Here is a 113897-nt window from a genome sequence, read left to right as displayed (position 1 = left end):
GGTGTGGACGACATCCACCCTGGTCAACGCGTTGTCATGGCATTCCTGCCACGCTGCGGCGTCTGCAAGAACTGCCTCACCGACGGCAAGCTCCCCTGCATCCCCGGCACGGAGGCGAACACGGCCGGCCGGCTGCTGACCGGGGGCGAGCGACTGCACCGCGACGGCGAGAAGGTGTTCCACCACCTCGGCGTCTCGGGATTCGCGACCCACGCCGTCGTCGACCGGCGGTCGATCGTGCCGGTGGGCAGCGATATCCCGCCTGCGGTCGCGGCCGTGCTGGGTTGTGCCGTGCTCACGGGCGGTGGTGCGGTGATCAACGCCGGCGCGCCGGCCGTCGGGGACGACGTCGCGGTGGTCGGGCTCGGCGGAGTGGGGATGGCAGCGCTCATCACTGCGATCTCGCTCGGCAGGGGCGGAGTGATCGGCGTCGATGCGCTTCCCGACAAGCTGCGACGGGCGACAGAGCTCGGGGCGACTGCCGTCTACACGCCGCAGGAGGCGCTCGATGCCGGAGTGAAAGTGCCCGTCGTCGTCGAGGCAGCGGGCCACCCGCGGGCGTTCGAGACCGCGGTCAAGCTCACCGGCGTCGGCGGCAAGACGGTCACCGTCGGGCTGCCCGCACCAGGCGCGGACTCGACGATCAGCCCGTTGGGCCTCACCGCGGAAGCCCGGACGATCCAGGGCAGCTACCTGGGATCGGCCGTGCCGTCACGCGACATCCCGACCTACGCGCAGCTGTGGAGGGACGGGAAGCTACCCGTCGACGCGCTCATCTCGTCCACCATCGCCCTGGACGACATCAACGCGGCGATGGACGCCCTCGCCGATGGAAGAGCGGTGCGGCAGGTCATCCTGTTCGACGGCACGTCGGCCTAGGGCCATATGTCATGGTTACTCCTTCGAGTTGTCCCGGGTACTCGCGGGACAACTCGAAGGAGAACCGCTGGGAAGGCCCCACTACATCGAATCTCCGCCCGCGAACCACCGCCACAGCATCGGCGCTGTGACCAGGACGAACGCTGCGAAGATGGTCTGGTTGACGGCGCCGTACAGCGGATTGCCGCCGATGGTCGCCCACACGGTCCAGTTCACCGCGATGTCCGTGACGATGACCACGGCGCCGAGGACGATCCCGGCGCGCCTGCGGAGCCCGACCAGCACCACGGTCAGCGGATCGACAAGTGTCAGGGACACCCAGAACAGGCGCAGGAGAGAAGGGAACCCGGCGTAGACGTCCATGCCGCCGAGCACCAGATCGATGACGTGTGAGCCGGTGCCGACGAGAAAGCCCGCCAGCCACACGATCCACACGACTCGGATCCGCGTCGTCGACTTTCCTTCGTCCACCCCATCAGGGTACGGGCTGGTACGGCCGCCGATCCTCGGCCGTACCGTGGAGGCAGATCACGATCCCGAGACGGAGGAACACGTGAGCACCTCGAACAGTTCCGGACGACCGGACGCCATCGGTATCACCCTGCACAGGGGCGATATCACCACCGATTCCGAGGCCGACGCCATCGTCAATGCGGCCAACCGCACGCTGCTGGGTGGCGGCGGAGTGGACGGCGCCATTCACCGCGCGGCCGGTCCCGGTCTGCTCGCCGAGTGCCGCACGCTGGGCGGCTGTGACACCGGTGATGCGAAGATCACCGGTGGCTACGACCTGCCGGTCGCCCACGTCATCCACACCGTCGGTCCTGTCTACCGGGACGGACGCCACGGCGAACCTGAACTGCTGGCGTCCTGCTACCGGCGCAGCATCCAGCTCGCCGCCGAGCACGGTTGCCGGAGGGTCGCCTTCCCGGCTGTCTCGGCCGGGGTCTACGGCTATCCGCTGGACGCTGCCGCACGCATCGCGCTCACCACGGTCACGCAAGCGCTGCGCGACCACCCGGAGGTCGTCGAGGCCCGTTTCTGGCTTTTCAACGACCCGGCCTACCGGGCTTTCGAGCAGGCGCTGTCGGCACTCGGCTGAGGCTCCCGGCCTGGGCACGTCGAGCATGGTCCCCCTGGCGGCACCCCTACTCGACGGCTCCCCCGGAGGGAAGCGTGACCGCGAACCGGCACCACCCGTCAGGCGCTTCGGTGACGCGGACGCCGCCGCCGTGGATCTCGCAGATGCGGTGACAGATCGCCAACCCCAGCCCCGCTCCGCCACCGGTTCGCGCGTCGTCCAACTGGACGAACCTGCCGAAGACGCGTTCCCGATCGTCCGGCGGGATCACCGGTCCGTCGTTGTCGACCAGGAGCAGACACTCGCTGTCCCTGCTGGTCACCCGTATCCGTATCGACGTGCGAGCAAAGCGGTCGGCATTCGAGACGAGGTTGCGCACCACCTGGCCGATCAGGGTCGGATCGGCATGCAGCCTGGCAGGTTCGATCACGAGCTGGATCGGGTGTGACGACACCAGCCGCAAGTCCCTCACCTCACCGTCGACGAGATCGTCCAGGTCGATCTCCTTGCTGACGACCGCCGCGTGGGGGTCGTCCAGCCTGGTGAAGGTGAGCAGCGACTGGATCAGCTCCGCGAGTCCGGCGGCCTGGGACGCCAGCTCGCGGATCGCCTGTCGGCTCCCGGCCGGCAATGCCTCGTCCGTCTCGGCCTCGACCTCGAGTCCGGTACGCAGCACGGCCACCGGTGTCCGCAGCTCGTGGCTCGCGTCCGACAGGAAGCGCCGTTGCTCCGTGTCGGCCTGTGACAACCGGGCCAACATGTCGTTCATGGTCGTGGCCAGCAACGCGATCTCGTCGGAGCCCGCGGGCACCGGCACTCTCTCGGCCAGGTCGCTGCCCGCACGTATCCGGTCGACCGTGGCTCGGATCGCCGCCACCGGACGAAGCGATCGCCGCACGACGAGCCACAGAACGACTGTCCCCAGCGCCCACGTCGCCACGCCGCCGACCAGTAGCAGGCGCTTGGCAAGGCTGAGCAGCCTGATGTCCTCACCCATGTCCGCCCGCACCGCGATCGTCCACTGGTTCCCGTCGAGTTCGGTCCCCCGCACCTGCCAGATCGTCTCGGTGAGATTCCAGTCGAGCATCCCGGTGCCGCCGGGAGAGACACGCTGCTCGTCCGGGGGAAGGGACTGCGGCACACCCGGAGGCCAGGCGCATTGCCCGTCGGAGGCCGAGCTCACCGTCCGACCGGTCGTGTCGCGGGCGCACACCTCGATGGATGTGGTCGACGCCCGCGCCGCCCCGTCGACCGCGGCGGCCATCCCGGAGCCGCCTGCCGTCGAGATGATGTTGGTGGTCACGTCGTCCACGAGTGTCTCGGTGGCCGACGCCAACCCGACGCGCAGGCCGAGGACCAGAGCGATGCCTGCCAGCAGAATGATCGCGGCCTGGACGCCGGCCCCCGCCAGCACGATGCGCCCCGAGGCGCTGGGCCGGATCGTGCCGGGTCTCATCGTTCGCCTTCCGGCTCGGTGCCCGCCGTCAGCTGATAGCCCGCGCCGCGGCGCGTGAACAAGGTGTGGACGCCGAACGGCTCGTCGAGCTTGCGACGCAGATAGTGGACGTAGACCTCGACGACGTTGTCGCTGCCCTCGTAGTTGGAGTCCCAGCAGTGGTCGAGCAACTCGGTCTTGGAGACGATCCGGCCCTCGTGCAGCATCAGGTATTCCAGCAGCGAGGTCTCCTTCGCGGTGAGTTCGATCGAGACGTCACCCCGCCGCGCGGTGTTCGTGCTCGTGTCGAGGAGCAGATCGCCGACCTGGAGCACGGGGGCACGGTGCGTCCGACCACGTCTCAGGAGAGCGTTGATCCTGGCGACGAGCACGACGAAGCCGAACGGCTTGGTCACGTAGTCGTCGGCTCCCAGGTCGAAGGCATCGATCTGGTCGAGGTCGCCGTCCTTGGCCGTGAGCATGAGCACCGGTGCGTCGCAGCCCGACGCCCGTACTCGTTTCAGCACGTCGTAGCCGTTCATGCTCGGCAACATGATGTCCAGGACGATGCAGTCGTAGGCCTCGTTCGTTGCCAGGTGGGCGCCGTCCACACCGTTCAGCGCCACGTCCACGGCGAAACCACTGGCCTGCAGCCCCTTCTTCAGGGACGCGGCGAGGTGGGGGTTGTCCTCAACGACCAACAGTCTCATCGGCCGCCCGATCGTCCGCGTCCACCACCGTGGCCTTCCTCGACTTGGACAGCGCGCCGATCGCCATCGGCAGTACGGACACGACGACGATGAGGGTCGCCATCACATCGAGATGCCTGGCCACGAACGGGATCGATCCCAGGGTCAGGCCCGCGAGGCTCATGATCACGACCCAGCCCACTCCCCCCAGCAGGTTCCAGATGGAGAAACGGCGGTGGTCCATGCCCGCTCCTCCCGCAGACACAGGGGTGAACGTGCGGACGATGGGCACGAATCGCGCCAGCACGATCGCCGCGACGCCGTGCCTGCGGAAGAACCGCTCGGAGCGCTCCAGGTATTCGGTCTTGAGTATCCGAGCCTCGGGTTTGAACAGACGCCGGCCGAGTCTCGCGCCGAGCAGATACCCGACCTGATCGCCCAGGAACGCGGCACCGATCGCAACCGCCAGCAAGGCCCACAGCGGAATGCCGAGTTGCCCGTGCATCAGCGCCGCCGTGAACAGCAGCGAATCGCCGGGAAGGAACGGGAACAGGCAGCCTGATTCGATGAACACCATCACGAAGACACCGATCAGCACGTAGGGGCCGAGTGCTGCGAGCAGAGCCGCTGGGTCAGTCAGGGGAACCGGTAGCATGCCACCCACGTTATGAGCCGGAACCTTGGACGAACCTTAACGGCGGTTCCCCCCCGGGACAGTGTGGCCCCGGCGCCGATGCCGGGGCCACACTGCCTCGTCCCGTGAACCGGTGTGACTACGACTCCAGGTAGATCATCTGGGTGCGCGTGTACTCCTCCACCCCGAGCGGCCCGTCCGCACCACCGACGCCCGACTTGCGCGTCCCCGCGTGGAAGCCCTGCATGGCCTCGAAGTTCTCGCGGTTGATGTAGGTCTCGCCGAAGTCGATCTCGCGCATGCCCTTGGTCGCGTTGGCGAGGCTGGTCGTGTACAGCGAACTGGTGAGGCCGTACTCGGAGTCGTTGGCCTTCTCGATGGCCTCGTCGAAATCGTCCACCACCACGATGGGCAGCACCGGGCCGAAGACCTCTTCCTGGATCACCGGCATGCTCTGCGTCACGTCGGTGAGCACCGTCGGCTGGAAGAAGTACCCCTTGCCGCGGTCGGCGGCGTGCCCGCCGGTGAGTACCGTGGCGCCCTGGGAGACCGACGCGTCCACCATGCCGCCGATACGCGTGACGGCGTCCGCGTTGATGAGCGCACCCATGTCGAGACCGGGCTCCGAGCTCGGGTCGCCGTACTTCGTCGCGGCGATGGCGTCCGTCATCCGGCTGATGAACTCGTCGGCGACTCCGCGCGTGACGTAGACGCGTTCGGCACAGTTGCACACCTGCCCCGTGTTGATGACCCGGGACGCCTTGATGGAGCGCACCGCGAGGTCGAGATCGGCGTCGTCGAGGACGATGGCCGGTGCCTTGCCACCCAGCTCAAGGCTCACCTTCGTGACGTTCTTGCTCGCCGCGGCCATGATCGCCGACCCGACAGGCACTGATCCGGTGAAGCTGACGATGTCGACGCGGGGATCGCCCGCCATCTTCTCGCCGATGGCGCCGGAGCCCGCGACCATGCTGAACACACCCTTGGGCAGCCCGACGCCGGACGCGATGCGGGCGAACTCCATCGCGTTGATCGGTGTGACGGACGCGGGCTTGATCACGCAGGTGTTGCCCGTCACCAACGCCGGGGCGAGTTTGCGGGCGATGAGAAAGAACGGGAAGTTCCAGGGCAGGATCCCGACGGCGACACCCAGCGGCTTCCGCAGCATGAAGATGGTCTCCTTCGGCCGTGCCGAGTTCAGCACCTTGCCTTCGACACGCAGCGCGAACCCTGCCATGTAGTCGAGGTAGTCGGCGGTGAACAGCACTTCCACGTTGGCGAGTTCCGGAGTCTTCGACTGCTCCTTGACCAGCACGTCGGTCAGCATCGCCTCGTTGGCGCGAATGCCCTCGGCGATCTTGGTCAGGTAGGACGCGCGCTCCGGCGCGGGCGTGAGAGCCCAGCTCTTCTTGGCTTCGAGGGCGGCCTGCAGCGCGTCGTCGACGTCGGTCTGTGTGGCACGGGGGGCGTAGGCCAGCACCTCACCGGTGGCCGGGTTCTCCACCGGGATCGTCTCGGCGGTGGCGCGGAACTCACCCGCGATGTAGTTCTGGTAGGTGGTCAGTTCGGGCATGTCCTTCTCCTTCATTGCAGATGGATCGATTCAATAACGGCTGAATCGATGTGCTGGCCTGGACGCCGCGTCCCCCCGATGCTGGATCGGCGGGACTGCCATATCGATCGTAGTGCGCGCACCACGCCGCAGGGGCGTCCGCGCGAAGGCATTCCTGTCACCGCAGGGATGCGGGCAGCGCCTGCTCCACGGCGTCAGCGAGCTGACGCTCCGCCTCCTGCGAACGGCGGCGTTGTTCGGCGATAGCGGTTACGGCCAGATCGTCAGAACGGCCCGCGAGGACGAGCTCCACGACGACGGAGTCCTGAACGATCCCGAGTACATCGGCAACATGGGCATAGCGTTCAGCCTTGCCATCCGCGGCATGCTTGGCCGACGCCACGGCCTCTGCCGCGTAGCGGGCCGCCTTTGCCCTGCGACGAAGCCGGTGCTCCCACTCTCTCCGGTCCTCCTCGTGAGCAGGGATTTCTCGCCAGACCAGCCCCACGCGCCGCTCGGCCCACCGGACGCGCCGCAATATCTGCCGACGTGAAGGGTCTCGACCGCCACGGCGCAGGGCACGCCGCCACGGCTTGAAAGTCAGTTCCTCCACAAGGTCATCGAGTTGGTCGACGCGGTCGGTGGCCAGCATGGCGTCGGCCTTTCCGGCCAGGCGTTCCCGCTCGGCGGCCAAGTCGTCCAGGAGTGGTTGCGCACCGGGATGACCGGACAGGAGTTCGGCCATGTGTTCGTGGACGACCTCCGCGTCCCTGGCACGCCCGAGCACGGCGTTGTACCAGTCGAGTTCGAGCAGAAGCCGCTCGGCGAGCCGGGGACGCAGCAGCGGCCTGAAGATGCGCACCGTGGCCTTCAACCGACGTCCGGCCGCACGCAGATCGTGGATCGATTCCGGCTCGCGGGCCCGGACAGCAGGAACGAGCCTACGCATGAGGTCGAACTGCTCGGCCCAGTAGCGCTGCACACTGCGCGCCGCCCGTGACATCTTTTCATGCTATTCCGGGCTTCGCGTTTCGGTGCCCGAGCCGACGAACCGGTGGCTTTTCGACCTGCCCGGGAAGCCGCGCGGGTCGTCCCTCGCTCGTCCTCGCCGCGGACAGGACCCTAGACGCGTGCGTCTTCGAGCCGTGCGTGCTCGGCGAGCGGCGCGGCCGAGCGATGCACCATGCCCGCCAGGCACCCGCGTTGTCCATCAACGGGCACGGTCGCAACAGATTCTCGTCGAACGGCTGGGTTCCCGTCGTCATGAGCTCAGGCGAATACCGGCGCGGAGCGATCCCTTCGACCGACCGCACCAATGAGCTCAGGTCGCACGCGCGTGTGGAGGCCGTGCGCGGCGGCGTCGAGCGGGTGCGCTCAGGGGCGCAGTCGCTCGCGAAGATCGGGCGGAAGCAGCCGTGCCAGGCAGATGAGATGGTCGGCGACGACCACGGTGATCGCCTGACCGGTCATGATGCCGAGAAGGACGAGCAGTTGTGAGGCGCCCGCCTGGATCGCGGTGCCACCGCCCAGCAGCACACCGATGAAGGCTCCCGGCAGGGTGACGAGCCCGACCGTCCTGGTCGAGTCGAGATTGGGGATCAGGGCATCGGCGGCCACAGGCTCGACGACCATCCAGATCGCCCGGCGCCGGGGCAGCCCGAGCGCAAGAACGGCGTCGTAGATTCCGATGTTGTCCCTCAGCGCGGCGAAGACCCTGCGTCCGGCCAACGTATGGGCCGTCATGGTGTTGCCGACGATGATGCTGCCGATGGGGATCAGCGAGTACCCGTTGAGAGGCGTGGTGCCGGTCAGGTAGACGATCGCGAGCACGGGCAGGACGCCACTGGCCATGGCGAGCGCCGTCCATGGCCACACGGCGCGGGTGCCCACGCGTCCGGCGGTCGTGAACACCCCGATGGTGAACATGGCCATGACGAACAGCACCGAACTCCACAGCTGCTGGATGGCGGCGATGATGATGGTGGAAACGACCGCCAGCTGCAGAGTGGCCCGCACGGCGGCGAGGACGACCTGCCGGCTCATCCGCAGGCGCCCCAGGTACGTCGCCAGCGCTGCTGCCCCGGTCAGGAGCACCAGGGCGACGGCGAGACGCCACGTGGGATCGATCTGCACGTCCCCACCTTCGCATGGGCGGTGGCGAGTGGGAAATCCGACTCGGCGGGAGCGGCCTAAACTGTCACCCATGGCCGCGCGAATCAACGAGGACGACATCGCGCTCGTCCGCGAGCGCGCCCGCATCGAGGACGTCGTCGGCAGCTATGTGCAGTTGCGCAACGCGGGTGGCGGATCCCTCAAGGGGCTGTGCCCGTTCCACGACGAGAAGACCCCCAGCTTCCAGGTGACGCCGGCACGCGGTTTCTACTACTGCTTCGGCTGCGGCGAGGGCGGGGACGTCATCACCTTCATCGAGAAGATGGAGAATCTCGGCTTCGCCGAGGCCGTCCAGGTGTTGGCGGACCGGGTCGGCGTCCAGTTGCGATTCATCTCGGATGGCCAACCCGCCCCGCAACCGGGGTTGAGGCAGCGGATCCTCGCGGCGAACGAGGCGGCATCAGAGTTCTTCCAGGCACAGATCACCACGTCCGAGGCGATCATCTTCCGGCAGTTCGTCGACGGCCGTGGCTTCGACAGGCAGGCCGCCGAGCACTTCGGCATGGGGTATGCGCCGAAGGACGGCAGGGCACTGCATCGGCGCCTCAACAAGGCGGGTTTCCACGACGACGAGCTCGTGAAGGCCGGGCTGATCAGGGAGAACGGCTGGGACTACTTCCAGGGACGCGTCGTCTGGCCGATCCGCGACTCCGCGCGGTCGGTGCTGGGCTTCGGCGCGCGGCGCGTCCACGAGGACGACCGGTTGCCCGCCAAGTACATCAACACCCCCGAGACCCCGGTGTACAAGAAGTCGCATGTGCTCTACGGGCTCGACCTGGCCCGGCAGCCGATCGGCAAGAAGTCACAGGCCGTCGTCGTCGAGGGTTATACCGATGTGATGGCCTGTCACCTGTCGGGCATCGACACCGCGGTCGCGTCGTGCGGCACGGCGTTCGGCATCGATCATGCGCGCACCCTGCAGCGGCTGATGGGCAACAACGACGCGTTCAACGGTGAGGTCGTCTTCACCTTCGACGGCGACCAGGCGGGGCAGAACGCCGCCCTAAAGGTTTTCTCTCTCGATCGGACGTTCGTCGCCCAGACCTACGTGGCCGTCGAGCCGAACGGGCTCGACCCCTGTGACCTCCGGCTGCAGTCGGGAGAGCCCGCGGTGCGGGAACTGGTCGGCCGGCGCGTCCCGTTGTACCGGTTCGTGATGAGCAACGTCGTCAAGCAGTACGACCTCGATCGGGCGGACGGCAGGCTGGCCGCGGTGCGGGCTGCGGCACCGTTGCTGGCAAGTGTCCGCGACGGCTCGCTGGTGCGCGGATACCTGCATGACCTGGCCCAGCTGGTGGGTATGGACGTCGAAGAGGTGCGGCAGGTGGTCGCCCAGCAGACTCGACACCCGGTGCCCTCGGCGCGAGAGGAGCGCCGTCGGCCCGCGCGTCCGGTGCCCGAGCAGGGGCCGGTGTTGGAGGGGCTGTCCCTGCCCTGGCCGGACGCCGGGGATCGGAACATCTCCGTAGAGCGGGACACGCTCAAGCTGATGCTGCAACACCCGACGCTGTTCGACACCGAATGGAACGGGGTGAGTCCCGACGACTTCTCGCATCCGGCCTACCGGGCGGCGTTCGAGGCGATCCTGGCCACGCCGTTCCAGCCCGATCGGTGGACCGAGTTGTTGCAGCAGCGGACTGCGGACGTGGTCGTCCGCCAGCTCCAGGTGGCGTTGCTCGTCGAGCCGATCGTGCGGGAGCCGGACGAGGCGTACGCCTCCGGATACACGGCCAGGCTTCAACTGCTCACCACCATCCGGAGACTCGCCGAGCTGAAGTCGCGGCTTCAGCGCATCAACCCGGTGGAGCATCCGTCGGCGCACAAGCAGGCGTTCAGCGAGTTCATCGCGCTCGAGTCCCGGCGGCGGACGCTCGAGCAGGCCAGTCTCGGCGTCGACTGAATCCGGCATCGGCAACCGGAGGCACCGACGAAGTCGGGCACGGCCGTCGTCCACAGCAGTCGGTGTTGTCCGTTTTCGGGCTGTGCACAGGTGCGATCAGGCCTCGTGCGGCCGAAAGGCTGTGCCCATGGGAATCGCCGAGGAACAGAGCCTGCTCACCGTCGAGGACGAGACGAGGCTCGCCAGGGTGATCGAGGCGGGAGTGCTCGCTGAGCACGCCATGGACGAGGGCCATCACCCGTCCGGGGCGATGCGCGCGGAACTCGGGCAATTGGTGGTCGAGGGAAGACGCGCCCACGACGAGTTCTTCACGGCGAACCTGCCGCTCGTCCGGGCGTTGGTGCATCGCTGGGCCGGGCGCACCAACCTGCCCTGGGACGATCTGTTCCAAGAGGGCTGTTTGGCGCTGGCAGAGGCCGTCATGCGGTGGGACAACGCTCGAGGCACACGCTTCTCCACCCTGGCGTGGGGGATGATCAATCGCGCGCTGGCCGCGTCGGCGCTCGTGCGCTGCGGCGAACTCGACTCGAGTCATCATCGCGCCCGGCTGTCCTTCGAGATCCGGCGTACCTGGGCGTCCATGGAAGCCGAGCTGGGAAGGATCGTCAGTGCCTCGGAGGTGGCCGGCCGAATGGGGCGTGGGATGTCTCTCGTGCACACGGTCGCGAGCGAGGCACGGACGATCCCTCTGACGCATGAGCTCGCGGAACAACTCGCCGAGTCGCATCCCGACCGTCCATCGGCTGAATCGTCACCACCCTGGTGGATGGACCGGCTACCACGAGACGAGCGCGTCGTCCTGTGTGGTCGCTTCGGGCTCGGTGAACCGGCCGTTTCGCGAGCCGCCCTGGCCGAGCGGCTGGGGATCAGTCGTTCGACGGTGACACGCATCGAGCGCAGGGGGTTGAATCACGCGCGGCACCTGCTGATTCCGGACTGATGCGGCTGACCGTGAGTCTGCGGAGGCCGGAGCGCTCGGGCCTGCGGCCGGGCCGGGTGGAACAATGGGGACATGGCTCACCGGAACCCCAACAGGCTCGACGCGGCAGAGACAACCGAGTTGCGGGAGGCGCTGGGCAGGCGCCCGGACGTACTCGTGGCGGCTCACGGCCCCGAGGCGACGGCAGCGGTTCTGCACGACGTGTTCGCCGTGAGGCGTCCCGGCGGCTGGAACCTGGTGGCGTGGGTCGACATTCGCACCGGAAGCTGGGACTACGAGTCCAGGCGATTGCGGTGGGAACTCGTCGACGGAACCAAGGACGATGTCGTGCTGACCGAGCCCGGTCAGATGCCCGTCACCTTCGCCGAACGGGTGCAGGCCTCGATCGCGGTGCAACGTCAGGTGCAACTGCCCGATGGCCTGGGTTCAGTGACGTTGGTGGGACGACGCCAGCCCGGCAGTAGCGACCCGATCTCGTGGCAGGCCCAGGGACTCGGGCGAACCGACTTGGGGAATCCCGCGATCGCCAAGCACGTCGTCGGGCTGATCGGCGAACTGCGACGTGAGTTTGACTAGCCATAATCCATCGATTGGGGTCTTCGCGTATGATCTGCTAACGTTGCTTCTCGCGTCGACAGACGTGAGCAATCCCTGGTAGCTCAATTGGCAGAGCATCTGACTGTTAATCAGAGGGTTACTGGTTCGAGTCCAGTCCGGGGAGCCTATTTGACTAGGTGAAACGTGGCAGGGCCCAAAGATCCCGGGCTGCAGACGGGCAATTTGGTTCGCTAGCGACCAGATGCCGGTATCGTCAACCAGCACCCATACCGCGCCCCGCACGGAAGACCCTCGATCTCGCGCGTGAGCACTTCTGTGGCATTTGGGCCGGGAATCTCGCGTCGTCTTTCCATGGCCCGTGCATCCCATACCCCCCGCTCAGGCCCCGTGACCGATCCCTCTCGGCAGGCGGTCCGGCGCCCACCCCAGCAGCACCTCGGCTCGGTCGAAGGCGAACCTGTCGGTCATCCCCGCCACATAGGTCACGGCCTGACGCACGAGGTCGTCGCCGGCCCGGAAGTCGTCCGGCAGTGCGTCGGGATGCTCGATGTAGTAGCCGACGAGGTCGCGCAGCACGTCGATCACGGCAAGCGACTGCGCCAGCGACTCAGGGCGGGTGTAGATCCGCTCATAGTTGAATCGCCGCAGCTCCGCCAGTGCCCCGGCGCTCTCCTCGTCCATGCCCACCCGGCCGGTCTGGCACACCGCGGCGCTGACGGCATGGATGAGGGCGCGGAGCTGGTCGCGCCTGGTCGTCCCGAGCCGCTCGCGGACGACGGCCGGGAGATCTCCGGTGTGGACGATGCCAGCGTGCACCGCGTCCTCGAGATCGTGGGCACAGTAGGCGATGCGATCGGCCCAGCTGACGAGTTCCCCCTCGACGGTCGACGGCGCCGGTCGCGACCACGAGTGGTTGCGGACGCCGTCCAGGGTCTCCCGGCACAGGTTGAGCTCGGCCAGGGCGACGTCGGCACCCCAGGGGCCGTGGTCGAAGCCCTCGGGCAGGAAAGCGTCGAACGCCTCCTCAGACGCATGTCCGCCCGGTCCGTGCCCGCAGTCGTGCCCCAGGGCGATAGCCTCGGCGAGCGACACGTTGGCGCCCACGGCCCTGGCCAGGGATGTCGCGACCTGCGCGACCTCGAGCGCGTGTGTCAGGCGGGTTCGCTGGTGGTCGGTCGGATAGACGACGACCTGAGTCTTGCCCGCCAGCCTCCGGAACGCCGCCGAATGGACGATGCGGTCGCGATCGCGCTCGAAGCAGGTCCGTTCGTCGTCCGGTTCCTCAGGGCGCATCCGGTCACCGGCGCCGACCGCGAGGGTAGCTCCGGGACGCAGGTACGCGGCCTCGCGAGCCTCCCGCTCCGCCCTGCCGATCGACGGGCCGGCTGCGACACCGGCATACGAATCACCATGGGCCGCCACGAATTCCCCGCCGTGCCCTCGCATCGTCGCAGCCCAGTTCACCGCACGGGGATTGGGTCGCAGGTCGTCCGCGCTCACGAATCCAGCCTGCCACACCGCTCGGTCCGTCCACCCCGACCGCGGCCCCGGTACAGTGGACGATCAAGGGAAGAAAGGGTTACGACTCGATGACCGCGGCATTCGAAGGCCTCGACAGGCGCGGACCCGTGCCGCTCTACGCCCAGCTCGACGACATCTTGCGCCGTCACATCGACAGCGGTGAGTGGGCCACCGGGATGATGGTTCCCTCCGAGAACGCGATCGCCCGCGACTACGGCATCAGCCGGATGACAGCACGCGGAGTGCTCAACGGCCTCGCGGACGAGGGCCTGCTCGTCCGCGTCCCCGGCAAAGGAACCTATGTCGCGGCACCCAAGATCGAGACCTCGTCGCCCGCCTTCCACGGCATCCGTGCCCAGTTGGAGGCGCAGGGATTCGAGACGACCACACAGCTGGTGCGGGCGCAGGTCGTCCCGGCGGGCCGGCGGGTCGCGCGTCACCTGGGCGTGGACGCAGGCACTCAGGTGACGCTGATCGAGCGCGTCCGCAGCGCGGACGGCAATCCGATCAGCCTGCACCGCTCGTGGGTGCCGGTCGCCCTGGCTCCCGACCTGATCGACAGGGACGTCGTCGGCGAGCAGTTGTGTACCATCCTCGCGCGCGATTACGGCCTGGAGGCCGCCCGTGTCAGCCAGCAGCTCGAGAGCGTGCAGGTGGACGACGCCGATGCCCCGCTTCTCGGTCTGCCCGCCGGGCGCCCCGCCCTGCAGCTGGAGGACACCAGTTCTGCGGAGCGGGGGCCCTACGAGTTCTCACGCATCACGTTCCGCGGCGACCGGATCCGGCTGGGGTTCACGTTCGACATCGCCAGCGGGAGCGTGAGCCACGACGTCACTACCCACATGTGACGTCCGCCCGCCGCGCAGCGGCCTCCGTCCGCCCGTGAGTAGGGCCAGGTCGGCGGCACGGACGTAGCGTCCCAGACGCACACCCGCCTGGTTGGCGATGACCGTCATGGGCGCGTCCGGCTCCCCGAGGTCGCTCACGACCACGGCCGCGCCCGACATGTCCTCGTCGATCGTGTAGCTGGAGACGGTGACGAGCGTCGGTATCCCGGCGGCCTGCGCCGCCTGCAGCCCCTGACGGCTGTCCTCGACAGCCACGGCCTCGCCGGGGCCGACCCCGAGCCCTTCCAGGGCCAGCAGGTAGATGTCGGGAGCCGGTTTCTTGGCGCTCACCTGGTCGCCGCAGAAGAGTTCGAACCCGCTCGCCGAGCCCGGGCCGAACACCATGTCGAGCACCGCCCGCACCGCCGCCGGCTGCGATGTGGACGCCACGGCCACCTGCCAGCCCAGTTCGCGGGCCTCTGCCACGAGACGACGGACCCCGGGTCGCGGTGGGACGCGGCCCGAGGCGATGAGCCGCCTGTAGTGCGTTGTCTTGCGCCGATGCCAGTCGGCCAGCAGTTCGCGCTGTGCCCCGGGATCGCTCGGCAGATGATGCCTCGCGACGAACTCGGGGGTCAGCAGTGTGGCCATGCGTTCCTTGCCGCCACCGATCCGCAGGAGCCTGCCGTACTCCTCCACACCCCAGACGACATCCAGCCCGAGCTCGGCGAACGTCGCGTTGAAAGCGGGCAGGTGTGCGTCGCGCTCGGTGTCGGCGAGCGTCCCGTCGCAGTCGAGGATCAGTGCGCTCATGCGTGGGCCAGGGTTTCCGCTCGCGCCAGCAGATCCATCGCCTGCCCTGCCGACCCGAACACCGGCGGCAACTGGGCGATGGACGCCGCGACGGCCTCGGTGACCGCGTCGAGATAGGCCGGCGGGTCCCAGTGGTCGTCCACCTCGGCCTGGCGAAGGTGGACGAGCCCGGCCTGCAGGTAGGCGCGTTTGCACTGGGTGGAGATGTTGATCTTCGACACCCCCGCGCGGACGAAGCGCCGGAACTCGTCGTCCGACAGCCCAGTGCCACCATGCAGGACGACGGGCCGCCCGCTCGCCCGGCGCACCTCGGCGGCGCGTCCGAACAACAGCACGGGCGCCGCGGTGTACAGGCCGTGAGCGGTCCCGAGCTGCGGGGCCAGTAGATCGGTCCCGGTCCGGGCGGCGATGTCGGCCAACTGGCTGACGCTGTAGGCGTGGACGGCCTCGTCCGAGCCCACCCCGTCCTCGACGCCCACGATGTTCTCGATCTCGGACTCGACCGCCACCCCGGCCGCATGTGCCTGGCGGACGACCTCCGAGGTCTCCGAGACCGCGGCCTCGAGTTCGCGGTCGGACGCGTCGAACAGCAGGGACGACCAGCCCGCCTCCACCACCTCGTCGATGACGCGGCGGTCGGGGCAGTGGTCGAGATGCAGGGCCACCGGCACCGGCGAGGACCCCGCGATCGCGTCGAACAGGTCGGTGACAAGGCGCACGCCCAGCGATCGAGCGGTCTTCGTGGAGATCTGCACGATCAGCGGGGACGAGCAACGCTCGGCCGCCAGGACCGCACCCCGCATGCTGAACTCGTCGAAGACGTTCACGGCCGGAACCGCGTAGCCGCGGCGCTCGGCATGTTCCACCATGGTCAGTGTCGAGATTCTCATCAGGCCTCCTAGACTTGTATATACAAGTCTAGGACAGAGAGGGTTCTTTGTCACGCCCGGTGAGAGAAAACAGCCCCGGATCAACCGCCGGAGACGTCCGACTCGGCCGCTGACAGGTCGAGCCCGAGGCCACAGCGGTCGTCCAGCCAGCCTTGCGGCATTGCCACCCTGCCGCGCGGACTTCCTTGACGACCGCGCGGTCGTCCGAGTTCCTCGACAGGGAAGGCCAGATCGGGACCGAGGTCCGCGAGCAGAGCGTCCAGCTCGGCCAAGCTCGACACCATGCCGAGCGCATGCCGCAAGTCCCCGCCCAACGGGAAGCCCTTGAAGTACCAGGCCATGTGCTTGCGCAGGTCCTTCATGCCGTGCCGCTCGCCCCAGACATCGGCCAACAACTCGGCGTGACGGCGAACCATCGCACAGATCTCCCCCAGCCGGGGCAGTGTCGTCACCTGCTCCCCCGCCATCGCGGCAGCGATGTCGCGGAACAGCCACGGTCGTCCGAGACAGCCCCGCCCGACCTCGACACCCGCGCACCCTGTCTGCTCGACCATCCGCACCGCGTCCGCGGCTTCCCAGATATCGCCGTTGCCGAGCACCGGGATGTCGACGGCCGACACCAGACGCGCGATCGCGTCCCAGTGCGCGTGCCCCGAGTACGCCTCCTCGACCGTGCGCGCGTGCAAGCAGATCGCGGCAGCGCCACAGTCCTCGGCCAGCCGCCCCATGTCGAGATAAGTGAGGTGGTCGGCGTCGATGCCCAGTCGGGTCTTCACGGTCACCGGCACACCCCACCGGTCGGCGGTGCGCACGGTGCTCGTGATGATCTCGCGAACGAGATCGAGCTTCCAGGGCAGCACGCCTCCCCCGCCCTTGCGCGTGACCTTCGGCACCGGGCATCCGAAGTTCAGGTCGATGTGATCGACACCGAACCCGTCGCACAGGATGTCGACCGCCACTTCGAGCGACACGGGGTCGACGCCATAGGTCTGGACGCTGCGTACGGTCTCGGCGGGTGGGAAGACGAGCATGTCGGCCGTCTTCGGATCGCCGACGACCAGCCCGCGCGCAGTGATCATCTCGCACACGTACAGCCCGGCACCCTGCTCACGACACAACTGCCGGTAGGCCGCGTTCGTGACCCCGGCCATCGGGGCCAGGACGACCGGCGTGTCGACGACCACCGCGTCCGGGTTCGACGGCGACCCGAGCCGCAAGGCAGGCCGCAGCCGGGTGGGCCTATCGGTGGTCGTCGTCATCTGCTCAAGCGTAGACGAACACGTGAAACACCCCTCCGGGTGCGCCGGGGTCGCGCACTCACAACGACGTGCGCGCCTCGATCAGCCGCTGGAATCCGGCGTCCAGCCCAGGGTCGGCGGTCGCCTGATCGGTGTGCGCGAGGTACCACTCCACGGTCTCACGGGCCCCGGCGTCCCACGACGTGGTGCAGACGAAGTCGGGGACGAGCGCCTTGATCCGCGAGTTGTCGAACATCAGGGAGTTCGCCTTGTCGCCCACCAGACCCGGGCCGAGGTCGGGGATCACATCGGCGATCATGTCGGATGCCACATGGACGATCCGCGGCTCCCGGCTGGCGATCGCACCCAGACTGTAGGCGGCCTCGTACAGCGAGCCGGCGATCTGGTCCCAGGTGTGCACCTCGTCGGTGGTGATGTGGAACGCCTCGCCGATCGCCTCGCGCCGGCCGAACAGGCCGACGAATCCCTTGGCGAAGTCGCGGGAGTGCGTGAGCGTCCACAGCGACGTGCCGTCCCCATGGATGACGATGGGCCGTCCCTCGATGATCCGTTGCATCGCGGTCCAGCCGCCCGGGAGCGGGCAACTCGTCCCGTCGTAGGTGTGGCTCGGGCGCACGATCGTCACCGGGAACCCTTCGTCGCGCCATGCGGCCTGCAGCACCGATTCCGCGGCGATCTTGTCGCGGGAGTACTGCCAGTAGGGATTGCCCAGGGACGACGCCTCGGTGATCGGCCACGTCGTGGGTGGCTTGTGGTAGGCGGACGCCGAGGAGATGTAGATGTACTGGCCGACGCGTCCACGGAAGAGCTCGATGTCGGCCGCCACCTCGTCCGCGTTGAACCCGAGGAACTCGCAGACCACGTCGAAGGTGCGCCCCTGGAGCGCCTCCTGGGCCGCGTCGAGGTCACGCACATCGGCGACGACGACCTCCACGCCGTCGGGAGGCGGAACCCGCAGATGGGTTCGCCCGCGGTTCAGCAGGGTCACCGCCCATCCCCGCTCGACCGCGAGGCGGACGCAGGCCGTGCTGATCCGCCCAGTACCTCCGATGAACAGGACACGTGGCTTCATGTCTCCATCCTGTCACCGAGCCCGGAACGACGAGTGGGCGGCTACTCCACCATGTTCTGGTTCCGCCGCTCCGGGAGAGCCAGCGCGCTGCCCGCCGCGATCACGAACGACACGGCGAACACCCCGAACACCAGCGGATTCCCGCCACCGGTCAGCAGCAGCGGGACGAGAAGTGGCGCGATGACGCCGGCCACTCGTCCGGCGGCGGCGGCTGCTCCCGTCCCGGCCCCGCGCATCGACGTCGGGTAGATCTCGGGGCCGATCGCGTACAGCGCACCCCAGGCGCCGAGGTTGAAGAAGCTGAGGGCGCATCCGGCGACGATGATGCCCGCCGGGGTGCTCTGCAGGCCGTAGAAGGCCGCAGCGATGCCGGACGCCAGCAGGAACACGGCGAGCGTGGCCCGTCGTCCCCACTTCTCGATCACCCAGCCCGCGACCAGGTACCCGGGCAACTGCGCGAAGGTGATGATCAAGGTGAACTCGAACGACCGGACGAGCGAGTGCCCGGAGCGGAACAGCAAGGTCGGCAGCCACGTGAAGGCTCCGTAGTAGCTGAGGTTGACGAAGAACCACACCGCCCACAGTGCGATCGTCCGCACGCGGAACTCGGGTGAGAACACCGACGCCGGCTTGTCGTCGGCCTCCACGCTCGCCGGGGTCTGCTCGACCGCGATGTCGAAGTCGACCTGCGGTTCGACACCGGAGCGGCGTTCGAACTCCCGCACCGACCGTTCCGCCTCCGCGAGCCGCTTCTTCGACTCCAGGAACCGGACCGACTCGGGCAGGCCGTGCCGCACCACCAGTGCATACAGCGTCGGGACGACGCCCACGAGCAGCGCCCACCGCCATCCGGGCCATCCAGCCGGGGAGTGCGGGACGAGGAAGTAGCCGAGCAGCGCCGCCATGATCCACCCGATCGCCCAGAAGCTCTCGAGCCACACGACCATGCGTCCCCGGATCCTCTGCGGCGCGAACTCGCTCACCAGGGTGGAGGCCACCGGCAACTCCGCGCCCAGGCCCAGCCCGACGACGAACCGCAGGACGATGAGCATCGCGACGCCGGTCGACAGCGCCGCCGCGCCGGTGGCCACTCCGTAGACGAGCAGGGTGAGCGCGAAGACGTTCCGGCGCCCCAGCCGGTCGGCGAGCAGCCCGCCGACCGACGCACCGATCATCATGCCGACGAAACCGATCGATCCGATCCAGCTCAGCTGGGTGTTGCCGAGGTTCCACTCGCTGGCCAGGGCCGTCATCACATAGCTGATGAGGCCGACGTCCATGGCGTCGAGCGCCCACCCGATCCCCGAGCCGACGAGCAGCTTGGTGTGCTCGCGGCCGAACGGCAGGCGGTTGAGGCGCTCGGCCCGGGTCGGCAGTGCGGCGCGAGTGGCAGGAGTCTGGGTCATGGCTTCTCCGTTTCGGCGAACGGGCCTCAGCAGCCGGCGAGCCGCTCGGCCAGGTATGCCCTCACACCGGTGATGGGCACCCGTTCCTGCGTCATAGTGTCGCGCTCCCGCACGGTCACGGCGTCGTCGTCCAGCGATTCGAAGTCGACCGTCACGCAGTACGGGGTACCGATCTCGTCCTGGCGGCGATACCGCTTGCCGATGGCCTGCGCGTCGTCGAAGTCGACGTTCCAGCATGTGCGCAGTTCCGCGGCCAGCGCCCGGGCCTTCGGCGACAACCGCTCGTTGCGGCTGAGTGGGAGCACCGCGACCTTCACCGGCGACAGCCTCGGGTCGAGCTTGAGCACGACGCGTGTGTCGACGCCGCCCTTGGTGTTGGGCGCCTCGTCCTCGGCGTACGCGTCGACCAGGAACGCCATGAGCGAGCGGGTGAGGCCTGCGGCGGGCTCGATGACGTACGGCGTGTAGTGAATGCCCCGCGCCTGGTCGAAGTACTCCAGCGCGACACCCGAATGCTCGGAATGCGTCGTGAGGTCGAAGTCGGTGCGGTTGGCGATTCCTTCGAGCTCACCCCAGTCGGACCCTGCGAAACCGAACTTGTACTCGATGTCGACCGTGCGCTTCGAGTAGTGCGAGAGCTTCTCCTTCGGATGCTCGTAGAAGCGCAGGTTCTCCTCGGTGATCCCGAGACCGGTGTACCAGGCCTTGCGGTGATCGATCCAGTACTGATGCCACTCCTCGTCCGTGCCGGGCTCGACGAAGAACTCCATCTCCATCTGCTCGAACTCACGGGTACGGAAGATGAAGTTGCCGGGGGTGATCTCGTTGCGGAAGCTCTTGCCCACCTGGCCGACGCCGAAGGGAGGCTTCTGGCGAGTGGCGTTCAGCACGTTGCGGAAGTTGATGAAGATGCCCTGGGCTGTCTCGGGACGCAGGTAGCGCAACCCTGATTCGTCCTCGATCGGGCCCACGTAGGTCTTGAGCATCATGTTGAAGTCGCGCGGCTCGGTGTAGCGTCCGCGCGTGCCACAGTTCGGACAGGGCACCTCGGCGAGCGGGACGTCGTCCGGGTTGTCGAGGCCCTTGCGGTGTGCGTACTCCTCCTGCAACTGGTCGGCCCGGAAGCGCTTGTGGCACGACAGGCACTCGACCAGCGGGTCGTTGAACACCGACACGTGCCCCGAGGCCACCCACACCTCGCGCGGCAGGATCACCGAGGAGTCGAGGCCGACGATGTCGTCACGGCCGGTGACCATGTAGCGCCACCACTGCCTCTTGATGTTCTCCTTGAGCTCGACGCCCAGCGGTCCGTAGTCCCACGACGCACGCGAGCCTCCGTAGATCTCGCCGCACGGGAAGACGAAACCCCGCCGCTTGCAGAGATTGATGACCTTGTCGAGTGTGCTCTCAGCCATGTGCTGCCCCATAGTTCGGGTCCCCACTGGGACGCGTGTCCCGGTACCTGGCTGGCATCGGGTGCGGACGACATCGCGGGTCACCCGGCGAACGTCCACCAGACAGGCTATCGTCTGGGCGCCCGATCGCGAACCACCGCCGATTTGGCTGACCACGAAGTGAGGTTGATAATGAATCTCATGTTGAACCAGTCAATCCGCCGGCTCAGCGCCGCCGCGCTCGCCGCCGGACTCCTGGCGGTCACCGCCTGCTCATCCGGCGACGCACAGGGATCGTCCGACGCCCGGACGTCCATCGTCGTATCGGCATACCCCTTCCAGTTCGTGGCCGAGCGCGTCGCGGGCGATCTCGCAGACGTCACCAATCTGTTGAATCCCGGCGCGGAGGCGCACGACCTGGAACTCACTCCCCAGCAGGTCGAGGCCGTCGCGACGGCCGACCTCGTCATCTACCAGGACGGCTACCAGACCGCTTTCGACGAGGCCGTCGACCAGGGCGAACCCGCGCACATCGTGGACTCGGCCACCTTCCTCGAACTGCGCACCGCCGACGAGGACGAGCATGCGGACGAGGGCGAGTCCACGGAGTCCGAGGAAGAACACGAGCACGGCGCCTACGACCCGCACGTGTGGCTGGACCCGGAGAACCTCGCCGAGATCGGACGCCATGTCGCCACCGAACTCGCGGGCATCGACCCTGACCACGCCTCGGAATACTCCGCCAACGCCGACACGCTGGCCTCCGACCTGTCGGCCCTGGACGACGAGTTCTCCACCGGGCTCGCGAACTGCCAGGTCGACACCTTCATCACCAACCACGCCGCCTTCGGCTACCTCGCCGCCCGCTACGGCCTGACGCAGGTGGGCATCAGCGGCCTGTCGCCCGAGGAAGAGCCGAGCCCGGCCCGCATAGCCGAAGTGCAGCAGGAGGCCACCGAACACAACGTGACAACGATCTTCTACGAGACCGCAGTCTCGCCGAAGGTGGCCGAGAGCATCGCCGGTGACCTCGGCCTGGCCACCGATGTGCTCGACCCGCTCGAGACCCTGAGCGACCAGTCCCGTGGAAGTGATTACATTGCCGTCATGGAATCCAACCTGGAATCGCTGAAGACGGCGAACACCTGCCAGTGACGACGGTCATCGAGGCGCGGGATGTCAGCACCTGGCTGGGTGACGTGCAGATCCTCCACAGTGTGGACCTGCACATCACGGCAGGAGAGGTGGTGGCGCTCCTCGGCGGCAACGGATCAGGGAAGACCACCCTGCTGCGCACCCTGCTGAACCTGGTGCCCCACCAGGAAGGCACCGTCGAACTGTTCGGCACCCCACTCGAGAAGTTCCGCGCCTGGACGCGGATCGGCTATGTGCCCCAGCGCGGGCGGCTGCAGGTGCAGAACGCGACCGTGGACGAGGTGGTGATGCTGGGACGCCTGTCCCGGCGCCGTCCGTTCACCCCACACGGCCGCGCCGACCGCGAGGCGGTCGCAGCCGCCCTTGCGCGCGTGAACCTCACCGGCTTCGGCTCGCGCGCCATGGCCCACCTGTCGGGCGGCCAGCAGCAGCGAGCACTCATCGCCCGCGCGCTCGCCGCGCACGCCGACCTGCTCGTCCTGGACGAGCCCTTCTCAGCCCTCGACGTGCGCACCCAGGCGAGCCTCGCCCGGCTGTTGGCCCACCTGAACGCGGAGGGCCTGACCATCCTGGTCGTCCTCCACGAACTGGGCCCGATGGAACCGCTGCTCGAGCGCAGCGTCGTGCTGCAGGCCGGCAGCGTCGTCCACGACGGCCCCCTGGCAGGCGCACCCTCGCCCGAGCACACCCACCACCACGAAGCCGCCCCGGGCAGGGCGCTGCTCGAACCCGAGTTGCACGCCCCCTCCGCGGAACAGGAGGACTGACATGGGCCCCTTCGCCCTCGATTTCATGGTGCGCGCGCTCATCGCCGGTCTGCTGACGGGTCTCATGGCCCCGGCGGTCGGCACCTACATCGTCCAGCGTCGCCTCAGCCTTCTCGGCGACGGTCTGGGGCACGTCGCTGTCGCAGGGGTGGGCCTCGCGCTCATCACCGGCCAGTCCCCCGTGCCGGTGGCGGTCGTCGTGTGCATCGTCGGCGCCGTCCTCATCGAGTTGCTCCGGCAGTCCGGGCGGGCGTCGGGCGATGTCGGGCTCGCCATCCTGTTCTACGGCGGGCTGGCGGCCGGCGTCCTCATGGCGGGCATCGCGGGCGCCGGTTCCGGCTCCCTCACCCAGTTCCTGTTCGGCTCGCTGACCTCGGTCAACTCCACCGACCTCGTGATCGTCGCCGTGGTGGCCGTCTTCGTCCTGATCGTCTCGATCGGATTGTCCCCGGAGCTTTTCGCGGTGTGCGCGGACGAGGACTTCGCCCGCACCCAGGGGTTGCCCACACGGCTGCTGAGCCTCCTCATCGTCGTCCAGGCAGCCGCGACGGTGGCCGTCTCGATGCGTACCGTCGGCCTGATGCTGGTGAGCGCCCTCATGGTGATCCCGGTCGCGACGGCGAACAATCTCGTCACGGGATTCCGCCGCACGATCTTCTTCTCCATGGTGATCGGCCTGGTGGTGGCCTTCCTCGGCGTCGTCGGGTCGTACTACCTCGACACCGCCTCGGGCGCGACGATCGTCGTCCTCGCGATCGTCGTGTTCGTCGTGTCCCTCCCCATAGGTCGCCTGATCGGGCGCCGGATGCGGCGCACGATCCTCCCCGACGACGAGAACGTGCCACAGCCCGCCGGCGAGCACTGACAACCTGCGGCGCGCCCGGCCTTCCCTTCGCGCAGCGGCGCCACTCGATTCCGGGACGCGTCGATCTCAGGACGCGCGCAACGAGCCCGCGATCCGCCCGTCCAGCACCGCGTCACCCGGTCTGACGGGAGCGCACTCGCCCCGATCGACGAAGGGCAGCGAGCGCAGGCTGCGCTCCATGTGCCAGGACGCGAAAGCCGCCACCAGGCCGCTCACCTCGGACTGCACCCGGCGTTCCACCCCCTGCGTCGCCGGCCAGTCACCGCTGAGCAGGGAGGACAGCAGTCGCCACGCCCCCGCGCTCGGAAGTACGGACCGCGCCGGGCGGCAGCTTCGGCAGACCATGCCACCGGCCTCGGGGGCGAACGCCTCGTGCGGCCCCTCGAGCCCGCATCGGGCGCAGTCGTGCACCGCCGGCGCATATCCCGCCACGGCGAGGGCCCGCAGCAGGTAGGAGTCGAGAACCATCGGGGCAGGACGCGGCCCGTCGCCCGTCCCCTCGCCGAGGGTGCGCAGCGCGCCGACGAGCAGCCGGTACTGCTGCAGGGCCGGCTCCCCCTCTTCGGCCACGAGCCGATCGGCGGTCTCCACCATCGCCTGGCCCGCGGTGAAGGCACCGTAGTCGACGCGAAGAGGCGCGTCGTAGGCGTGCAGGGTCTCGACCTGCGTGACGACATCGAGCGTGCGCCCCTGGGCGAACTGGACGTCCACATGGCTGAACGGCTCCAATCGCCCGCCGAAGCGTGACGACGGCCTGCGCACACCCCGGGCGACGGCGCGAACCTTGCCATGCGTCCGCGACAAGAGCGTGACGATGCGGTCGGCCTCGCCGAGCTTGTGCGTGCGCAGCACAACGGCTTCGTCACGATAGGTCGGCACCTGTCCATAGTGCCCCCGCTCGCCGCCGTCCGTCGGCAAGCGACACGCATCGGCCACAGGGACTAGGGTGTGTGGACATGCCACGCGCGATCGCCCGTCCGGCCAAGCATCCCCCGGTCCCGCATCCCAGCGGTGCCCGGCCTCCCGAGATCCCGGCCGAGGTTCTCCCCCGCCATGTGGCGATAGTCATGGACGGCAACGGCCGCTGGGCCAAGCAGCGCGGGCTGCCGCGGACCGAGGGACACCGAGTGGGCGAATCGGTGCTCTTCGAGGTGATCGAGGGCGCGATCGAACTCGGCGTCAAGTACGTGTCGGCGTACGCCTTCTCGACCGAGAACTGGAAACGCTCCCCCGACGAGGTGCGCTTCCTCCTGGGATTCAACCGCGACGTGCTCCATCGCCGCCGCGATCATCTGGACGCCCTGGGCGTCCGGGTGAGGTGGGCGGGGCGCAGGCCACGCCTGTGGTCCAGCGTCATCAAGGAGCTGGAGCTCGCCGAGCGGCAGACGGCCGACAACGACGTCCTCACCCTGCAACTGTGCGTCAACTACGGCGGACGCGCCGAGATCGTCGATGCCGTACGCGAGATCGCGCGCCAGGCGGCCGCCGGGCGGATCGATCCCGAGCACATCAGCGAGCGGACCTTCCGCAACTACCTGGACGAGCCGGAGGTGCCCGATGTCGACCTGTTCATCCGCACCTCGGGGGAACAACGCACCTCCAACTTCCTGATCTGGCAGGCGGCCTACGCGGAGCTCGTCTTCAGCGACAAGCTGTGGCCCGACTGGGATCGCCGTGATCTATGGGCGGCCGTCGAGCAGTACGCCGGACGCGACCGGCGCTTCGGCGGCGCGAAACCGAACGACGCATCGAACGCCGGCTGATCGGGCTGCCGTCCCCGACGTGTTCAGGGAGCATGATCCGACCATTTGACGATAACGATTTTCATTATGTAGGATCGTCCCATGCACGCACGCTGCCAGGTGCTCGGCACCTCGCCCGGATTCGGTAACTCGGTCTCCCACTCCCACCGGCGCACCAGGCGCCGCTGGGACCCCAATGTCCAGCGCAAGCGCTACTGGGTGCCGTCACTGGGCAGGAACGTCACGCTCACCGTCTCCGCCCGCGGCATCAAGACGATCGACAGGCTCGGCATCGACGAGGTCGTCCGGCGCATTCGTGCACGCGGGGAGAACCTCTGATGGCCTCGAAGCGCACCGAACTGCGCCCGTTGATCAAACTGCGGTCCACCGCCGACACCGGATACACGTATGTGACCCGCAAGAACCGTCGCAACGACCCCGAGCGCCTTGTGCTGCGCAAGTACGACCCCATCGCGCGGCGCCACGTCGAGTTCAGGGAGACGCGCTGACATGGCCAAGAAGAGCAAGATCGCCCGCGAGGCCCAGCGCCGCGTCGTCGTCGCCCGCTACGCCGAACGCCGCGCCGATCTCAAACGCCGCTCCGTCGATCCGAACCTCGCCCCCGAGGAGCGGGACGCCGCCATGGCCGCCCTGCACGCCCTCCCGCGCAACGCCAGTCCCGTCCGGCTGCGCAACCGCGACGCGATCGACGGCCGCCCGCGTGGCTACCTGCGCGCCTTCGGCCTTTCGCGCATCAAGGTGCGCGAATTGGCCCACGACGGCGTCCTGCCCGGCGTCACGAAATCGAGCTGGTGATCGCGCCGTGAAGAAGGGGATTCATCCCGACTACCACCCGGTCGTGTTCCGGGACCGCGCCGGAGGCCTGGAGTTCCTGACGCGCTCCACCGCGACCTCGTCCGTCACCGTCGAGTGGGAGGACGGCAACACCTACCCCGTCGTCGACGTGGACGTGTCGAGTGCCAGCCACCCGTTCTGGACCGGCACGTCCCGCGTGGTCGACACCGCCGGGCGTGTGGAGAAGTTCAACCGGCGCTACGGCCGGACCCGGCGAGAGGAAAACAGCTGATGGCCGTCCCCAAGCGCAGAATGTCGCGCAGCCGCACCCGCTCACGGCGGGCCCAATGGAAGGCGGCCCCGGTGGATCTGGTGCCGGTTCGCGTCCAGGGACGCGTCGTCCAGGTCCCCCGTAGGCTCGTCCGTGCGGTTCAGCGCGGGCTGATCGAACCGTAGGCCCTCAACGCAACCTGCCGTTCCTGGGGGCCCGGTCGCCTGAGCCCGGGGCGTCGTTCGGCCTTACAGCCCGCGCACTGCCCTCACCGGGGGACGATCTCCCCGGATGGACGCAACCATGTCGAGCGTCCGCCTGGTCGCCCGTACGTCATGGGTGCGGAACACCGTCGCACCTTGCCAAGCGGCGATCGCCGTCGCAGCCAGCGTTCCCTCCAGCCGCTCCTCCACCGGCAGGTCGAGGGTCTCACCGACGAAGTCCTTGCGGCTGATCGCCATGAGCACGGGGAAACCGAGTTCGACGATGCGGGACGTGACCGCCACCAGCCGCAAGGAGTTCTCCGTCGTTTTCCCGAAATCCAAGGTGGGGTCCACTAGCACCGCTGCGGGGTCGACACCGGCCTCCACCGCACGCCGCGCACCCTTCGCCAGGGTCGCGAGGACGTTGTCCACGACGGCATCGGGGTCAGGACCGTAGTCGACCCCGCTGGGATCGGTTCGCGGAGGCAGTCCGCCGGTGTGTGACACCACATAGCCCACACCGCACCGCGCGGCCACACCGACGAGCTCGCCGTCTGCTCCCGCCCACGTGTCGTTGACCAGGTCGATCAGTCCGTCGCAGGCGGACGCCACCTCAGCGCGCCACGTGTCGAGGCTGACCAGCAGCCCGGGATGCCGCTGCCGCAGCCGTTCGAGGAACGGCCGTACCCGCGCGACCTCCTCGTCGGCCTCCACCCAGTCGCCCTGATGGCCAGCCCTGACGCCCCCCACATCGACGATGTCGACCCCCTCGCCGACCATTGCGTCCGCGCGGGCCAGCGCGTCCTCCACGTCGACGTAACGGGCCGGTGGGTAGAACGAGTCGGGCGTCCGGTTGATGATGCCCATCACGGCTGGCTGGGCGGCACCGAAGTGCCGGCCCCGCAACACCAGAGCCGCTGGCTGGGGAGGGTTCACCCCTGCGAGTCTGCCACACGGCGACCGCTCATCGGTTCTCCTTCGAGTTGTCCCGCGTACTCACGGGACAACTCGAAGGAGGTCAGCCACATGCCGCCCCTGGCCGGCCCCTCAGGCCTTGGACCGGTTCACCGCGCTCACGAGGGCCTTCAACGAAGCCGTCGTGATGTCCGGGTCGATGCCCGCGCCCCAGAAGACCTGCGAGTCGCCGTTCTCGCCGATCTCGCACTCGACGTAGGCGGCGGCCTGCGCGTCCCCGCCCGACGTGAGAGCGTGTTCGGCGTAGTCGAGGACGCGTACGTGCGCGCCGAGAGCGGCCAGTGCGTCGACGAAGGCCGACACCGGTCCATTGCCCTCACCGGTCAGCTGGGTCTGCTTGCCGTTGTAGTCGACCTTCACGTTCAACCGGAACCCGTCGTCGCCGGACTCCGAGGTGAAGCCACGCCCCTGCAGCGGGCTCGTCCGCGACAGGTACTCGTCCGAGAAGATCTGCCACAGCTGGTCGCTGGTGACCTCGCCGCCCTCGGCGTCCGTATGCGCCTGAACGACGCGGCTGAACTCCATCTGCAGGCGCCTCGGCAGGGCGAGCTTGTGGTCGGTCTTCATCAGGTAGGCCATGCCGCCCTTGCCGGACTGGCTGTTGACACGGATGACGGCCTCGTAGGTGCGCCCGACGTCGTGCGGATCGATGGGCAGGTACGGTGCCTGCCATGCCACCTCGTGAACGGCTACATGTTCCCTGGCCGCCTTGGCCTCGAGGTCTTCCAGCCCCTTCTTGATCGCGTCCTGGTGCGACCCCGAGAACGCTGTGTAGACGAGGTCGCCGGAGTACGGCTGACGCGCGGGTACGAGCATCCCGGTGCAGTACTCGACGGTGCGCCGTACCTCGTCCAGGTCGCTGAAGTCGATCATCGGGTCGACGCCCTGCGAGTACAGGTTGAGGCCCAAGGTGACCAGGTCGACGTTGCCCGTGCGCTCGCCGTGCCCGAACAGGCATCCCTCCACCCGGTCGGCCCCCGCCATCAGCCCCAGCTCGGTGGCCGCGATGCCTGTGCCCCGATCGTTGTGGGTGTGCAGCGAGACGCAGAGGTGCTCACGGCGATCGACGTTGCGGCAGAAGTACTCGATCTGGTCGGCGTACGTGTTCGGTGTGCTCATCTCGACGGTCGCGGGCAGATTCACGATGAGTTCCCGCTCGGCGTCGGGCTGCCATACGTCGATGACGCCGTTGCAGACCTCGATGGCGAAATCGGTCGGCGTCTGGGTGAAGATCTCGGGCGAGTACTCGTAGCCGAACTCGACCTCGCCCAAGTACTTCTCGGCGGCGTCGACCACCCAGCGGGTACCCTGCTTGGCCAGCTCGCGGCACTCGTCCTCGCTGACGCGGAACACCACCCGACGAAACAGTTCCGCGGTGGCGTTGTACAGGTGGATGGTTCCCCTGCGGGCGCCGATCAGCGACTGCGCCGTCTTGTCGATCAGGTCGGGACGCGCCTGGGTCAGCACGGAGATCGTGACGTCGTCGGGGATCGCGTCGTCGGTGATCAGCGAGCGGACGAAGTCGTAGTCGGTCTGCGAGGCCGACGGGAAGCCGACCTCGATCTCCTTGTAGCCCATCTTCACCAACAGGTCGAACATCTTGCGCTTGCGGCCGGGGGTCATGGGGTCGATGAGTGCCTGGTTGCCGTCGCGCAGATCGGTGGACAGCCAGCGCGGCGCCCTGGTGATGCGCTTCGAGGGCCACGTGCGATCAGGCAGGTCGAGCGGGCGGAAGGGTACGTAGCGCTGGAACGGCATGGGGCTCGGCTGCTGCACGGGACGCGTCTGGGGCCGGGTGCGGGGCTTGGTGGACCGGACGTCGGCTTCGACGCCGTCGACAGTGGTGGTCATGATTGATGCTTCTCCTCGTCTGTGGGTGGTGGCTGCCAGCCGACACGACAAGACTCCGCAGCGAGGAGGACTGGCTAGAAGCGAGTCTCGCTGCGGCGACCAAGGAGGAGCGCCACTCCACAGGCACTCGGCGGTCGAAGCATGCGACCACCATAACCCCGCCCCCGGCCGGGAACCAAACCCCATACCACAGGCAAGCACGGCAACTGTGATCTACAGATCGGGTCCGGCTGCTAGAAAAGGACACACAACGTTCATCGACAGATTGGTCGCTTCATGCCACATCTCAATCGGTCCAACGCGCCGTTCGAGCGGCGCATCGGCGCGTCAGCCCCCGACGCCACGGGCATCGTCCACCTGGGCCTCGGTCAGTTCCATCGCGCCCATGCGGCCGTCAACACCGCCCTTGCCATGGCAGACAAGGGCGGCGACTGGGGCATCGTCGGAGTCGCCAACCGGTCGCGGCGCATCATCGACGCCATGCAGGCGCAGGACTACCTCTACTCGATCCTCCAGCTGAGCCCGGAAGGCACCGACGTCCAGCTCGTGGACGTGCACCGCAAGCTCCTCGTCGCCGCCGAACAACCCGGCGACGTGCTCGCCGAGATCGCCGACCCCGCGCACAAGATCATCACGCTGACGATCACCGAGAAGGGGTACAACAAGGACTCCGCCACCGGGAAGCTGTTGGTCGGCAATCCCGACATCGCTGCGAGCCTCGCCGGGCCCGACACCGCCAAGGCACCGCTGGCGCAGTTGGCCTGGGGCCTGGTCAAGCGCGCGCGGGAGTCGCAGGCACCGGTGACGGTGTTGTCGTGCGACAACATGCAGTCCGCGGGCACCACCACCCGCGAGATGGTGTTCGAGTTCCTGGAGGCCGCGGGTGTCGAGGCTCCGGTGCTCGACTACGTCACGAACCAGGTCAGCTTCCCGAACGCGATGGTCGACCGCATCGTCCCCGGCACGAACGAGGAGACGAAGGCCCAGGTCGAGAAGATCCTCGGTCTTCGGGACGAGGCCCCGGTGCCCGCCGAGCAGTTCACCATGTGGGTGCTGGAGGATCACTTCAAGGCCGGGCGTCCCGCCTGGGAGGCCGCGGGAGCCATCTTCTCGGAGGAGGTGGAGAAGTACGAGCTCGTGAAGCTGCGCCTGCTCAACGGGTCACACTCCCTCATCAGCTACCTGGGCGGTCTCAGCGACTCGCCGACCATCCCGTCGGCCCGCGACAAGGACTTCGTCGCCGAGAGCGTGCGTGCCGCGATCTACAACGAGTACCTGCCCAGCATCGATCTGCCGACCGGCTTCGACCCCGACGCCTACGTCGCCCAGCTCTTCCATCGCTGGCAGAACCATGCGCTCGGAGACAAGACCGCGCGCGTCGGGTCGGACGGCTCGGCCAAGCTCCTGCAGCGCATCGTCGAGCCGGCGATCCGCCTGCTCGACCTCGGCGAGATGCCGCACGAGATGGCGCTGACCGCCGCGTCGTGGATCGCGTGCGTGGCTCCGCCGGCCGGGTTCGACCCGGGGGCGATCGCCGCCGAGATGGAGGAGCCGCAGCGTGAGGCCCTCGCGAAGGCGACGGCCGGCGCCACCGGCGTGCGTGACCACGTCGAGCGGATCATGACCGGAGGGTTCTTCCCCGAATCCCTGGGTTCACGCACCGAGTTCAACGACCGCATCGCCGAACTGCTCGGCATCATCACCTCCGCCGGTGTCGAGGCTGCGGCCAACGACGCTCTGGGCAAGTAGCCGAGCGCCGGGCAAGGCGTGACAGCCACCCGTCATCGGGCCGGTTGGGGCCTCAGAACCCCAACCGGTTCAGGTGGCGGGGATCGCTCTGCCACTGCTTGAGCACCTTGACCTTGAGGTCGAGGTGCACCGGCGTCCCGAGGAGCGCCTCGATCTGGCGGCGGGCGTCGATGCCCACCTGTTTGATGCGTTCCCCCTTGTGGCCGATCATGATCCCCTTCTGGGAGTCGCGCTCGACCACCATGGACGCGAACACGTCGACCAGCGGGTGATCGGCCGGTCGCCCCTCCCGGGGACGCATCTCGTCGATCTCGACGGCCAGCGAGTGCGGCAGTTCGTCGTGCACACCCTCGAGCGCGGCCTCCCGGATGAGTTCGGCGACCAACGTCTCGGTCGGCTCGTCCGTGATCTCACCGTCGGGGTAGTAGGCCGGGCCGGGCTCGAGCAGAGAGACCAGCACGTCGGCGACCTCGTCCACCTGAGCGCCGGTCATCGCCGAGCAGGGGATGATGTGCTCCCATCGCACGCCCAGCTTCTCCTGGAGCGCGTCGATCTCCACCAGGTGCTTGGCGAGCCGGTCGGGCCCGACGAGATCGGACTTCGTGGCAAGCGCCACGAGCCGGGGGCGGCGTGCCAGCGCCGCCAGTTCGCCGACGAGGTACTCGTCACCGGGCCCCACATGCTGGTTGGCGGGAAAGACGACGGCGACGACGTCCACCTCGCTCCACGTCTGGTGGACGAGATCGTTGAGCCGTTCCTGGAGCAGGGACCGCGGCTTGCTGAGCCCGGGCGTGTCGATGACGACCAGCTGGGCGTCGGGACGCGAGATGATCCCGCGCACCGCGTGCCGCGTGGTCTGCGGCTTGCTGCTCGTGATCGCGACCTTGCTTCCCACCAGGGAATTCGTGAGCGTCGACTTGCCCGCGTTCGGCCGCCCGACGAAGCAGACGAATCCCGATCGGAAGGTGGGCTGGTCGGCCGACGGCTCGGTGGACACGTCATCACTCATCGTCGTCATCCTCGCTCTCGACGTCCTCGGGCTCGGGCGGCAACTGGCGCACCAGCACGGTGTCGATCTGGTGACGGCGTCCCGTGGCCTTCTCGGCGGTGATGTCGAGACCCCGCCATTCGATATGGGACCCCTTGATCGGCACCATGTTCAGCTCCTTGGCCAGCAGGCCACCGACGGTCTCCACGTCCTCGTCGTCCAGGTCGAGACCGAACAGGTCGCCCATGTCGTCCACCGGCATACGCGCCGAGACGCGCCACAGACCGGGCTCGGCCTCCTCCGCGAGGTCGGGTTCCGCGTCGTACTCGTCGGTGATCTCGCCGACGATCTCCTCCACGAGGTCCTCGATGGTGGCGATCCCCGCCGTGCCGCCGAACTCGTCGACGACGACCACGATGTGGTTGCGGGTCAGCTGCATCTCGCGCAGCAGGGCGTCGACGGGCTTGCTGTCGGGGGTGAAGGACGCTGAACGCATGATCCGGTCGACCGTCTCGCGCCTGTCGGCATCGGGATTGTCGTAGACACGCTTCATCAGGTCCTTCAGGTAGACGATGCCGACGACATCGTCCAGATCGTCCCCGATGACCGGGATGCGGCTGAAGCCCGAGCGCAAGGCCAACGAGAGCCCCTGACGCAGTGTCTTGGCGCGTTCGAGATAGACGACGTCGGTGCGGGGAACCATCACCTCACGCACCAGGGTGTCCCCCAGCTCGAAGACCGAGTTGATCATCTCGCGCTCGCCCTCGCTGGCCTCGGCGATCTTCTCGGCCTCGGGGCTGAACGGCCCGTCGGCATACCCCGGGCCGGGCGTGATGACGTTGCCGAACCAGATCAGCAACTGCGACGCCGGCCACAGGAGGGTCGCGAGGATCGACATGGGGCGAGCGGAGGAACGCGCCACCCGTTCGGCGTGCAGGCGTCCCAGCGTGCGCGGGGCGACTCCCCAGGCCACAAAGGACACGACCACCATGACGGCGATCGACCAGGTGAGCCGGGCACCGGTCGTGCCGACCAGCTGGACGACCACCAGAGTGACCAGGACCACCGAGGAGACCTCGGCCAGAACCTTCAGCAGCCGGGCGGCCGTGAACTCGGGCGCGGGATCGTCCACGATCTCCTTGAGCGCAGCGGCGCCGGGCAGGCTCTCGTCCACCATCCGTTCCGCGCGGGTCGGCGTGATCGCGTGCATCGCGGTCTCGATCACCGTCATGACCATGGCGAGCGCCGCCAGCACGAGCGCCACGGCCAGCATGATCCACTCCCGTGAGGTCATCTCGAGGCCTTCGCGCGGCGCCATTCGGTGATCAGCCGGTCGTTGAGCCCGAACATGACCGACTTCTCCGCGGGCTCCGCGTGGTCGTGCCCCAGCAGGTGGAGGAGCCCGTGCACCAGCAGGTACTCGATCTCGTCGGCCGGCTCCCGGCCGTTCTCGGGGGCCTGCGCCGAGGTGAACTGGGGGCAGATCACGATGTCGCCGAGCATGCCGCGGGGCGGGTCCTGGCCGGGCTCGGGGGCCCGGAGTTCGTCCATCGGGAAACTCATGACGTCGGTCGGCCCGTCGAGGTCCATGAAGCGCTTGTGGTAGGTGGCCATCACGTCCTCGTCGACCAGCAGGATCGACAGATCGGCCTCGGGGTGGATACGTAGCGCCGACAGTGCGAACCCGGCCAGCTGGACGAGCCCGAGCTCGTCGACCTCCACGCCTGATTCGTTGTTGATGTCGATCATCGGACGCCCTTCCGGGTCTCGGCAGTGGTTCCGGGTCTGAGCGGCGGCTCCATGTCGTTCACCTCCGCACCCTGGAGCGCTGTGGCCCCATGGCGTCGGCGAGCGTGGCGTCGTAGCGGTCATAGGCCGCCACGATGCGTCCCACCAGCTTGTGGCGGACGACATCGCGGTTGGTCAGCTGGCAGAAGGCGATGTCCTCCACACCGTCGAGGATCTCCTGCACCGCCCGCAGGCCACTGCGGACTCCCCCGGGCAGGTCGATCTGCGTGACGTCGCCGGTCACCACGATCCGCGATCCGAACCCGAGCCGGGTGAGGAACATCTTCATCTGCTCCATCGAGGTGTTCTGCGCCTCGTCCAGGACGATGAAGGCATCGTTCAGCGTGCGCCCGCGCATGTACGCCAGCGGCGCCACCTCGATCACCCCACCGGTCAGCAGCTTCGGGATCGAATCCGGATCGAGCATGTCGTGCAGGGCGTCGTACAGCGGACGCAGGTAGGGGTCGATCTTGTCGTTCAGCGTGCCCGGCAGGTATCCCAGCTTCTCACCGGCCTCTATCGCCGGCCTCGTGAGGATGATCCGGTTGACCTGCTTGGCTTGCAGGGCCTGGACGGCCTTGGCCATGGCCAGGTAGGTCTTGCCGGTGCCCGCCGGCCCGATGCCGAACGTGATGGTGTGGCGGTCGATGGCGTCCACATAGCGCTTCTGATTGAGCGTCTTGGGCCGGATCGTCTTACCTCGGGACGACAGGATGTCGTGCGTCAGCACCTCGGCGGGACTCGCCACCTCGGGGGACGCGGTCATCGTGACGATCCGCTCGATGGTCTCGGCGCTCAGCCCCTGGCCGGTGCGGACGATGGCCACCATCTCGGTGATGACGTCGGCCGCCAACTGGATGTCGCTCGTGGTGCCGGTGATCGTGAACTCGTTGCCCCGGACGAGAAGATCAGCGGCGAGATCGCGCTCCAGGATGCGCAGGAACTCGTCCCGCGGCCCGAGGATGCGCACCATGTCGATCGAGGGAGGGATGGTGAGCTGCCGCTTGCCCGTGAGATGAGCCACGGTGTTGCTCGGAGTGTCCGCGGTCGACGCCGACGTGGGACCCGTGGGTTCAATGGACGATGAGTGGCTGGTAGTCAGGGTGATCCTTTCGCTTATCTGCCACACAAGTGTAACTGCCCGTGGGCGCCGACCGCGCGCCGCGCACGATCAGTCCTCGGACGCGTCGTCAGCGGGGCCGTCCTCGTCGTCGTCACGCGACTGGTTCGCGAGATCGGACTCGTCGATGATGTGCATCGCGGCCTCCTCGGCGCTGGCGCCCGCGCCGTCGATGCCGACGTCACGTGCCAGCACCTCCGACTCGGTGTCCTCGCCGACCCCGCCCTGGGTGTCGACCAGCCGGCCGGCGCGCTTGCTGCCGACCTCTCGCGACTCCCCGTTGGGGTTCCATCGGCCGGTGAGTTTGCGGGGATCCTCCTCCGGCACCTCCTGGACGACACGCTGCTCGATGGTCTCGCCCTGCCGCATCTCCGCGGGCGTGCTGCCGAAGCCCTGGGCGGGCGACCAGTGGTCGGGAGGTGTGTATCCCTCGTCCAGCACGTCGTCGACCCCGCGGTCGACCAGGGACTCGGCTGGGCCGATCTGGTCGAGCTGCTCCGAGGCATCGGGGGCGAACTCGGCTGCCTCGCTACCCGGTTCGTCTCGTTCACTCATGAACCGATACTGCCACCTGGGGCGCCCGATCGTGCATAGAACCGCCCGAGCACCTCCGTGCGGCAGGCGTCGAAGTCGCCTGCCTCGATCGCCTCGCGGATCGTGTCGACCAGCCGCACCGTGAACCGCTCGTTGTGGATGGTCGCCAGCGTCGCCGACAGCATCTCCTTGGCTTTGAACAGGTGGTGCAGGTAGGCGCGGGTGTAGTGGGTGCAGGTGTAGCAGTCGCACCCTTCCTCCAGCGGACGGAAGTCGCGGCGGTTGGCGGCGGTGTTGACGTTGTAGCGTCCCTGTGCGGTGTAGATCGCCGCGTTGCGCGCCACCCGGCTGGGGTTCACGCAGTCGAAGGTGTCGGCGCCGGCTGCGACAGCGGCGAACAGGTCGTCCGGCTCACTGATGCCGAGCAGGTGTCGCGGCTTGTCGTCCGGAAGTTCCTCGGAGCACCAGCCGACGATCTCGCCAAGGCGCTGCTTCTCGATGGCTCCGCCGATGCCGTAGCCGTCGAAGCGCTGCCCCTCGACCTCGGTGGCCACCAGACCACGGCATGCCATGCGGCGGAGATCCTCGTACTGGGCGCCCTGCACCACGCCGAACAGTGCCTGATAGGGACGATGGGAGCGCTGCGCGGTCAGTTGCCTGTGGGCCGCCAGACAACGGACCGCCCATTGCCGCGTCCGCTCGACCGACGACTCCTGGTAGGCGCGGGTGTTCATCAGCGTCGTCAGTTCGTCGAAAGCGAACATGATGTCGGCGCCCAACTGGTGCTGCACCCGCATGCTGACCTCGGGGGTGAACCGATGCCGGTCGCCGTTGATCGGGGAGGTGAACCAGACGCCGTCGGAATCCACGTGCGCCTGTCGCTGCTTCCCCTCGGCGATCACATCGTCGTCCTGCAGGCCGGTGACGTCCATGGCGAGCACCTTCTTGAACCCCACGCCGAGGCTCATCACCTGGAACCCACCCGAGTCCGTGAACGTCGGGCCAGGCCAGTTCATGAACGCGCCCAGGCCTCCCGCCTCGTCCACGATGTCACTGCCCGGCTGCAGATACAGGTGCAGCGCATTGGCGAGCACCGCTTGGGCGCCGAGCCCCGCGACCGTCTCGGGCAGCACCGACTTGACCGTCGCCTTGGTGCCCACCACGACGAACGCGGGGGTCGAGATGTCGCCATGGGGGGTGTGGATCGTACCGGTGCGGCCCAGGCCGTTCGCCAGCCGCGTCCCCTCGACGAAACCGACATCATCGGGGCCGGGTGAGGCCTCACTCCCCACGTTCGCGGGCCTCGGCCTCGGCCAGTGTGATCTCACCGTTGCGTAACTGCTCCTTCAGCAGCCGGGCGTCGTGCCGCGAGCAGATGACCTCGCTCACGAGGTACATGATCGTCAGCGGAAGCGACAGCGCGAGCATCGAGAACGGATCGCCGGACGGAGTGGCCACCGCGCCGAAGACGAAGCAGCCGAAGATGGCGATCGGCCGGGCTTTGGCCAGGGCCTTCGCCTTGACCACCCCCATGAGGTTCATCATCACGAGGACGACCGGAAGCAGGAAGCTGATCCCGAAGACGAGCAGCATCTGCATCTCGAGGGCGAGGAAGTCGTTGAGGTCCTGCAGGTTGGCCACACCCGCGTCCGCGACGGTGAAGCCCAGCATGAACTCGAACGCCTTGGGCAGGATCAGGTAGCCGACCACCACCCCGGCGATGAACAGCGGGATCGCCGACAGCAGGAAGAGCCGGGCGACCCGCTTCTCCTTGGTGAGCAGGCCGGGGACGATGAAGGCCCAGAGCTGGTAGATCCAGACCGGGCACGCGGCGATGATGGCCGCCAGGCCCGCCGACTTCAGGGCGAGCAACATGGGTGCGGCCACACCCGAGTTGACGACCTGGATGTTCGCTCCCGGGTTCTGGGTGCGGACGACGTCCGCCGCCAGCGAATAGGGACGCAGGATCAACTCGACGATCTGGGGGTAGAAGATGAACGCGACGATGAACAGCACCACGATGGCCACCGCGGATACCACGAGGCGGTAGCGGATCTCGCGCAGGTGATCCCACAGGGTCATCGACCCGTTCTCATCGAACCTGGGTGGCCTGAACCGGGCGAACCTCCCCTCCCGTTTCGGGCTGCCCACATCGGCAGACATCTCGCCTTGTCAGTGCTGGTTGTGGTTGTCGGGGTCAACGACCTCGGCGTCATAGACCTGCCCCTGGTACGGCTGCTGCTGTCCTGGTGACAGCTGCTGCGGGGGCTGGGGCGCCGGCTGCGACTGCTGGGGCGGCACCGGCGGCTGAGTCTGGACGTTCGGCTGTGCGGCCTGGGCGTCCTTGTCGTTCAGTCCCCTCGTCTCCTCCTTGAACTCGCGGATCGCGCGACCGCCGGCCTTGCCCAACCCCGCCAGACGCGTGGTGCCGAAGATCAGCAGGACCACCACCAGCAGGATCAGCAACTCCGGCCAACCCAGGGAACCCATAGCAACTCCTTCACGTCGGGCGTGATCTCCATGCTATGCCCTACCCGGCAGCGCCGAAAACCTCCTCCGCGAGCGCCACGGCCTCCCGAGCCGCTCGCACGGCCTCGTCCGCGGCGTCGGTGGGATCGATCACTCGGGCCCCATCGCCCAGTCGCAGCAGCAACGAGGTGAGCCAGGCCGGATCGGCCACGGGGAACGTCGCCCGCAGTCCCCCGTCGTCGCACGCCTGCACGTCGCTCACCGGGTAGTAGTCGACGACCCAGGAACAGGCCGGTCCCAGCTCCAGCGTCACCCGCCCACCCGAGGTGTCGAACCAGCCCTCCGGCAGACCGGGGACGACCCCGTGGTCGCCGGTCCGCTCCCCGGTCGGGACCGCCTCGACGATGCGGTCGAGGCGATAGGTGCGCCAGCCGTCCCGCTCCAGGCTCCACGCCTGAAGGTAGGCCGCTCCGTCCCGCATCTGGATCGCGCCCGGGTCGACGACGGGAGTGGTCGTCTCGCCGCGGGCCGCCCCGTCGTAGGTGAGCCGCAGCCGTTGCCCGGCCTCGATGGCGTCCAGGAGCGCGGAGCGCAGCGCATCGTCGCCAGTGTTGATGGCCAGCAGGACCGGGTCGTCATGACCGCTCGCAGCCGACAGCTTCCCGGCGGCACCGGCCGCCGCGTCCTGCAACGCGCCCGCCGTCATCCCTCCGATGGCGTTCAGCGCCACGAGCAGGCTCACCGCCTCGTGCTGGGTGAACCTCAACGGCTTGGTCAGGAAACCCGCGTTCGAGATGTGGATGACCCGCTGGCCGTCGACGGCGTCCATGTCGAAGTCGATCAGGTCATCGGTCAGGCCTCCCGGCAGACCGCACATCCACAGCACATCGAGGTCCTTGCGCAGCTGCCGGGGCGTCACGCCGAAATCGGCGGCGGCTTGGTCGAGAGTGACCCCGTCGTGCGATTGCAGGTACGGCACCAGCGACAGCAGCCGAGCCACCTGGCTTCGCGACGTCATCATCGGGTGGCCCCCCGCGAATCCGCCGGCTGTGATCCCGGCGCCGGGGAACCGTGCGCCCCGATCACCCCACGCAGATGCGCCACGACGTCAGCCCGCAGGTCCGCGGGTTCCAGAACCAGGACATCGGCTCCGAAAGAGGCGATCTCGGGAGCCGCGAGGCTGTCGTTCAGGGGCACCCGCCACGCCCGGAAACCGGAGGGCAACGTCACGTCCGTGGTCCACTGCTCACCGCGCCGGCGGAGAGCCGGAGCACGATCGCCCCTGATCGCGACGACGGCCCACGTGTCGGTCGCGGGCCGCAGGTCCTTGAGCAGCTCGTCCTGCCGCTGCCGGTCCGGCGCATCATAGGCATCGGGCTCCCCGACGGGAACCGGCACGTCGCTGATGCGCGACAGCTTGAAGACGCGGGGGGCCTCGCGTCCCCGGTCGAATCCGAGCAGGTACCAGCTGTTGTTGCGCCAGGCGACACGCCACGGCTCGACGGTGCGGATCTCGTCCGTGCCCCGGTAGCGGAACGTGATCGCCTGCCGCGCGACCACCGCGTCGAAGGCCGGCTCGAAGGCGGCCTCCCGGGCGCTGAGCCGGGGAGCCAGGGCGGTCAGTCGCGCCGGATCCGGTTCGACGCCGGCCGCTCGCAGCTTGGCGAGCGCGCGGGCGGTGTGATCGGCCACACTGGCCTGCTGCCACACCGTGGACGCGAGCCCGAGCACCATCAGTTCCCGGGGCGTGAAGTCGATCGGCGGGAGTTCGAAGTCACAGCGCGGGATGCGATACCCGACCTCGTCGTCGAACATGGGGTCGTTGCTCCCCATCTCGATCGGGACGCCGAGTGCACGCAACTCGTCCTTGTCGCGTTCGAACTGACGCTGGAACGCGGTCTCGGACTGGCCGCGATAGCCCTCGATCGTGTCGCGGATGTGTTCCTTGGACACGAAACGGGACGAAACCAGCAGAAGGATCGTCAGATTGACGAGCCGTTCGGTCTTGCGGGCTGCCACGACAGACAACCTAGCAGCACCGGAGCGGCTTTACAGGGGCGTTCGCGCTAGTGCGATGCGGATGAGGCGTACGCGGCGTGTCGGGCTCGCGGCCGCGTCCGGCAATCGGCCACAACCCGTCATAGGCTGCCGTTCATGCCCGCAGGACGCTTCGCACCCAGCCCGACGTCCGACCTTCACCTGGGGAATCTGCGCACCGCACTTCTCGCGTGGTTGTTCGCCCGGGACGCGGGTCTCGGCTTCCTGCTGCGCGTCGAGGACCTCGACCAGCAGCGGGTGTCCGCCGCACCACACGTGGCACGCCGTCAGCTCGCCGACCTGTCGGCGCTGGGGATCGACTGGGACGGGGAGGTCGTCCGGCAGTCCGAGCGGCTCGAGATCTACCGGGACGCGGCCGCGGGACTGGACACCTACGAGTGTTTCTGCACCCGCCGCGAGATCGCCGAGGCATCCCGGGCCCCGCACGGCTCCTACCGCCCCTACCCGGGAACGTGCGCGCACCTCACCGAGGCTCAGCGAGCGGAGCGCCGCGCCACGCGCGTCCCGGCGATCAGGGTGCGGTCGGGCGGGGCCAGCGCCACGATCACCGACCTGCATGCCGGGACACTCACCGGCGCCGTCGACGACTTCGTGCTCTTCCGCGCCGACGGGACCCCCGCCTACAACCTCGCGGTGGTCGTGGACGACGGCCTCCAGGGTGTGACGCAGGTCTGCCGGGGCGCCGACCTGCTGGACTCCTCACCGAGGCAGGCATGGCTGGCCGACCGGCTCGGGTTCACCGTTCCGCGGTACGTACACGTCGGCCTGGCCGTCAACACGGCAGGAAAACGCCTGGCCAAGCGAGACGGGGCCGTCAGCCTGGCAGCGCTGGCCGAGCTGGGGGCCGACGCGGGAGATGTCGTGGCCGAGTTGTGCGCGTCCGCGGGCCTGCCACGGGTGCGCTCCGCCGGTGAGGTGCTCGATCGCGTCCGGGGAACTCCGTGGTGGCAGAGCGAGGCGATCTGGCGTCCGTGGGTCGTCGACCCGGCACGCCCACCGCGATGAGCATGGGCCGCCGGGCCGTCGACGCCTCGGGTCAGCCGACCTCGGAGCCGGTGTTCTCGGTGCTTCCCGCCTTGCGGGCACCGAGTTCGGAGTCCAACCGCAGCAGGCCGTTGCCGTCGCCCTCCACAAGGCTGAGGCGGGTGATGATCTCGCTGACGGTGGACTCCTCCTCGATCTGCTCCTCGATGAACCAGAAGAGCAGCGGACGGGATTCGAGGTCCCCGGCCTCCTCGCTCGCGCGATAGAGGGCGCGGATGGCCTCCGAGACCCGCTGTTCGTGTGCCAGGGCCGCCTCGAAGACCTCGACCGGGGAGGCTCCGGGCTTCACCTCGGGGGCGGCCACCGTCCCGATCGACGGGTGGTTGTCCCGATCGACGAGGTGGTCGATGAACTTGTTGGCATGGACGATCTCCTCGTCCGCCTGGTGACGCAGCCACGCGCCGATGCCGGGAAGGCTCTGGGCGTCCATCTCGATGGCTAGCTGACGGTAGGCCATGGACGATGCGAACTCGAGGGTGATCTGGTCGTTGAAGTGCTGTTCCAGCGATTCAGGGAGCTTCATGCCCAAAGGCTACGGCCCGAATCCGACGATCTGGTTACGAATACGTTGAGGTGAACAGGATGTCCACGACGCAGGCGACCGACGTGTTCGCGGCGAGGCTGGGCGTCCTGTTCCCGTTCGGGTAGGCCACGGAGCCCGGCATCGTCACCAGCACCCGGCTGCCGGTCTTCTGGCCGACCAGCGCGTTGAACAGCGCCTGGTGGACGCTGCCCGACGAGGCGTCGCTCACGGCGGCCTCGCCGTAGTCGTTGTAGTACTCGTTCCCGTCCCACGTGGTGCACACGGCGTGGGAGGTCAAGGCGTCGGACGAGCCCAGCTCGCGGCCGGATCCCTGGATCAACGGTTGCACCTGCACGGCTGTCGGCTCGGCCAGTCCCTCGGGAATGGTGATCTTCGGGACGCCGTTCTCCTCGCTCACCAGCGGCAGCCCGTCCGGCGGCGTCACGGTCTCGCCCGAGGGGCCCGAGAGCTCGGTGTCGAGGATGTCGACGATGAACAGCAACGTGTCGCCGGCCTCGATGCCGATGGTGCTGTAGCCGCTGTCGCCGTACCCGTCGTCGCTGGTGATCGCGATCGCCAGCCGCGAGCCGACGGTGTGGTTGACCACACCGCTGCCGAAGCCGGAGATCAGCTGGGTGAGCTGGAAGGCGACCGGTGAGCCCGACGACCAGGAGGAGTCGAACGTGGCACCCGTGCGGGCGTTGATGCCCACGTACTGAACCTGCACCGTGGCGCTGGTGTCCGGCACGGTGCGCCCGCTGCCCTCCACGATCACCTTGGTCATGGTCTGGTCCACCACGAACGGATAGGGCGCGGTGATGGTGGGCTCGACGCTCATGTCCTGGCTGACCTCGATCGTCGACAGGTCGCCCAGGGTGGTGGGTTCGACCGTCGGCGTCGCGCTCGGGGTCTCGCTCGGCGTGGCCGTCGCACTGTCACTCGACGCGGGAGTCGACGGGCTGGTGCTGGCGTCATCGCCGCTGTCCCCACCGCAGGCCCCCAGCAGGAGTGCGAGAACGGTCACCGACGCGACGCCCATGAGGCGGATCGTCCGGCGCTTCCGGGAGCTCGGTACGAAGTTGTGCACCCGTGCACACTACCCGACGAAGCTGGGAGCCCATCCGGGCCTCGTCGGGACCGACCGGCGGCCCGTCCGGATCAGCGCCCGATGATGTCGAGCAGCGCCCCGAGTTCCTCACGGGTGAGCTCGCGGGTCTCGCCCACCGGCAGCTGGCCGAGCCGCACGGGCCCGATCGACAGGCGCGACAACTGCCGCACGGGATGACCGATGGCGTCGAACATGCGCCGGACGATGCGGTTGCGCCCCGAGTGCAGGGTCAGCTGCACCAGGCTGCGCGACTCGGCGCGTGTGACCAGCTTCACCTTGTCGGCTCGGATATGCCCGTCCTCGAGAGTGACGCCCTTCTCCAGACGCCGGATCGCCTTGTTGTCGAGCAGCCCCTCCACCTCGGCCAGGTAGGTCTTGGGAACCTCGTGGCTCGGGTGCATGAGGGTGTTGGCGAGGTCGCCGTCGTTGGTGAGGATGATCAGGCCCTCGGTGTCGGTGTCGAGGCGCCCGACATGGAACAGGCGCTGGTGCCGCGGCACGTACTGATCGAGGCTGGGGCGGCCCTCGGGATCGTCCATCGTCGACACCACGCCACGCGGCTTGTTGAGAGCCAGGTAGAGATGGCGTCGTGGCGGCGGGATGCGGGCGCCGTCCACGCGGATCGTGTCGCGCTCGGGGTCGACACGCGTGCCCTGCTCGGTGACGATGTGCCCGTTGACCTCGACGCGGCCGGCCGCGATCAGTTCCTCGGACGCCCGGCGGCTGGCCACACCGGCCTGGGCCAGGGCCTTTTGCAGCCTGAGGCCCTCGTTCTGGGAGTCATGCTCACTCATGGTTCTCCTCGCTGATTTCGGGGACGATGGCCAGCGCCGCCAGTTCGGCCTCCAGGTCGGAGGCCTCGGGCAGGTGGGGGGCGATCGGCGGAAGGTCGGACAGGGACGCGAGCCCCAGTCGCTCAAGGAAATAGTCGGTCGTGGTGAGCAGACCGGCGCCCGTGACGGCGTCCTGCCCCTGCTCGGCGACCAGGTCGCGGGCGAGCAGCGTGCGCACCACCCCGTCCACGTTGACACCCCGCACGGCGGAGACGCGGGAGCGGGGCACCGGCTGCATGTAGGCGATGACGGCCAGCGTCTCCAGGGCGGCCTGGGTGAGCCGGTTCTGCTGGCCCTCGACCACCCAGCGCGAGACGAGTTCGGCCTGCTCGGGACGCGTGGCGTACTGCCAGCCGCCGGCTATCCGGCGCAGCTGGAATCCCCGGCCAGTCGCGTCGTAGAACGTGGCGAGATCGTGCAGCACATGTCCCACGGCCGCCACCGGGACGTCCACGGCCTCGGCCAGCACGACCTCGGCGAGCGGCTCGGTGGCCAGCAGGAGCAGCGCCTCCAGGGCGGCTCCCAGCGCACGGGGGTCGTCGGTCGCCGCGGGCTCGTCGCCCGGCACCTGGGTGTTGCCCGGCGTCATGCCGGCATCCCGTTCGGTCATTGCTGTCCCCCCTTCTCGTCGGACGGTAGCTCCTCGCCCGGCGGAGTGTCGAACTCGTCGGTGACGGTCAGCTCCCCCGACTCGGTTCCCGTCCACCGGATCGTCAGCTCGGCCAGCGGCGCGAGTTGTTCGAACCCGACCTGTCCCTGCCGGAACAGTTCCAGCAGCGCCAGGAAGCGAGCGACCGTGGTCAGGCGGTCGGCGTCCCCCGTCAGCGCGCGAAACGTCAACGCCCGCGCACGTCTCAACCGGGCGGCCACCAGCCCGGCCTGCTCAGCCACGCTGACGTGCGGCACATGCAGCTGCGAGATCGGCATGACGGGCTCGGCGTCCGGGGTGAGGGCCTTCTCGGCCAGACGGGCGAGCCGCTCGGCACCACCCGGGATGGTCACCTCCGGCAGCAGTCCCCGGAACCGGTCCTCCAGCCCACCGGGCCGCGCGTGCACCAGCGCCGCGCGGGCCAGCGCATCGGCGAACCACACCGAGACCTGTTTGTAGGCGCGATACTGCAGGAGCCGGGCGAACAGCAGGTCGCGCGCCTCCAGGGCGGCCAGGTCCTCGGGGTCGTCGACCTCCCCGCTGGGCAGCAGCCGGGCCGCTTTGAGGTCGAGCAATGTCGCCGCGACGACCAGGAAGGACGAGGTCTGCTCCAGATCCCACACCTCACCGCCGGCCTTCACATGGGCGATGAACTCGTCGGTCACCTTGCTCAGCGCCACCTCGGTGATGTCCATCTGGTGGCGGCTGATGAGCTGCAGCAGCAGGTCGAACGGCCCCTCGAAGTTGTCGAGCCTGATCAGGAAGCCGCCGTCGGCCGACGCGACGCCGGCGTCGGCGGTCACTGTCGCAGCCGCTGGACCACGACCGACCCAGCGCCCCCGGTCGCCAGATCGTCGACGAGCAGGGCCACGGCCTCACGTACCAAGCGCCCCCGGTCGACCGCGATGTCGAAATCGGCCCGCAGGCGAAGCCGCACCTGTTCAAGCGCCAGCAGTTCGTCACGGCTCACGTAGACGGTGATCTTCTCGTCGTGGCGCACCCGGCCCGTGGCGTCGGACGGGTTCATATCGCGTGGCATCGGTACAGCACCTCCCTCGCGAGCATGCGGTAGGCGTCCGCACCCGGATTGGTCGGCGCGTACGTCGTGATCGGCTCGCCGGCGACCGTGGTCTCGGGGAACTTCACGGTGCGGCGGATCACGGCGTGGAAGACGGTGTCGTCGAAGGCCTCCAGCACGCGCTGGAGCACTTCACGACTGTGCAGGGTGCGGGAGTCGTACATGGTCGCGACGATGCCCAGTACCTCCAGGTCGGGGTTGAGCCGGTCGACGACCTTCTGGATGGTGGCGGTCAGCAGGGCCACACCGCGCAATGCGAAGAACTCACACTCGAGCGGGATGAGCACCTTGTCGGAGGCCGTCAGCGCGTTGACCGTCAGCAGACCGAGCGAGGGCGCGCAGTCGATGAGGATGTAGTCGTAGCGATCGCGGATCGGGTCCAGCACCCGCTTCAGGGACTGCTCACGGGCGACCTCGCTGACCAGTTGGAGCTCGGCGGCCGACAGGTCGATGTTGGCCGGCAACAGGTCGAGCCCCTCCACGCTCGTCGACAGGACGACCTCGTCGAAGGTGTAGTCGTGGGACAACAGCAGGTTGTAGATGGACTCGTCCAGCGTGTGCGGGTTGACTCCGAGCCCCACCGACAGCGATCCCTGGGGGTCGAAGTCGACGAGCAGGATGCGCCGGCCGGTCTCCACGAGGGCAGCGCCCAGGTTGATCGTGGTGGTGGTCTTGCCGACGCCGCCCTTCTGGTTGGTCATCGAGATGATGGTCGCGTTCTTCGGGCCGGGTGCCGGCGGTGTCACCTCGGGGAGGTCGGGAAGCGGGCGCCCTGTCGGGCCCATCGAGTCGTCGGTCTCATCATCGAAGAGGCCCTCGTCGGCCCGCAGCGACCCATTGTCCATTCCATGCTCCCTGTCCATCACCCGTGTCGTCCACACAATAGTCGACATAGCGTTGCCGCGACCGCTTTGCGGCGCGGTTGGAGGCGCGTGGCAGACCCCTCAGCCCAGGGCCCGGGGATGGGCGCTGCGAAAGACCTCGCGGAGATGGTCGACGGTGACCTCGGTATAGATCTGGGTGGTCGTAACTGAGGCATGGCCGAGCAACTCCTGGACGACACGGACGTCCGCGCCCCCGTCGAGCAGGTGCGTCGCGAAACTGTGCCGCAGGCTGTGCGGTGACACCTCCGTGGTGATCCCCGCGTCGGCCGCCCGGGCGCGGATGATGCCCCACGCGCTCTGGCGCGAGAGCCGGGCGCCGCGAGTGTTGAGCAGCAGCGCGGGCGTCGCCGCCCTGGCGTTCCGCGCGAAGGCCGGACGACCTCGGACGAGCCAGGCGTCCACCGCCTGCGCGGCGTAGCTGCCCAGGGGGACGACCCGCTCCTTGTCACCCTTGCCGACCAGGCGCAACCCCAGTTCCGGAGCGGCCAGGACGCGCGTCAGATCGTCCACGTCCAGGCCGACGGCCTCGCTGATGCGGGCTCCGGTGCCGTACAGCACCTCGAGCAGGGCCGCGTCCCTCAGTCCCTCGGGGGTGGTCCGGTCGACGGCATCGAGCAGGCGGCGCACCTCGTCGATCGACAGAGCCTTGGGCAAGCGCTTTCCCGGCGACGGAGGGCTGATCTCGACGGCCGGGTTGTCGGGAGCCAGGTGCTCGGACGCGGCGAACGCGTGCATCGCCCGCACGGCGACGATCGCCCGGGCCACGCTCGCGGGCGACAGCGGACGGCGTCCCCCCTCTCCCGAGGCGAGGGCGAGCTGGTAGCCGGCGACGTCCGCGGCATGGACCTCGTCGGGCGCCTCGATGCCCCTGCCTGCGAGCCAGTCGCAATACCGGGTGAGATCGCGCCGATAGGCCGACACCGTGTTGGCCGACAGGCCCCGCTCGACCACGAGGTGATCGAGGAACTCTCCCACCAGCCGCAGCATCGGGGGCTGCGGCGCGGGATGGTCATCGGGGGGCTGGTCAGGCACCTTTCCGATCGCGCGCCTCCTTCAGCGTGCGGGCCGGCCACGGCGCCGTCGGGGGACGCAGCCGCTCCACGCGTCCGGTGGCAATGGCCAGCGCCAGTGCCAGTGTGCCCGCCACCATGGTGGGGTTCTGCACCTGGCCCGCATAGACCCGTTCGACGAGGGTGTCGAGCGGCAACCATGCGAGCCCCATGTCGGTCTCCTCGTCGGCGACCACGAACCCGTCGGGACGCGGCGCGGGCCGTAGGTCGCGCGCGAGGTAGACGCGCAGCGACTCCTCCAGCCCACCGGGTGAGGTGAACAGGTCGACCAGCACCGACCAGTCGGACGCGGCCAGCTGCGCTTCCTCCGCCAGCTCGCGCTGGGCGGCCTCCACCGCCCGTTCGCCGTCCATGTCGAGAATGCCCGCCGGTGGCTCGACCAGCCGCATGCCCACGGGGTGCCGGTACTGGTGGACGACGGCGATGCGGCCCTGGTCGTCCAGTGCCATGATGCCCACGGCGCCGGGATGGCCCACCCACTGTCGCACCATCGTGTCACCGGTCGGAGTGACCACCCGCTCCTCGACGAAGTTCTGCACCCGGCCGGTCGCCTTGACCTCGTGGGAGACCACGGGCCAGCTCTCGGGCACATCCACCAGATCGTCCATGACCGCGTTCACCCGGCCTCCTCAGGCCGTGACGGTCGCGGTGGGAGCCGTCACCAGTTCCTCGGCGGGCGCGGGCTGCGACGCGGGCTCGGGCGCGTCCACGGGCAGACGCGACTCGGCCTGACGGGCGAGCGCCGCAGCGATCAGCCCCTTGAACAGGGGGTGTGACCCGATGGGCCGCGACTTGAACTCCGGGTGTGCCTGCGTGGCGACGAAGAACGGGTGGACGCTGGTCGGCAGCTCGATGAACTCGACCAGGTTGCGGTCGGGCGACAGGCCCGAGATCACCAGGCCTGCGGCCTCCAAGCGCTCACGGTAGGCGTTGTTCACCTCGTAGCGGTGGCGGTGACGCTCCTCGACCTTCGTCCTGCCGTAGAGCTGCTGCACCAGGGTGCCCCTGACCAACTCGGCCGGGTACGCACCGAGCCTCATCGAGCCGCCCAGGTCGCCGTCGCCCTGCACGATGGACTGCTGCTCGGCCATCGTGGCGATCACGGGGTTGGCCGACTCCGGGTCGAACTCGCTCGACGCCGCGTCGGTGATCCCGGCCATGTCGCGGGCCACCTCGATCACCATGCACTGCAGGCCGAGGCAGAGCCCGAGGATGGGGATCTGGTGCTCCCGGGCGTAGCAGATCGCGCCGACCTTGCCCTCGACACCGCGGATGCCGAAGCCACCCGGAACCACCACGCCGTCGACGTCACCCAGATGGGAAGCGGCCCCCTCAGGGGTCTCGCATTCGTCGCTGGGCACCCACCGCACCTCGACCCTCGCCCAGTTGGCGAAGCCGCCGGCACGAAGAGCCTCGACCACGCTCAGGTAGGCGTCCGGCAGGTCGATGTACTTGCCCACGAGCGCGACGGTCACGGTCTGGCGCGGGTGCTCGATGCGCTCGAGCAGATCGTTCCAGCTGTCCCAGTTGACGTCGCGGAAACGCACGCCCAGGCGGCGCACGACGTAGGCGTCCAGGCCCTCGGCATGCAGCACCTTCGGGATCGCGTAGATGCTGGGCGCGTCGGGGCAGCTGATGACAGCCTCCTCGTCCACGTCGCAGAACATGGCGACCTTGTGCTTGATTCCCTGGGGAATCGGCATGGCCGAACGGCAGACGACCGCGTCCGGCTGGATGCCCGCTCCCCGCAGGGCAGCCACCGAGTGCTGGGTGGGCTTGGTCTTCAGCTCCCCACTGGGCCCGATGTACGGAACGAGCGAGACGTGCAGGAAGAACACGTTCTCACGGCCGATGTCGTGACGGACCTGACGAGCCGCCTCCAGGAAGGGCTGCGACTCGATGTCGCCCACCGTGCCGCCGATCTCGTGGATGACGATGTCGTCGCCCGGCTGTGCGACTCCGAGCATGCGCTCCTTGATGTCGTTGGTGATGTGCGGGATCACCTGAACGCACTCACCCAGGTAGTCGCCGCGGCGTTCCTTGGCGATGACGCTGCTGTAGACCTTGCCGGTGGTGACGTTGGCCTCGGCCGTCAGGTTGCGGTCGAGGAAGCGTTCGTAGTGACCGATGTCGAGATCGGTCTCGGCACCGTCCTCGGTGACGAACACCTCACCGTGCTGGAACGGGTTCATCGTCCCCGGGTCCACGTTGAGATACGGATCGAGTTTCTGCATGGTCACTCGCAGGCCGCGAGCCACCAGCAATCGGCCGAGGCTGGAGGCCGTGAGCCCCTTACCCAGCGAGGAGGCGACGCCTCCAGTCACGAACACATGTTTGGTCTGATTGGCGTTCCCCACGGGCCTCCAGCCTACAACGTCGCTGTCGTCCGCGTGGCATCGGCACACCCTGGCGTCCGATCGTGTCGCCCACGGGGTTCCCTGAAGCGGCCTGCCGTGCTGGGATGGTGCCCATGACGCTGCCGCTGCGGCTGCCCCTGGCGCCGATGCTCGCCAAGTCTGTCGACGTGATCCCGACGGGCGGCGATTTCGCCTATGAGCCCAAGTGGGACGGGTTCCGGTGCATCGTCGGCCGGGACGGTGACCAACTCGTGCTGGACAGCCGGGGCCGCAAGCCACTGACGGGTTACTTCCCCGAGGTCGTCGCCGCGCTCGGACGATGGATGCCCGACGGAATGATCGCGGACGGCGAACTCGTCGTCCGCACGGGCGCGGCCGGGGCGGAACGTCTCGACTGGACGGCGCTGAGCCAGCGCATCCATCCGGCCGCCTCGCGCGTGGCCCGTCTCGCGGCCGAGACGCCCGCGGAACTGATCCTGTTCGACCTGCTCGCCGAGGGCGGTGACGATCTGACCAGCCTCGGCTGGCAGGAGCGACGCGACCGTCTGGACGCGTTCTTCGCCGCGCGCGAGGACCACCCGTCGGTGCACCTCAGCCGCTGGACCGACGAGCCCGACCTGGCCGCGCGCTGGTTCACGGGCTTCGAGGGGGCAGGCCTCGACGGGATCGTCGCCAAGGACCGCCGGGGCGTCTACGAACCCGGGAAGCGGGGATGGCTGAAGGTCAAGCACCACCGCACCGCCGAGGCGGTCGTCGTCGGTTACCGCGTCCACAAGCGCGGGCACGGAGTGGGTTCACTGCTGCTGGGTCTGTACACCGACGACGGCACGCTGGTGCCGATCGGGGGGATCGGCGCGTTGCCGGATCAACTGCGCGACAGTCTCGAACACGAACTCGCGCCGCTGGTGGTGCGGGACGATACCGGCACGCCGATCACGCTGGAACGTCCCCGTTCCCGCTTCCAGGCCGCCGACGATCCGCAGGCCGTGGCGCTGCGCCCGGAACTCGTCGTCGAAGTGGCGTTCGATCAACTCGAGGGCTACCGCTTCCGGCACGCGGTCACGCTGTTGCGGTTCCGTCCCGACAGGCAGCCGGCCTCATGTCTGTTGGAGCAGGTCGAGCGAGCGCCCGCGTACGACCTCGCACGGGTGTTCGCCGACTGATCACGGCCAGCGAAGGGTCGCGTCCCAACGATGGGGCTTGGTGGCCGCCTGGACCTCCTCGGGTGAGCACCCCAGAGCAGTGAGGAAGATCGCCATGCGGATCAGAAGGCCGTTGTCGGTCTGGCGGAAGATGGACAGCCCTGGCAGGTCGTCCACGTCCGTGGCGAGGTCGAACGAGTCGAGCCGTGAGTCGCGGGGCAGCGGATGCATGATGATGATGTCCTCCGCGTCGGCATCCCGCAGGATCCGGCGGTTCAGCAGGTTGCCCGACACGTTCGCCGTAGCCAGCACTTCCTCAGTCATGCGCTCGCGCTGGACGCGGGTGGCGTACACCACGTCGGCGCCCGACACGGCCTCGGCCACGGAGTCGCACTCGTGCACGGTGTGGCCGCGCTCGTTGACGTAGCGTTCCACCTCGATCGGCAGTTCCAGGCTGGGCGGGCTGAACATGCGGAATGCGATGTGATCGGCCACCGCGAGCAGTTTCATCAGCGAATGCACCGTGCGGCCGTACTTCAGGTCGCCGACGATCGCGATCGTGCACCCGTCGACCGGCTTGCCCCGCGCCTGGAGCTCGTTGCCGAGTGTGTAGAAGTCGAGCAGCGCCTGGCTGGGGTGTTCTCCCGTCCCGTCGCCGGCATTGACGACGGGGACGACCGATGCCGCGGCGAACTCCGCCACTGAGCCCTCGTCCGGGTGACGGACGACCAGCACGTCGGAGTATCCGGACACCACACGTGAGGTGTCGTGGATGGATTCCCCCTTGGCCATGGACGAGAACGTGAAGCCCGTGGTGGTCGTGACCTCCCCACCGAGCCTGAGGAAAGCCGACTCGAAGCTGAGCCGGGTTCGCGTGCTCGGCTCGAAGAACAGGCTGCCGAGCACCGCGCCGTCCAGCACGGTGCACCGCTCACGGCGGGCGGCGATCGGCCGCACGAGATCGGCGAGCCCGAACAACCGCATCAACCCCTCCCGATCGAACTGCTGGACGCTCAACAGGTGGCGTCCCGGCCCAAACGGGGGCAGGTCATTCATCGGCGACTCCTTCGCTCGCGCAGTCTGGGACGGCAGCCTACTCCCCCGCGAGCCGGTGCGGATGCCCTAGTCCTTGCGGGTCGTCCGACGATGGACCACCAGCCATGCCCCCAGGCCGAGAAGGAGCACAGCCCCTACGCCCGCACCGGCCCCGACGAAACCCCCACCGGACGACGGCGCACCGCCGAACAGTCCGGTCTGCGGCAAGGGACGCCCATCGGCACCCGTAGGAGCGCTGGACCTGGGCGCGCTCGACGCGGGATCCGACGACGTGGGGCTCGAGGAGACGGGGCTGCTGGGTACGGAGTCGGTGGGTTCAGGAGCCTTGACGACGGTGAGACCCACCCAGCCGATGAGGCCACCGTCCAGCGCCTGCACCGCGATCCGGTGTTCCCCGGGTGTGAGCCCGCTGACGTCCACCACGATCGCGCCGTCCCTGACCTGGTGCCATCCCAGGTCGACCGGTTCGGAGTATCCGTGCAGGTAGACCCAGTCCCCGTCGGTGACCGCACCGTCCGCGAAACGGATCGTGACGGTACCCTCGTCGACGACCGCCCGGAGGCCGCTGTGATTGCCGTCGTCGAGTTCGTCCGCGGCCGGGGACGCGGGCGGGTCGATGAGGGGCTGCCGGTCGATGACGACCCCCTCGGTGGTCGCGACGGCGTCCTCGTAGCCCTGGGCGACGAGGGTCACAGCCGCGCTGATGGTCGCACCGGCGTCCGCGACGCCTGGCGTGTAGGTCGCTCCGGTCGCGCCCGTGACGGGGTGGCCGTCGCGCAACCACTGGTACGAGACGGAGTCGGGAGCGGGGGTCCATCCCCCCTCGCTCGCAGTCAGCACCCCGCCCACGGCCGGGGTGCCCGAGATCGAGGGCGGAGCCGTGTTGACCAGGGTCGCCCCCGGCATCTGGACGTTGATGGCGTCGGACTGCGCCGCAGCGGACTCCTGCGACCACCGAGGCGTGAAGTTCGCGGTCAGCGAGTGGCCACCGACCGACAGCGCGACATCGGACAGGCTGGCCTGGCCGTCCTCGACGGTCTCCCAGCCCAAGGAGGTGCTGCCGTCGAAAAACTCCACGTAGCCCTCGGCCTCGGCCGGGGCGACGGTGGCGGTCAGCGCCACGGTCTCGCCGACGCCCGGCTCCGCCGGATCGGAGGTCAGCGCGACGGTGGGCGTGACGGTCGGGTAGTCCGCCATGTCGCCGACGAAGAAGACGTAGTCCTGGGTGGCGGTCTGGGGCGTGCCGTCGATGATGGTCGACAGCGTGAACTCGAGCACATACCTGCCGGGGTCCGAGAAGGCCCAGTTCACGTGGGTGTGCATGTTCGCGTTGCGCGACCACGAGGTCAGGGAGTCCTTCGTGGAGTAGATGCGTGTCGGGTTGCCGAAAGCCCCCATGGTGAACACCTCGAGATAGCTGTCGGACTGCGGCCCCTCGAACCCGGTGAGGTCGATCCCGACGACCCCGCTGGTTCCGATCGCCTCGATCAGGCTCGGTGCCTGCGTCGAGAACCCGGGCCAGATGAGGGACATGTTCTGGGTCTGCGGTGCCATCCAGATGGTCTCGCGGGGGCCGAGGAACTCGTACGAGGCTCCAGCCGGAACGCTGGTCTGGCCGCCGTCCAGGTTGAAGATCAGCGAGTCGGTCTCGAGACGCTTCCCCAGCTCGCCGTCGACGTCGGCCATCGTCCGTGCGACAAGCCGACCGTCGTCCACGAAGGCCGCGATCGCATCGGTGTGGACGGCGCCCAGCACTCGCTTGTCCTGCGGGGCGGGAGGTTCACCCTCCTGTCCGAAGGCCGCTGTGACACCGCCCAGGGCGCCCCCGATCATCATCAGCACTGCTGTCAACACCGACACTGCGCGACGTGCCATTCTTGCGGGCATCCCACGGCTCCCTCATCACACGGTCACCATTCATAGAGAATGATAGTCGTTCTCATTTATGACGATAGGGACGCTACACGACATCGCACGCCGACAACAAACCGGCGGCACCACGGTGGAGCCCGCTCAGACGCTCGGAGTGGCGTCGTCCCGAGCGTTGGCCAGCAGTTCGCGGGCATGGGCGAGCCCCGACTCGCTGTCGGCGAGGCCCCCCATCATCCGGGCCAGCTCGGCCTCCCGGTCGTCATCCGTGAGGCATCTCAGATCGCTGGTCGTGACGCGGCCGTCGTCCGACTTCGAGACGACCCAATGAGCGTCGGCGAAGGCCGCGACCTGGGCGAGGTGGGTGACCACGATCACCTGGGAGTGGGCGGCCAGGCGTGCCAGGCGACGGCCGACCTCGACGGCGACCGCGCCACCGACCCCGGCGTCCACCTCGTCGAAGATGAAGACGTGCCCGGGATCGCCGGCCGCCAGCACCACCTCGAGCGCCAACCGGACGCGCGAGAGTTCGCCACCGGAGGCGACCTTGGCCAGAGGCGCGGGTACCGCTCCCGGGTTGGCGGCGAAGAGCAGCACGATCTGCTCGCGTCCCCACGGCCCGGGCTCCGGCAGGGGGCGCAGGTCGAAGCCCAGTCGGGCATGAGGCATGGCGAGCGCGGCCAGCTCACCCTGCACGGCCCTGGTGAGCCGATCGGCGGCCTGCTCACGCAGGTCTGTCAGTTCCTGCCCGAGTTCCGCGACGCGTCCGTCCAGCCTGGACAGCTCCGCATCAAGGTGCGCGAGCCGGTCGTCGCTGTCCGACAGGGTGGCGCAGCGAGCGGCGGCCTCCTGCGCCCAGGCGAGCACCTCGTCGATGGTGGTGCCGTACTTCCGGGTGAGGGACGCGAGCTCTGCCCGCCGCGTGGTCACCGCCTCCAAGCGCAGGGGGTCGGCATCGAGATCGGCGAGGTAGGACGCCACCTGTGCCGCGAGGTCGTTGACCTGTCCGGTCACCGAACGGGCCAGCCCGGCCAGTTCACGGGCGCCGTCGTCCAGCTGGGCCACCTGGTCGAGGGCATGACGCGCGACCCCGGCGAGACCGACGGCGCCCGGGTCGTCCGGATCGCCCTCGTCCGAGCCCGACAGCGCATGACCCGCGCGTTCGGCCAGCATGCGGAGATCGTCGATCGCCTGGAGCCGCGCGGCCTCCGTCGCCAGTTGCTCGTCCTCACCGGGCTGGGGATCGACGTGCGTGATCTCGTCCAGCCCGAACCGCAGGAGGTCGGCCTCGCGAGCACGCTCCAGCGCATGGGCGACGATGTCCTCGCGCTCAGCACGAAGCGCCGAACGCCGGGCGAAGGCCTCGCGGTAGGCGGTCAGCGAATTCGCGAGCGCGGTGCCACCGCTGCGGTCCAGCACTTCTCTCTGCCGCTCGGCCGTCCCCAGTCGGAGCTGTTCCGACTGGCCGTGGATCGTGGCCAGTTCGCCGGTGATCGCGCCCATGTGCGAGATCGGCGCCTGGACGCCGCCGACGAAGGCCCGGGAACGGCCCTGGGCGCTCACGTGCCGGGCCACCAGCAGTTCGTCCCCGTCGAGGCCTGCTCCCACTCCGTCGAGGGCATCGGTCACGGCATCGAGGCCGGTGAACCTACCCTCCACGACGGCCCTCGAACTGCCCCTGCGGACGATTCCGCCGTCCGCCCGCTCCCCCAGCAGCAGGCCGAGCCCCGTGACGATCATGGTCTTGCCGGCGCCGGTCTCGCCGGTGACCACGGTCATGCCCGGCGACGGGGACAAGGTCGCGTCCGCGATCACTCCGAGGTTCGCGATCCGCAGCTCGACCAGCATCAGCGCTGCCCCGGACCCCGGAAACCGTCGATCGGCAGTTCGAACTTCTTCACCAGCCGCGACGTGAACGGCTGCTCCTGCAGCCTGGCCACCCGGAGGTTGTGCTCACCGCGGTACACGGTGATGTGGGCGCCCGGAGCCAGGTCGATCGAGCGCCGTCCGTCGCACCAGACGATGGCATGCGCGACGACGTGGCTCGACAGCGTCAGATCGACCCGCGAGTTGGGTTCCAGCACCATGGGACGGGCGAACAGTGCGTGAGCGGCCATCGGGACGACGAGGAAGGCCTGCACGTCCGGCCAGACGATGGGTCCCCCGGCCGAGAACGCGTAGGCGGTCGAGCCCGTGGGCGTCGACACGAGCATGCCGTCGCAGCCCCAGCGCGAGATCGGCAGACCGTCGATCTCGACGAGAACGTCGAGCATCTTCTCGCGGGCGGCCTTCTCCAGCGAGACCTCGTTGACGGCGAACGAGTGCCAGACCGGGAGACCGGCCCGGTCGGAGACCTCGACGCGCAGGGTGAGCCGTTCCTCGACCGTGTAGTCGCGGTCGGCGACGTGCTGGACGAGCTTGTGGAGGTCGTGCGACTCGAGCTCGGCCAGGAACCCGACATGTCCGAGGTTGACGCCCAGCAGGGGAACGCCTAGCGGGACGACGAACTCCGCGGCCCGCAGGATCGTGCCGTCCCCACCGAACACGACCATGAGCTCCACGTCGCCGAGCCGGGACGCCGGCTGTCGCTCTATGGGAATGTCGGGGAGACGGTGCTGCAGTTCGGGGACGCGCTCGCCGAGCCCGACGCAGGTGATGCCGCTCCCGGCGATACCCCGCACGAACTCGACCGCCGCATCGACGGCTTCAGGCCGCGCCGGGTGCAGCAGAATGCCCACCCGGCGTGGCTGGCTCGGGTGCCCGGTGCTCGGCGCTGCGGTCTGGCTCACGCGTTGCAGCCTACCCACCCTCACCCCGGAACGGCGTCGGCCCACTCGTTCGGGACGACGACTCGCGTTCGAAACGCACGAAGTGCTCCAGGTTTCCGGCGGGTCCCGGCAATCGGCTGTCCCCTCGCCACGTGTCCGTCCAGCCGAGTTCACCGGCACGAGCGACCACCCGATCGATCGCCTCGGCACGATCGGCCGCCGACCGGACGACGCCCCCGGCGCCGAGTCGTTCGCGTCCCACCTCGAACTGAGGCTTGACCATGAGCAGCGCCTGCCCGCCGGGGGCGACGACAGCGAAGATCGGCTCCAGCAGCATCACCAGGGAGATGAAGGAGACGTCGCCGACGGCGAGGTCGACCGGCTCGTCGTCCAGGTCGTGCATGCCGAGGTCTCGCAGGTTGAGCCCCTCCCGCACGCGGACGCGCGGATCCTGCCTGATCACCGGCGCCAGCTGATCGTGCCCGACATCCACCGCGTAGACGCGACGGGCACCCCGATCGAGCAGCACCTGCGTGAATCCGCCGGTGGAGGCTCCAGCATCGAGCACACGTGCCGGCACGGCGGTGCCGCTCGCGTCGAGGGCACCGATCAGCTTGTGCGCCGCCCGCGACACCCAGCGATCGGCATCCGCTTCGACCGTGTCGCCCGCATCGACGTCATGGGCCGGACGGCGCACCCCGCTGCCGTTGACGCGGACCCGCCCGGAGCGGATGAGTTCGTGGGCCTGCGACCTGGAACGCGCCAGCCCGCGTTGGACCAGGGCCAGATCGAGTCTCATGACTAGTGCGCGCCCGGCCCCGGAATCCGGCCTGCCTGGCCCGCCGAGGAATCGCGTGAGGTCTCCAGCACCTCGACCAGCGCCTCGTGAGCCTCGGTCAGGCGTTCCAGCCGCGCTCCCGCGGGGAGATCGTCGAGGTCGCCGAGCGCCGCGATGGCCGAATCGATGCGCTCGTCACCGGTCACCGGAGGCGTCGTCCGGCCGGAAGCACGATCGGGCTCGTCGCTCATGACAGCAGTCCCAGCCGATCGAGTGCGGCCGATGCGTCGAGCCCCGCATCACGCCACGTGTGCTGGACGACGGCCCACAGCGCGTCGAGTTGCTGGTCGACGTCGTCCAGCGGGCCCTCGACATGCACCTGGCCGCTCGAAGCCGTCGCCACCGCGTCCTGGCACCGGACGATCGCTCCGTCCCACGTGGCCTCACGCTTGGGACGCACGAGCCCGCGCAGGTCGTGGCCGATGGCCGTGGGACGCTGCTGGGGCACCGCCGCGACCAGCTCCCGCTTGCCGTGGGCGCCGGTGAAGACGAGGAACGAATCGATCCCGACGTTGTGGGCGCCTGCGATGTCGGTGTCGAGACGATCGCCCACGAACACCGGATGCTCAGCTCCGATGCGTTTGATCGTCTCCTGCAGCAGCGGCGGGTAAGGCTTGCCTGCGATCATCGGCTCGGTGTCGACGCACACCTGGACGCAGGCGATCTGGGAGCCGGCGCCGGGGGTCAGGCCGAGGTGGGTCGGCCGGTTGATGTCGGTGTTCGTGCCGAACCATCTGGCTCCGCGCTGAATGGCGAAGCATGCGTCGTCGATCTGCGGGAACGACATCTGCGGGTCGTAGCCCTGCACCACCGCGTCCGGCTCGCCGAGATAGTTGTCCACCAGGGTGAAGCCCACGGACGCCATCTCGTCGGCAAGTGCCTGGGCCCCGCACACCAGCACCTTCGCGCCGGTGGGGAGTTCGCGCAGCATCAGCTGGGCGATCGCCTGGGTGCTCGTCACGACGTCCTCGCGATGGCATTCGATGCCCAGCGAGTTGAGGTGTTCGACCACGACCTCGGCCGACCGACCGGCGTTGTTCGTGACGAATCCGATGCGGACGCCCAGAACGCGCAACTCCGACAACGTCTCCGGCGACCCCTTGACCGGTTCCGGCCCCAGATAGACCACCCCGTCCAGGTCGAACATGGCCGCGTCGTAGGCGTCGATGAACCGCGTCATTCCTCCTCCTCAGGAGCCTCGTCCGTTTCGACGTCCACGTCCACGACCTCGAACTCGTCGTCGTAACCGTCGTCGGACCCTTCGGGGACCTCGATCCCGTCGAGTTCGGCGATTCGTCGGCTCACCTCGAGTTCGCCCTGATCGTCGTAGGCGTCGGCGGAGGCGAACCAGTCCCGCGCCGCCGATTCCTGCCCCGCCTCGTGCAGCAGTTCGGCATAGGCGAAGCGCAGCCGGGCCTGTCCCCGGCGCCCACCCCGGCGAGCCTCGATCGCTTCCTTCAGCAGCCGCTGTGCCTCGGGCCGCTGGCCCAGGTCGTCGCGGGTGCCCGCTTCCACCAGGATCGCCTCGATCCTCTGCTCGGCGCTCAGTCGTCCGTGGTTCGCCTCCCGCAGCGTCCGCAACGCCGCTTGTGGCTTGCCCACCGCACGCTCGCAATCGGCTATCACCGGTAGGTAGTCGTCGTTGCCCGTCATGCGGTGGATCGCCCGGTACTCCGTCAGGGCGATCCCGAACTCGCCGGCCGCATAAGCCGCCTCGGCAGCTGCCTCACGCACCACCGGCAGACGGGAGGCCAGCCTTCGTGCGACCAGGGCATGTCGGAGGGCGAGCGCCGGATCGAGATCGACGAGCTCGGCCGCGGCGGCGAGATGTCCGCCCACCCGCCCGGCGAGCTGCTTGCTGAGTCCGCGTAGCTCGGCCCGGACGCCGAAGGGCAACGTCGACTCGTCGTAGCCCTCGGGCAGGTCTGGTTCGTCCGCTCCGCGCTCCAGCCCGGGTGGGACGATTCGCTCCACCTTCTCGAGTTCGCGTTCGGCGCGCCCGGCTCGCTGCGAGACAGGGCGACGCTGAGAGTCCGGACGACGCTGAGAGCCTGGACGCTGACCACCGCGCCGGGAGGCGGAGCCTGCCCGGTATCCACGTGACTCGTCGCGGGACTTCGAGTTCCGCTCGCCGTCAGCGCCTCGGGCCCCGGTGGTGGGGCGCTCACCGCGGCCACGAGACTCGTCGCGGTCCCGTGGCTCGGAGCGGTTCGCAGAGCCCGCGTAGCGAGGCTTGCCCGTGTAGGAGCGCTGTCCCTTGGGACGAGAACCCTCGGAGCCGGAGCGGGACGCAGGAGCGCCCTCGTCACGCCTGCGCGTCTTGGCGCCGGCGGACCGCTCACGACGATCGTCGTCACGAGTCCCTTGTTCGCGAGTGTCCCGGTCACGCCGTGAGGCGTCAGCAGGTCGGCGTCCGTTGCGCCGACGGTCGTCGGAGTCCGAACTGCCTGACCGAGAGCCCCGGTAGCCCTGCGAGCGAGAGGCTCCCTGCCGATCGGACCCCGATCGCGCTGAGCCGGACGAGTTCGAGCGCCGGGCAGCACCCGGCCCCTTGGCGCCGGATCCTGATCGACCGCTGCGGCCGCCGGCGCCTCTGCTTCGCCGATCGTCCCGGTCATCCGGCGTGGCTGCTGAAGTCATGGACCAATTCTGCCTGTCTGTGGAGCGGCCGGTGAACACCAGCTCGCGGACAACAAAAAACTCCCCCGGGGGCCGAAGCTCCAGGGGGAGTTTAAATGTCCGGCGGCGTCCTAGTCTCCCACAGGTTCCCACCTGCAGTACAATCGGCGCTGAAAGGCTTGACTTCCGGGTTCGGAATGGAACCGGGTATTTCCCTTTCGCCATGACCACCGAAACACTATGGAGATGTGGCGGAAACGAGGAGTCATCGACTCCTACGAGTCCCCGACCGTATCTCGGGAACCACACAGTGGACGCGTAGCATCTTTGTAGAAACAAGCCCTCGGCCTATTAGTATCGGTCAGCTCCATGCGTTACCGCACTTCCACGTCCGACCTATCAACCCGGTGGTCTGCCGGGGGCCTTACCAGATTAACTCTGAGGGAATCCTCATCTTGAAGCGTGCTTCCCACTTAGATGCTTTCAGCGGTTATCACTTCCCAACGTAGCCAACCAGCCGTGCTCTTGGCAGAACAACTGGCACACCAGAGGTTAGTCCGTCCCGGTCCTCTCGTACTAAGGACAGCCCTTCTCAAGATTCCTACGCGCGCAGCGGATAGGGACCGAACTGTCTCACGACGTTCTGAACCCAGCTCGCGTGCCGCTTTAATGGGCGAACAGCCCAACCCTTGGGACCAACTCCAGCCCCAGGATGCGACGAGCCGACATCGAGGTGCCAAACCATGCCGTCGCTGTGAGCGCTCGGGCAAGATCAGCCTGTTATCCCCGGGGTACCTTTTATCCGTTGAGTTACGGCGCTTCCATTCGCCACCGTAAGATCACTAGTCCCGACTTTCGTCCCTGCTCGACATGTCTGTCTCACAGTCAAGCTCCCTTGTGCACTTACACTCGTCACCTGATTGCCAACCAGGCTGAGGGAACCTTTGGGCGCCTCCGTTACCTTTTGGGAGGCGACCGCCCCAGTCAAACTACCCATCAGGCACTGTCCCTGATCCAGATAATGGACCTAGGTTAGATAACCAGAACGACCAGAGTGGTATTTCAACGTTGACTCCACAACCACTGGCGTGGCTGCTTCAAAGTCTCCCACCTATCCTACACAAGTCGTCCCGATCACCAATACCAAACTATAGTAAAGGTCCCGGGGTCTTTCCGTCCTGCTGCGCGTAACGAGCATCTTTACTCGTAATGCAATTTCGCCGAGTTCGTGGTGGAGACAGTGCCCAAATCGTTACTCCATTCGTGCAGGTCGGAACTTACCCGACAAGGAATTTCGCTACCTTAGGATGGTTATAGTTACCACCGCCGTTTACTGGGGCTTAAGTTCAGTGCTTCGCTTGCGCTAACACGTCCCCTTGACCTTCCAGCACCGGGCAGGAGTCAGTCCGTATACATCGTCTTTCGACTTGGCACGGACCTGTGTTTTTGGTAAACAGTCGCTTGGGCGTGGTCTCTGCGACCATCAGGGCTATGCACCCCTCCGGTCCCCCTTATTCCGAAGTTACGGGGGTATTTTGCCGAGTTCCTTCACCACGATTCTCTCGATCGCCTTGGTATTCTCTACCTATCCACCTGAGTCGGTTTAGGGTACGGGCGGCTCACAACTCGCTCACGAAGCTTTTCTAGGCAGCATAGGATTACCGAATTCGGCCATAAGGCCTATGCATCAAGTTTCAGGCTAACGGCAGACGGATTTGCCTATCTGCCACCCTACGCTCTTACCCCGGGAAACCATCACCCGGTACGGCTACCTTCCTGCGTCCCTCCGCAGCTTGCCTACTACAAGTTTGGGTCGCAGACTCAGCGGCTTCAGTCCGAAGACATCCACAACCTCGCGTGCTTAGCATTACCTGATTCGGCAGGGTCGTTAGTTTTGCCGGTACGGGAATATCAACCCGTTGTCCATCGACTACGCCTGTCGGCCTCGCCTTAGGTCCCGACTTACCCAGGGCAGATTAGCTTGACCCTGGAACCCTTGGATATTCGGCGGACGGGTTTCTCACCCGTCATTCGCTACTCATGCCTGCATTCTCACTCGAGTGCACTCCACGGCTGGGTCACCCCGCCGCTTCCTCGCACACCCGACGCTCCCCTACCCATCCGCGCACCTGGACCGAAGTCAGGTACATGCGCGAATGCCATAGCTTCGGCGGATAACTTGAGCCCCGCTAAATTGTCGGCGCAGAATCACTTGACCAGTGAGCTATTACGCACTCTTTCAAGGGTGGCTGCTTCCAAGCCAACCTCCTGGTTGTCTCCGCAACTCCACATCCTTTTCCACTTAGTTATCGCTTAGGGGCCTTAGCTGATGATCTGGGCTGTTTCCCTCTCGACTACGAACCTTATCGCCCGCAGTCTCACTGCCACGCTCTCACTTGTCGGCATTCGGAGTTTGGTTGATTTCGGTAAGCTGGTAGGCCCCCTAGACCATCCAGTGCTCTACCTCCGACAAGAAACGCGTGACGCTGCACCTATATGCATTTCGGGGAGAACCAGCTATCACGGTGTTTGATTGGCCTTTCACCCCTATCCACAGCTCATCCGCCAGGTTTTCAACCCTGGTCGGTTCGGGCCTCCACGACGTCTTACCGTCGCTTCACCCTGGCCATGGATAGATCACACCGCTTCGGGTCTAGAGCATGCGACTGAACGCCCTATTCGGACTTGCTTTCGCTACGGCTCCCCCACACGGGTTAACCTCGCCACATACCACTAACTCGCAGGCTCATTCTTCAAAAGGCACGCCGTCACCCTTACGGGCTCCGACGGGTTGTATGCAATCGGTTTCAGGTACTATTTCACTCCCCTCCCGGGGTACTTTTCACCTTTCCCTCACGGTACTTGTCCGCTATCGGTCACCAAGGAGTATTTAGGCTTGGCGGATGGTCCCGCCGGATTCATGCGGAATTTCAGGGGTTCCGCATTACTTGGGGTGACGCTCAGGAGTGATCAGGTTACGTGTACAGGGGTTTCACCTTCTGTGCCACAACTTTCCAGAGTGTTTCTACTTCGCTGATCATTTTTGACTCCTTGACGGGATGACAGTCCCATCAGAGCGACCCCACAACCCCGCATGTGCAACGCCTGTCAGCTATCACACACATACGGTTTGGCCTGTTCCGCGTTCGCTCGCCACTACTTACGGAATCACGGTTGTTTTCTCTTCCTGTGGGTACTGAGATGTTTCACTTCCCCACGTTCCCTCCAGCTGCCCTATGTGTTCAGGCAGAGGTTGCCGGACATGACTCCGGTATTTCAGGGTTTCCCTATTCGGAGATCCCCGGATCAGCTTGGTTACCAGCTCCCCGGGGCTTATCGCAGGTTCCTACGTCCTTCTTCGGCTCTTGGTGCCTAGGCATCCACCGATTGCACTTAGTAGCTTGTTGTTCTACAAAGATGCTCGCGTCCACTGTGTAGTTCTCAAAATACGGGCGGGCCCAACTCCCTCGGCCTCATGGGCCTCAGTCCTTGGTCCGCTGAAAGATGGTTGCATCGCAACCGACCCTTCAGGGCCCAACAGCGTGCTCAGGTCAATTCGATCGCTTTCGAGGTTCCACTCCCTTGCGGGTTGTACTGACGTCGATGATCGAATCGACTTAGCGGTCAATGTTCCACATTCCGTAGCCAGTGTTCCTTCGAGACGTTCGCTCGAAGACAACACAATGGACCAGTACGCTTCGCGTCTGGCCAATGGCTCCTTAGAAAGGAGGTGATCCAGCCGCACCTTCCGGTACGGCTACCTTGTTACGACTTAGTCCTAATTACCAGTCCCACCTTCGACGGCTCCCTCCAAAAGGTTGGGCCACCGGCTTCGGGTGTTACCGACTTTCATGACTTGACGGGCGGTGTGTACAAGCCCCGGGAACGTATTCACCGCAGCGTTGCTGATCTGCGATTACTAGCGACTCCGACTTCATGGGGTCGAGTTGCAGACCCCAATCCGAACTGAGACCGGCTTTTTGAGATTCGCTTACCCTTGCGAGTTCGCAGCTCTTTGTACCGGCCATTGTAGCATGCGTGAAGCCCTGGACATAAGGGGCATGATGACTTGACGTCATCCCCACCTTCCTCCGAGTTGACCCCGGCGGTCTCCTATGAGTCCCCGGCATTATCCGCTGGCAACATAGGACGAGGGTTGCGCTCGTTGCGGGACTTAACCCAACATCTCACGACACGAGCTGACGACAGCCATGCACCACCTGTATACCGACCTTGCGGGGCACCTGTCTCCAGATGTTTCCGGTATATGTCAAACCCAGGTAAGGTTCTTCGCGTTGCATCGAATTAATCCGCATGCTCCGCCGCTTGTGCGGGGCCCCGTCAATTCCTTTGAGTTTTAGCCTTGCGGCCGTACTCCCCAGGCGGGGTACTTAATGCGTTAGCTACGGCACAGAGAACGTGGAATGTCCCCCACACCTAGTACCCACCGTTTACGGCGTGGACTACCAGGGTATCTAAGCCTGTTTGCTCCCCACGCTTTCGCTTCTCAGCGTCAGGAAAGGTCCAGAGAACCGCCTTCGCCACTGGTGTTCCTCCCGATATCTGCGCATTCCACCGCTCCACCGGGAATTCCATTCTCCCCTACCTTCCTCTAGTCAGCCCGTATCGAAAGCAGGCTCAGGGTTAAGCCCTGAGTTTGCACTTTCGACGTGACAGACCGCCTACAAGCTCTTTACGCCCAATAAATCCGGACAACGCTCGCACCCTACGTATCACCGCGGCTGCTGGCACGTAGTTAGCCGGTGCTTCTTCTGCAGGTACCGTCATTTTCACTTCGTCCCTGCTGAAAGCGGTTTACAACCCGAAGGCCGTCATCCCGCACGCGGCGTTGCTGCATCAGGCTTGCGCCCATTGTGCAATATTCCCCACTGCTGCCTCCCGTAGGAGTTTGGGCCGTATCTCAGTCCCAATGTGGCCGGTCGCCCTCTCAGGCCGGCTACCCGTCGTCGCCTTGGTAGGCCACTACCCCACCAACAAGCTGATAGGACGCGAGTCCATCCTTGACCGCCGGAGCTTTCCAACATCCACGATGCCGAGGATGCTGAATATCCGGTATTAGCAGTCGTTTCCAACTGTTATCCCAGAGTCAAGGGCAGGTTACTCACGCGTTACTCACCCGTTCGCCACTCGTGTACCCCGAAGGGCCTTACCGTTCGACTTGCATGTGTTAAGCACGCCGCCAGCGTTCGTCCTGAGCCAGGATCAAACTCTCCGTTGAAAAACAATCGACGACGGTCAAAGACCGATGTCGTCAACTTTGAGGTTGATGCTGACAAGATCTCCATCACTGGATTGTCACTCATCAAAGGAATCCGTTACTTGGATTTGAGATTTCTCTCGCCGCCAAGTGACGGGTTTGTTTAGTGCATATTTGGCATTGACTTTAAGCACGCTGTTGAGTTCTCAAGTTTCGGGTGCGTCCCTCGTTTTGGCTTGTCAGCCGCAACTTGGGGCAACTCGGTTAACCTTAGGCGATCTCGTTTGGATTGTCAAATCCTCACTTCGACCGCCTTATTGGCGATCACCTTCAGGTATTGCAAAGGCTTTTGAAGGCCTTTCCTGAAGCCGATCTGTAGTTGTCATCCTCGCCTCTCCGGCAACCGGAGCGGCTCGTCCAACGTTACTCCCTGGTTCCCAGCCCGTCAAATCCGTTTCCGGATCTTCTGACCGATTCCCTCGATCCGCAACCATCCGGGCTCGAGGCGCGCTCAGTGGCGGGCCCAATCTGGACACACGCCCGTCTGCGCACCGCGCGGTCGGCGGCGAATCGTAGAGGTTCGTTGGTCGGCCTCTGGCCCAGCCGCAGACCGTGCCTGCCCCACCCATCAGGGGGTTCAGAACCCGTTCTCTTTGCGTCTGTCTCGCTCAGAAGGCTCGGCCTACATTACACACGGGATCAACTCCGCACAAATCGGCATCTGCAACCCGTTGTCCAACCTAGTCAGAAGCAGATTCGGTCGGAACGAGGTCGACGGCACCCACGGTCTTGCGTCCACGCCGGAGCACAGCCCAGCGTCCCTGCAGCAGGTCGTCGGCGTGCAGGCGAGCGTCCACCTGCTCCACCTTCCGGTTGTTCAGGTAGGCGCCCCCCTCCTCGACCGCCCGCCTGGCGGCCGACCGCGACGGAACCACGCCCGCCGAGGCCATCGCATCGACGACCAGGGGAAGCTGCCCGTCGACCGGCGGTAACGGCGCGGCGGAGAGCTCGTCCATCACCGCCGACAACGTGCCCGGCGGCAACGCGGCCAGCTCCCCTCGACCGAACAGCGCACGTCCCGCCAGTTCGGCGGATTCCCGCTCGGCCCGCCCGTGGACGAGATCGGTGATGTCGTCGGCCAACGCTCGCTGAGCGGCACGCGCCTGGGGTCTGTTCCTCGTCTGGTCGTCCAGCTCCGCGATCTCGTCCCTGGTTCGCCAGGAGAAGATCTTCAGGTAGTCGACGACCTTCGCGTCCTCGGCATTGAGCCAGAACTGGTGGAACGCGAAGGGGGAGGTGAGTTCGGGGTCGACCCAGACCGTGCCCGTCTCCGTCTTACCGAACTTCGTTCCGTCGGCCTTCGTCAGCAGGGGCGTCACCAGCCCGTGGACGACCGCCCCCTCCTTGCGCCGGATGAAGTCGATGCCGGCGGTGATGTTGCCCCACTGGTCCTGCGCTCCGGTCTGGAGCGTCACCCCGTGGCGACGGAACAGCTCCCAGTAGTCCAACGACTGCAGCAGCACGTAGGCGAACTCGGTGAAGCTGATGCCGTCGTCCAGGCGTCTGGCCACCACGTCGCGCGCAAGCATGCGGTTGACCGAGAAGTGCTTGCCGACGTCCCGCAGGAACTCCAGGGTCGACAGCTTCGAGGTCCACTCGTAATTGTTGACCACGACTGCGGGGTTGGATCCCCCGAAGTCCACGTAGCGGGTCACCTGTCCGCGCAGCCGCTCCGCCCACCCGGCCACGACGTCCGCGTCGTTCATGACGCGTTCCCCGGTCAGCTTGGGGTCGCCGATCAGCCCTGTCGCCCCGCCGACCAGCAACACCGGGCGATGGCCCGCCTCCTGGAGGCGCCGGGCGACGATGAGCTGCATGAGGTGGCCGATGTGCAGGCTCGCCGCCGTGGGATCGAAGCCGACATAGGACGCGACCGGCCCCTCGTCCAGATGCGCGGCCAGAGCCGCCTCATCGGTCGATTGGGCGATGAAGCCACGCCATGTCAGTTCGTCGAGCAGTGCGTTCACCCGATCAGGTTATCCGCCAGCGCTCGTGACGGCCCAACGCGTGCGTCCACCGGGACGCCATCGGATGTCCAGGGGACGACCGTCGCGTCACTCCGCCCGCCGGGCGCGCGCCTTGCCTGCCTCCTCGTCCGTCGCCCAATCGCCGGCCTGATGGACGGCCTCCTCGAGCTCGGAGAGCTGCTCGCGTACACGTTCTGGTGCCGTACCGCCCCGGCCGTCGCGTGAGGCCACCGACCCCTCGATCGTGAGGACCTCCAGAACGCCCTCGTCCAGCTCAGGGGCGATCTCGGCCAGCTGCTCCGCGTCCAGGTCGGCCAGGCCGATGCCCGCGGCCTCACAGAACCTCACAGCCCCCCCGGCGACATCGTGAGCCCGGGCGAACGGCACCCCCCGACGAACCAGCCAGTCCGCCATGTCGGTGGCCAGCGAGAACCCCCGTGGTGCGGCCTCGGCCATGCGCTGCGCGTCGAACCGCAGGGTGGCGACCATGCCCGCCACCGCCGGCGCCAGCACGTGCAGCTGGTCGATGGAGTCGAACAGCGGCTCCTTGTCCTCCTGCAGGTCGCGGTCGTACGCCAGTGGCAGAGCCTTGAAGGTCGCCAGCAGTCCCGTGAGGTTGCCGATCAGCCGTCCGGCCTTGCCACGTGCCAGCTCGGCCACATCGGGGTTCTTCTTCTGCGGCATGATGCTCGATCCGGTCGACCAGGCGTCGTCCAGCGCGGCGAACCCGAACTCCGGGGTCACCCACGCGATCACGTCCTCCGACAGCCGCGACAGGTCGACGCCGATCTGCGCCAGCACGTAGGCCGCCTCCGCCACGAGGTCGCGGGCCGCGGTCCCGTCGATCGAGTTCGGCACCGATCCGAAGAACCCCAGCTCGGAGGCCACCTGCTCCGGGTCGAGGCCCAGCGACGTCCCGGCCAGCGCACCCGATCCGTACGGGCTGAGCGCCAGGCGTCCGTCCAGGTTCTCCAACCGCTCCACGTCCCGGACCAGCGGCCAGGCGTGAGCGAGCAGCTGGTGGCTGAGCAGCACCGGCTGTGCCGCCTGCATGTGCGTCCGGCCAGGCATGATGACGCCCAGATTCGCCTCGGCCTGACCGCGCAGGGCATCCACCACGCCGAGCGCGTCCAACGCGACGAGCCTGATCTCACGGCGCAGGTACCGGCGCACCAGAGTCGCGATCTGGTCGTTGCGCGACCGGCCGGCACGCAGCCGCCCACCGAGTTCGGGACCGACCCGCTCCACGAGCATGCGCTCCAGAGCCCCATGGACGTCCTCGTCGGTGGGAGCCGGAGTCTCCGCGCCCGACTGGACATCGGCCCGTAGCTGCTCCAATGCCTCGACCATCGCCGCGTGGTCGTCGTCCGACAGCAGGCCGGCGGTGTGCAGAGCCCCGGCATGGGCGATCGAACCGTCGAGGTCGTCCAAGGCCAGACGCCAGTCGAACTGGGTGGACTTCGACAGCGCGAACATCGCGTCCGCGGGACCACCGGAGAACCGGCCCCCCCACAGGAATCCGGCCGCGTGATGTGATTCCGCTTGCTGCGCTGGGGGCTTTGCCTCGTCGTTGCTCACGCGATCATCATCCCCCATCGAGCTCACGACGGAACCCCGACGCGAGGGCGATGAACCAATCGGCCAACGGCTGGCCGCCGGTCGGGCCGCTGGCGATCACGAGCACGGTGTCGTCCCCGGCGATGGTGCCGAGGATCTCGGGGCGCGCGACACGGTCGATCACGGACGCGAAGTACTGGGCCGCTCCCGGCGGGGTCTTCAGGAGGGCGAGGTTCGCCGATGCCGACGCGGACACCAGGATCTCGGTGCAGACCCGCGCCAGCCGCGCCTCGTGCGCGGTGTGGTCCGAGGCCACCTCGGTCGCCGGAGGCGCGTAGACCAGCGTCCCCGCGCTGTTGCGCACGCGCACGGCCCCGATCTCCAACAGGTCCTTGCTCAATGTCCCCTGGCTGACGGAGATGCCCTCCGCCGCCAGGATGTCGGCGAGCTCGGCCTGCGACCCGATCTCGCGGCTCTCGATCAGCGAGAGGATGCGTCCCTGCCTCGCGACGCGGGACGAGGCTCGCGGGCCGTTGTCATCAGACATCCCGCACCTGCCGGTTCAGCACGCTCGCCAGCGCCTGCGCGAACGCGTCGAGTTCCTCGCGGGTGATGACGAGCGGCGGGGCGAGCCGCAGCACCGAGGGCCGCGGTGCGTTGATGATCCAGCCCTCGTCCAGCATCGCGTCGGCCACGGCGGGAGCCACGTCGGCGGTCAGCTCGACACCACGCAGAAGGCCGCGTCCCCGCACGTGGTCGATCAGGGGATGCCCCAGCCCGGTGAGAACCGATGACAGGTGATCGCCGAGTTCCCGGGCGCGCATCAGCAGGCCCTCACGCTCGATCGTGTCCACCACAGCGAGCCCCGCCGCCGCGGAGATCGGGTTGCCCGCGAAGGTGCTGCCGTGGCTGCCGGGGGTGAAGAACTCACCTGCCGGGCCCACAGCGATGCAGGCCCCGATCGGAACGCCGTTGCCCAGGCCCTTCGCCAGCGTGATGAGATCGGGAGTCACCCCGTCCGCGACGCTGGTCATCCACTCGCCGCATCGCCCCATGCCGGTCTGCACCTCGTCCACCCACAGCAAGGCCCCATGCCGTGAGGTGATCTCCCGCACGCCCGCCAGGAATCCCTCGGGCGGGACGACGACGCCGTTCTCGCCCTGGATGGTCTCCAGCACGACGGCTGCCGTGCTGTCGTCGACGGCCGCAGCCACCGCGTCCAGGTCGCCGTAGGGGACGAAGACGACCTCCCCGGGCAGCGGCTCGAACGGCACGCGGTACTTGGCCGTCGAGGTGACCGCCAACGCTCCCATCGTCCGGCCGTGGAAGGCCCCGTCCATCGCCACGATCCGGGTACGACCGGTGAGCCGGGTCGCCTTGAAGGCGGCTTCGTTGGCCTCGGTGCCGGAGTTGGCGAAGTACACCCGCGCCACCGCCCCGGGGCTGGCTGCGGTCGCGAAGCCCGCGAGGCGCTCGGCCAGGGCGATCTGTGGCGGCGAGGCGTACAGGTTGCTGATGTGCCCCAGGGTGGCGAGCTGCTTCGACACCGCCTCGACCACCGCCGGATGGGCATGGCCCAACCCGCCGACCGCGATGCCGCTGAACATGTCGGTGTACTGCTTGCCGTCGGCGTCCCACTGCTGGGTGCCGGCGCCCCGGACGAACACCCGCGTCGGCGTGAAGTTGTGCATCATCGTCGCCTCGTAACGGGCCAGCCACGCGGCCTGTGCGTCCACCGACACCGTCTGCTGTACTGTCGACCCGGTCATCTCAGTTCTCCTCGTCCCCGTCCTCGTCCGCCTTCACCATGGTGCCGATGCCCTCGTCGGTGAAGATCTCCAGCAGCAGCGCGTGCCGCACCCGGCCGTCGATGATCGTCGCTCGCGAGACGCCGCCCTCGACCGAGCGCAGGCAGGCCTCCATCTTCGGCCGCATCCCCGATTCCAGACCCGGCAGCATCGTGCGCAACTCGCTCGCCGCGATCTGGGTGACGACCTTGGACGAGTTCGGCCAGTCGGCGTAGAGGCCGGCGACGTCGGTCAGCATGACCATCCGCTCGGCACCCAGCGCCACGGCGAGCGCCGCGGCCGCGGTGTCGGCGTTCACGTTGTAGACCAACCCGTCCGGCCCCGGCGCCACCGTCGCGACCACCGGCACCCGCCCGGCGTCGATCAGGTCGAGAACGGCTCCCGGGTTCACCGAGGCCACATCCCCCACCTGCCCGAGGTCCACCTCCTCGCCGTCCAGCTCGATCGTCTTCGGCTCGGCGACGAACAGGTTCGCGTCCTCACCCGACAGTCCGACCGCGAAGGGCGCGTACTGGTTGATGAGGTTGACCAGGTCGCGGCCCACCTGCCCCACCAGAACCATGCGGACGACGTCCATGGCCTCGGGAGAGGTCACCCGCAGGCCACCACGGAACTCCGAGGTGATGTTCAGCCGCTTCAGCATCGCGTTGATCTGGGGCCCGCCGCCGTGGACGACGACCGGCCGCACGCCGCAGCGGCGCAGGAAGACGATGTCCTGGGCGAACGCCCGCTTGAGGTCCTCGTCGATCATGGCGTTGCCGCCGTACTTGATGACCACCGTCTTGCCCGCGTACTGCATCAGCCAGGGCAGCGCCTCGATGAGCACGCCGGCCTTGGCGACGAGCGTCTTCTCGTCCAGCTCCCGTTGGACCGCCATCATGACCAGCTCCCGGGGATCGACCGACCGTTCATGACGAGTACTCCGCATTCTCCTTGACGTAGTCATAGGTGAGATCGTTCGTCCAGATCGTGGCAGCCGCGGCACCGGCATGCAGGTCGACGAGCACATGGCATTCCCGCGGGGCCAAGTCGACAAGGCTGCGGTCCTCACCGATACCGCCGCCGCGGCAGATCTGGACCCCGTTGATCGTGACGTCGATGTTCTCGGGTTCGAAGGCCGCGTTCGTCACCCCGATCGCCGACAGCACACGTCCCCAGTTGGGGTCGTTGCCGAAGATCGCGCACTTGAACAGGTTGTTGCGGCCGATCGACCGTGCCACCTCGAGGGCATCGTCCTCGGATGCCGCGCCCACGATCTCGATCGCGATGTCGTGGGAAGCGCCCTCCGCGTCCCCGATGAGCTGGCGAGCCAGATCCCAGCAGACCTGCGTCAGCCGCGTCGTGAACTGGCCGAGGTCGGGAGCCACGCCCGAGGCGCCGCTCGCCAGGCACAGCACGGTGTCGTTGGTCGACATGCAACCGTCGGAATCGATGCGGTCGAAGGTGAGGCCGGTGGCCGTGCGCAGGGCGGCATCGAGGTCGGCGGACTCGATCACCGCGTCGGTGGTGATCACCACGAGCATCGTCGCGAGCGCCGGGGCCAGCATGCCCGCACCCTTCGCCATACCGCCGATCGCGTAGCCGTCGCCGAGGGACACCGCTTGCTTGGCATGGGTGTCGGTGGTGCGGATCGCCTCCGCGGCATCGTCCCCGCCCTCGGCGGAGAGCTGGCTCGCGGCCTGCGCGACACCGTTCAGCACCGCGTCCATGGGCAGCCGGACGCCGATCAGACCGGTGGAACAGACGGCGACATCGCCCGGCGCGCATCCGGCCGCCGCCGCCACGGCCTGCGCGGTCGCCACGGCATCCTCGTACCCGGGCTTCCCGGTGCAGGCGTTGGCCCCTCCCGAGTTGAGGACGACGGCTCGCAGCGTCCCGTCCCTCAGCGCCTCGCGCGACAGCCCCACCGGAGCCGCGAAGACACGATTGGACGTGAAGACCCCCGCCACGGCCTGGCTCGGGCCCTGGTTCACGACCAGGGCGAGATCCTTGTTTCCGCTGGCCTTGATGCCGGCGGCGACGCCGGCTGCGAGGAACCCCTTGGGAGCGGTAATGGTCACGGTGCAACTCCGATTGCTGTCAGACCGGTCGTCTCGGGAAGGCCGAGCGCCAGGTTCATGGACTGGATGGCACCACCGGCGGTGCCCTTGGTGAGGTTGTCGAGGGTGCCGACGGCCACGAGGCGGCCGGCCGCCTCGTCGACGGTCGCCTGCACCAGAAAGCCGTTTCCACCGAGCACCGACTTGGAAGCGGGCCACGAGCCCTGCGGGAGCGTGGTGCAGAACGGCTCGTCCCGATAGGTGTCGGCGTACGCCTGCTGCACCTCGTCCGGTGTGTGGTCACCGATCGGGGCCGTGCACACGGCGAGGATGCCGCGGGACATGGGAGCCAGCATGGGCGTGAAGCTGACCGAGGGGTCGACGGCACCCAGCCGCGCCAGGTTCTGCAGGATCTCGGGCACGTGCCGATGGCCACCCCCGACGCCGTAAGCGCTCATCGAGTTGAACAACTCCGTGCCGAGCAGGTGCGGCTTGAGTCCCTTGCCCGCCCCCGAGGTGCCCGAAGCCGCCGCCACGGTCACATCGTGGCCGTCGATGAGGCCGTGCACGAGAGCCGGGAGCAGCGACAGCGTGGCTGTCGTCGGGTAGCAGCCGGGGACGGCGATACGCCGCGTCGACGACAGCACCTCGCGTTGGCCGGGAAGCTCGGGCAGCCCGTAGGGCCAGGTGCCCGCGTGCTCGGTGCCGTAGAACTTCTTCCACTGTTCGGGGTCGCTGAGCCGGAAGTCGGCGCCGCAGTCGATCACCAGGGTGTCGTCCCCCAACTGGGCCGCGACCACGGCGGACGCACCGTGGGGCAACGCCAGGAAGACGACGTCGTGGCCCGCCAGGTTTTGCGGTGTGGTGTCGAGCACCTCACGGTCGGCAAGGGGAATCAGGTTCTGGTGATGAGCCCCGAGGCGGCTGCCCGCGTTCGAGCCCGCGGTGAGCGCCCCGATGCTGACCTCGGGGTGACCGAGCAGCAGGCGCAGCACCTCGCCGCCCGCGTAACCGGTGCATCCCGCGACCGCTATGGAGAAAGTCATGGCATAACTATGCCGCCTTAGGAATAGTTATGCAAGTCTTGTCACCGGGATTCGCTGGGCTCCGCGATCACGTGACAGAACTTCCGCGATTCCGCCGGCCAGCTCGCGCGACAAGGAGAGACCTCTGTCTCCACGGTGCGATCGGCCAGTTCCGGGAGGTCTGGTCACGCCTGCGGCGACCAACCGGCGATGCCCCGCACGACGATGTCCAGCCCCACCGTGAAGCCCTCGTCGTCCAGCACATCGATCGGGGACTTGAGCACACCGAAATCGACCAGGTTGCGGCGCGTCTGCTCCTGCGTGACATGCCCGAGGACGAAGTGGAGCGCCGCCCGCGCCGCCTGGCGGGCACGGACCTCGTCCCACCCCGCGCGGCGAAGAGCGGCGACACAGCCCTCGTCCGGCACCCGCTCCCCCAGTCCGACCGCCAGCGTCGCGGCGACGACCTCGGCGGCGTCCCTGTGCCCGAGCAGCACCGATCGCAGGCTTCGCGCCCACGCGTCCAGCCCGGCCGCGAGCGGCTGGTCGGTGACCGGGACGGGAACATCGGCGAGGATGGCGTCCGACACGCCGGCCAGCAGCGCCTGTTTGTTGGGGATGTGCCAATAGATCGTCGCCGCCTGAACGCCGAGTGCGTCGCCGATGCGCCGCATGGACATGTCGGCGAGCCCGAACTCGTCGAGGATCCCCAGCGCGGCACCGACGATGAGCTCCCGATTCACCGCCACGGCGCGACACCTCGAGCCAGCGGACCACGCCGAACGCCGATTTCCACGATGCGACCCTAGCGCGCGAGGTCAGTACTCTTGGAACGACCCCGCGCGGGGAGAAGGGACAAGTGACGATGGCGACGCGATTCAGCCAAGCGAGCCGGCTTCAGGGAGTGCACTACGACGTACGTGGACGCAACATGGTCGAGGCCCAGCGCATGGAGGCCGCAGGGGAACGCATCCTGCACCTCAACATCGGCAACCTCGCCCCGTTCGGCTTCTCCGCTCCGGAGACCATGGTCCGTAGCGTGGTGGCACATCTGGCCGAGTCCGACGGCTACGCGGACGCCCGCGGCATCTACAGCGCGCGCACCGCGGTCGCGAACTATTACCAGACGTTCGGGCTCGACGTGGACGTGCCGCAGGTGCTCATCGGCAACGGGGTGAGCGAGTTGATCTCGATGCTGCTCCAAGCCCTCGTCAACTACGACGACGAGATCCTCATCCCGGCGCCCGACTACCCACTTTGGACCGCTCTGGCGACCCTCACGGGCGGAGTGCCCGTGCACTACCTGTGCGATGAGCAGAACGGATGGATCCCCGATCTGGACGACATCGCCTCCAAGATCACGAGCAAGACGAGGGCGATCGTCGTGATCAACCCCAACAACCCGACCGGCGCCGTGTACAGCCGCGAGGTGCTGCAGGGCATCGCCGACCTCGCACGCACCCACGACCTGATCGTGTGCGCGGACGAGATCTACTCCAAGATCGTCTACGAGGGCGAGCACCTGCCCATGGCGACCCTCACCGACCCGGACACTCTGTGCTTCACGTTCTCCGGGCTTTCGAAGGCCTACCGCGCGTGCGGCTGGCGATCAGGATGGCTCGTGGCCACGGGCCCGCTGGAACAGGCGGAGAACCTGCTGGAGGGCCTGCAACTGCTCGCGAACATGCGTATGTGCGCCAACGTGCCCGCCCAGCACGCGATCCAGACCGCGCTCGGCGGATACCAGTCGATCGACGACCTGGTGAGGCCCGGTGGACGATTCCACGACCAGCTCTCGCTGGCCCACGACCTGCTCAACGAGATCGAGGGCGTCAGCTGTCAGCCGGCACGCGGTGCCCTCTACCTCTTCCCACGCCTCGACCCGGAGGTCTTCCCGATCGCCGACGACGAGGACTGGGCACTCGGCCTGCTCCAGAGCAAGAAGATCCTCGTCAGCCACGGACGCGGGTTCAACTGGCCCGACCCCGACCATTTCCGCCTCGTCGCCCTGCCCGAGGAGAAGGTGCTGCGCGAGGCGATCGGCGGGATCGCCGAGTACTGCGACGAGACGAGGGTGCGCTGAGGCCACGATGCGCGTGCGTCGGTAGGGGCAGTGCTTTCGACAAGCTCAACCACCGGTCCTTGAGCCTGTCGAAAGGTGCTCCTTGAGCTTGTCGAAAGCACGAGGAAACTCGTTTCGACAAGCTCAACGAGCGTGTGGTGAATGCCCCTTGAGCCTGTCGAAAGGTGCCCCTCGAACCTGCCGAAAGCACGAAGAAACTCGTTTCGACAAGCTCAACGAGCGTGTGGTGAATGCCCCTTGAGCCTGTCGAAAGGTGCCCCTCGAACCTGCCGAAAGCGCGAAGGAACTCGTTTCGACAAGCTCAACGAGCGTGTGGTGAATGCTCCTTGAGCTTGTCGAAAGGTGCCCCTCGAGCCTGTCGACAGGACAGCTCGGCAGCGCTCCGACGATCAGGCCCGCTGAACGGCCCCGCAGACCTCCCCGGCCCGCGTGACCGCGGCCTGGAGCGCGGCCACCGCCTCTTTCTCGGTGAGCGTGCGGTCGGGGGCACGGAAGCCGAGCGCGAACGCCAGCGACTTCTTGCCCTCGCCGGCCTGCGCCCCGGTGTAGACGTCGAACAGCCGGATCGACTCCAGGAGCTCGCCCGCACCATCGACCAGCGCCCTTTCCACCTCGGACGCGGGCACGTCGGCGTCCACGATCAGCGCGACGTCCTCCTTGGTCAACGGGAACGGCGACACCGGTGACACCTCGCCACCGCGAGGCGCGGCGGCGATGAGCGCGTCCAGGTCGAGTTCGACCGCACACGCGCGAGCGGGCAGGTCGTAGGCCTTCACCACGTTCGGATGCAGTTCCCCGGCCCACCCCAGCACGACCTCGCCGTCGCCGGTGCCGACGACAAGCTCGGCGCAGCGTCCCGGGTGCCACGGCGTGTGCTGGGCCGCCCGGCGCGACAGCCGGACGCCCAGGGTCGCGGCAGCCGTCTCCGCCAGATGCACCGCATGGCGCCAGTCGGCCCTGACGGCCGACCCCTGCCACCCCGCGGGCGTCCAGTTCCCGGTCAGCACCCCGGCGAGCATCCGCGGCTGGTCGGGCAGGTTCCCGGTGACCGCGGCGATCTCCGCGTCCGTGGGACGCTGGGCCACCGACGGCATCAAAGCCGCCCCGCGGCCTGTCTCGTGGAAGACCAGCCCGCATTCGAAGAGCGCGAGATCGTCCTGGCTACGTGAGGTGTTGCGCATCACCGCAGCGAACAGACCCGGGAGCAGCGTCGTGCGCATGAAGGGCTGGGTGTCGGCCAGGGGGTTGGCCAGGCGGACGGTACGGCGGCGTGGATCGTCGCCGGAAAGGCCCAGGTGATCGAGTTCCTCCGTGCCGATGAACGGCAACGTGATCAGCTCGACGAAACCGGCCTGCGCGATCGCCCGGATGACGGCGCGCCTCGACCGCTGCTCGAACGTGTAGCCACGCCCGGCGGGGGCCTGAGGCACCCGCGAACGGATCACACCGAACCCGAGCTTTCGTCCCACCTCTTCGACGTAGTCGTACTCGTCCACGAGATCGGAACGCCAGGTGGGGGGCACCAGCCGCAGCCACTCCCCCGCGACGTCCTCACGGTCACCGGTCACCTGGACGCCCGAGGCGCGCAGCACCTCGATCACCTGTTCCTCGCCGACCGGGGCACCGAGGATGCGTCCGGGCAGATCGGCGCGAATACGCTGCGCAGGCATGGCCGGTACACCGCCGACGATCGTCCGCTCCTCACGCAGGACGCCACCGCCCAGCCTGACGAGCAACCGCGCCGCGGCGCGGGCAGCGGCCAGCGGCAGAGCGGGATCCACCCCGCGGGCAAACCGCGTGGATGCCTCGGAGGGCAGCTTGTGCCGCCTGAACGTGCGCCCGATCGACACCGGATCGAAGTGCGCCGCCTCCAGGACGACGCTGCGGGTCTGCTCGGAGACCTCTGTGGTCTGCCCGCCCATGACGCCCGCCAGACCGATGGGGCCGGAGTCGTCGGTGATGAGCAGGTCCTCCGGCGACAGGGTTCGATCGACGTCGTCCAGCGTGACGAGATGTTCCCCCTCGACGGCCTTGCGGACGACGATCGCGCCCCGCAGCTGGTCGGCGTCGTAGGCGTGCAGGGGCTGTCCGGCCTCCAGCATCACGTAGTTGGTGACGTCGACCGCCAGGCTGATCGATCGCATGCCCGCCGCCGCCAGCCGGTGCGACATCCAGACCGGCGTCGGTGCACCGGGATCCAGACCGTCCACGCGCAGCGCGACGAACAGGCTGCACGCGTCCGACTCGAGCCTCACCGGATAGCCGCCCTCGGCCGGACGGATCGCCTGTGCCCCGTAGGGATCGGGGAAGGTCACGTCGAACGCCTGCGCGGCCTCGCGCGCCATCCCGCGCATCGACAGGCAATAGCCCACATCGGGGGTGACGTCGATCTCCAGCACCTCGTCACGGGCCTGCAGCACGTCCAGCCCATCGCTGCCGGGCCGGGGTGGCTGGCCGTCGACGAGCGGGGGCAGGACGATGATGCCCGCGTGATCGGTGCCCAGCCCGAGTTCGTCCTCGGCACAGATCATGCCGTCGGAGATGTGCCCGTAGGTCTTGCGGGCCGAGATCGCGAACCCACCGGGCAGCACCGATCCGGGCAGCGCGACGATGACGAAGTCGCCCACCGCGAAGTTGAGCGCCCCGCACACGATGCCGCGCGGGACGTCCTCACCGACATCCACCTGGCACCAACGGATGGTCTTGCCGTTGCGCTGCGGCTCCTCGACGAACTCGAGGACGCGTCCCACGACGACAGGCCCGCTCACCTCGTTGCCCATGGGCTCGATGTGCTCCACCTGGAGACCCGCCCGGGTCAGCGCCCCGGCGACCGCACCCGTCGTCACGCCCTGGGGCAGGTCGACCAGGTCGCGCAGCCATGACATCGGGACCCTCATCGGGCACCTCCTTGCAGCGAGCGGGGGAAACGGACGTCGCCCTCGACGAAGTCGCGCAGGTCGGGGGCGTTGTTGCGGAACATGACCGTGCGGTCGACGCCCATGCCGAAGGCGAACCCGGAGTACACCGATGTGTCGATGCCCGCGGCGCGCAGCACACGTGGGTTCACCACACCGCAGCCTCCCCACTCGATCCAGCCCTCCGACCTGCACGTGCGACAGGGCCGGTCGGGGTTGCCCACCGACTCGCCGTGGCACACGAAGCACTCGAGATCCATCTCGGCGCTGGGCTCGGTGAACGGGAAGTAGTGCGGACGAAGCCGCGTGCGCACATCGCCGAACATCGACCGCGCCAGGTGGTCCAGGGTGCCCTTGAGGTGCCCCATCGTGATGCCCTTGTCGACCGCCAGCCCCTCCAACTGGTGGAAGACCGGCAGGTGGGTGGCGTCGTACTCGTCGGCACGGTAGACCTTGCCGGGACTGACCACGTAGACCGGCAGCTCGCGCGACAGCATCGCGCGCATCTGCACGGGGCTGGTCTGGGTGCGCAACAGCTTGTGGTGATCGACCGGCTCGACGAACAAGGTGTCCGACAGGAAGCGCGCCGGGTGGTCGGGGGTGAAGTTGAGCGCGTCGAAGTTCAGCCACTCGGCCTCGACCTCGGGCCCCTCGGCCACCTCCCAGCCCATCGCGACGAAGACATCACACATGTCGTCGATCAGCGCGGTGATCGGGTGCATCGCCCCGACCGGGTGAAGTTCGACGGGCAACGTCACGTCGGCCCGTTCGGCGAGCAGTGTGGCCTCGAGCTCGGCGGCCTCCAGCTCCGCCTGGCGAGCTGCGAGCCCCTGGTTCACACGCCCCCGCGCCTGCCCGACGACGCGTCCCACGGCCTTGCGCTGATCGGGCGGCATCGAACCGATGGCACGGTTGGCCAGCGCGAGTGGCGACTTGTCGCCCGCGTGGGCGACGCGCGCCTGCTTGAGCTCCGCGGTGGTGCCGGCAGCCGCGATCGCGGCGAGGGCCGCGTCCACGAGTTCTGCGATACGAGCCTCGTCAACGGGCCTGGCCGCGTCTGACGATGTTGGTGACCCCGTCATGGTCTCCCCTCTGGGTCTGGGACGTCGGCAACCCCGCGCCCGCCGGTGGCGGGGGCATGCCGTGAACAGTCTAGTGAGAGTGAGCCGGGTCTCGGCGGCCCGTGCCGTGGGAACAGGACGGCACGACCGGGGCCACAGGCGCAACTGATACCGGCGCATCGTGAGCGGGCGCACGGCCCGCCGCAGGCCTTAGGCCTGCGCGATAAACTCCACGACCCCGCCGAACAGGAGGGCCCGAACTCGTGAAGCGCCAGGAAGCATGGGGTCATCGTAACCGACACCGCATCGCCGAGGCCACGCGTCCGCCGCGCTCGGGTGCGCACGGCCTTGTCACAGGGGTGGAGGCATCACGTGTGCTGCGCGCTGGCCGACGCGAACAGACACACCGCCGCCGCGGTCGACAAGTTGAGACTCTCGGCCCTGCCCCACATGGGGATCGAGACCACCCGGTCGACACCGGCCAGCACATCGTCCGGCAGACCCCAGGCCTCGTTGCCCATCACCCACGCGGTCGGACGTCCCAGGTCGCCGAGAGCGGCCAACTCGTCCAGTCCCTGTCCTCCGGCATCGGCGGCCAGCACCTGGAGCCCCCGCTGCCTGGCCCAGGCGACGGCGTCGGCGAACTCGACCCCCGTGACCACCCGAAGATGGAAGAGACTCCCGACCGAGGCCCGCACGGTCTTGGGATTGGTCACGTCCACCGATCCACGAGTGAGGACGACGCCGTCGGCCCCGAACGCGTCCGCGCAGCGGATCACGGTGCCGGCGTTTCCCGGATCGCGCACCTGGGCGCAGATGACCACCAGCCGCGGGGACGCCGGCAGATCGGCCAGGCCTGGACGATCCTCCCTGGCGATCGCGAACACGCCCTGGCTCGCGACCGTGTCGCTGAGTTGCGCCACATCACCCGGCTCGGTGCGGACGACCGGGGTCGATCCCGCGAGCGCGATCAGTTCGGCGTGCGCCGAGGGGTCGTCCACGACGAGCAGCCGGACGACGCCGGAGCCGAGTGCCTCGCGCACCGCCTGCGTACCCTCGACGAGGAACTCGCCGGCGGCTTCACGGCCCTTGCGCTGCAACAGCCGACGGGCCGACCGCAACTGCGTCCTCGAAAGGATCGGCAGCGCGCCCGGCCCGTCGTTCGGATGGGTCACCGGCCTCAGGCCGCGGTGACGGCCTGGTTGTCCTGCGCCACCTTGACCAGTGCGGCGAAGGCAGCCTCGTCGTTGACCGCCAGATCGGCGAGGATCTTGCGGTCGACCTCGACGCCGGCGTTCTTCAGCCCGTTGATGAAACGGTTGTAGGTCATGCCGTTGGAGCGGCATGCCGCGTTGATCCGCTGGATCCACAGGCTGCGGAAGTCGCCCTTCTTCGCGCGGCGGTCGCGGAAGGCATAGGTGCCACTGTGGAGGATCTGCTCCTTGGCCTTGCGATACAGACGCGAGCGCTGCCCGCGGTAGCCCGCCGCCTGCTCCAGCACCTCGCGGCGCTTCTTCTGACCATTGACTGCCCGCTTGACGCGTGCCATGTTCGTGCTCCTTGCGTGAAGTTCCGGGTGGTGGCGCTCAGGCGCGCTTCGACTTGGGCTTGTAGCTACCCATGAGGCGACGCATCTTCTTGGCGTCGGCGCTCTCGAGGACGCCGTCGACGTTCAGCCGGCGGGTCTGCCTGCTCGGCTTGTGCTCGTTCAGGTGGGCCTTGCCCGCACGCTTGTGCTTGAGCTGGCCGCTGCCCGTGACCTTGAACCGCTTCTTGGCACCGGAGTGCGTCTTCATTTTCGGCATGGTGCCGCTCCTTCTTCTCGATCGTCCCGGGCGCGAATACCGCTCCGGGACAGAGGCGCCCGTCGCCGGGCGCCCGGTGGTCTACAGGTCGATGTCGGGGTCCATGTTGTCGGCGGGTCCCCGCTTCTTCTTCGGCTGGGACTGGGACGATGCCCTCGCCCTCAGCTCGGCCTCGACACGCTTCTCCTCATCGGCCACGGCCTGCCGCTCGGCGGCCTTCCGCGCCCGTTCGACCGCTTCCTCGGCGCGCGCCTCGCTCTTCTTACGGGTCGGCGCCAGCACCATGTGCATGTTGCGTCCCTCCTGGCGAGGAGCCTGTTCCACCACCCCGTCCTCGGCCACGTCGTCCGCCAGCTGCTTGAGCAGGTTCACCCCGAGTTCCGGACGAGACTGCTCGCGTCCACGGAACATGATGGTGATCTTCACCTTGTCGCCGCCCTTGAGGAACCGCACCACGTGACCCTTCTTGGTCTCGTAGTCGTGGTCGTCGATCTTGGGCCGCAGCTTCATCTCCTTGATGACCGTGTTCGTCTGGTTACGGCGCGACTCGCGGGCCTTCTGGGCGTTCTCGTACTTGAACTTCCCGTAGTCCATGAGCTTGCACACCGGGGGGCGGGCGTCCGGGGCGACCTCAACGAGGTCGAGGTCGTGTTCGCGGGCCAGCTGCAGTGCCTGCTCGACGCGAACAATGCCCACCTGCTCACCCGCGGGTCCGACCAGGCGCACTTCGGGCACCCGGATCCGCTCGTTGATGCGGAATTCGTTGCTGATGGTTTCCTCCCATTGCTGTGTGATCAAAGCGACCGGTCTGCCAGGAACTCGACCCACGAAAAAGGCCTCCGCGAACGCGAAGGCCTGACGCGCGGCCGGATGCCTCGGGGAGTGATTCCCCGCATCGCCCGGCGGGATGCCGGTGCCGCTTGTTACCGACCCGGGCCGTCCGTCTGGTGGCCTCGGGTGGAGGGTCAGGCCCTCACTTCCACTGGAACGACCCTGGACGAGCCGATCACCCGGTGATTATAGCCCAGTGAGGCCATCGAGCCCAATCGCTGTGGAACGCTTGGACACATGAGCAACTCGACCATAGCCATCATCGTCACGGTAGCCGCCTCGGTGCTGGCGATCGCCTATCTCGTGATCGCATGGAACCGGCGCCGCAGCGCTCGCGACCTGTGGCGTGGGGTCGGTGTCGTGGCCGTGGCGGTCGGGCTGTTCGTGACCGGCGTCATGGAGATGCTGGCCCAGTTCGGACGCACCCTGGTCGAATGGATGCGGGCGACGGCCATGGACACCACGCTGGGTATCGGCACCGGGGCCGTCGTGCTCGGCGTCATCTGCTATCTCATCGGCGGACGCATCACGCCGCCCACCCGCGCCGAGGCGAAACAGGGCCGGATCGACCGTGCCATTCGGCGCAAGCCGGTCGTCAGCACCCCTGCGCCCCGGCAGCCCGCGAGCCCGGCCGCGTCCCCCGGACCCGCACAAGGACAGGCCCCGGCAGCCCGGACCTCCGACGACGAGGTCACCGCGATCCTCAAGAAGCACGGCATCGAGTGAAACGGCACCGGCCGGACGCCGCATCCCAGCGGCGTCAGAGCCGGCAGGCCGCGAGTTCGGTGACCAGGATGCCGCGAGCACCGAGATCGTAGAGATCGTCCATCAGGGGCTGGTGTCCCTTCGCCGGCACGAGAGCGCGCACCGCGACCCACCCCTTCTTGGCCAGGGGCGAGATGGTCGGACTCTCCAGCCCGGGCGTGAGGGCCGACGCCCGGTCGAGCAGACTCTCGGGGATGTCGTAGTCGATCAGCACGTAGGTGCGAGCCACCAGGACGCCGGACAGCCGCCGGGTGAGGTGCTCCAGCGCGACGGGATCGATCTGCGCGGCCGACCGCGGACGCCGGACGAGGATGCCCTCGGAGTGCAGGATCGGGTCGCCGAACAACTCCAGGCCCGCCTTGCGCAACGTCGTCCCCGTCTCGACGACATCGGCGATCGCGTCGGCGACCCCGAGCCGGATGGACGACTCGACGGCCCCGTCGAGGTGGATGAGCCGGGCCTTCACCCCACGATCCGCGAGATATCCCTCCAGCAACCCCGGATAGCTGGTGGCGATGCGCTTGCCCTCCAGGTCGGCCAGCGTGTAGTCGCTGCCGGCAGGGGACGCGAAACGGAACCTGCTGGCCCCGAAGCCGAGAGCCATGATCTCCTCGGCGTCGGCGTGGGAGTCCAACAACATGTCGCGTCCTGTGATGCCGAGGTCGAGCGTGCCCTCACCCACGTAGACGGCGATGTCACGCGGACGCAGGTAGTAGAACTCGACGTGATTGGCCTCGTCGGTCAGGACGAGATCCTTGAGATCGGTGCGCTGCCGGTACCCGGCCTCGCTGAGCATCGTCGCCGCGGGCTGCGACAGGGCGCCCTTGTTGGGCACGGCGATCTTGAGCACTTCGGACACTGTGGGTGGGCCTTCCTGGTCGATTCGGGGGCTCAGAGGTAGGAGTAGACGTCGTCGAGGGTGATCCCCAGGGCGACCATCATCGTCTGGACGTGGTAGAAGAGCTGGCTCATCTCTTCGGCAGCCGCTTCCTTGCCCTCGTACTCAGAGGCCATCCACACCTCGGCGGCCTCCTCCACGATCTTCTTCCCGATCGCATGGACGCCCGCGTCCAGACGCTCGACCGTCCCGGAACCCTCAGGGCGGGTGGCGGCGATCTCGATCAACTGGGCATAGAGGTCCTCGAATGACTTGCTCACGGGCACAGCCTAGTGCAGGACGCGGCATGTCCCCGCTTCGGTCGTCGCGCTCAGGACACGCGAACCGCCTGTTTGATCTCCGCGACGATCGGTGGCCGGACGCTCAGCTCGCTCACTCCGAAACCGATGAGCCGTGCCGTCGCCGTCGGGTCGCTGGCCAGGTCGCCGCACACCGCGACGGGGATACCGGGCAGCGCCTTGCACGTCCAGGCCACGAGATCGAGGATGGCCGGGCTGTCCTGCCGCGCGAGGTCGCACACCGCGGGATTCCCCCGATCGGCGGCCTGCGTGTACTGGGTGAGATCGTTCGTCCCGATGCTCACGAAGTCGACGACCCCGGCGAAATCGGCCGCTCGGATCGCCGCTCCGGGTACCTCGACCATCATCCCGATGGGCACGTGGGGGGCATCGATCTCGGCGCGCAGTTCATCGACCAACCCACGTGCCCACACGACCTCGTCCACCGTGGTCACCATGGGCAGCATGAGCCGCACAGGGGTGCGGGACGCGGTGAGCAGGATCGCCCGGAGCTGCTCCCGGAACACCTCGGGGGCGCGGCGCATCACCCGTATGCCCCTCTCGCCCAACGCGGGGTTGGTGACCGGGTCGTGCGGCAGGAACGGCAGGGGCTTGTCGTCGGCGGGGTCCCAGGTGCGCAGGGTGATCGGCCCGTTCAGCGCCTGGCCGATGCGCGTGTACACCTCGGCCTGCTCGTCGGCCGTCGGCGCGGTGGTCGCCGCGGAGAACAGGATCTCGCTGCGGACGATGCCACTGCCCTCGGCCCCCTCCTCGGCGCCGCGCTCCGCGTCCGCCAGGGACGAGACGTTCGCCCCGACCCGGATGCGGATGCCGGTGGTCGTCACGGCGGGCTCCTGCGCGCGGGCATGTGCCTGCTCGGATTCCTGGAACCTCTCCTCGTTGATCCCTCCGAGCCCGGCCACGACGTCATCGTCGGGGTCGACCCACAGCTGCCGCGTGACCGGGTCGAACGCCACCAGCACACCGTCGCCCAGCGACTCGGCCGACGGGTATCCGGCGAGCACGGGGATGCCCCTCGCCCTGGCCGTCAGCACGCCGTGCCCGCTTGAGCCCCCCGAGACCGTGATGATGCCGAGACACACGCGCGGATCGACGCGGGACGCGGTCGCCGCGTCCAACTCGTCCATCAGCCAGATGCGGGGCTCCGAAGGTGCCGAGTCGAGCAGCGGGCGTCCCATGAGAGCCAGCAGCAGCATCCTCCGCAGGCTGCGCATGTCCTGGCCGCGCTCGCGCAGGTAGGCGTCCGCGAAGCCGTCGAACGACCGCGCGAGGCCGGTGAGGTGCTCGTCCACCGCGTCGACGGCGCTGAAGCCCTGGGTGATGCGCGAGACCACGCCGTGCTGCAGTTCGCGATCGGTCAGCATCACCGTCTGTGCCTCGATGATGCCGGGGATACCCACTCCCGAGTCGACCAGTGCGTCGAAGAAGTCCTTGACCTGCGCGACCGCAGCGGTGAAGCGCGCCAGTTCGGCCTTGGGGGGGCCGGGGCGATACCCCTCGGTGCTGGGACGCGTCGTACGCCGGGCGATCCGGCCGACCACGGTGAGCCGGTCGGCGGCGATCGAACCGTTCAGCTGGTCGGCCGAGCCTGCGTCGACCACGGGCGAGATGTGGGCGGGGCGAACGGGCCGCGCGTCCAGGTCCTCGCCGAAGTGCCGTGCGGCGAGATCGGCCAGAGCGTCACGCGCGGCCGCCGCGTCCGGCCCTGTGAATCTGGCTTCGAGGATGTGCCCCTGCCCGAGCTGAAGGGCGGTGATGCGGCTCAGCCGATCGGCCGGCTCGGGGCCACGGCCCGTCGTGGCGTTGCTCAGGAGCACCTGGGCGTCGAAGTCGCGCATCTCGGTCACGATCGCGGCAGCCGGGCGCACGTGCAGGCCGTGGGGGTTGCGGACGGTCGTCCGCCAGATGATCGCGCGCTCCGGGGCGGGGGCCTGCGGCTCGGGAACCTGTTTGGGCACGGTGATCGGTGCCGGCGCGTCGTCCTCGTGGCCCAGGTGCGCTTGCTTGTCGGTCAGCGAACGACGCGCCTCGGCGTCGACCTCCTCGAGAGATGCGCCGGTGGAGGCGAGGACGACGGCCGCCAGCAGCCCCTCCACCAGCGGCGCGCCGCTGATGCGCACGTGCTCGGCGACCGCGTCGTCCAGGAACTCGATCGCGAGCTCGGAGCTCAACAGGGCGCTGCCGAGATCGAGCAGCACCAGGACGCCGTCAGGAGTGTCCATCTTCGCGATCGCGAGGCTGATCGCCGCCGCGTCAGTGCCGAAGGTGCCGTCGGACAACCCGGCCGCGACCGCGATCTGGGGACCGCCGTTCGGCACCACTTGGTGGGCGAGTGCGACGGCCGCGTCGGCGAGCGCGCGACTGTGCGAGACGACAACGATTCCGATCACGCCATGACCACCGCCATCACGACAGGGTACCTGCCGCCGCACGGATGAGCATGGCGGCACTCGTCGCCCCGGGATCGGCATGCCCGGCGCTGCGCTCACCGAGATACGACGCCCGCCCCTTGTGCGCCACCAGCGGGGTCGTCGCCTCACGGCCCGCGTCCGCGGCCCTCGCGGCCGCGCCCCAGGGATCGTCCTGGGCGGCGTCGAACGCCTCCGACGCGGGCTGCAGCGCGTCCACCATCGTCTTGTCGCCTGGCTCGGCCCTGCCCCGCTGGCGGACGCCGTCCACGGCGGCCCGCAAAGCGACCGACCAGGCGTCACGATCGATCGGGCCGTCCGGGGGCAGCGCCGCCGCCAACCGGAGCAGGAGGGTGCCGTAGAGCGGGCCGGAGGCGCCACCGACCGTGCTGACCAGCGTCATGGCCGCCTTCTTGGTGAAGGCCCTCGCATCGGGGAACTCGGCCGGGTCGAGCGCCGCGACGGCCCGCATTCCACGGTTCATGTTCGCGCCATGGTCCGCGTCGCCGATCTGCCGGTCGAGGTCGGTCAACAATGCCTCGTTGGCAGCGACGTCGGCTGCGAAGGCCCGCAGCCAATCGGCGACGGCGAAGGCGTCCAGCGGCCTCATCAGCGTCCCCACCGGAGGCCCGGCGTGTTCACCGGCGCATCCCACAGGCGGATGATCTCGTCGTCGGCCCGCACCAGGGTGATGGAGCAGCCGGCCATCTCCAGCGAGGTCACGTAGTTACCCACGAGGCTGCGCACCACACGGATTCCCGCGCTCGTCAGCCGCTCGAACATCTCGGCGTACATGCCGTACAACTCGAGCAGTGGCGTGCCGCCCATGCCGTTGCACAGGGCGATGACAGGCGCCCCGGTGAAGTCGAGATCCGCCAGGACCGGTTCGAGCAGCCTGCCCGCCAGTTCGTGAGCGGGGGCGATCCGCTGGCGCTCGCGTCCCGGCTCACCATGGATCCCGATGCCCAGCTCGATCTCGTCGTCCGCCAGATCGAAGGTGGGCTTGCCCGCGGCGGGCACGGTGCACGACGTCAGAGCGAGTCCCATCGAGCGACCGCCGTCGGCCACCCGGCGGGCGAGTTCCGTGACCGCGGTCAGGTCGCGTCCCTGTTCGGCGGCCGCCCCCGCGATCTTCTCCACGACCAGGGTCACACCGACTCCCCGGCGCCCGGCGGTGAACAGGGAGTCGGCGACCGCGACGTCGTCGGCCGTGACGACGCTGGCGACCTCGATGCCCTCCGCACCGGCGAGTTCGGCGGCCATCTCGAAGTTCATGACGTCGCCGGTGTAGTTCTTGACGATGTGCAGGATCCCGGACCCGGCGTCGACCGCGTGATCGGCGGCGAGTATCTGGTCGGGAGTCGGTGAGGTGAACACCTCCCCGCAGCAGGCGGCGTCCAGCATCCCCCTACCGACGAAGCCGCTGTGCAGCGGCTCATGGCCCGACCCGCCACCGGAGACGACTCCGACCTTTCCCGTGACGGGCGCGTCCGCGCGCACCACCACCCGATTCCCGTGATCGACCCGCAGTGTCCCGGGGTGCGCGGCCTCAATGCCACGCAGCGCATCCGAGACAACCCTGTCCGGGTCGTTGATGAGCTTCTTCATACAGGTCAGTCAACCACCAGAGCGCCGTTTCGCACCCATTTGCACCACGCAGGTTGCACTCGGCTGGGCATTCCCCGGGCCGACTACGATTGAGCCACCACTTTGGAGGTGACATGTCCGATCCCCAGCCGGCGAATCAGGCCGACACGCCGTCCCCCGGGCGCACGCAGAGCGACGATCCCCGTCGTCCGGTGCGCTCCGAGGCGCCGTCCGGCCCGCCTCCCCTGGACGCCCCGAAGCCGTGGCGCACCGAGGGCCTGCCGCGCGACCAGAAGGACGACGGCCCGGAAGGCTCCGGCAAGCGTCCCCGCAACCTGTGGAGGTTCTGGCTCGTCGCCGGGCTGCTCCTGCTTGGCCTGTGGGCCCTGCTGAGCTGGCAGGATTCCCGGAACACCCCGCCGACGATCCCCTACACCGAGTTGATCGCGCAGGTGGACGCGGGCAACGTCAAGGAGATCTACGCGAAGGGCGACACGATCCAGGGTGAGCTGATCAACGAGGCGCAGTTGCCGGACGACGGTGACGACCAGACCACGGAGGGCACCTACACCACCTTCACGACCGAGCGTCCCACGTTCGCCCAGGACGACCTGCTGGCCGACCTGCAGGCCCACGGCGCGGTCGTCCGGGCGACACCGGTGGTGGATCAGCGGGGGCCGATCGCGAACCTGGTCTCGTCGCTGGTGCTGTGGGGTGTGCTCATCGGCGTGTCCGTCTGGGCGTTCCGCAGGGTCGCCAAGGGTGCAGGCGGGCTGGGCTCGTTCGGCCTGCAGCGAAACGTGAAGCCGATCGAGAAGACCAAGGTGCGCGTCAACTTCAGCGACGTCGCGGGCATCGACGAGGTGAAGGAGCAGGTCGACGAGATCGTCGACTTCCTGAAGAACCCGGACAAGTACCGTCGCGTCGGGGCTCGGGCACCCAAGGGCATCCTGCTCGAGGGCCAGCCGGGCACCGGAAAGACCCTGCTGGCGCGGGCCACGGCCGGCGAGGCCGACGTCCCCTTCTTCTCCGCGTCGGCGTCCGAGTTCATCGAGATGATCGTCGGCGTGGGCGCCCAGCGCGTCCGCCAACTGTTCGACGAGGCCAAGAAGGTGGCCCCGGCGATCGTCTTTATCGACGAGATCGATGCCATCGGCCGTGCCCGCGGATCGTCCCGGGCCAGCGGCAGCAACGACGAGCGTGAGCAGACGCTCAACCAGATCCTCACCGAGATGGACGGCTTCGACGGTACCGAGGGCGTCGTCGTGATGGCCGCGACCAACCGTTCCGACGTGCTCGACCCGGCGCTGACGCGTCCCGGGCGGTTCGACCGCGTCATCACCGTGAGCGCGCCCGACCAGGTCGGACGCGAGAAGATCCTGGGTGTCCACACTCGTGAGATCCCCATGGCCCCCGACGTCAACCTCGCGGCGCTGGCCAAGGCGACACCGGGATCGACCGGCGCCGACCTGGCGAACCTCGCGAACGAGGCCGCTCTGCGGGCGGCCCGCCGCAACGACCAGGTCGTCTACCAGGCGGACTTCACCAACGCCCTGGAGCAGATCCAGCTCGGTGTGGCCCGCTCCGTGGTGATCCCGGACGACGAGAAGCGTCGCACCGCGTACCACGAGGGTGGGCACGCGCTGCTCGGCATGCTCCAGAAGGGCGCCGACCCCGTGCGCAAGGTGTCGATCATCCCGCGCGGGCAGGCTCTCGGCGTCACTCTGTCGACCCCCGACACCGACCGCTACGGCTATGACGAGGAGTACCTGCTGGGACGCATCGTCGGCGCGCTGGGCGGCATGGCCGCCGAGGGCGCGGTGTTCGGTGTGGTCACCACAGGCGCGGAGTCCGATCTGCGGCAGGCTACCTCGATCGCCCGCCAGATGGTCGGAAAGTGGGGCATGTCCGACAAGGTCGGGCCGATGACCGTGCTCTTCGACGATGCCGACCCGCATCAACTCGGTATCTCGGACGACACCTTGTCGTCCGTGGACGCCGAAGTGCGCCGGATCATCACCGAGTGCCAGGCACGGGCCGTGAGCCTGCTGCGCGAGCACCGAGCCCAGCTCGACGCGATCGCCGATGCCCTGCTGGAGCGGGAGACCCTGGACGAGGACGAGGTTTACGCGGTCGCCGGGATCACTCGCTCCGACCAGAGCCAGCCACTCCCCGAGCAGGCGTCGGCGTCGTAAGGGCGACGGCGGCGGCAACGGCCACCGCGGCGGCGAGGGCCGCGCAGATCCAGAATGCGACCGCCGGGGTGGTCGCATCAGCCAGAAGCCCGAAGGGCCCGTAGGCCAAGGGCGCCAGGCCGAGGGAGCCCAGCGTCAGCACGCTGCTGACACGGCCGATGACGGCGTCCTCCGTCACGCGCTGGATCTCCCCGACCAGGAGGGCACTGGCGGGAGGACACTACGCAAAGCCTCGTGGCATGAGCCGAGGGATGCGTGACTAAGTTCCTTGATTCGGCCTGTTCGGCTTCGGCGAAACGGCATATGCCCTAGCCGAGTCACCAGCCGCAGAAATTTGAAGGAACTGAGTCACGCTCCCGGCCGGGCACCGCCCCTTCCGTCCCGGCACTCAGCCGAAACGCACCCCCAGCAGCGCGTCGACCGCGTCGGCGAGCCGCCTCGGGGCATCCGGATCGGTGCCGTCACCGGCGAGCGTGGCGGACGACCACTCGTCCACCTCCGCCAGCGCTCGGGGCGCGTCGAGATCGTTGCGCAATGCCCGCCGGAGCCCGTCGACGACCGGCTCCGCGGGGGTGCCGGCCTCCGCCGAGAACGCCGAACGCCAGGCATGGGCACGCTTGCCGGCCGCGTCCATGTCGGTCACGAACCACTCCCAGTCGTCGCGGTAGTGGTGTGCCAGCAGGGCCAGGCGGATCTCCGCCGGCCGGTGCCCCTGCGACCGCAGGCGCGACACCAGCTCGAGGTTGCCCTTCGACTTGCTCATCTTCTCGCCGTCGAGGCCGACCATGCCCACATGCACATAGGCGTCCGCGAACGGCTTGTGGGTGGCCGCCGCACCGAGGGCGCCGCACATCTCGTGATGCGGGAAGGCGAGGTCACGACCGCCTCCCTGCACCGAGAAGGTCTCCCCGAGGTAGCGTTCCGCGATCGCCATGCACTCGATGTGCCAGCCGGGGCGCCCCTTGCCCAGTGGGGACTCCCACGCCGGCTCACCCGGGCGCTCCAGGCGCCACACCAGCGAGTCGAGGGCATCCTGCTTGCCGGGGCGCTCCGGGTCGCCGCCCTTGGCCGCGAACTCGGCGATCTCCTGCTCCCGGTTGAGATGAGCCACATCGCCGAACCCGGGGGCGAGCGCCGTCCGGAAGTACCAGTCCGGGTAGTCGTCGTCGGCGACCTGGTAGACGAGCCCCTTGTCACGAAGACTCGCGATCGCCTCGGTCACCAGGTCGATCGCCTCGGTGGCGGCCACGTAGTGGTCGGGCGGCAGCACTCGCAGGCTCGCCATGTCGGTGCGGAACAACTCCACCTGCTCCGAAGCCAGCTCCACCCAGTCGCGTCCGGTCGCCTCGGCACGTTCCAGCAGCGGATCGTCCACGTCAGTGATGTTCTGCGCGTATCGCACGTCGAGGCCGAGATCGCGCCATGTGCGGTTGAGAAGGTCGAACGTCAGGTACGTGAAGGCATGTCCCAGATGAGTGGCGTCGTAGGGGGTGATACCGCACACGTAGAGGCCCGCGGTTCCCGTGGCCGGCCCGACCTCGCGGAGACATCGCGAGGCAGTGTCGAACACGCGTAGGCGCTCTGGGACGCCTGGTCCGCTGGGCTGGTCGATCCGGGGCAGTGGTGCGGCAGGCCAGGCAAGCATGGCCCCAATCTAGCCGTCGATCTCAATCGGTCAGATCGAGCAGCGGTTTGCGGTACCCGTTGGCACGGGGACAGATGTGGCCGTCGGGTCCGATCGGCTGCCCACAGAACGGGCAGGAAGGCGCATTCGAACCGACCATCTGCACCGCCCGGGCGACGAAATCGCGCGCCTGATCGAGGGTGATCACCACCTGCAGCACCTCGTCCGGATGCCGGTCGGCCCGCCGGTAGGCGCCTTGCGCGAACAGCTCGATGCGCAGGGACGCGGAGTCCGGCAGCCAGGTGATGATCATCGTCCCGGCCCGGAAGTCCTCGTCCAAGGGGACGTCCAGAGGCTCACTGTCGTGCGGACGCGAGCTACGCCTCTCCTTGTCACCCGCAAGCCCGGCACGTTCCAGCTCGGCCAGCACGTGCTCCAGGTGCTCGGCCAGGACCCGGATCTGCTGGAGTTCGCAGACCACGTTCGTCATCCGTGAGCCCTGCCGGGTCTGGACGAAGAAGGTGCGGCGATCGGGCTCCCCGACCGCCCCAGCGATGAACCGGTCGGGAAACGCGTACCGGTGGGCGGACTCCATGTCCCTCAGGGTAGGTCGCCCCGCAACCTCTGTCTGGTATTGGGTAGACCCGGTTCCCAAATCGAGACGTTCGGTGGTCATATGGCTGACATTCCCGCCACAGACGGTTGGCTCGTCCGGCCTGCGCGCCCGGACGACGCGAAGGCGCTCGGCCGCCTGCACGCCCAGGGCTGGCAGCAGGGCTACCGCGGCCTGTTACCCGATTCCTACCTCGATGCCCTCGACGAGGCCGCTGCCGTACGCACCTGGCGCGACCGGCTCACCGAACCCCACGGGTTGCGGGTGCTCGTCGCGCAGGACGAAGCGGGCACCGCGCTGGGCTTCACGTCCATCGGGCCCTGTTTCGACCCGGACGCCGCTCCCGGCGAACTGGAGATCTGGGACATGTGGGTCGACGCCGGGCATCACCGGAACGGCATCGGCGGCGCGCTCCTCGTCCGGGCACTCGCCCTGGCCCCCGCCGAGGCGGAGGTCGTTGTGTGGGTGCTCGCCGACAACGTGCGAGCATTGGCGTTCTACAAGCGGAATCGCGCATCCTGGGACGGTTTGCGGCGTACGTCGGAGCGCACGGGCGGCGTCCGGGTAACCGACGTCCGGTTGCGCTGGGCGGCGGGTGTCCGCCCGATAGTGCCTGGGCCGATGCAGCCCGGCGCATCCGACTAGGCTGGGCCGCGGATTTCTGCCACCGCTGGCGGATCCGTGAAAAGAGAGGATGTTGCATGGGCTGGCTTGAGGCAATCGTGCTCGGCATCGTGCAGGGGCTCACGGAGTTCCTGCCCATCAGTTCGAGCGCACACCAACTGATTGTTGGCCAGCTCTTCTTCGGCGGGAAGGATCCGGGTGCCGCGTTCACAGCGGTGACGCAGCTCGGCACCGAAACCGCGGTCCTGGTCTATTTCTGGCGCGACATCGTCCGCATCGTCAGCCGTTGGGCGCAGTCGCTGGTCGGCCGGGTGCCGAGGGACGACTTCGACGCGCGCATGGGATGGTTCGTCATCGTCGGCTCGCTGCCGATCGGAATCCTGGGCCTGCTGTTTCAGGACGCCATCGATTCGACGCTGCGCAACCTGTGGATCACCGTCGTCACGCTGGGCGGGGTGGGTCTGCTCCTCGGCTTCGCCGACCGCTACGCGCAGGACCATCAGTTCAAAGACCTCCACGCCCTCAACTGGCGTGACGCCATCATCTACGGCCTGTGCCAGGCGGCTGCACTCATCCCGGGCGTGTCGCGATCGGGTGGCACCATCTCCGGCGGCCTGTTCATGCGCTACGACCGTCCCTCGGCGACGCGTTACTCCTTCCTGCTCGCGATCCCGGCGGTCTTCGCGTCCGGACTGTTCAAACTCAAGGACATCGGCTCCGACTCCTGCGTCGAGTGGGGTCCCACGATCGTGGCGACCGTGATTGCGTTCGTGGTCGGGTACGCCATCATCGCCTGGCTGCTGCGCTACATCACGACCCACACGTTCTCCCCCTTCGTCATCTACCGGGTCGCGCTGGCTGTCGTCCTCGCCGGCCTGCTGGTGGGCGGCGTACTCGATCCCGAGGCCGCGCTCACCGCGGGGTGCGGAGCCTGACGTGCAACGCCGGCAGGTGGGTGCCTGCGGCCTGAGCGTGGGACGTCTCGGGCTGGGCACTATGACCTGGGGCGGTGACACCCCTCCCGACGTCGCCCGCACCTTGCTGCGCGACTTCGTCGAGGCCGGCGGCGACCTCATCGACACCGCCCCGGCCTACGGGGGCGGGCGTGCCGAGGAGTTGATCGGCCAGTACATGAGAAGCGACCTGCGCCGTGACGACCTGGTCATCGCCACCAAGGCGGGGTTCGGCACCCACGGCGGGCCGCAGGGCATCGACACGTCCCGGCGCGCGCTGCTGGACGACCTCACCGACTCACTGCGGCGGCTGCGTACCGACCACATCGACCTGTGGCAGGTGCACGCCTGGGGTGACGCCCCCCTGGACGAGACGTTGGCCGCCATCGACCAGGCGGTGAACGCCGGCAACGTGCGATACGCAGGGGTCTGCAACTTCATCGGCTGGCAGATCGGGACGGCGGCGGCTTGGCAGAGCGCGGTACCGGGGCGGGCAAGGCTCGTGAGCGGGCAGATCGAATACTCCCTGCTCGCCCGGCGTGCCGAGGTGGAGGTGCTGCCCGCACTCAACCATCACGGCATGGGCCTGCTGCCGTGGTCCCCGCTGGGACGAGGTGTGTTGACCGGGAAGTACCGGCGCGGCGTCCCACGGGACTCGCGCGGGGGACGTGATCACCTCTCGTGGTTCGTCGAGCCCTACCTGGACACGCGGTCGCGTGCCGTCGTGGACGCGGTGGCCCGAGCCGCCGACGGCCTGAGCCTGAGCCCCGCGCAGGTCGCCCTGCTGTGGGTGAGGGACGCGCCCGGGGTGACCGCGCCGCTGCTCGGGGCACGCACCCCCGAGCAACTGGGTGAACTGCTCGACACGGAGCCCTACGATCTCCCCGCCACCATCGTCGAGGCACTGGACGACATCACGGGCGGCCCTCACCAGGCACGCTCGAAAGGACCGATCGACAAGTAGCCGTTCTCACCGGGAACCATGCCGAATCCCCTCGTCGGAAGACGGTCTGAACTACCGTTGAGAGATGAATACTCGCCATCTGGTGACCAGCGCCAGCGTCGTCATGCTGGCCCTGGCAGGTTGTTCTGATCCCGGCGACACACCGTCCGAGACACCGGTCGCACCGTCCTCGATCTCGTCCTCGAGCGCGGCGACCAGCCCGTCCTCCTCCACCGGCAGCACCACGCCGAACGACCCGGTCACACCGAGCGCCACCGCATCGCCCTCGTTCACGACCGGGCCGCTCGCGTCCGCCCCTGCAACACCGGCCGACACCTTCCTGATCACCGGCCTGCGGGTGGGCAGCCATCCGCTCTACGATCGGGTCGTCATCGACCTGTCCGGTGGCCGGGCAGAGGATCTCCCCTGGTCGGTGCAATACCGGGACTCCCCCACCGCGCAGGGATCCGGTGAGCCGATAGGGCTGGACGCGGAAGCCTATGTTCGCGTCCAACTGTCGGGGCAGATGATTCCTCCCCAGGGAACCGATGTCCCTTCGGGGTTGCAGCCGGACTCGGCCGTCGGCAACGTGCGGGGCGTGTACGCCGACCCGGTGTTCGAGGGACAGTCGATCGTCTGGATCGGGGTCGACCGAGTGCGCGGCTACGCCGTCATGACGCTCGAATCGCCCGCCCGGCTCGTGGTCGACATCGCCACATAGATGGACGGACGCCGCGGCGCATCAGTCGGCAGGAGCGACCAGGTAGGTCGGACGCGCCTTGATGATGCGCCGACGCAACCACGCGTCCCTCGTCCCGTCGCGGTACCGACGTAGTCGGACAAGTTCCCAGCCCCCGTACTCGGCCTCCTCGGTGAGCACCTTCTGGGCCTGCCGATTGGTCACCCATCGAGGCATGGTGATCTGGTTCACCTCGAACTCGACGCCGCGCACGAACTCCTGACGCAGGCGCGACGAGGCGATGTAGCTGGTTGGGGGCTCACGCATGGCACCTCCTGTGAGTAGGCACCCATACTGGCACGCGCCCCCTCACCCGGCGAGGATGCCCACGCGGACCTGGGAACACGATCGTGTCGGATGCCGCTGATCGAACCTCGTCGAGCGTCGTTGCGGCGGCCCTCCTGCGGTTCGCGATCGAGCCCGGAAGGATGCTATTGTTTCAAGGCGCTCCGGGTGACCGGTGCGAGCACTCGTCCGGGTGGCGGAATAGGTAGACGCGCTAGCTTGAGGTGCTAGTGCCCGTTTTAGGGCATGGAGGTTCAAGTCCTCTCTCGGACACAGACTGCAGGCCCCGCTGACTGGGTTTGATACCTAGTCAGCGGGGGTTTTCTTTTGTTCGCGTGCAGGGTCGGGGGACGGAGATCTAGGCTCTTGGAAGGTCTTCTCCCCCACGTATGTCCCACGGAAGGCGACTGACTGCATCATCACCACACGCTTCGTAGGACGAAGCGTGTGGTAACTGGATAGTTCCACTCTCGCCTATGCCGGTATGGCAACCGGTCCGTCTTCGCGGAGCCGTTGGCTCTCGCGATATTGCTCGGCTTCCGGTTCATCGACAAACTCCAGCAGGTTGCCCGCGATCGTTGCGAGCTGCTGCTTCACCTGGGCCGGGGTGACGGCGAAGAACTCGCGGCGCGCGTTGACAAGGTTGACGCGCTGGGCTGCGAACCGGCGATGCAACTCAGCTTCGACGCCGACAGCATCCTCGGAGAAGAACAGAGCGTGTACATCGAAGTTGAACGGCACCGATGCGTCCGACAATTCGCGGACACGGTCCAGCGGATCGAGCCGACGCGTCATGCCGATCTTCACCATGGACGGCCCGAAAGCTCCTACGTTCGAGATCACGTAGACGTAGCCGGCACGGATGTTCGCGGCACGATAGTCGACATTGTCGATGGCCTTTCCGATGTCGGCCAGCCGCGCCTCCATCTCGGCGGCCTCGTCAGCACGTCCTTGAGCGCGGAGTTCATCGAGGACAGTCTGATAGTGAGCCTGTTCCTTCTTGAGCCGCTCGCGCTCGCGTTCCAGTTCCTGTTGAGCTTTCTTCTCTTCTCGGAGCCGTGCCCGTTCCTCAGCTTCCGCCTCTTTCTGTGCCTGCTTAGCGTCGGCCACTTGTGACGACAGCTCGAGTTCGCGACACCGGAGCCGGTGGTACTCGTTGTTAATGGTCAAGTGGATCATCGAGCCAAGCCGCTCGGCCTGGTCTTTCGCCCGCTGCAGCCGCGCCAGCGCCGTATCGAGTTTCCCGGCCTTGACTGTGAGGACGCAGTTCTCTACTTCGGCGTTGTAAGACCGGAGCATGAGCTTGCTCATATCAGCGACGAACTTGCGGCCTTTTGCTTCGGAGTTGTTGAACGTGAAGTTCGCGATGGCACTCGTCGCAACTTTGCGGGACACCATCGACTTTGCCCGGGATGTCACGTCCCGCAGTTCGTCCTGCAGCCGGATGACGCTCTCGGCTGGGTGCTCGTATTCATAGAGTCCGTCAGATTGCAGGGCGACCTTCTCGGCCAGAATCCCGGCCTCAGCGCGTAACTCGTCCCGCTTGACCTGGGCGCCCACGAGTTCCGCACGAACCTTGGCCGTCTGCGCCTGCACATCGGCCAATTGCGCTTCCGCTGCAGCCTGCTCCTGAGCGAGATGGGCATGTTCGGCCTGCACGTGATCGATCGCACGCTTGAAGCCGAGGTAGTCGCCGCCTCCAAGCTCCTGGACTCGCTGCGCCATCTCCTGGTTAGCGGTTTGGTATCGGCCGATCTCAGCCTCCAACTCACTGATTCGCTTCTGCTTGCCGCCGTCGAACAGCCCCATGCCGACCCCCTACTCAGCAAGCCCATCCGGCTTTGGCTGGGCTTTCTGTGAGGATCCTAGGACTATCTGTGCGAAGCACCGCAACTGGTTCAGTGCTCAGATGCCAAGAGCCAAGGGCACCGGTTCCCCGGAGGAACTCACTCCAGTCGGACGACGCTCCCATGATCTGGGGGCGGGGGCGCAGCTGACCCGGGTTCTGTAAGTACCGGCACTACCGTGAGTATCGGACATGGGGTATGCCACCGGGTGGAACCCGAATCATGATCCCCTGCCGCCGCCGTCACTGCCCGGAGCACCGGCCACCCACGGCCCCGTCCCGAAGATGGTCGAACAGGATCTTCTGTTGTTGCGAGCGATCTGTGCTGCCTCGGCCAGGAACTCGTGTAACGCTGCTGCGAAAGCTATCAGCAGTCGTCCTCGTGCCAGGTGCCTTCTTCCTTCACCCAGGGTTCATCTGTCTGGTTGATGGCTTGCACGCTGAACGTATAGGTGACACGAGCCATGTCCCCGGAAATATCAGCGGAAAAGCTCGTGAACGGAAGCGCGCTTCCATACATCGACTTGGCCATATCGACCATGCTGGCGAACTCGGATATCTCAATGCGAGCCTGACAGCGCGCTGAAAGCAACGAGTACGCGCTGTCACCGTCACCCGTCAGATAGGCATCCGAGTATGTCTGCGCTGCCGTGCGAAGGGCCTCTTGGTCGGATTCCGCGGCGTTGGCGGGCTCAGTCGGCGACGGCGCGACCGGGGACGACTCGGCCGACTGCGACAGCACGGTTGCCGTTGCTGAAGGATCGCTGCTCGGCGTTGCTGCTGGAGCAGCGCCGCAAGCTGCCAACAATGAAATCGAGGCGGCGACCGTAACAGGCTTGAGAAGGTTCATGCATATCTCCTTTGTTGACTCAGATCTGGCGCATTCCACAACGTCCTCATTTCGCCCCGGCACCGCGTCCGAGCTGATAGGCGTGCTCCAGGTGCTCCTGCCGACGCACCGCCCATCCTTCGCCCGTGACCTCGGCCGAGCCTCCGAACACGTGGAGTTCCCCGGCATCAGCCCGATCGTGGATGCGATCTGCCAGCATGACGGTCTCCATGGCCTGGTGGCACCCTGATTCACGCAACTGCGCGACGCTGTGGCCAGCCGCGCACAGGACGAGTGCTGACCTCGCCCTGCGCAGCGTCCCAGGCTTGTAGGCCCATCCGACCGTCCACACCCTGTCGAACCAGCCCTTGAGGATCGCCGGGCAGTCCGTCCACCACACCGGGTAGACGAAGGCCCACACGTCGGCCGCGTCCAACTTGGCCTGCTCCGCCGCGACGTCGTCCGGCACCGGGGTTTCGGCTCGGTACCCGGACTCCCGCACGTATTCGTCCGCGCCGAGGACCGGGTCGAAGCCCATCGCGTACAGGTCGGAGACCGTGTGACGGTGCCCTGCGTCGTCCAGGCCTGCTACGAACGCCTCCAGCAGAGCATGGGTGAAGGAATCCGCGCTGGGGTGGGCATAGACGATGTGGACGAGCACCAGCGTGGCGGTGCCGGTCTCTGTCGTGTTCATTCGTACTCCTCCGCGGGCCCGGTCGCCCGTCCACGGCTCCGGGCCTCTCAGGCCGCTGACAGGTGGCGGTGGCATCATGATCGCGTGACACCGGCCAACACGTCCGACGACATCCTAGGGACGATCGGCGACGTGCTGGGCGCCATCTGGCAGTCCTCACTGACACCGGTCGCGGCACCTGCAGCATCGACGACGCTCCTATGTGCACTGATCGGGGCACTCGCCGTGCTGATCCGGCCGGTATGGCACCTCACTCGTCATGCCGTGACGATCACCCATGAAGGCGGGCACGCCCTCGCGGCACTGCTCACCGGCCGGCGACTTCAGTCGATCCGCCTGCACTCCGACACTTCCGGGGTGACGGTCAGTTCCGGGCGAGCGAACGGGCCGGGCTTCGCATTCACTGCGTTCTCGGGCTATGCGGCTCCGGCCGTCGTGGGTCTCGGATGTGCCTGGCTCGCCGGGCTCGGCTACGTCACCGCAACGCTCTGGATCCTGGTCGCGCTGCTGTTGCTCATGCTCACCCGCATCCGGAACGGGTTCGGCGTGTGGTCCGTGGTCGTGACGACAGCCCTGGTGGCAGGGGTCTCGTGGTGGGGGGACGCCGCCCTGCGCGCCGGTGCGGCGCACGTGCTGGCCTGGTTCCTCCTCTTCGGCGCCGTCCGGCCGGTCATCGAGTTGCAGAGGTTGCGTTCACGCGGGAAAGCCCCGACCTCCGACGCGGATCAGCTCGCGTCCGCTACCCATCTGCCCGGGCTGTGCTGGGTTGTCCTGTGGTTGATGGCGACGCTCGCCGCCGCTTGGCTGGGCACGGTCTGGATGCTGGAGCCACTGGGCGGTCTTGAGGGCTTTATCGCCGGCGTCGACTTCTGAGCGCGGTCGTACTCCTCGTCCGGCCCACGCAGAAACGACAAGGGGCCCGGTCTGTCGACCGGACCCCTTGTGAGTGATCTGCTGGTGTCAGCGCAGGACGGTGATGTTCGCCGCCTGCGGGCCCTTCTGGCCCTGCTGGACGTCGTACGACACGCGATCGCCCTCGTTGAGCGAGCGGAAGCCGCCGCCGTTGATCGCCGAGTAGTGGGCGAAGACGTCGGCCGAGCCATCCTCGGGGGCGATGAAGCCGTAGCCCTTGTCGCCGTTGAACCACTTGACAGTACCGGTAGCCATGAATGTTCTCCTCTGTAGGAACGGGAAGCCCTTGCGGTTGCGAGGCTCCAGTGATGCTCTGCAATCAACGTTCCTTGCGAGGGGGAGCGACCGGCGAGCCGGGCGTTCGACCTTGAGAGCCAACGACAATTCCACAACAACGCGAAAAGTGTACCAGCCGAAACCCCCGCACACACGTTCCGTGGGTTCGAATGGAACAACTCCGTGATCCCGATCCCGCATGGTCCGCGTCCCAATCGCATGGACCGTCGTCCACCCGGACGTGCCAGACTCGTCCTCGTGACTTTGGACGCGTCCTCTTCAGAACCTCGCAGCCGCGGTCAATGGGCTCGTCTCATCACGGCGATCTACGGGCCCACGCTGCTGGCGTCCATCGGATTCGGCGCCATCATCCCCCTCATCCCCCTGCAGGCGACCGCACTCGGCGCCCCGACCGGGCTCGCCGCGTTCATCACCGCGCTGCCCGGCATCGCGATGCTGGCCTTCGACCTGCCGGCGGGGACGATCGCCGTGCGCATCGGGGAGCGGCTCAGCATCGTGGCAGCGTGTCTGCTCGACGCGCTCATGCTCGTGGCGGTGTATCTCGCCAATTCGCTGCCGGTGCTGGCGCTGGCCGTCTTCATCCACGGGACGACGGGGTCGATCTTCGGCCTGGCCCGCCAGTCATACCTCACCGAGGCGATCCCCGTGCAGTACCGGGCGCGCGGCATGTCGAGCCTGGGTGGCGTCTTCCGGGTCGGAGGTTTCGTGGGGCCGCTCGCCGCGTCCGCGCTGCTCGCGCGCGGCGAGATCAGGGACGCGTTCATCTTCGCGGCATGCACGAGCCTGGTCGCGGCTGCCGTCACGATGGGGCTTCCCGCCCTGCCGAGCGACCGCGGCAAGGTGGTCAACGAGGCCGGCGAAGCGGCCCGGACGCTGCCCGTGCTGGCCACCAATAAGTCGACCCTTCTCACGGTCGGCATCGGGTGCCTGGCGTTGATGATGCTGCGCGCGTCGCGGCAGACCATCGTCCCCCTCTGGGCGGAAGCCAACGGGCTGTCGCCCAGCACGGTCAGCCTGCTCTACGCCGTGTCGATGGGGTTCGACGTCCTCCTGTTCTTCCCCGGCGGGGCGATCATGGACAGGTTCGGCCGCTGGTGGGTCTGCGTGCCCACGGCGTTCGCCCTCGCCCTGTGCATCGCCGCACTTCCCCTGGCCAAGACCGCCTTCTCGATCACCGTGGTGGCAGCGTTGCTGGGCATCGGCAACGGTGTCAGCTCCGGCATCGTCCTCACCCTCGGCGCGGACGCGGCGCCGAGATTCGGACGATCCCAGTTCCTCGCCGGATGGCGCCTGCTCGCCGACTCCGGCCAGATGATCGGGCCGCTCATCATCTCGGGGGTGGCGGCTCTCTCCGGGCTCGGTGCCGCAGCCATCGTCATCGGCGCCCTGGGGCTGGCCGGTGGTGCGTGGCTCGCGAAGTGGGTGCCGCGTACTCCGGAGGCACTGGCACGGTTCCAGGCCGACAACTGACCGGCCGGGTACCCCGTCCGGCCTGGCGGCTCGCGCAGAGTACACCCTGAGTCGGCGCTGCCCCGGAGCCGACGGAGAACGGCCGAGCCTGCGGCTGGGGGGAATACCCTAGGACACTGTGAGCGACATGCTGGTATGGATCGATTGTGAGATGACCGGGCTCGACCTGGCGCACGACGCCCTCATCGAGGTCGCCGTTCTCGTCACGGACGGAAACCTGAACGTCAAGGGCGATGGGCTCGATCTGCTGATCGCGCCCCCGGCCGAGGCGCTCGACCACATGAACGACTTCGTCCGCAACATGCACGAGACCTCCGGCCTGCTGGACGAACTCGCGTCGTCCACACTCACCATGGCCGAGGCCGAGCAACAGGTGCTCGACTACGTGAAGTTGTACGTGCCGCAGCCCCGCAAGGCACCGCTGGCCGGCAACACCGTGGGAACCGACCGCACCTTCATCGCCCGCGACATGCCCGCCCTGGAGGGCTACCTGCACTACCGCAATGTCGATGTGTCGTCCATCAAGGAACTCGCCAAGCGCTGGTTCCCGCGGGCCTACTACAACGCCCCGGAGAAGAACGGCAATCACCGCGCCCTGGCCGACATCCAGGAGTCGATCGAGGAGCTCCGCTACTACCGGGACGCCGTGTTCGTCCCGCTGCCCGGTCCCTCCACCACCGAAGCCAGGCTCATCGCGGCCCGGCATCAGGGCGCGATCACGGGTTTCGGCGCGGCCGCTGAAGCCGGCGAGGGAAGCGACGAGCCGGCCGACGACTGAACGTCGGCTCCCGGGCTCTCCGAGACCCGGCCCATCTTTCCGGGCCCCCGCCCGAGGACGTTCAGGCGTCGTCCACCCTGATTTCTGCACATCGACACGCCAGAGCAAGCGCTTTCCAGCCGGGTTTGGGCCTACTGGTGCGCAATCAGCAGGGCGTACGCCGACAGTGTGCCCCGCGAACCGGGCATACTGGGCCTGTCCGGCTTCCGGCGAGGGGAACCCCCATGGGACGCACACATCTGTGGCATCCGACGGCCTGTCTGGCCCTGCTCCTGACAGGCTGCGCCGGGACGACACCGGGCGTCCCCAGCCCCACGGCGGTCGAGACCCCCTCCGGACCAGTGCCGGACGTCGTGGCCGGGGAATGCCCCGACCCTACCCAAACCCCGCCGACAAGCCAGGCAGCCGAGTTCGCGAACGGCGCCAGCTGGGCGCGCGTCTGCGGCACGTCCACGGCCGGCATCGGGTCGGGGATCCCCACAGACGGGGTCTTCGCGAACGTGCTGCTGGGGCCGCCGGACGCCCTGGTGACCGGCCTTGACGACCTGGTCGAGTTCGCGAACGGACTGCCCCGGATGCCCGGCGACGCGGCCTGCACGTCCGAGTTCGGCCCCGCCTACACGCTTGTCGTCGGCTACCCGGACGGTTCGACGACGATGATCACGGGCGAGTTGTACGGCTGCCGGGCCATCGGCGGCGACCGTACCGGAGCCCGGGAACTGCTGGACGACTTCGGCAACCGCCTGCGAGCGCAGCGTGACGCCTACCCGCAGCTCGCGCCCGCCGCATCCAGTTGCCTTGACCCGGAGCCACCGTTCGGCGACGCCTTCGTCCAGCCGCGGCTCGACCAGACCACCGCCGCTTATGCGCTGGCCGTTCAAACCGAGGGCATCCTTGAGCGAGTCGTGAACGAGATCACCGAATGGCCGCAGCTTCGGGACGAGATCGCCCGGGATTCCGTGCCCCAGACTCCGGCTACCACGAGCGGTGGCGACTCGGACCAGAATGCCGACAGCTCGTCGACGAGCTTCGAGGTGGGCGTCAGCATCGAGGCCGCCAACGCCCAGTGCGAGACGCTGACCCTGCAGGTCAGCCAGGGCACCGTCTACTGGAGCGAGCCCGGAGGAGAATCGATGGTCTGGCAGCCCTCGGCGTCCGCCATCGAGGCCCTCCAGCCCTATCTCGACTGGGCCACGACTGGGGCGACGCCGCGCTGAGCGATCCGGCAGTTCAGCGGCCCTCAGGATTTCGCCCCTGCGCCGCCCCGGCGCTAGACTGATCAGGCTGCCCAGTTGCGGGCGGCTTCGATGGTGGTCGTGGTGGATGTAGCTCAGTTGGTAGAGCTCCTGGTTGTGGTCCAGGTGGCCGCGGGTTCAAGTCCCGTCATCCACCCCAGATGGGTCAGGTTTGAACTTTCGACCAAGGGACCACCCTTGGTTGGAGTTGAAACCTGGCCCTTTTTGCGTGCCCGGGTGCTCGATGCTTCGGCGTGGGCTTCCGCTTGGGCGCGTGCCTGCTCCGCCCACGTGAGGGCGTCGGCCTGGAGATCGGTGTTGGACAGTCCGTCGAATGGGGTGCGGTAGCCCACGCGGATGTCGTTGTCCTCGTCGATGTAGATGGCCTTGAAGAGGGCTTGGTTGCACAGGCGCCGATTCGCATCGTCGGCGTTGGCGTAGATGTCGGCCATGTTGGACATCAACACGAGCGAGTCGTCGAGGTTCGCCCGAGCATCCGCGTACTCGCCGTTGTGGGCCTGGATGCGGAACTCGATGGTCTCCAACGACGCGTTGATCCGGTCCTGTTCCCGCTTGAGCAGGTCCAACGGGATGGCGCCCGCGTAGTGGGCCTGGAGGAGCTTGGTCTGCTCACCCTCCAACTCGATGCGGCGGGTGGCAAGTTCAGCCAGCTCGGCGGCGCCTTCGCTCATCATCTGGTCGAACTTGGCGTGGATCATGTCTGAGAGCGCCTGCCGGGTTTCGGGTGGGATCTGGACCCGGGTGTAGAAGCGTTCGATGAGGTGCTCGACGTCTTCGATGAGCATGGCTTGGCGGGTGCAGTTGTTGCGTCCGGCGTGGCGGGAGGAGCACACGAAGTAGGGGTAGATGGTGCCCTGACTGGACTTCGCATTACACACGATGAGCCTGGAGCCGCACTGTCCGCAGAAGACGCTGCCCTTCAAATAGTGGTCGTGGATCTGGGTCGCATCGGCGGCGGACTTGTGGGTGCCCAGCACGATCTGGACCTGCTCCCAGACCTCGACGGGGACGATCGGATCGTGGGCTCCGCGGTAAGTGACGCCTTGGTACACGATGGCTCCCTTGTAGTACGGGTTCGTGAGCATCCGATGCACGGTGGACTTGCCGATTGGCTTGGACGGGCGCCGCGGGGTCGGCAGAGTGGTGAGCTCGCGGGCGATGAGTTCCTGGTGAAGTTGGCTGGTGGTCCAGTCCCCCGAAGCAAAGACCTGGAAGGCCCAGCGCACTAGTTTGGCGCGTTCCTCATCGACCTCAACGGTGCGGATCTCGCGACCCATGTCGTCACGGATACCGACGTTGCGGTAGCCGATCGGCGCCTTCGTGACCGTGCCACCCTGGGCGGCCTTCTGGGAGAGGCCCTTGACGACTTCGGTGGCGAGGTTGCGAGAGTAGAACTCGGCGATCGAGGACATGATCCCGTGCAGCAGCATGCCCGAAGGGGTCTCGTCGATGTTCTCAGTCGCGGAGACCAGGGTGACACCCGCGTCCTTCAAGGCGAGGTGAATGGTGACGTCGTCGGCCCTGTTGCGGGCCAGGCGGTCGACCTTGTGGACGATGCAGTAGTTCGTCTTGTGGGTGGCGACGTACTTGATCATCCGCATGAGTTCGGGCCGGTCGGCCTTGCGGGCGGACTCGCCCGCGTCGACGAATTCCTCCACAATGGTGGCGCCCAGCTGATCGGCCTTGCGCTGGTTGGCCTCACGTTGGGCGGGGATCGAGAATCCCTCCGCGTTGCCGCCCTTCTCCGCCTGCTCCTTGGTGGAGACACGCAGGTAGGACACGGCGATGGCGCCCGCGAATGGGGTGGGGGCGACAAGACTGTCGATGGCTGCTTCGTCCGCGTGCTCGGATGTCATAGCTCTTCTCCGCTACTACTGGTCCCGTGATCCGACGCGGCCTGTTTCGCGGTGGGTGTTGATCGTGAGAAGAGCCCGAAGGCTGTAGGACTAGGTCAAGAAGACCACGTTTGCGTTGCCTCGCTTGCGCGAGGCGCTAGGACCACAACACCCGCCGCCGCGGCGGATGCCCCTATTCTACGGCGTTGTCCGGGTCTGCGCACTGGCCAGTTCGGTGCGACGTGCCGTGGGGCTCGGCGAGCTTGGGGTGGGGCGCCGGAGGGACATTCGGATCAGCAGCTCGCAGAGCTTGTCCAGATCGGGCGGATCGTTGAACTCCGCACGGATGCTGAGGTCGCGCTCTTCCTGGGGTCGCTGCCCCGTCTTCTTCGCGTACCGGCGTCCCATCGCACTCACGCCTCGCTGGCGTCGGTGTCAAGTGAGGCGTAGAACGCGTCTTCCGCCTCCTGGCGTGCCTCAACCTGGTCGAGAACGTACTGGACGAAGTCTGCGTCTCGATCAGTAATCACGGTCTCCTCGGCGTGTTCGGCAGACGCTTCGCCTGGCCAGACAGTTTGCCGGGTCGGTCGGTCGCGATCCAGCCGGGTGCCGGAAGCGGTCACCCAGTCGCGCAGCCTCTGACGGGCGTCGGCAAAGTCGCGATGCCACCCCAGCGGCGCGGAGCCGTTCTGGTCAGGGTCATAGGCGCACAGCCAGTGCAGGTGGAGGGCGGAGAGTTCCCAGAGCAGTTCGGGGTGACGGTGCCAGTACGGCGGGATCACGGAGGCCGGGAGCCCATAGGTGTGGCGCAGCCAGTCGACCCACCGGTTCAACTCCAGCAGTTCCTGCTCCAGATCGTTGGCGGTCAACAGATTCCAGTTGATCGGATGCGGAGGTTCAGGGATGTCGACGTTCGGGATGGCACCGTCTTCGAGTGGTCCGTCGTCGGATACTTGGTGGCGCAGATCGTCGTTCATCGCTCGCTGCCTCACATTCCCATTGAGGGGGCGGCCGATGACACGGGCTGTTGCGGTGGCTCAAAGGCGGTGGCGTCGCGCGTGGGGCGGGACCGTTGGCTGCGGTCCACCTCGTAGCGAGTGCGTGCGAGGTCATGGCCGATCCGAGTGGCGATGAACTCCTCGCCCTCACGCACCTGGCCGTTGCGCTCATAGGAGTATTCGCGCACACGGCCGTCAGCGATGATGTTGTCGCCCTTCGCCAGGCGCTCGGCTCCCTGTTCGGCGGCCCCGCGGAAGGCGATGAGATCGTGGAAGGTGGTCTCCAGCTGGGTGTAGCTGTTGTCGGCCTCCCTGCGGTAGTGCTCGACGCCGAGCTTGAGGTACAGGCGAGCATCGCCCCGTTCGGTGTGAGTGAGCTGCGGGTCGGACGCAACGAAGCCGGACACGGACTGATGGGTGCGGATAGCCATGACGGCCACCTCCTGGAGTCGGGGCGGTCACCCGGTGGTGACCGCTGTGCCAGGCAGGTGCACGTGGCTTCCCAGCGTTCGTCTACTCGGCGCCGGGTGGCCGTTGCAGGAGGGCTTCGATGCTCGCGCGGTCTCGCGTGAGCTGGGTGGCGTCGCTGCGTTTCGGCCAGGGATGCAGGTCGGTGATGATCGGTGGGGTGGAGCGTAGGAGGATGACGCCGGTGCCGAATGGGAGGGTGCGGATGCGGTCGGGTGGCAGGATCGGCACGCGGCGTACGGAGCGCTGGTTTGAGCGGGTTCCGTGGCCGCCGAGGGTGATGGAGTCGGTGTACTCGTCTCGTTCGCCGATGAGGGTGGCGAGGTCTTGAAGGTCTCGACTGTTGGAGGCGCCGCCGAGGATGATCTTGACGATGCTGGCGTCCCAGATGGCCCCGGCTTGGTTCTCGCTCCACTTGTCCCTGGCCTGGGCCAGGGATTGGAGAACGGGCATGGTGGTGATCCCGGTGCCTCCACCTTCAGCCATCAGGGTCGGGAGTGATGGGAGGGGTGCGAGGTTGCCGATCTCGTCCAGGGCGAGCAGCAGTGGTGGGTCGAGTCGTGCGCCCGGGCTGCGGGCGGCCATGCGCCGGGCGGTTTCGACGAGGTCTTCCACGAACGCGGCGACGAGGGCGGCACTGTTGCCTGCCCCGGCTCCGGTGGCGAGCAGGTAGAGGGTGCCCTTGTCTTGGATGAAGGCTTCGGGGTCGAACTGCTCACCGGGCCCGGGACTGACGGCGTCCAGGACGCGCGGATCTGCGAGCGCTGCCAGTGCGAGGGAGACTCCTTGCCAGATGGAGTCGCGGGTGCGGGGGTCGGCATCGATCATGGCTTCCAGGGATTCTGCCCAGCCTGTTGCTGCGTGGGGTGAACCGGTGAGGATGGCGACGGCGTCTGCCGCGGCGGAGGGGTCGAGGGTCCAGCGGAACAGTTCGGCGGGTGTGCGGTGATCCAGCGCGGCGGCGTGCAGGAGGGCTTGAAGGGCAACTCTGGTCTTGCCTTCCCAGAATCCGCCTCCGTCGACCCCACCGTCGGCGAGGCCGGTCGCGGCGGCGAGCCCGGTGGCGCGGATCATGGCGGTGAGGGGGTCGTCGCATCCGCGGATGGGTGACCAGCGAAGACCTGCGGGAACACCGTCGGCCAAGTGCTGGGGGTCGAAGACGGCGACGGGGCCGACATGCTGTCGGGCCTTGAGGGTGGCGGTGAGGTTGTCGGGCCGGGTGCTGGTGGTGACCACGGCACCGGGTGCGTCGAGGATCGCGGGGATGACGATGTGCAGGCCTTTGCCGGAGCGGGGCGGGCCGATGAGGAGGATGGAGTCCTCGACGCTGGCCCACACTTGCTTGCCTTTCGACTGCCCGAGCAGGAACCCAACGTCGTGAGGTTCTGGCGTATCGAGGGACGGGCGGAGTGTCCCGGCTCGGTGGACCAGTGCTTTCGCTGAGGCTGCTGTGGCGACTTCGTGGCCGGTGGCCGTACCTGCCAACCGGTGTGGGTCCATATCGACTGCGCGGGAGTGGCGTCGCCACCTGATCCAACCCCAAGTCCCGCCAGCCCCGAGGAGGCCGAGCATCAGCGTCAGGGTGATCCAGTAGGCGATGGGGTTGAGCCCGTCTGCGTGGAGCGCACCTGCGGGATCGCCGGGATTGAACAGGACCGCCAGCCCACCGGCGATTCCTGTCTGTGGCTGATCGGCACCGGTCACGAACGCGGCGAGGGACCCTGCGCCACGGATGGCGAGGATGAGGCCGAAGAGGGCGGCGAGCCCGACCATGAGGATGTTCGTCAGCTCGTCACCCATCGAGCCGGACTGGCGCTGCGTGCTCATGGCACCCGCCGGGTCACGGCCCGCGCCGAGCTGGCACCGACCAATAGGACGTCGGCGCCTCCCGTGGGCAGTTCCCCAAGATCCAGTGTCACGCGGACGGTCCCGGCCGCGGTCGCTTCTACGTTGCTCCGGACGAGGGCGACCGTCACCTCTTCGCCGGGCTGAAATCCGGTCCCGGTCACCTCGATGGTTTCTGGTGCGTGGCGGTGCCGGGCCCGACGAGGCGCAGGCGACTCATCGGTCGGCTCAGAGCGTGGGGTGCGGGCGGCACGGATGATGTCGGTGAAGGTGCTGCCGTCGGACTCGTGGATCTCGACTCGGATGGTTCGCGTGCGGTCCGCGGTGAGGACGTCGAGAAGTTCCCCGAACTGGCCTTTCGTCCACGGTGCCGTTGGCGAGGGCGGCGGATACTCGGCGCCGTCCAAGCTGACGGTGAGGACGCCGTAAGAATCGACCGTGATGGTGGCCAGCGGCAGGCTGACTGGCGTCTCGTCGGGGCTGGCGGAGTGGCTGTGGTGAATACTCATGCCCATCAGGTGCACCAGTCGTCCCTGACGTCAGCTGGTCATGCGGGTGGTGGTGTCGAAGAGGGCGAGTTCGTCGGGGTGGAGCTGGTGCTGGCAGACGAAGGACCGGTCTTTGATGCGCCAGAGGCCTTGACCGACGCCGAGGCCGGGCAGGAGTTTCTGCTCCGTGCCGGTCAGCCCAAGGGTGCGGGCTGTGGTTCCGAGCTGATCTGATTCTTGCCGGTAGATGATCCGGGTCTCCGCATTGGCCAGGAGGCTGTTGGCGAGGGATCGCATGGCGGAGCCTTGGTCGCCGACGTTTTCGAGGTCGGTGAGTTTGTGGAAGATCAGCATGTTGGCGATGCCGTAGTGGCGGGCGAGCCGCCAGTGGGCGTCCATGCGCTTCAAGAGGGCGGGGTGGGACATGAGGCGCCAGGCCTCGTCGTAGATGCACCACCGTTGCCCACCGGCCGGGTCCAGCAGGGCGGACTCCATCCACGCGCTGGAGCAGGTCATCAGCACGGAGATCAACGTGGAGTTCTCGGCGACCCGGGACAGGTCGAGGGAGATCATCGGCAGCGTGGGGTCGAAGGTGACGGTTGAGGGGCCGTCGAAGAGTCCGGCCAGATCGCCTGCGACCAGTCGGCGTAGGGCGTGGCCGACGAGGCGCCCGTCCTCGGCAAGCCGCCCATCCGGATCTGCTGACTTGCTGGGTTTGAGGATGTGGTCGACGACCATGGGCAGGATCGGCACGTCATTGCCGCGCACCGTCTCGGTCAGGGCAGTGTCGATGGCGGTGTGCTCCAACGGCGACAGGGGCCGGGTGAGCACGGTTTCTGCGAGGGCCCCGATGAGGTCGCGGCGGCGGGATGCGATGGTGGAGGCCCATTCGACATCGTCCATGCCGGAGGGCCGGTATCCCTCATCCAGCGGGTTGAGTCGGGTCGACATGCCGTGTCCGAGGATGATGGCCCGGCCGCCGACGGCTTCGGCGACGGCGGTGTGTTCGCCTTTTGGGTCCCCGGGCACGTAGACGCGGCGCCCGAACGGGAGTGAGCGGGTGTAGAGGCTCTTGGCCAGCGATGACTTGCCGGAGCCGACGATGCCCGCGAGCACCAGGTTGGGGGCGGTGATGATGCCGCGGGCGTAGAGCACCCACGGGTCGTACACGAAGCTGCCTCCCGAGTAGAGGTCCTGCCCAACGAAGACGCCATCGGAGCCCAGACCGCCTTCGGCTAGGAACGGGTAGGCCCCGGCCAGGGTGGCGGATGTGTCCTGATGGTGTGGGAGCCGGAACTTGCCGGGTGAACGCAACTGAGCGGGCCCGGGCTCACCTGCGGCAGGCAGGTACGTGGTCGCTTTCCGCTCGGCGCGCTCCGCGTCGGCCTTCGTACGGGCCGCCTTGCGTTCGGCGGCTCGCTGTTCGGCCTGGAGCCTGGCCGCAGCCTGACGGCGCTGTTTGCGCAGACGTCGTCGTTCCTTGGCTGGGGCAACGAGCACTGCCGTGTGGAGGGTCTCGGGTTCTTCGCCGGTCACAGTCCTAGCCCCCGTGACTGCTTGACCGCGGTGACGCCCGGGTGTTCGAACCAGGACCCGTCGGGCACCATCCTCATAGCGTCAGCATGAGCCGTTGCCGGACGGGTGGGTTCGTCGTCGAGAACGTCGCCTGGTTCGATGGTGTGGAGGCGGTAGAGGCCGACGTGGCCGAAGGAGTGGTTGTAGGTCATCTGGTAATCCCCATCTCGGACTTCACGGTCGAGTATCCCTGCGGGTGGCAGGTCGTAGACGTGGCCGTCTTCCATCGCTGCGTCGGTCGTTTCGTCCCCGTAGTCCCAATTCTTCAAGTGCTCCATCGCGGTGTCGGGGCCGTCGCGGTCGATCATGTCGAGCACCTCATCGGCCTCCGAACCCTGGAGGAATACCACGGAGATCCAACGACGCACGGGTACCTGTTCGGTGGCAGGTTCGGTGTGCCAGGCGATCCGCCCGGCTGCCGACATCGCGACGTTGAGCCGGTCCTCCGCCTGGTCGATCAGGGTCGCGGTCTGGTGGAGTTCGTCAGCTGCGGCCAAAGCATCGGCCGAACCAGATGCGTGATCCCCGTAGTCGTCGAAGGCCAGTTCCCGGCCGCTAGCGTGAGCCGATGCGAGTTGGTCAAGGACCTGCCGCAGCGACCGCACCCCAGAGAGAAGATCACCGAGGACCGAGTACATGTCCTGCGGATGCTCGATGCTCCGGGTGGCGTGGGCAAGCCCGCGCAGCGCCTCCGAAGCTTCCCCGGCGTCCGCGCCGGGATCGTAGAACGTCGGCATGACAGCCTCCCTCATGGTCGTGTGGGAGGCAGGTGCGCCGGACGTCCCGACAAGATGTCGGTGCCTGTCCGTACGCTTGAGGTATGACTTTCCCAGCCTCCGTACTCCGCGTTGCTATCGCTTCGCCCTCCGACACCACTGATGCCCGCGACGCCGTCGAGAAAGCACTTCACAACTGGAACGACGCCAACACCGTCTCGAAGCAGGTCGTGCTGCTGCCCTGGCGTTGGGAGACCTCCTCCGTGCCATTGCTCGGAGGACACCCACAGGCCCAAATCAACGAACAAGGCGTCGACGGTGCCGATATCGTGATTGCCCTGTTCGGCAGCCGCTTGGGCTCTCCGATACCCGATGCGGTTTCGGGAACAGTCGAGGAGATTGAGCGGTCTTTAGCCACAGGAAAACCTGTCCACCTCTACTTTTCCACGGCACCGCTCCCACACGATGTGGACACATCGCAGCTCGAAGGCTTGCGACAGTTCCGAGAGCAGATCAGCCAGAGAGGTCTCTTGGGTGAGTTCGCCAACTCAGGCCAACTGGAGCACGAGGTCTGGAGGGCAATCGAGTTCGACATCGACAAGCTCAATCTTGGCGTCCCAGTGCTCAGTTCGTCGTCGCGCGGAGTGAAGTTAGCGGCTCAACCCCATCAAGAACGCGAGATCAAGGACTACGACAAGAAGGGGAAGCCAAGATACACGACGAGGCATTGGATCGAGATCACCAACTCCGGCACTGAGGATGCCACCGACGTCGAGTTCGAGGTTGTCGGTGAGCACTCCAGCATGATGCTGACGAACGCGGAAGAGCCCACCACAATCCACGCTGGGCAAACGCGGCGTCTCAATGTCTTCCATCACATGGGTGGCGGCGATCCGGACATTATCCGGATTCACTGGAAAGAAAGCGGAGAGGAAAAAACAAAGGAGTTTCACGTCGGATAGGGATCAAACGATCCGGCACAGCGGTAGCGCTGCGGCGGTGAAGGCTTGGGCTTGCTGGCCGACGAGGAGCCGTGTCTCGCAGGAGGCTTGGATGGCGGCTTGTTCGATGGCTGCGACCGCGCTGTCGAGGTCGTCGTTGGTGGTGGCGGAGACGCTGATGAGGCCGGAGTAGCGGAGGATGCCGTGGCCTGCAGTGAGGTCGGCTTCTTGCTTGAGGACGTCGTGGTATTCGGCCGTCTGGCTCGCGTCCTCGATCTGCCCGATCTTCTGGCGTTGCGCGGCGTCGGAGATGTACTCGGTCTTCTTCTTGCGGATGTCGCGGGCGGCCTGGTCGGAGCGCATCGGTGTGCACAGGAGGGAGAAGGATCGTTGGATGCCGTTGGAGAGCAGGATGGGTGCGAGGAATCCTGGGTAGACCATGGAACGCGGCCACTCT

General features: G+C 67.7%; 109 protein-coding genes, 3 tRNA genes, 3 rRNA genes and 2 pseudogenes (2 of these 117 cut by a window edge). 34 read left to right on the top strand and 83 right to left on the bottom strand.

Features of this window, described 5'->3' with window-relative positions; translation table 11 throughout:
* Nucleotides 1-879: the 3' portion of an alcohol dehydrogenase catalytic domain-containing protein gene (locus FB473_RS04195; RefSeq protein ID WP_167165091.1), read on the top strand. The gene continues 240 nt to the left of window position 1, outside the view; only the last 879 of its 1119 coding nucleotides appear in the window; the start codon falls outside the window, past its left edge; its stop codon occupies nt 877-879.
* Nucleotides 880-960: 81 nt separating this feature from the next.
* On the opposite strand, the gene FB473_RS04190 is transcribed toward FB473_RS04195, so the two are convergent.
* Nucleotides 961-1350: a hypothetical protein gene (locus FB473_RS04190; protein ID WP_167163656.1), complete on the bottom strand. Its 390-nt coding sequence runs from the start codon at nt 1348-1350 to the stop codon at nt 961-963.
* A gap of 82 nt (nt 1351-1432) precedes the next feature.
* Here FB473_RS04190 and FB473_RS04185 point away from each other — a divergent pair, with 82 nt between their 5' ends.
* Entirely contained in the window at nt 1433-1981 is a 549-nt protein-coding gene (locus FB473_RS04185; protein ID WP_341770024.1) for an O-acetyl-ADP-ribose deacetylase, read from the top strand.
* Nucleotides 1982-2027: 46 nt separating this feature from the next.
* Here FB473_RS04185 and FB473_RS04180 read toward each other — a convergent pair whose 3' ends face one another.
* The 6 genes from FB473_RS04180 to FB473_RS04155 all read right to left on the bottom strand — a co-directional run bounded on the left by FB473_RS04180 (nt 2028) and on the right by FB473_RS04155 (nt 8403).
* Entirely contained in the window at nt 2028-3416 is a 1389-nt protein-coding gene (locus FB473_RS04180) for a sensor histidine kinase (RefSeq protein ID WP_167165087.1), read from the bottom strand.
* Nucleotides 3413-4105 carry a response regulator transcription factor gene (locus tag FB473_RS04175; protein ID WP_167165085.1) on the bottom strand — a complete coding sequence of 231 codons (693 nt, stop codon included), beginning with the start codon at nt 4103-4105 and terminating at the stop codon, nt 3413-3415. Before FB473_RS04175 ends, FB473_RS04180 begins: the two co-directional genes overlap by 4 nt.
* Entirely contained in the window at nt 4086-4739 is a 654-nt protein-coding gene (locus FB473_RS04170; protein ID WP_167165083.1) for a DedA family protein, read from the bottom strand. Before FB473_RS04170 ends, FB473_RS04175 begins: the two co-directional genes overlap by 20 nt.
* 118 nt (nt 4740-4857) lie before the next feature.
* A complete protein-coding gene (gene aldA / locus FB473_RS04165) occupies nt 4858-6291 on the bottom strand; it encodes an aldehyde dehydrogenase (RefSeq protein WP_167165081.1) in 1434 nt (477 codons plus the stop codon).
* A 157-nt stretch (nt 6292-6448) separates the two neighbouring features.
* Entirely contained in the window at nt 6449-7273 is an 825-nt protein-coding gene (locus FB473_RS04160; protein ID WP_167165080.1) for a CHAD domain-containing protein, read from the bottom strand.
* A gap of 371 nt (nt 7274-7644) precedes the next feature.
* Nucleotides 7645-8403, bottom strand: a complete 759-nt coding sequence (locus FB473_RS04155) for an ABC transporter permease (protein WP_341770023.1) — start codon at nt 8401-8403, stop codon at nt 7645-7647.
* A 70-nt stretch (nt 8404-8473) separates the two neighbouring features.
* Between FB473_RS04155 and dnaG the strand changes: the two genes are divergently transcribed.
* The 4 genes from dnaG to FB473_RS04135 all read left to right on the top strand — a co-directional run bounded on the left by dnaG (nt 8474) and on the right by FB473_RS04135 (nt 12003).
* Entirely contained in the window at nt 8474-10342 is a 1869-nt protein-coding gene (gene dnaG / locus FB473_RS04150) for a DNA primase (RefSeq protein ID WP_167165076.1), read from the top strand.
* Nucleotides 10343-10469: 127 nt separating this feature from the next.
* Nucleotides 10470-11282: a sigma-70 family RNA polymerase sigma factor gene (locus tag FB473_RS04145; protein ID WP_167165074.1), complete on the top strand. Its 813-nt coding sequence runs from the start codon at nt 10470-10472 to the stop codon at nt 11280-11282.
* A 72-nt stretch (nt 11283-11354) separates the two neighbouring features.
* Nucleotides 11355-11858, top strand: a complete 504-nt coding sequence (locus FB473_RS04140; protein WP_167165072.1) for a hypothetical protein — start codon at nt 11355-11357, stop codon at nt 11856-11858.
* Nucleotides 11859-11930: 72 nt separating this feature from the next.
* A tRNA-Asn gene (locus tag FB473_RS04135) sits at nt 11931-12003 on the top strand.
* 215 nt (nt 12004-12218) lie between these two features.
* Here the strand turns inward: FB473_RS04135 and FB473_RS04130 are convergent.
* The gene (locus FB473_RS04130) at nt 12219-13286 is read right to left on the bottom strand and encodes an HD domain-containing protein (RefSeq protein ID WP_167169026.1); all 1068 of its coding nucleotides are present in this window, start codon (nt 13284-13286) and stop codon (nt 12219-12221) included.
* A gap of 143 nt (nt 13287-13429) precedes the next feature.
* On the opposite strand from FB473_RS04130, the gene FB473_RS04125 reads away from it, so the two are divergent.
* Nucleotides 13430-14209: a GntR family transcriptional regulator gene (locus FB473_RS04125; protein ID WP_167165070.1), complete on the top strand. Its 780-nt coding sequence runs from the start codon at nt 13430-13432 to the stop codon at nt 14207-14209.
* Here the strand turns inward: FB473_RS04125 and FB473_RS04120 are convergent.
* The 6 genes from FB473_RS04120 to FB473_RS04095 all read right to left on the bottom strand — a co-directional run bounded on the left by FB473_RS04120 (nt 14114) and on the right by FB473_RS04095 (nt 21043).
* Nucleotides 14114-15001 (bottom strand): HAD-IA family hydrolase, encoded by an 888-nt coding sequence (locus tag FB473_RS04120; protein ID WP_167165068.1) that lies wholly within the window; start codon nt 14999-15001, stop codon nt 14114-14116. The two genes, FB473_RS04125 and FB473_RS04120, sit on opposite strands and share 96 nt — an antisense overlap.
* Nucleotides 14998-15891 carry a class II fructose-bisphosphate aldolase gene (locus FB473_RS04115; RefSeq protein ID WP_167165066.1) on the bottom strand — a complete coding sequence of 298 codons (894 nt, stop codon included), beginning with the start codon at nt 15889-15891 and terminating at the stop codon, nt 14998-15000. Before FB473_RS04115 ends, FB473_RS04120 begins: the two co-directional genes overlap by 4 nt.
* Nucleotides 15892-15971: 80 nt before the next feature.
* Entirely contained in the window at nt 15972-17150 is a 1179-nt protein-coding gene (gene dusB / locus FB473_RS04110) for a tRNA dihydrouridine synthase DusB (protein ID WP_167165064.1), read from the bottom strand.
* Between the two features lie 58 nt (nt 17151-17208).
* A complete protein-coding gene (locus FB473_RS04105; RefSeq protein WP_167165062.1) occupies nt 17209-18222 on the bottom strand; it encodes an SDR family oxidoreductase in 1014 nt (337 codons plus the stop codon).
* Nucleotides 18223-18263: 41 nt separating this feature from the next.
* Entirely contained in the window at nt 18264-19628 is a 1365-nt protein-coding gene (locus tag FB473_RS04100) for an MFS transporter (protein ID WP_208390425.1), read from the bottom strand.
* A gap of 26 nt (nt 19629-19654) precedes the next feature.
* Complete coding sequence (locus tag FB473_RS04095; protein ID WP_167165060.1) at nt 19655-21043, bottom strand: glycine--tRNA ligase; 1389 nt, start codon at nt 21041-21043, stop codon at nt 19655-19657.
* A gap of 180 nt (nt 21044-21223) precedes the next feature.
* Here FB473_RS04095 and FB473_RS04090 point away from each other — a divergent pair, with 180 nt between their 5' ends.
* From FB473_RS04090 to FB473_RS04080, 3 genes are read left to right on the top strand one after another with little or no spacing between them, the layout of a single operon-like run.
* Nucleotides 21224-22177: a metal ABC transporter substrate-binding protein gene (locus FB473_RS04090; RefSeq protein WP_243863471.1), complete on the top strand. Its 954-nt coding sequence runs from the start codon at nt 21224-21226 to the stop codon at nt 22175-22177.
* Nucleotides 22174-22944 (top strand): metal ABC transporter ATP-binding protein, encoded by a 771-nt coding sequence (locus FB473_RS04085; protein WP_341770022.1) that lies wholly within the window; start codon nt 22174-22176, stop codon nt 22942-22944. Before FB473_RS04090 ends, FB473_RS04085 begins: the two co-directional genes overlap by 4 nt.
* A 1-nt stretch (nt 22945) precedes the next feature.
* Nucleotides 22946-23809, top strand: a complete 864-nt coding sequence (locus FB473_RS04080; RefSeq protein ID WP_167165056.1) for a metal ABC transporter permease — start codon at nt 22946-22948, stop codon at nt 23807-23809.
* Nucleotides 23810-23875: 66 nt separating this feature from the next.
* Here the strand turns inward: FB473_RS04080 and recO are convergent, their stop codons facing one another.
* On the bottom strand, nt 23876-24688 hold the full coding sequence (gene recO / locus FB473_RS04075) for a DNA repair protein RecO (RefSeq protein WP_167165054.1): 813 nt from the start codon (nt 24686-24688) through the stop codon (nt 23876-23878).
* Nucleotides 24689-24765: 77 nt separating this feature from the next.
* Between recO and FB473_RS04070 the strand changes: the two genes are divergently transcribed.
* From FB473_RS04070 to rpmF, 6 genes are all read left to right on the top strand, one after another.
* Nucleotides 24766-25572, top strand: a complete 807-nt coding sequence (locus FB473_RS04070; RefSeq protein ID WP_167165052.1) for an isoprenyl transferase — start codon at nt 24766-24768, stop codon at nt 25570-25572.
* Between the two features lie 81 nt (nt 25573-25653).
* On the top strand, nt 25654-25890 hold the full coding sequence (gene rpmB / locus FB473_RS04065; RefSeq protein WP_167165050.1) for a 50S ribosomal protein L28: 237 nt from the start codon (nt 25654-25656) through the stop codon (nt 25888-25890).
* On the top strand, nt 25890-26060 hold the full coding sequence (gene rpmG / locus FB473_RS04060) for a 50S ribosomal protein L33 (protein WP_167165048.1): 171 nt from the start codon (nt 25890-25892) through the stop codon (nt 26058-26060). Before rpmB ends, rpmG begins: the two co-directional genes overlap by 1 nt.
* A 1-nt stretch (nt 26061) precedes the next feature.
* The gene (gene rpsN, locus FB473_RS04055; RefSeq protein ID WP_167165046.1) at nt 26062-26367 is read left to right on the top strand and encodes a 30S ribosomal protein S14; all 306 of its coding nucleotides are present in this window, start codon (nt 26062-26064) and stop codon (nt 26365-26367) included.
* Nucleotides 26368-26374: 7 nt separating this feature from the next.
* Nucleotides 26375-26638, top strand: a complete 264-nt coding sequence (locus tag FB473_RS04050) for a type B 50S ribosomal protein L31 (RefSeq protein WP_167165044.1) — start codon at nt 26375-26377, stop codon at nt 26636-26638.
* Nucleotides 26638-26802: a 50S ribosomal protein L32 gene (gene rpmF, locus FB473_RS04045; RefSeq protein ID WP_167165042.1), complete on the top strand. Its 165-nt coding sequence runs from the start codon at nt 26638-26640 to the stop codon at nt 26800-26802. The genes FB473_RS04050 and rpmF overlap by 1 nt, the downstream gene beginning before the upstream one ends.
* 63 nt (nt 26803-26865) lie before the next feature.
* Here the strand turns inward: rpmF and folP are convergent, their stop codons facing one another.
* Together folP and leuA are read right to left on the bottom strand one after the other, a co-directional pair.
* The gene (gene folP, locus FB473_RS04040) at nt 26866-27756 is read right to left on the bottom strand and encodes a dihydropteroate synthase (protein ID WP_341770021.1); all 891 of its coding nucleotides are present in this window, start codon (nt 27754-27756) and stop codon (nt 26866-26868) included.
* Nucleotides 27757-27867: 111 nt separating this feature from the next.
* Entirely contained in the window at nt 27868-29646 is a 1779-nt protein-coding gene (leuA, locus tag FB473_RS04035) for a 2-isopropylmalate synthase (protein ID WP_167165040.1), read from the bottom strand.
* Between the two features lie 276 nt (nt 29647-29922).
* Here leuA and FB473_RS04030 point away from each other — a divergent pair, with 276 nt between their 5' ends.
* Complete coding sequence (locus FB473_RS04030) at nt 29923-31395, top strand: mannitol dehydrogenase family protein (protein ID WP_167165038.1); 1473 nt, start codon at nt 29923-29925, stop codon at nt 31393-31395.
* Between the two features lie 52 nt (nt 31396-31447).
* Here FB473_RS04030 and era read toward each other — a convergent pair whose 3' ends face one another.
* From era to FB473_RS03980, 10 genes are all read right to left on the bottom strand, one after another.
* Nucleotides 31448-32404: a GTPase Era gene (gene era, locus FB473_RS04025; RefSeq protein WP_243863470.1), complete on the bottom strand. Its 957-nt coding sequence runs from the start codon at nt 32402-32404 to the stop codon at nt 31448-31450.
* Nucleotides 32397-33677, bottom strand: coding sequence for a hemolysin family protein (locus tag FB473_RS04020; protein WP_167165034.1), 1281 nt, complete (start codon nt 33675-33677; stop codon nt 32397-32399). Before FB473_RS04020 ends, era begins: the two co-directional genes overlap by 8 nt.
* Nucleotides 33674-34132, bottom strand: a complete 459-nt coding sequence (gene ybeY, locus FB473_RS04015) for an rRNA maturation RNase YbeY (protein ID WP_167165032.1) — start codon at nt 34130-34132, stop codon at nt 33674-33676. The genes FB473_RS04020 and ybeY overlap by 4 nt, the downstream gene beginning before the upstream one ends.
* Nucleotides 34133-34190: 58 nt before the next feature.
* Complete coding sequence (locus tag FB473_RS04010) at nt 34191-35144, bottom strand: PhoH family protein (RefSeq protein ID WP_167169012.1); 954 nt, start codon at nt 35142-35144, stop codon at nt 34191-34193.
* Nucleotides 35145-35342: 198 nt separating this feature from the next.
* The gene (locus FB473_RS04005; RefSeq protein WP_167165030.1) at nt 35343-35846 is read right to left on the bottom strand and encodes a DUF5709 domain-containing protein; all 504 of its coding nucleotides are present in this window, start codon (nt 35844-35846) and stop codon (nt 35343-35345) included.
* On the bottom strand, nt 35843-37060 hold the full coding sequence (gene tgt, locus FB473_RS04000) for a tRNA guanosine(34) transglycosylase Tgt (protein WP_208390653.1): 1218 nt from the start codon (nt 37058-37060) through the stop codon (nt 35843-35845). Before tgt ends, FB473_RS04005 begins: the two co-directional genes overlap by 4 nt.
* A 46-nt stretch (nt 37061-37106) precedes the next feature.
* Nucleotides 37107-37988 (bottom strand): twin-arginine translocase subunit TatC, encoded by an 882-nt coding sequence (gene tatC / locus FB473_RS03995; protein ID WP_167165026.1) that lies wholly within the window; start codon nt 37986-37988, stop codon nt 37107-37109.
* 9 nt (nt 37989-37997) lie between these two features.
* Entirely contained in the window at nt 37998-38315 is a 318-nt protein-coding gene (tatA, locus tag FB473_RS18565; protein ID WP_167165024.1) for a twin-arginine translocase TatA/TatE family subunit, read from the bottom strand.
* A 40-nt stretch (nt 38316-38355) separates the two neighbouring features.
* On the bottom strand, nt 38356-39315 hold the full coding sequence (locus FB473_RS03985) for a helix-turn-helix transcriptional regulator (protein ID WP_167165022.1): 960 nt from the start codon (nt 39313-39315) through the stop codon (nt 38356-38358).
* Complete coding sequence (locus tag FB473_RS03980) at nt 39312-40313, bottom strand: WYL domain-containing protein (RefSeq protein WP_167165020.1); 1002 nt, start codon at nt 40311-40313, stop codon at nt 39312-39314. The genes FB473_RS03985 and FB473_RS03980 overlap by 4 nt, the downstream gene beginning before the upstream one ends.
* Nucleotides 40314-40448: 135 nt before the next feature.
* On the opposite strand from FB473_RS03980, the gene gluQRS reads away from it, so the two are divergent.
* Complete coding sequence (gene gluQRS / locus FB473_RS03975; RefSeq protein WP_167165018.1) at nt 40449-41357, top strand: tRNA glutamyl-Q(34) synthetase GluQRS; 909 nt, start codon at nt 40449-40451, stop codon at nt 41355-41357.
* A gap of 31 nt (nt 41358-41388) precedes the next feature.
* Here the strand turns inward: gluQRS and FB473_RS03970 are convergent, their stop codons facing one another.
* From FB473_RS03970 to FB473_RS03925, 10 genes are all read right to left on the bottom strand, one after another.
* Entirely contained in the window at nt 41389-41919 is a 531-nt protein-coding gene (locus FB473_RS03970; protein ID WP_167165016.1) for a ferritin, read from the bottom strand.
* Nucleotides 41920-41953: 34 nt separating this feature from the next.
* Nucleotides 41954-43006, bottom strand: coding sequence for an FKBP-type peptidyl-prolyl cis-trans isomerase (locus tag FB473_RS03965; RefSeq protein WP_167165013.1), 1053 nt, complete (start codon nt 43004-43006; stop codon nt 41954-41956).
* Nucleotides 43007-43077: 71 nt separating this feature from the next.
* Nucleotides 43078-43821: a pseudouridine synthase gene (locus FB473_RS03960; protein WP_167165011.1), complete on the bottom strand. Its 744-nt coding sequence runs from the start codon at nt 43819-43821 to the stop codon at nt 43078-43080.
* Nucleotides 43814-44470 carry an SMC-Scp complex subunit ScpB gene (gene scpB, locus FB473_RS03955; protein WP_243863460.1) on the bottom strand — a complete coding sequence of 219 codons (657 nt, stop codon included), beginning with the start codon at nt 44468-44470 and terminating at the stop codon, nt 43814-43816. Before scpB ends, FB473_RS03960 begins: the two co-directional genes overlap by 8 nt.
* Nucleotides 44467-45312, bottom strand: a complete 846-nt coding sequence (locus FB473_RS03950) for a segregation/condensation protein A (protein WP_167165009.1) — start codon at nt 45310-45312, stop codon at nt 44467-44469. The genes scpB and FB473_RS03950 overlap by 4 nt, the downstream gene beginning before the upstream one ends.
* Nucleotides 45309-45548, bottom strand: a complete 240-nt coding sequence (locus FB473_RS03945; RefSeq protein WP_167165007.1) for a hypothetical protein — start codon at nt 45546-45548, stop codon at nt 45309-45311. Before FB473_RS03945 ends, FB473_RS03950 begins: the two co-directional genes overlap by 4 nt.
* A complete protein-coding gene (locus FB473_RS03940) occupies nt 45533-46432 on the bottom strand; it encodes a ParA family protein (protein ID WP_243863458.1) in 900 nt (299 codons plus the stop codon). The genes FB473_RS03945 and FB473_RS03940 overlap by 16 nt, the downstream gene beginning before the upstream one ends.
* Nucleotides 46433-46531: 99 nt before the next feature.
* Nucleotides 46532-47458 (bottom strand): site-specific tyrosine recombinase XerD, encoded by a 927-nt coding sequence (gene xerD / locus FB473_RS03935; RefSeq protein ID WP_167169007.1) that lies wholly within the window; start codon nt 47456-47458, stop codon nt 46532-46534.
* A 37-nt stretch (nt 47459-47495) separates the two neighbouring features.
* Complete coding sequence (locus FB473_RS03930; protein WP_167169003.1) at nt 47496-48149, bottom strand: NUDIX domain-containing protein; 654 nt, start codon at nt 48147-48149, stop codon at nt 47496-47498.
* A 21-nt stretch (nt 48150-48170) separates the two neighbouring features.
* Nucleotides 48171-49898: a CTP synthase gene (locus tag FB473_RS03925; protein WP_167165003.1), complete on the bottom strand. Its 1728-nt coding sequence runs from the start codon at nt 49896-49898 to the stop codon at nt 48171-48173.
* A gap of 113 nt (nt 49899-50011) precedes the next feature.
* On the opposite strand from FB473_RS03925, the gene FB473_RS03920 reads away from it, so the two are divergent.
* The gene (locus FB473_RS03920; protein WP_167165001.1) at nt 50012-51061 is read left to right on the top strand and encodes an ATP-dependent DNA ligase; all 1050 of its coding nucleotides are present in this window, start codon (nt 50012-50014) and stop codon (nt 51059-51061) included.
* Here FB473_RS03920 and pyrB read toward each other — a convergent pair whose 3' ends face one another.
* The 19 genes from pyrB to FB473_RS03825 all read right to left on the bottom strand — a co-directional run bounded on the left by pyrB (nt 51062) and on the right by FB473_RS03825 (nt 74613).
* Nucleotides 51062-52096, bottom strand: coding sequence for an aspartate carbamoyltransferase (pyrB, locus tag FB473_RS03915; RefSeq protein WP_167164999.1), 1035 nt, complete (start codon nt 52094-52096; stop codon nt 51062-51064).
* Nucleotides 52097-52162: 66 nt separating this feature from the next.
* Complete coding sequence (locus FB473_RS03910) at nt 52163-53971, bottom strand: choice-of-anchor M domain-containing protein (protein ID WP_208390423.1); 1809 nt, start codon at nt 53969-53971, stop codon at nt 52163-52165.
* A 138-nt stretch (nt 53972-54109) separates the two neighbouring features.
* Nucleotides 54110-55813, bottom strand: a complete 1704-nt coding sequence (gene recN, locus FB473_RS03905) for a DNA repair protein RecN (protein ID WP_167164995.1) — start codon at nt 55811-55813, stop codon at nt 54110-54112.
* Nucleotides 55813-56754 (bottom strand): NAD kinase, encoded by a 942-nt coding sequence (locus tag FB473_RS03900; RefSeq protein ID WP_167164993.1) that lies wholly within the window; start codon nt 56752-56754, stop codon nt 55813-55815. Before FB473_RS03900 ends, recN begins: the two co-directional genes overlap by 1 nt.
* A 10-nt stretch (nt 56755-56764) precedes the next feature.
* Complete coding sequence (locus FB473_RS03895; protein ID WP_167164991.1) at nt 56765-57532, bottom strand: TlyA family RNA methyltransferase; 768 nt, start codon at nt 57530-57532, stop codon at nt 56765-56767.
* 2 nt (nt 57533-57534) lie between these two features.
* Complete coding sequence (locus FB473_RS03890; RefSeq protein WP_167164989.1) at nt 57535-57762, bottom strand: hypothetical protein; 228 nt, start codon at nt 57760-57762, stop codon at nt 57535-57537.
* Nucleotides 57759-58751 carry an HAD-IIA family hydrolase gene (locus FB473_RS03885; RefSeq protein WP_167164987.1) on the bottom strand — a complete coding sequence of 331 codons (993 nt, stop codon included), beginning with the start codon at nt 58749-58751 and terminating at the stop codon, nt 57759-57761. The genes FB473_RS03890 and FB473_RS03885 overlap by 4 nt, the downstream gene beginning before the upstream one ends.
* On the bottom strand, nt 58748-59545 hold the full coding sequence (locus tag FB473_RS03880; RefSeq protein ID WP_341770020.1) for a hypothetical protein: 798 nt from the start codon (nt 59543-59545) through the stop codon (nt 58748-58750). Before FB473_RS03880 ends, FB473_RS03885 begins: the two co-directional genes overlap by 4 nt.
* Before the next feature lie 763 nt (nt 59546-60308).
* Nucleotides 60309-60425, bottom strand: a 5S ribosomal RNA gene (gene rrf, locus FB473_RS03875).
* Between the two features lie 96 nt (nt 60426-60521).
* Nucleotides 60522-63597, bottom strand: a 23S ribosomal RNA gene (locus FB473_RS03870).
* Between the two features lie 316 nt (nt 63598-63913).
* Nucleotides 63914-65429, bottom strand: a 16S ribosomal RNA gene (locus FB473_RS03865).
* The 16S, 23S and 5S rRNA genes sit together here, the layout of an rRNA operon.
* Before the next feature lie 719 nt (nt 65430-66148).
* Nucleotides 66149-67435 (bottom strand): tyrosine--tRNA ligase, encoded by a 1287-nt coding sequence (gene tyrS / locus FB473_RS03860; protein WP_167164985.1) that lies wholly within the window; start codon nt 67433-67435, stop codon nt 66149-66151.
* Between the two features lie 87 nt (nt 67436-67522).
* Entirely contained in the window at nt 67523-68911 is a 1389-nt protein-coding gene (gene argH / locus FB473_RS03855) for an argininosuccinate lyase (protein WP_243863740.1), read from the bottom strand.
* A gap of 109 nt (nt 68912-69020) precedes the next feature.
* Nucleotides 69021-69539, bottom strand: coding sequence for an arginine repressor (locus FB473_RS03850; protein WP_167164983.1), 519 nt, complete (start codon nt 69537-69539; stop codon nt 69021-69023).
* Entirely contained in the window at nt 69532-70761 is a 1230-nt protein-coding gene (locus FB473_RS03845) for an acetylornithine transaminase (protein ID WP_167164981.1), read from the bottom strand. Before FB473_RS03845 ends, FB473_RS03850 begins: the two co-directional genes overlap by 8 nt.
* A 1-nt stretch (nt 70762) precedes the next feature.
* Entirely contained in the window at nt 70763-71677 is a 915-nt protein-coding gene (gene argB / locus FB473_RS03840; protein ID WP_208390648.1) for an acetylglutamate kinase, read from the bottom strand.
* A gap of 31 nt (nt 71678-71708) precedes the next feature.
* Nucleotides 71709-72860, bottom strand: coding sequence for a bifunctional glutamate N-acetyltransferase/amino-acid acetyltransferase ArgJ (gene argJ, locus FB473_RS03835; protein ID WP_167164977.1), 1152 nt, complete (start codon nt 72858-72860; stop codon nt 71709-71711).
* Complete coding sequence (gene argC, locus FB473_RS03830) at nt 72857-73885, bottom strand: N-acetyl-gamma-glutamyl-phosphate reductase (protein ID WP_167164975.1); 1029 nt, start codon at nt 73883-73885, stop codon at nt 72857-72859. The genes argJ and argC overlap by 4 nt, the downstream gene beginning before the upstream one ends.
* Before the next feature lie 164 nt (nt 73886-74049).
* Entirely contained in the window at nt 74050-74613 is a 564-nt protein-coding gene (locus tag FB473_RS03825) for a TetR family transcriptional regulator (protein WP_167164973.1), read from the bottom strand.
* A 116-nt stretch (nt 74614-74729) separates the two neighbouring features.
* On the opposite strand from FB473_RS03825, the gene FB473_RS03820 reads away from it, so the two are divergent.
* Entirely contained in the window at nt 74730-75947 is a 1218-nt protein-coding gene (locus FB473_RS03820) for a pyridoxal phosphate-dependent aminotransferase (RefSeq protein ID WP_167164971.1), read from the top strand.
* Nucleotides 75948-76336: 389 nt separating this feature from the next.
* On the opposite strand, the gene pheT is transcribed toward FB473_RS03820, so the two are convergent.
* The 6 genes from pheT to infC all read right to left on the bottom strand — a co-directional run bounded on the left by pheT (nt 76337) and on the right by infC (nt 82526).
* On the bottom strand, nt 76337-78844 hold the full coding sequence (pheT, locus tag FB473_RS03815) for a phenylalanine--tRNA ligase subunit beta (protein ID WP_167164969.1): 2508 nt from the start codon (nt 78842-78844) through the stop codon (nt 76337-76339).
* Entirely contained in the window at nt 78841-79944 is a 1104-nt protein-coding gene (gene pheS, locus FB473_RS03810; RefSeq protein ID WP_167164967.1) for a phenylalanine--tRNA ligase subunit alpha, read from the bottom strand. The genes pheT and pheS overlap by 4 nt, the downstream gene beginning before the upstream one ends.
* Before the next feature lie 347 nt (nt 79945-80291).
* Nucleotides 80292-81098, bottom strand: coding sequence for a TrmH family RNA methyltransferase (locus tag FB473_RS03805; protein ID WP_167164964.1), 807 nt, complete (start codon nt 81096-81098; stop codon nt 80292-80294).
* 5 nt (nt 81099-81103) lie between these two features.
* A complete protein-coding gene (gene rplT / locus FB473_RS03800) occupies nt 81104-81472 on the bottom strand; it encodes a 50S ribosomal protein L20 (protein ID WP_167164962.1) in 369 nt (122 codons plus the stop codon).
* Between the two features lie 37 nt (nt 81473-81509).
* Complete coding sequence (gene rpmI, locus FB473_RS03795) at nt 81510-81728, bottom strand: 50S ribosomal protein L35 (RefSeq protein ID WP_167164960.1); 219 nt, start codon at nt 81726-81728, stop codon at nt 81510-81512.
* Nucleotides 81729-81809: 81 nt separating this feature from the next.
* On the bottom strand, nt 81810-82526 hold the full coding sequence (gene infC, locus FB473_RS03790) for a translation initiation factor IF-3 (protein ID WP_208390422.1): 717 nt from the start codon (nt 82524-82526) through the stop codon (nt 81810-81812).
* A 270-nt stretch (nt 82527-82796) separates the two neighbouring features.
* Here infC and FB473_RS03785 point away from each other — a divergent pair, with 270 nt between their 5' ends.
* Nucleotides 82797-83285 (top strand): hypothetical protein, encoded by a 489-nt coding sequence (locus FB473_RS03785; RefSeq protein WP_167164956.1) that lies wholly within the window; start codon nt 82797-82799, stop codon nt 83283-83285.
* A 34-nt stretch (nt 83286-83319) separates the two neighbouring features.
* Here the strand turns inward: FB473_RS03785 and hisG are convergent, their stop codons facing one another.
* The 6 genes and pseudogenes from hisG to dhaK form a co-directional block, all read right to left on the bottom strand.
* Nucleotides 83320-84183 (bottom strand): ATP phosphoribosyltransferase, encoded by an 864-nt coding sequence (hisG, locus tag FB473_RS03780; RefSeq protein ID WP_167164955.1) that lies wholly within the window; start codon nt 84181-84183, stop codon nt 83320-83322.
* A 32-nt stretch (nt 84184-84215) separates the two neighbouring features.
* Nucleotides 84216-84482 (bottom strand): phosphoribosyl-ATP diphosphatase, encoded by a 267-nt coding sequence (locus FB473_RS03775; RefSeq protein WP_167164953.1) that lies wholly within the window; start codon nt 84480-84482, stop codon nt 84216-84218.
* 50 nt (nt 84483-84532) lie between these two features.
* A complete protein-coding gene (locus FB473_RS03770; RefSeq protein WP_341770131.1) occupies nt 84533-86479 on the bottom strand; it encodes a putative PEP-binding protein in 1947 nt (648 codons plus the stop codon).
* Between the two features lie 24 nt (nt 86480-86503).
* Nucleotides 86504-86911 (bottom strand): annotated as a pseudogene (dhaM, locus tag FB473_RS18390) (dihydroxyacetone kinase phosphoryl donor subunit DhaM); the annotation flags it as partial.
* A 16-nt stretch (nt 86912-86927) separates the two neighbouring features.
* On the bottom strand, nt 86928-87551 hold the full coding sequence (dhaL, locus tag FB473_RS03765) for a dihydroxyacetone kinase subunit DhaL (protein ID WP_167168995.1): 624 nt from the start codon (nt 87549-87551) through the stop codon (nt 86928-86930).
* Nucleotides 87539-88537: a dihydroxyacetone kinase subunit DhaK gene (gene dhaK, locus FB473_RS03760; protein WP_167164949.1), complete on the bottom strand. Its 999-nt coding sequence runs from the start codon at nt 88535-88537 to the stop codon at nt 87539-87541. The genes dhaL and dhaK overlap by 13 nt, the downstream gene beginning before the upstream one ends.
* 113 nt (nt 88538-88650) lie before the next feature.
* Here dhaK and ftsH point away from each other — a divergent pair, with 113 nt between their 5' ends.
* Nucleotides 88651-90711, top strand: a complete 2061-nt coding sequence (gene ftsH, locus FB473_RS03755; RefSeq protein ID WP_167164947.1) for an ATP-dependent zinc metalloprotease FtsH — start codon at nt 88651-88653, stop codon at nt 90709-90711.
* Nucleotides 90712-91099: 388 nt separating this feature from the next.
* Here the strand turns inward: ftsH and mshC are convergent, their stop codons facing one another.
* Complete coding sequence (gene mshC / locus FB473_RS03750; RefSeq protein ID WP_167164945.1) at nt 91100-92356, bottom strand: cysteine--1-D-myo-inosityl 2-amino-2-deoxy-alpha-D-glucopyranoside ligase; 1257 nt, start codon at nt 92354-92356, stop codon at nt 91100-91102.
* A gap of 22 nt (nt 92357-92378) precedes the next feature.
* A complete protein-coding gene (locus FB473_RS03745; protein WP_167164943.1) occupies nt 92379-92930 on the bottom strand; it encodes a DUF3090 domain-containing protein in 552 nt (183 codons plus the stop codon).
* Nucleotides 92931-93011: 81 nt separating this feature from the next.
* On the opposite strand from FB473_RS03745, the gene FB473_RS03740 reads away from it, so the two are divergent.
* The 4 genes from FB473_RS03740 (at nt 93012) to FB473_RS03725 (ending at nt 96189) form a co-directional block, all read left to right on the top strand.
* Nucleotides 93012-93593 (top strand): GNAT family N-acetyltransferase, encoded by a 582-nt coding sequence (locus FB473_RS03740; RefSeq protein WP_167164941.1) that lies wholly within the window; start codon nt 93012-93014, stop codon nt 93591-93593.
* Between the two features lie 56 nt (nt 93594-93649).
* Nucleotides 93650-94507 (top strand): undecaprenyl-diphosphate phosphatase, encoded by an 858-nt coding sequence (locus FB473_RS03735; protein WP_167164939.1) that lies wholly within the window; start codon nt 93650-93652, stop codon nt 94505-94507.
* 1 nt (nt 94508) lies between these two features.
* Nucleotides 94509-95489 (top strand): aldo/keto reductase, encoded by a 981-nt coding sequence (locus FB473_RS03730; RefSeq protein ID WP_167164937.1) that lies wholly within the window; start codon nt 94509-94511, stop codon nt 95487-95489.
* Nucleotides 95490-95553: 64 nt separating this feature from the next.
* Entirely contained in the window at nt 95554-96189 is a 636-nt protein-coding gene (locus FB473_RS03725) for an AMIN-like domain-containing (lipo)protein (RefSeq protein ID WP_167164935.1), read from the top strand.
* A 21-nt stretch (nt 96190-96210) separates the two neighbouring features.
* Here the strand turns inward: FB473_RS03725 and FB473_RS03720 are convergent, their stop codons facing one another.
* On the bottom strand, nt 96211-96474 hold the full coding sequence (locus FB473_RS03720) for a DUF5703 family protein (RefSeq protein ID WP_167163654.1): 264 nt from the start codon (nt 96472-96474) through the stop codon (nt 96211-96213).
* Nucleotides 96475-96679: 205 nt separating this feature from the next.
* Here FB473_RS03720 and FB473_RS03715 point away from each other — a divergent pair.
* A tRNA-Leu gene (locus FB473_RS03715) sits at nt 96680-96765 on the top strand.
* Nucleotides 96766-96966: 201 nt separating this feature from the next.
* On the opposite strand, the gene FB473_RS03710 is transcribed toward FB473_RS03715, so the two are convergent.
* The 3 genes from FB473_RS03710 to FB473_RS03700 form a co-directional block, all read right to left on the bottom strand.
* The gene (locus FB473_RS03710) at nt 96967-98301 is read right to left on the bottom strand and encodes an SNIPE associated domain-containing protein (RefSeq protein ID WP_167164933.1); all 1335 of its coding nucleotides are present in this window, start codon (nt 98299-98301) and stop codon (nt 96967-96969) included.
* A gap of 404 nt (nt 98302-98705) precedes the next feature.
* Nucleotides 98706-99188, bottom strand: a complete 483-nt coding sequence (locus tag FB473_RS03705) for a nuclear transport factor 2 family protein (protein WP_167164931.1) — start codon at nt 99186-99188, stop codon at nt 98706-98708.
* A gap of 46 nt (nt 99189-99234) precedes the next feature.
* On the bottom strand, nt 99235-99861 hold the full coding sequence (locus FB473_RS03700) for an NAD(P)H-dependent oxidoreductase (protein ID WP_167164929.1): 627 nt from the start codon (nt 99859-99861) through the stop codon (nt 99235-99237).
* An 84-nt stretch (nt 99862-99945) separates the two neighbouring features.
* On the opposite strand from FB473_RS03700, the gene FB473_RS03695 reads away from it, so the two are divergent.
* Nucleotides 99946-100734: a M50 family metallopeptidase gene (locus tag FB473_RS03695; RefSeq protein WP_208390419.1), complete on the top strand. Its 789-nt coding sequence runs from the start codon at nt 99946-99948 to the stop codon at nt 100732-100734.
* A gap of 87 nt (nt 100735-100821) precedes the next feature.
* Here the strand turns inward: FB473_RS03695 and cspE are convergent, their stop codons facing one another.
* Entirely contained in the window at nt 100822-101028 is a 207-nt protein-coding gene (cspE, locus tag FB473_RS03690; RefSeq protein ID WP_167164925.1) for a transcription antiterminator/RNA stability regulator CspE, read from the bottom strand.
* A gap of 279 nt (nt 101029-101307) precedes the next feature.
* Here cspE and FB473_RS03685 point away from each other — a divergent pair, with 279 nt between their 5' ends.
* From FB473_RS03685 to FB473_RS17860, 5 genes are all read left to right on the top strand, one after another.
* Nucleotides 101308-102540, top strand: a complete 1233-nt coding sequence (locus tag FB473_RS03685; RefSeq protein ID WP_376837282.1) for an MFS transporter — start codon at nt 101308-101310, stop codon at nt 102538-102540.
* Between the two features lie 127 nt (nt 102541-102667).
* A complete protein-coding gene (gene orn / locus FB473_RS03680; RefSeq protein ID WP_167168989.1) occupies nt 102668-103318 on the top strand; it encodes an oligoribonuclease in 651 nt (216 codons plus the stop codon).
* A gap of 224 nt (nt 103319-103542) precedes the next feature.
* Nucleotides 103543-104535 carry a hypothetical protein gene (locus FB473_RS03675; RefSeq protein WP_167164923.1) on the top strand — a complete coding sequence of 331 codons (993 nt, stop codon included), beginning with the start codon at nt 103543-103545 and terminating at the stop codon, nt 104533-104535.
* A gap of 102 nt (nt 104536-104637) precedes the next feature.
* A tRNA-His gene (locus FB473_RS03670) sits at nt 104638-104713 on the top strand.
* A gap of 94 nt (nt 104714-104807) precedes the next feature.
* On the top strand, nt 104808-105278 hold the full coding sequence (locus tag FB473_RS17860; RefSeq protein ID WP_243863456.1) for a hypothetical protein: 471 nt from the start codon (nt 104808-104810) through the stop codon (nt 105276-105278).
* 57 nt (nt 105279-105335) lie between these two features.
* Here the strand turns inward: FB473_RS17860 and FB473_RS17855 are convergent.
* From FB473_RS17855 to FB473_RS03635, 7 genes and pseudogenes are all read right to left on the bottom strand, one after another.
* Nucleotides 105336-106430: pseudogene (locus FB473_RS17855) on the bottom strand (recombinase family protein); the annotation flags it as partial.
* A gap of 392 nt (nt 106431-106822) precedes the next feature.
* Nucleotides 106823-107386, bottom strand: a complete 564-nt coding sequence (locus tag FB473_RS03660) for a hypothetical protein (protein WP_167164920.1) — start codon at nt 107384-107386, stop codon at nt 106823-106825.
* Between the two features lie 11 nt (nt 107387-107397).
* Nucleotides 107398-107838: a single-stranded DNA-binding protein gene (locus tag FB473_RS03655; RefSeq protein WP_167164918.1), complete on the bottom strand. Its 441-nt coding sequence runs from the start codon at nt 107836-107838 to the stop codon at nt 107398-107400.
* 82 nt (nt 107839-107920) lie between these two features.
* On the bottom strand, nt 107921-109702 hold the full coding sequence (locus FB473_RS03650) for a type IV secretory system conjugative DNA transfer family protein (RefSeq protein WP_167164916.1): 1782 nt from the start codon (nt 109700-109702) through the stop codon (nt 107921-107923).
* Nucleotides 109699-110229, bottom strand: a complete 531-nt coding sequence (locus FB473_RS03645) for a hypothetical protein (RefSeq protein WP_167164914.1) — start codon at nt 110227-110229, stop codon at nt 109699-109701. The genes FB473_RS03650 and FB473_RS03645 overlap by 4 nt, the downstream gene beginning before the upstream one ends.
* 30 nt (nt 110230-110259) lie before the next feature.
* Entirely contained in the window at nt 110260-111744 is a 1485-nt protein-coding gene (locus FB473_RS03640) for an ATP-binding protein (protein ID WP_167164913.1), read from the bottom strand.
* Nucleotides 111741-112520, bottom strand: coding sequence for a hypothetical protein (locus FB473_RS03635; RefSeq protein ID WP_167164911.1), 780 nt, complete (start codon nt 112518-112520; stop codon nt 111741-111743). The genes FB473_RS03640 and FB473_RS03635 overlap by 4 nt, the downstream gene beginning before the upstream one ends.
* A gap of 83 nt (nt 112521-112603) precedes the next feature.
* On the opposite strand from FB473_RS03635, the gene FB473_RS03630 reads away from it, so the two are divergent.
* Nucleotides 112604-113461, top strand: coding sequence for a DUF4062 domain-containing protein (locus FB473_RS03630; protein WP_167164909.1), 858 nt, complete (start codon nt 112604-112606; stop codon nt 113459-113461).
* Nucleotides 113462-113464: 3 nt separating this feature from the next.
* Here the strand turns inward: FB473_RS03630 and FB473_RS03625 are convergent, their stop codons facing one another.
* Nucleotides 113465-113897, bottom strand: the final stretch of a protein-coding gene (locus tag FB473_RS03625) for an SCO6880 family protein (RefSeq protein WP_167164907.1). It continues 1028 nt past the right edge of the window; the window shows 433 of its 1461 coding nt (coding positions 1029-1461); the start codon falls outside the window, past its right edge; its stop codon occupies nt 113465-113467.

The sequence above is a fragment of the Brooklawnia cerclae genome (assembly GCF_011758645.1).
Taxonomy (GTDB): domain Bacteria; phylum Actinomycetota; class Actinomycetes; order Propionibacteriales; family Propionibacteriaceae; genus Brooklawnia; species Brooklawnia cerclae.
This window is presented reverse-complemented; position numbering and strand designations above follow the sequence as displayed.

Bases quoted from the DNA above. Each gene is read 5' to 3' on its own strand.
- FB473_RS03745 (WP_167164943.1), bottom strand. From the start codon at position 92,930: ATGGAGTCCGCCCACCGGTACGCGTTTCCCGACCGGTTCATCGCTGGG.
- argH (WP_243863740.1), bottom strand. From the start codon at position 68,911: ATGTTCGCGCTGTCGAAGTCCACCCAGTTCGACTGGCGTCTGGCCTTG.
- dhaK (WP_167164949.1), bottom strand. From the start codon at position 88,537: ATGAAGAAGCTCATCAACGACCCGGACAGGGTTGTCTCGGATGCGCTG.
- orn (WP_167168989.1), top strand. From the start codon at position 102,668: ATGCTGGTATGGATCGATTGTGAGATGACCGGGCTCGACCTGGCGCAC.
- FB473_RS04160 (WP_167165080.1), bottom strand. From the start codon at position 7,273: ATGTCACGGGCGGCGCGCAGTGTGCAGCGCTACTGGGCCGAGCAGTTC.
- FB473_RS03845 (WP_167164981.1), bottom strand. From the start codon at position 70,761: ATGACCGGGTCGACAGTACAGCAGACGGTGTCGGTGGACGCACAGGCC.
- xerD (WP_167169007.1), bottom strand. From the start codon at position 47,458: ATGCTGCGGCTGGTGGGAGAGTTCCTCGATCACCTCGTGGTCGAGCGG.
- FB473_RS03820 (WP_167164971.1), top strand. From the start codon at position 74,730: ATGGCGACGCGATTCAGCCAAGCGAGCCGGCTTCAGGGAGTGCACTAC.
- pyrB (WP_167164999.1), bottom strand. From the start codon at position 52,096: ATGAATGACCTGCCCCCGTTTGGGCCGGGACGCCACCTGTTGAGCGTC.
- FB473_RS03890 (WP_167164989.1), bottom strand. From the start codon at position 57,762: ATGAGCGACGAGCCCGATCGTGCTTCCGGCCGGACGACGCCTCCGGTG.
- FB473_RS03850 (WP_167164983.1), bottom strand. From the start codon at position 69,539: ATGTCTGATGACAACGGCCCGCGAGCCTCGTCCCGCGTCGCGAGGCAG.
- FB473_RS03740 (WP_167164941.1), top strand. From the start codon at position 93,012: ATGGCTGACATTCCCGCCACAGACGGTTGGCTCGTCCGGCCTGCGCGC.
- FB473_RS04140 (WP_167165072.1), top strand. From the start codon at position 11,355: ATGGCTCACCGGAACCCCAACAGGCTCGACGCGGCAGAGACAACCGAG.
- FB473_RS04175 (WP_167165085.1), bottom strand. From the start codon at position 4,105: ATGAGACTGTTGGTCGTTGAGGACAACCCCCACCTCGCCGCGTCCCTG.
- FB473_RS03960 (WP_167165011.1), bottom strand. From the start codon at position 43,821: ATGAGTGAGCATGACTCCCAGAACGAGGGCCTCAGGCTGCAAAAGGCC.
- tatA (WP_167165024.1), bottom strand. From the start codon at position 38,315: ATGGGTTCCCTGGGTTGGCCGGAGTTGCTGATCCTGCTGGTGGTGGTC.
- dnaG (WP_167165076.1), top strand. From the start codon at position 8,474: ATGGCCGCGCGAATCAACGAGGACGACATCGCGCTCGTCCGCGAGCGC.
- FB473_RS04090 (WP_243863471.1), top strand. From the start codon at position 21,224: ATGTTGAACCAGTCAATCCGCCGGCTCAGCGCCGCCGCGCTCGCCGCC.
- FB473_RS04020 (WP_167165034.1), bottom strand. From the start codon at position 33,677: ATGACCTCACGGGAGTGGATCATGCTGGCCGTGGCGCTCGTGCTGGCG.
- pheT (WP_167164969.1), bottom strand. From the start codon at position 78,844: ATGAGGGTCCCGATGTCATGGCTGCGCGACCTGGTCGACCTGCCCCAG.
- FB473_RS03635 (WP_167164911.1), bottom strand. From the start codon at position 112,520: ATGCCGACGTTCTACGATCCCGGCGCGGACGCCGGGGAAGCTTCGGAG.
- FB473_RS03655 (WP_167164918.1), bottom strand. From the start codon at position 107,838: ATGGCTATCCGCACCCATCAGTCCGTGTCCGGCTTCGTTGCGTCCGAC.
- FB473_RS04010 (WP_167169012.1), bottom strand. From the start codon at position 35,144: ATGGTGCGCATCCTCGGGCCGCGGGACGAGTTCCTGCGCATCCTGGAG.
- rplT (WP_167164962.1), bottom strand. From the start codon at position 81,472: ATGGCACGCGTCAAGCGGGCAGTCAATGGTCAGAAGAAGCGCCGCGAG.
- FB473_RS03970 (WP_167165016.1), bottom strand. From the start codon at position 41,919: ATGAAGCTCCCTGAATCGCTGGAACAGCACTTCAACGACCAGATCACC.
- argB (WP_208390648.1), bottom strand. From the start codon at position 71,677: ATGGCGGTCCAACGGGAGCTGGACGAGAAGACGCTCGTCGCCAAGGCC.
- FB473_RS03720 (WP_167163654.1), bottom strand. From the start codon at position 96,474: ATGCGTGAGCCCCCAACCAGCTACATCGCCTCGTCGCGCCTGCGTCAG.
- mshC (WP_167164945.1), bottom strand. From the start codon at position 92,356: ATGCTTGCCTGGCCTGCCGCACCACTGCCCCGGATCGACCAGCCCAGC.
- FB473_RS04080 (WP_167165056.1), top strand. From the start codon at position 22,946: ATGGGCCCCTTCGCCCTCGATTTCATGGTGCGCGCGCTCATCGCCGGT.
- FB473_RS03940 (WP_243863458.1), bottom strand. From the start codon at position 46,432: ATGGACAATGGGTCGCTGCGGGCCGACGAGGGCCTCTTCGATGATGAG.
- rpmB (WP_167165050.1), top strand. From the start codon at position 25,654: ATGCACGCACGCTGCCAGGTGCTCGGCACCTCGCCCGGATTCGGTAAC.
- FB473_RS03920 (WP_167165001.1), top strand. From the start codon at position 50,012: ATGACGCTGCCGCTGCGGCTGCCCCTGGCGCCGATGCTCGCCAAGTCT.
- rpsN (WP_167165046.1), top strand. From the start codon at position 26,062: ATGGCCAAGAAGAGCAAGATCGCCCGCGAGGCCCAGCGCCGCGTCGTC.
- tatC (WP_167165026.1), bottom strand. From the start codon at position 37,988: ATGTCTGCCGATGTGGGCAGCCCGAAACGGGAGGGGAGGTTCGCCCGG.
- FB473_RS03785 (WP_167164956.1), top strand. From the start codon at position 82,797: ATGAGCAACTCGACCATAGCCATCATCGTCACGGTAGCCGCCTCGGTG.
- FB473_RS03985 (WP_167165022.1), bottom strand. From the start codon at position 39,315: ATGATGACGTCGCGAAGCCAGGTGGCTCGGCTGCTGTCGCTGGTGCCG.
- FB473_RS04130 (WP_167169026.1), bottom strand. From the start codon at position 13,286: ATGCGAGGGCACGGCGGGGAATTCGTGGCGGCCCATGGTGATTCGTAT.
- FB473_RS04070 (WP_167165052.1), top strand. From the start codon at position 24,766: ATGCCACGCGCGATCGCCCGTCCGGCCAAGCATCCCCCGGTCCCGCAT.
- FB473_RS03710 (WP_167164933.1), bottom strand. From the start codon at position 98,301: ATGGGGCTGTTCGACGGCGGCAAGCAGAAGCGAATCAGTGAGTTGGAG.
- FB473_RS03735 (WP_167164939.1), top strand. From the start codon at position 93,650: ATGGGCTGGCTTGAGGCAATCGTGCTCGGCATCGTGCAGGGGCTCACG.
- FB473_RS03705 (WP_167164931.1), bottom strand. From the start codon at position 99,188: ATGAACCTTCTCAAGCCTGTTACGGTCGCCGCCTCGATTTCATTGTTG.
- FB473_RS03650 (WP_167164916.1), bottom strand. From the start codon at position 109,702: ATGAGCACGCAGCGCCAGTCCGGCTCGATGGGTGACGAGCTGACGAAC.
- FB473_RS04125 (WP_167165070.1), top strand. From the start codon at position 13,430: ATGACCGCGGCATTCGAAGGCCTCGACAGGCGCGGACCCGTGCCGCTC.
- recN (WP_167164995.1), bottom strand. From the start codon at position 55,813: ATGCTGGTCGAGCTGCGGATCGCGAACCTCGGAGTGATCGCGGACGCG.
- FB473_RS03700 (WP_167164929.1), bottom strand. From the start codon at position 99,861: ATGAACACGACAGAGACCGGCACCGCCACGCTGGTGCTCGTCCACATC.
- ftsH (WP_167164947.1), top strand. From the start codon at position 88,651: ATGTCCGATCCCCAGCCGGCGAATCAGGCCGACACGCCGTCCCCCGGG.
- leuA (WP_167165040.1), bottom strand. From the start codon at position 29,646: ATGACCACCACTGTCGACGGCGTCGAAGCCGACGTCCGGTCCACCAAG.
- FB473_RS03910 (WP_208390423.1), bottom strand. From the start codon at position 53,971: ATGGCACGTCGCGCAGTGTCGGTGTTGACAGCAGTGCTGATGATGATC.
- era (WP_243863470.1), bottom strand. From the start codon at position 32,404: ATGAGTGATGACGTGTCCACCGAGCCGTCGGCCGACCAGCCCACCTTC.
- FB473_RS04005 (WP_167165030.1), bottom strand. From the start codon at position 35,846: ATGAGTGAACGAGACGAACCGGGTAGCGAGGCAGCCGAGTTCGCCCCC.
- scpB (WP_243863460.1), bottom strand. From the start codon at position 44,470: ATGACCGAACGGGATGCCGGCATGACGCCGGGCAACACCCAGGTGCCG.
- rpmG (WP_167165048.1), top strand. From the start codon at position 25,890: ATGGCCTCGAAGCGCACCGAACTGCGCCCGTTGATCAAACTGCGGTCC.
- FB473_RS03945 (WP_167165007.1), bottom strand. From the start codon at position 45,548: ATGCCACGCGATATGAACCCGTCCGACGCCACGGGCCGGGTGCGCCAC.
- FB473_RS04030 (WP_167165038.1), top strand. From the start codon at position 29,923: ATGCCACATCTCAATCGGTCCAACGCGCCGTTCGAGCGGCGCATCGGC.
- FB473_RS04120 (WP_167165068.1), bottom strand. From the start codon at position 15,001: ATGAGCGCACTGATCCTCGACTGCGACGGGACGCTCGCCGACACCGAG.
- rpmI (WP_167164960.1), bottom strand. From the start codon at position 81,728: ATGCCGAAAATGAAGACGCACTCCGGTGCCAAGAAGCGGTTCAAGGTC.
- rpmF (WP_167165042.1), top strand. From the start codon at position 26,638: ATGGCCGTCCCCAAGCGCAGAATGTCGCGCAGCCGCACCCGCTCACGG.
- FB473_RS04100 (WP_208390425.1), bottom strand. From the start codon at position 19,628: ATGACCCAGACTCCTGCCACTCGCGCCGCACTGCCGACCCGGGCCGAG.
- cspE (WP_167164925.1), bottom strand. From the start codon at position 101,028: ATGGCTACCGGTACTGTCAAGTGGTTCAACGGCGACAAGGGCTACGGC.
- FB473_RS04095 (WP_167165060.1), bottom strand. From the start codon at position 21,043: ATGGCTGAGAGCACACTCGACAAGGTCATCAATCTCTGCAAGCGGCGG.
- FB473_RS03930 (WP_167169003.1), bottom strand. From the start codon at position 48,149: ATGGACGATCTGGTGGATGTGCCCGAGAGCTGGCCCGTGGTCTCCCAC.
- aldA (WP_167165081.1), bottom strand. From the start codon at position 6,291: ATGCCCGAACTGACCACCTACCAGAACTACATCGCGGGTGAGTTCCGC.
- FB473_RS04115 (WP_167165066.1), bottom strand. From the start codon at position 15,891: ATGAGAATCTCGACACTGACCATGGTGGAACATGCCGAGCGCCGCGGC.
- dusB (WP_167165064.1), bottom strand. From the start codon at position 17,150: ATGACGACGACCACCGATAGGCCCACCCGGCTGCGGCCTGCCTTGCGG.
- ybeY (WP_167165032.1), bottom strand. From the start codon at position 34,132: ATGATCGACATCAACAACGAATCAGGCGTGGAGGTCGACGAGCTCGGG.
- FB473_RS03630 (WP_167164909.1), top strand. From the start codon at position 112,604: ATGACTTTCCCAGCCTCCGTACTCCGCGTTGCTATCGCTTCGCCCTCC.
- pheS (WP_167164967.1), bottom strand. From the start codon at position 79,944: ATGACGGGGTCACCAACATCGTCAGACGCGGCCAGGCCCGTTGACGAG.
- FB473_RS04145 (WP_167165074.1), top strand. From the start codon at position 10,470: ATGGGAATCGCCGAGGAACAGAGCCTGCTCACCGTCGAGGACGAGACG.
- FB473_RS03660 (WP_167164920.1), bottom strand. From the start codon at position 107,386: ATGAACGACGATCTGCGCCACCAAGTATCCGACGACGGACCACTCGAA.
- FB473_RS03885 (WP_167164987.1), bottom strand. From the start codon at position 58,751: ATGACGCGGTTCATCGACGCCTACGACGCGGCCATGTTCGACCTGGAC.
- argC (WP_167164975.1), bottom strand. From the start codon at position 73,885: ATGACTTTCTCCATAGCGGTCGCGGGATGCACCGGTTACGCGGGCGGC.
- FB473_RS03895 (WP_167164991.1), bottom strand. From the start codon at position 57,532: ATGAGACTCGATCTGGCCCTGGTCCAACGCGGGCTGGCGCGTTCCAGG.
- FB473_RS04105 (WP_167165062.1), bottom strand. From the start codon at position 18,222: ATGAAGCCACGTGTCCTGTTCATCGGAGGTACTGGGCGGATCAGCACG.
- FB473_RS03675 (WP_167164923.1), top strand. From the start codon at position 103,543: ATGGGACGCACACATCTGTGGCATCCGACGGCCTGTCTGGCCCTGCTC.
- FB473_RS04170 (WP_167165083.1), bottom strand. From the start codon at position 4,739: ATGCTACCGGTTCCCCTGACTGACCCAGCGGCTCTGCTCGCAGCACTC.
- gluQRS (WP_167165018.1), top strand. From the start codon at position 40,449: ATGCCCGCAGGACGCTTCGCACCCAGCCCGACGTCCGACCTTCACCTG.
- FB473_RS03645 (WP_167164914.1), bottom strand. From the start codon at position 110,229: ATGAGTATTCACCACAGCCACTCCGCCAGCCCCGACGAGACGCCAGTC.
- FB473_RS03725 (WP_167164935.1), top strand. From the start codon at position 95,554: ATGAATACTCGCCATCTGGTGACCAGCGCCAGCGTCGTCATGCTGGCC.
- FB473_RS04180 (WP_167165087.1), bottom strand. From the start codon at position 3,416: ATGAGACCCGGCACGATCCGGCCCAGCGCCTCGGGGCGCATCGTGCTG.